General features: G+C 66.3%; 104 protein-coding genes, 1 tRNA gene and 2 riboswitches (2 of these 107 running past the window's edge). Of the genes, 58 read left to right on the plus strand and 47 right to left on the minus strand.

The genetic code is table 11. The annotated features are described in order from the left end of the window. The 4 genes from KTR40_RS17415 to KTR40_RS17430 form a co-directional block, all read left to right on the plus strand. Positions 1–221 carry the 3' portion of a rhodanese-like domain-containing protein gene (locus KTR40_RS17415; protein ID WP_139030740.1) on the plus strand. 76 nt of this gene lie to the left of the window's left edge, so 221 of the gene's 297 nt are visible here — the last part of the coding sequence; its start codon lies off the left edge, out of view; the stop codon is at positions 219–221. Between the two features lie 57 nt (positions 222–278). Then, a complete protein-coding gene (gene trxA / locus KTR40_RS17420; RefSeq protein WP_228404535.1) occupies positions 279–641 on the plus strand; it encodes a thioredoxin in 363 nt (120 codons plus the stop codon). A 117-nt stretch (positions 642–758) separates the two neighbouring features. Beyond that, complete coding sequence (locus tag KTR40_RS17425) at positions 759–2,171, plus strand: rhodanese-like domain-containing protein (RefSeq protein WP_228404536.1); 1,413 nt, start codon at positions 759–761, stop codon at positions 2,169–2,171. Positions 2,172–2,321: 150 nt separating this feature from the next. Next, complete coding sequence (locus KTR40_RS17430) at positions 2,322–3,608, plus strand: MFS transporter (RefSeq protein ID WP_228404537.1); 1,287 nt, start codon at positions 2,322–2,324, stop codon at positions 3,606–3,608. On the opposite strand, the gene KTR40_RS17435 is transcribed toward KTR40_RS17430, so the two are convergent. Beyond that, on the minus strand, positions 3,603–3,953 hold the full coding sequence (locus KTR40_RS17435; RefSeq protein WP_139030744.1) for a helix-turn-helix transcriptional regulator: 351 nt from the start codon (positions 3,951–3,953) through the stop codon (positions 3,603–3,605). The genes KTR40_RS17430 and KTR40_RS17435 overlap by 6 nt on opposite strands. Positions 3,954–4,168: 215 nt before the next feature. Here KTR40_RS17435 and arsB point away from each other — a divergent pair, with 215 nt between their 5' ends. From arsB to KTR40_RS17460, 5 genes are all read left to right on the plus strand, one after another. Next, positions 4,169–5,161: an ACR3 family arsenite efflux transporter gene (gene arsB / locus KTR40_RS17440; protein ID WP_255708934.1), complete on the plus strand. Its 993-nt coding sequence runs from the start codon at positions 4,169–4,171 to the stop codon at positions 5,159–5,161. Between the two features lie 25 nt (positions 5,162–5,186). Then, positions 5,187–5,609: an arsenate reductase ArsC gene (locus KTR40_RS17445; RefSeq protein WP_139030746.1), complete on the plus strand. Its 423-nt coding sequence runs from the start codon at positions 5,187–5,189 to the stop codon at positions 5,607–5,609. Between the two features lie 36 nt (positions 5,610–5,645). Then, positions 5,646–6,647 (plus strand): thioredoxin-disulfide reductase, encoded by a 1,002-nt coding sequence (gene trxB / locus KTR40_RS17450; protein WP_370633149.1) that lies wholly within the window; start codon positions 5,646–5,648, stop codon positions 6,645–6,647. A 148-nt stretch (positions 6,648–6,795) separates the two neighbouring features. Then, the gene (locus KTR40_RS17455) at positions 6,796–8,169 is read left to right on the plus strand and encodes an NAD(P)-binding protein (RefSeq protein WP_228404539.1); all 1,374 of its coding nucleotides are present in this window, start codon (positions 6,796–6,798) and stop codon (positions 8,167–8,169) included. A gap of 61 nt (positions 8,170–8,230) precedes the next feature. Then, positions 8,231–8,749, plus strand: coding sequence for a DinB family protein (locus KTR40_RS17460; RefSeq protein ID WP_370633150.1), 519 nt, complete (start codon positions 8,231–8,233; stop codon positions 8,747–8,749). A gap of 62 nt (positions 8,750–8,811) precedes the next feature. Here the strand turns inward: KTR40_RS17460 and KTR40_RS17465 are convergent, their stop codons facing one another. The 7 genes from KTR40_RS17465 to KTR40_RS17495 form a co-directional block, all read right to left on the minus strand. Next, a complete protein-coding gene (locus KTR40_RS17465; protein WP_139030790.1) occupies positions 8,812–9,198 on the minus strand; it encodes a hypothetical protein in 387 nt (128 codons plus the stop codon). Positions 9,199–9,411: 213 nt separating this feature from the next. Continuing rightward, complete coding sequence (locus KTR40_RS17470) at positions 9,412–9,837, minus strand: heat shock protein transcriptional repressor HspR (RefSeq protein ID WP_139030748.1); 426 nt, start codon at positions 9,835–9,837, stop codon at positions 9,412–9,414. A 14-nt stretch (positions 9,838–9,851) separates the two neighbouring features. Then, positions 9,852–10,823, minus strand: coding sequence for a DnaJ C-terminal domain-containing protein (locus KTR40_RS17475; RefSeq protein ID WP_171059131.1), 972 nt, complete (start codon positions 10,821–10,823; stop codon positions 9,852–9,854). A 178-nt stretch (positions 10,824–11,001) separates the two neighbouring features. Further along, complete coding sequence (locus tag KTR40_RS17480) at positions 11,002–11,670, minus strand: nucleotide exchange factor GrpE (RefSeq protein WP_139030749.1); 669 nt, start codon at positions 11,668–11,670, stop codon at positions 11,002–11,004. 2 nt (positions 11,671–11,672) lie between these two features. After that, entirely contained in the window at positions 11,673–13,547 is a 1,875-nt protein-coding gene (gene dnaK, locus KTR40_RS17485; RefSeq protein ID WP_139030750.1) for a molecular chaperone DnaK, read from the minus strand. Between the two features lie 263 nt (positions 13,548–13,810). Next, positions 13,811–14,101 (minus strand): hypothetical protein, encoded by a 291-nt coding sequence (locus KTR40_RS17490; RefSeq protein ID WP_228404540.1) that lies wholly within the window; start codon positions 14,099–14,101, stop codon positions 13,811–13,813. A gap of 130 nt (positions 14,102–14,231) precedes the next feature. Further along, on the minus strand, positions 14,232–16,439 hold the full coding sequence (locus tag KTR40_RS17495) for an efflux RND transporter permease subunit (RefSeq protein ID WP_228404541.1): 2,208 nt from the start codon (positions 16,437–16,439) through the stop codon (positions 14,232–14,234). Positions 16,440–16,645: 206 nt separating this feature from the next. Here KTR40_RS17495 and KTR40_RS17500 point away from each other — a divergent pair, with 206 nt between their 5' ends. From KTR40_RS17500 to pabB, 7 genes are all read left to right on the plus strand, one after another. Next, positions 16,646–17,206: a MarR family winged helix-turn-helix transcriptional regulator gene (locus KTR40_RS17500; protein ID WP_228404542.1), complete on the plus strand. Its 561-nt coding sequence runs from the start codon at positions 16,646–16,648 to the stop codon at positions 17,204–17,206. 67 nt (positions 17,207–17,273) lie between these two features. Beyond that, positions 17,274–18,092: a methyltransferase domain-containing protein gene (locus KTR40_RS17505; protein WP_228404543.1), complete on the plus strand. Its 819-nt coding sequence runs from the start codon at positions 17,274–17,276 to the stop codon at positions 18,090–18,092. Between the two features lie 97 nt (positions 18,093–18,189). Further along, a complete protein-coding gene (locus KTR40_RS17510; RefSeq protein WP_228404544.1) occupies positions 18,190–18,813 on the plus strand; it encodes a LysE family transporter in 624 nt (207 codons plus the stop codon). 115 nt (positions 18,814–18,928) lie between these two features. After that, on the plus strand, positions 18,929–19,477 hold the full coding sequence (locus tag KTR40_RS17515; protein WP_228404545.1) for a low molecular weight protein-tyrosine-phosphatase: 549 nt from the start codon (positions 18,929–18,931) through the stop codon (positions 19,475–19,477). A gap of 111 nt (positions 19,478–19,588) precedes the next feature. Continuing rightward, on the plus strand, positions 19,589–20,692 hold the full coding sequence (locus KTR40_RS17520) for a GTP-binding protein (RefSeq protein ID WP_228404546.1): 1,104 nt from the start codon (positions 19,589–19,591) through the stop codon (positions 20,690–20,692). Continuing rightward, complete coding sequence (gene ykgO, locus KTR40_RS17525; protein WP_011693081.1) at positions 20,689–20,811, plus strand: type B 50S ribosomal protein L36; 123 nt, start codon at positions 20,689–20,691, stop codon at positions 20,809–20,811. The genes KTR40_RS17520 and ykgO overlap by 4 nt, the downstream gene beginning before the upstream one ends. 16 nt (positions 20,812–20,827) lie before the next feature. Continuing rightward, entirely contained in the window at positions 20,828–22,939 is a 2,112-nt protein-coding gene (gene pabB / locus KTR40_RS17530; RefSeq protein ID WP_228404547.1) for an aminodeoxychorismate synthase component I, read from the plus strand. A gap of 28 nt (positions 22,940–22,967) precedes the next feature. Here the strand turns inward: pabB and cls are convergent, their stop codons facing one another. After that, on the minus strand, positions 22,968–24,407 hold the full coding sequence (gene cls / locus KTR40_RS17535) for a cardiolipin synthase (RefSeq protein ID WP_139030793.1): 1,440 nt from the start codon (positions 24,405–24,407) through the stop codon (positions 22,968–22,970). Positions 24,408–24,539: 132 nt separating this feature from the next. Here cls and KTR40_RS17540 point away from each other — a divergent pair, with 132 nt between their 5' ends. Further along, entirely contained in the window at positions 24,540–25,475 is a 936-nt protein-coding gene (locus KTR40_RS17540; protein WP_228404548.1) for an aminodeoxychorismate lyase, read from the plus strand. 66 nt (positions 25,476–25,541) lie between these two features. Next, complete coding sequence (locus KTR40_RS17545; protein WP_139030759.1) at positions 25,542–26,006, plus strand: pyridoxamine 5'-phosphate oxidase family protein; 465 nt, start codon at positions 25,542–25,544, stop codon at positions 26,004–26,006. Between the two features lie 49 nt (positions 26,007–26,055). On the opposite strand, the gene KTR40_RS17550 is transcribed toward KTR40_RS17545, so the two are convergent. Then, a complete protein-coding gene (locus tag KTR40_RS17550; protein WP_228404549.1) occupies positions 26,056–26,766 on the minus strand; it encodes a TetR/AcrR family transcriptional regulator C-terminal domain-containing protein in 711 nt (236 codons plus the stop codon). A 229-nt stretch (positions 26,767–26,995) separates the two neighbouring features. Here KTR40_RS17550 and KTR40_RS17555 point away from each other — a divergent pair, with 229 nt between their 5' ends. Further along, positions 26,996–27,253, plus strand: coding sequence for a hypothetical protein (locus KTR40_RS17555; protein ID WP_139030761.1), 258 nt, complete (start codon positions 26,996–26,998; stop codon positions 27,251–27,253). Positions 27,254–27,399: 146 nt separating this feature from the next. On the opposite strand, the gene KTR40_RS17560 is transcribed toward KTR40_RS17555, so the two are convergent. Both KTR40_RS17560 and KTR40_RS17565 read right to left on the minus strand, forming a co-directional pair. After that, positions 27,400–28,125 carry a Rid family hydrolase gene (locus KTR40_RS17560; protein WP_228404550.1) on the minus strand — a complete coding sequence of 242 codons (726 nt, stop codon included), beginning with the start codon at positions 28,123–28,125 and terminating at the stop codon, positions 27,400–27,402. Further along, complete coding sequence (locus KTR40_RS17565; RefSeq protein WP_228404551.1) at positions 28,122–29,726, minus strand: flavin monoamine oxidase family protein; 1,605 nt, start codon at positions 29,724–29,726, stop codon at positions 28,122–28,124. The genes KTR40_RS17560 and KTR40_RS17565 overlap by 4 nt, the downstream gene beginning before the upstream one ends. A gap of 152 nt (positions 29,727–29,878) precedes the next feature. Between KTR40_RS17565 and KTR40_RS17570 the strand changes: the two genes are divergently transcribed. From KTR40_RS17570 to KTR40_RS17585, 4 genes are all read left to right on the plus strand, one after another. Beyond that, positions 29,879–30,505 (plus strand): GNAT family N-acetyltransferase, encoded by a 627-nt coding sequence (locus KTR40_RS17570; RefSeq protein ID WP_228404552.1) that lies wholly within the window; start codon positions 29,879–29,881, stop codon positions 30,503–30,505. A gap of 181 nt (positions 30,506–30,686) precedes the next feature. Continuing rightward, positions 30,687–30,801: riboswitch (SAM riboswitch) on the plus strand. A gap of 13 nt (positions 30,802–30,814) precedes the next feature. Continuing rightward, positions 30,815–31,093 (plus strand): DUF1737 domain-containing protein, encoded by a 279-nt coding sequence (locus KTR40_RS17575; RefSeq protein ID WP_228404553.1) that lies wholly within the window; start codon positions 30,815–30,817, stop codon positions 31,091–31,093. Then, positions 31,090–31,500, plus strand: a complete 411-nt coding sequence (locus KTR40_RS17580; RefSeq protein WP_139030764.1) for a rhodanese-like domain-containing protein — start codon at positions 31,090–31,092, stop codon at positions 31,498–31,500. Before KTR40_RS17575 ends, KTR40_RS17580 begins: the two co-directional genes overlap by 4 nt. Next, positions 31,501–32,709 (plus strand): O-succinylhomoserine sulfhydrylase, encoded by a 1,209-nt coding sequence (locus KTR40_RS17585; RefSeq protein WP_139030765.1) that lies wholly within the window; start codon positions 31,501–31,503, stop codon positions 32,707–32,709. It abuts the gene before it with no gap. 81 nt (positions 32,710–32,790) lie between these two features. Here KTR40_RS17585 and KTR40_RS17590 read toward each other — a convergent pair whose 3' ends face one another. Then, on the minus strand, positions 32,791–33,093 hold the full coding sequence (locus KTR40_RS17590; protein ID WP_228404554.1) for a DUF1905 domain-containing protein: 303 nt from the start codon (positions 33,091–33,093) through the stop codon (positions 32,791–32,793). 183 nt (positions 33,094–33,276) lie between these two features. On the opposite strand from KTR40_RS17590, the gene KTR40_RS17595 reads away from it, so the two are divergent. Beyond that, the gene (locus tag KTR40_RS17595) at positions 33,277–35,121 is read left to right on the plus strand and encodes an HNH endonuclease signature motif containing protein (protein ID WP_228404555.1); all 1,845 of its coding nucleotides are present in this window, start codon (positions 33,277–33,279) and stop codon (positions 35,119–35,121) included. A 32-nt stretch (positions 35,122–35,153) separates the two neighbouring features. Here KTR40_RS17595 and KTR40_RS17600 read toward each other — a convergent pair whose 3' ends face one another. Continuing rightward, positions 35,154–36,383, minus strand: coding sequence for a glutamate--cysteine ligase (locus KTR40_RS17600; protein WP_139030794.1), 1,230 nt, complete (start codon positions 36,381–36,383; stop codon positions 35,154–35,156). A 67-nt stretch (positions 36,384–36,450) separates the two neighbouring features. Then, complete coding sequence (locus tag KTR40_RS17605) at positions 36,451–37,974, minus strand: UDP-N-acetylglucosamine 1-carboxyvinyltransferase (protein WP_139030795.1); 1,524 nt, start codon at positions 37,972–37,974, stop codon at positions 36,451–36,453. Positions 37,975–38,204: 230 nt separating this feature from the next. Here KTR40_RS17605 and KTR40_RS17610 point away from each other — a divergent pair, with 230 nt between their 5' ends. Next, positions 38,205–39,011 carry a hypothetical protein gene (locus KTR40_RS17610; protein WP_370633152.1) on the plus strand — a complete coding sequence of 269 codons (807 nt, stop codon included), beginning with the start codon at positions 38,205–38,207 and terminating at the stop codon, positions 39,009–39,011. Positions 39,012–39,040: 29 nt separating this feature from the next. On the opposite strand, the gene KTR40_RS17615 is transcribed toward KTR40_RS17610, so the two are convergent. From KTR40_RS17615 to KTR40_RS17625, 3 genes are read right to left on the minus strand one after another with little or no spacing between them, the layout of a single operon-like run. After that, entirely contained in the window at positions 39,041–39,841 is an 801-nt protein-coding gene (locus KTR40_RS17615; protein WP_228404557.1) for an energy-coupling factor transporter transmembrane protein EcfT, read from the minus strand. A 13-nt stretch (positions 39,842–39,854) separates the two neighbouring features. Further along, positions 39,855–41,411: an ABC transporter ATP-binding protein gene (locus KTR40_RS17620; protein WP_228404558.1), complete on the minus strand. Its 1,557-nt coding sequence runs from the start codon at positions 41,409–41,411 to the stop codon at positions 39,855–39,857. Further along, complete coding sequence (locus tag KTR40_RS17625) at positions 41,411–42,034, minus strand: ECF transporter S component (protein ID WP_228404559.1); 624 nt, start codon at positions 42,032–42,034, stop codon at positions 41,411–41,413. The genes KTR40_RS17620 and KTR40_RS17625 overlap by 1 nt, the downstream gene beginning before the upstream one ends. A 65-nt stretch (positions 42,035–42,099) precedes the next feature. Next, positions 42,100–42,240, minus strand: a riboswitch (TPP riboswitch). An 85-nt stretch (positions 42,241–42,325) separates the two neighbouring features. Here KTR40_RS17625 and KTR40_RS17630 point away from each other — a divergent pair. From KTR40_RS17630 to KTR40_RS17655, 6 genes are all read left to right on the plus strand, one after another. After that, a complete protein-coding gene (locus KTR40_RS17630) occupies positions 42,326–42,868 on the plus strand; it encodes a heme-degrading domain-containing protein (protein WP_228404560.1) in 543 nt (180 codons plus the stop codon). An 83-nt stretch (positions 42,869–42,951) separates the two neighbouring features. Beyond that, positions 42,952–43,503 (plus strand): DUF4383 domain-containing protein, encoded by a 552-nt coding sequence (locus KTR40_RS17635; RefSeq protein ID WP_228404561.1) that lies wholly within the window; start codon positions 42,952–42,954, stop codon positions 43,501–43,503. 72 nt (positions 43,504–43,575) lie between these two features. Then, positions 43,576–44,694: an iron-containing redox enzyme family protein gene (locus tag KTR40_RS17640; RefSeq protein ID WP_228404562.1), complete on the plus strand. Its 1,119-nt coding sequence runs from the start codon at positions 43,576–43,578 to the stop codon at positions 44,692–44,694. Next, positions 44,691–45,755, plus strand: a complete 1,065-nt coding sequence (locus KTR40_RS17645; protein WP_228404563.1) for a glycosyltransferase family 2 protein — start codon at positions 44,691–44,693, stop codon at positions 45,753–45,755. Before KTR40_RS17640 ends, KTR40_RS17645 begins: the two co-directional genes overlap by 4 nt. Continuing rightward, on the plus strand, positions 45,752–45,967 hold the full coding sequence (locus KTR40_RS17650) for a CDGSH iron-sulfur domain-containing protein (protein ID WP_139030803.1): 216 nt from the start codon (positions 45,752–45,754) through the stop codon (positions 45,965–45,967). The genes KTR40_RS17645 and KTR40_RS17650 overlap by 4 nt, the downstream gene beginning before the upstream one ends. A 78-nt stretch (positions 45,968–46,045) precedes the next feature. Then, positions 46,046–46,309, plus strand: coding sequence for a DUF4235 domain-containing protein (locus tag KTR40_RS17655; RefSeq protein WP_139030804.1), 264 nt, complete (start codon positions 46,046–46,048; stop codon positions 46,307–46,309). Positions 46,310–46,327: 18 nt separating this feature from the next. Here KTR40_RS17655 and mnhG read toward each other — a convergent pair whose 3' ends face one another. The 6 genes from mnhG to KTR40_RS17685 are packed head-to-tail and all read right to left on the minus strand — an operon-like array spanning position 46,328 to position 52,723. Next, the gene (gene mnhG, locus KTR40_RS17660; RefSeq protein ID WP_139030805.1) at positions 46,328–46,729 is read right to left on the minus strand and encodes a monovalent cation/H(+) antiporter subunit G; all 402 of its coding nucleotides are present in this window, start codon (positions 46,727–46,729) and stop codon (positions 46,328–46,330) included. Further along, entirely contained in the window at positions 46,719–46,997 is a 279-nt protein-coding gene (locus KTR40_RS17665; protein WP_139030806.1) for a monovalent cation/H+ antiporter complex subunit F, read from the minus strand. Before KTR40_RS17665 ends, mnhG begins: the two co-directional genes overlap by 11 nt. Further along, positions 46,994–47,539 carry a Na+/H+ antiporter subunit E gene (locus KTR40_RS17670; protein ID WP_139030807.1) on the minus strand — a complete coding sequence of 182 codons (546 nt, stop codon included), beginning with the start codon at positions 47,537–47,539 and terminating at the stop codon, positions 46,994–46,996. The genes KTR40_RS17665 and KTR40_RS17670 overlap by 4 nt, the downstream gene beginning before the upstream one ends. Then, positions 47,536–49,140 (minus strand): Na+/H+ antiporter subunit D, encoded by a 1,605-nt coding sequence (locus KTR40_RS17675; protein ID WP_139030808.1) that lies wholly within the window; start codon positions 49,138–49,140, stop codon positions 47,536–47,538. Before KTR40_RS17675 ends, KTR40_RS17670 begins: the two co-directional genes overlap by 4 nt. Next, entirely contained in the window at positions 49,137–49,658 is a 522-nt protein-coding gene (locus tag KTR40_RS17680) for a Na(+)/H(+) antiporter subunit C (protein WP_139030809.1), read from the minus strand. The genes KTR40_RS17675 and KTR40_RS17680 overlap by 4 nt, the downstream gene beginning before the upstream one ends. Then, positions 49,655–52,723 (minus strand): Na+/H+ antiporter subunit A, encoded by a 3,069-nt coding sequence (locus KTR40_RS17685; protein WP_139030810.1) that lies wholly within the window; start codon positions 52,721–52,723, stop codon positions 49,655–49,657. Before KTR40_RS17685 ends, KTR40_RS17680 begins: the two co-directional genes overlap by 4 nt. Before the next feature lie 194 nt (positions 52,724–52,917). On the opposite strand from KTR40_RS17685, the gene KTR40_RS17690 reads away from it, so the two are divergent. Genes KTR40_RS17690 through KTR40_RS17700 form a run of 3 tightly spaced genes read left to right on the plus strand, consistent with a single transcriptional unit; the run spans position 52,918 to position 56,020 of the window. Further along, positions 52,918–54,321 (plus strand): MFS transporter, encoded by a 1,404-nt coding sequence (locus KTR40_RS17690; protein ID WP_139030811.1) that lies wholly within the window; start codon positions 52,918–52,920, stop codon positions 54,319–54,321. A 29-nt stretch (positions 54,322–54,350) separates the two neighbouring features. Beyond that, a complete protein-coding gene (locus KTR40_RS17695) occupies positions 54,351–54,833 on the plus strand; it encodes a cation:proton antiporter regulatory subunit (protein WP_139030812.1) in 483 nt (160 codons plus the stop codon). A gap of 5 nt (positions 54,834–54,838) precedes the next feature. Further along, complete coding sequence (locus KTR40_RS17700) at positions 54,839–56,020, plus strand: cation:proton antiporter (RefSeq protein ID WP_139030813.1); 1,182 nt, start codon at positions 54,839–54,841, stop codon at positions 56,018–56,020. 39 nt (positions 56,021–56,059) lie between these two features. On the opposite strand, the gene dcd is transcribed toward KTR40_RS17700, so the two are convergent. Continuing rightward, positions 56,060–56,635: a dCTP deaminase gene (dcd, locus tag KTR40_RS17705; protein WP_139030814.1), complete on the minus strand. Its 576-nt coding sequence runs from the start codon at positions 56,633–56,635 to the stop codon at positions 56,060–56,062. Between the two features lie 158 nt (positions 56,636–56,793). Here dcd and KTR40_RS17710 point away from each other — a divergent pair, with 158 nt between their 5' ends. After that, positions 56,794–58,509 (plus strand): CAP domain-containing protein, encoded by a 1,716-nt coding sequence (locus tag KTR40_RS17710; RefSeq protein WP_228404564.1) that lies wholly within the window; start codon positions 56,794–56,796, stop codon positions 58,507–58,509. A gap of 3 nt (positions 58,510–58,512) precedes the next feature. Here KTR40_RS17710 and KTR40_RS17715 read toward each other — a convergent pair whose 3' ends face one another. Beyond that, a complete protein-coding gene (locus KTR40_RS17715) occupies positions 58,513–58,992 on the minus strand; it encodes an SRPBCC family protein (protein WP_139030816.1) in 480 nt (159 codons plus the stop codon). Between the two features lie 238 nt (positions 58,993–59,230). Here KTR40_RS17715 and KTR40_RS17720 point away from each other — a divergent pair. From KTR40_RS17720 to KTR40_RS17730, 3 genes are all read left to right on the plus strand, one after another. Further along, positions 59,231–59,304, plus strand: a tRNA-Gly gene (locus KTR40_RS17720). 98 nt (positions 59,305–59,402) lie between these two features. Then, positions 59,403–59,543 carry a hypothetical protein gene (locus KTR40_RS17725; protein ID WP_171059134.1) on the plus strand — a complete coding sequence of 47 codons (141 nt, stop codon included), beginning with the start codon at positions 59,403–59,405 and terminating at the stop codon, positions 59,541–59,543. After that, the gene (locus KTR40_RS17730) at positions 59,540–60,694 is read left to right on the plus strand and encodes a N(5)-(carboxyethyl)ornithine synthase (protein WP_139030817.1); all 1,155 of its coding nucleotides are present in this window, start codon (positions 59,540–59,542) and stop codon (positions 60,692–60,694) included. The genes KTR40_RS17725 and KTR40_RS17730 overlap by 4 nt, the downstream gene beginning before the upstream one ends. A gap of 7 nt (positions 60,695–60,701) precedes the next feature. On the opposite strand, the gene KTR40_RS17735 is transcribed toward KTR40_RS17730, so the two are convergent. Then, positions 60,702–62,126, minus strand: a complete 1,425-nt coding sequence (locus tag KTR40_RS17735) for an MFS transporter (RefSeq protein WP_228404565.1) — start codon at positions 62,124–62,126, stop codon at positions 60,702–60,704. 142 nt (positions 62,127–62,268) lie between these two features. Between KTR40_RS17735 and KTR40_RS17740 the strand changes: the two genes are divergently transcribed. Further along, the gene (locus KTR40_RS17740; protein WP_139030819.1) at positions 62,269–63,123 is read left to right on the plus strand and encodes a LysR family transcriptional regulator; all 855 of its coding nucleotides are present in this window, start codon (positions 62,269–62,271) and stop codon (positions 63,121–63,123) included. A 158-nt stretch (positions 63,124–63,281) separates the two neighbouring features. Beyond that, positions 63,282–63,599 (plus strand): hypothetical protein, encoded by a 318-nt coding sequence (locus KTR40_RS17745; protein ID WP_139030820.1) that lies wholly within the window; start codon positions 63,282–63,284, stop codon positions 63,597–63,599. Between the two features lie 100 nt (positions 63,600–63,699). Here the strand turns inward: KTR40_RS17745 and KTR40_RS17750 are convergent, their stop codons facing one another. Together KTR40_RS17750 and KTR40_RS17755 are read right to left on the minus strand one after the other, a co-directional pair. Next, positions 63,700–67,206, minus strand: coding sequence for a proline dehydrogenase family protein (locus tag KTR40_RS17750; RefSeq protein ID WP_228404566.1), 3,507 nt, complete (start codon positions 67,204–67,206; stop codon positions 63,700–63,702). Between the two features lie 369 nt (positions 67,207–67,575). Next, a complete protein-coding gene (locus KTR40_RS17755; RefSeq protein ID WP_139030823.1) occupies positions 67,576–69,039 on the minus strand; it encodes an amino acid permease in 1,464 nt (487 codons plus the stop codon). A gap of 154 nt (positions 69,040–69,193) precedes the next feature. Between KTR40_RS17755 and KTR40_RS17760 the strand changes: the two genes are divergently transcribed. The 4 genes from KTR40_RS17760 to KTR40_RS17775 all read left to right on the plus strand — a co-directional run bounded on the left by KTR40_RS17760 (position 69,194) and on the right by KTR40_RS17775 (position 72,790). Beyond that, on the plus strand, positions 69,194–70,108 hold the full coding sequence (locus KTR40_RS17760) for a LysR substrate-binding domain-containing protein (RefSeq protein ID WP_228404567.1): 915 nt from the start codon (positions 69,194–69,196) through the stop codon (positions 70,106–70,108). A 102-nt stretch (positions 70,109–70,210) separates the two neighbouring features. Then, positions 70,211–70,636 carry an aspartate 1-decarboxylase gene (gene panD, locus KTR40_RS17765; protein WP_228404568.1) on the plus strand — a complete coding sequence of 142 codons (426 nt, stop codon included), beginning with the start codon at positions 70,211–70,213 and terminating at the stop codon, positions 70,634–70,636. A gap of 66 nt (positions 70,637–70,702) precedes the next feature. Next, complete coding sequence (locus KTR40_RS17770) at positions 70,703–71,629, plus strand: AEC family transporter (protein ID WP_228404569.1); 927 nt, start codon at positions 70,703–70,705, stop codon at positions 71,627–71,629. An 18-nt stretch (positions 71,630–71,647) separates the two neighbouring features. After that, on the plus strand, positions 71,648–72,790 hold the full coding sequence (locus tag KTR40_RS17775; RefSeq protein WP_228404570.1) for an FAD-dependent oxidoreductase: 1,143 nt from the start codon (positions 71,648–71,650) through the stop codon (positions 72,788–72,790). 99 nt (positions 72,791–72,889) lie between these two features. Here KTR40_RS17775 and KTR40_RS17780 read toward each other — a convergent pair whose 3' ends face one another. From KTR40_RS17780 to KTR40_RS17790, 3 genes are all read right to left on the minus strand, one after another. After that, complete coding sequence (locus tag KTR40_RS17780) at positions 72,890–74,380, minus strand: MFS transporter (RefSeq protein ID WP_228404571.1); 1,491 nt, start codon at positions 74,378–74,380, stop codon at positions 72,890–72,892. Positions 74,381–74,447: 67 nt separating this feature from the next. Beyond that, positions 74,448–77,078 (minus strand): trehalase-like domain-containing protein, encoded by a 2,631-nt coding sequence (locus tag KTR40_RS17785; RefSeq protein WP_139030828.1) that lies wholly within the window; start codon positions 77,076–77,078, stop codon positions 74,448–74,450. Positions 77,079–77,425: 347 nt separating this feature from the next. After that, positions 77,426–78,415, minus strand: a complete 990-nt coding sequence (locus KTR40_RS17790) for an LLM class flavin-dependent oxidoreductase (RefSeq protein WP_228404572.1) — start codon at positions 78,413–78,415, stop codon at positions 77,426–77,428. Between the two features lie 142 nt (positions 78,416–78,557). Here KTR40_RS17790 and KTR40_RS17795 point away from each other — a divergent pair, with 142 nt between their 5' ends. Both KTR40_RS17795 and KTR40_RS17800 read left to right on the plus strand, forming a co-directional pair. Continuing rightward, positions 78,558–79,430, plus strand: a complete 873-nt coding sequence (locus tag KTR40_RS17795; RefSeq protein WP_228404573.1) for an aldo/keto reductase — start codon at positions 78,558–78,560, stop codon at positions 79,428–79,430. A 24-nt stretch (positions 79,431–79,454) separates the two neighbouring features. Then, the gene (locus KTR40_RS17800) at positions 79,455–80,153 is read left to right on the plus strand and encodes a type 1 glutamine amidotransferase domain-containing protein (protein ID WP_228404574.1); all 699 of its coding nucleotides are present in this window, start codon (positions 79,455–79,457) and stop codon (positions 80,151–80,153) included. A gap of 87 nt (positions 80,154–80,240) precedes the next feature. On the opposite strand, the gene KTR40_RS17805 is transcribed toward KTR40_RS17800, so the two are convergent. After that, positions 80,241–82,658 (minus strand): PxKF domain-containing protein, encoded by a 2,418-nt coding sequence (locus KTR40_RS17805; RefSeq protein ID WP_228404575.1) that lies wholly within the window; start codon positions 82,656–82,658, stop codon positions 80,241–80,243. Positions 82,659–83,094: 436 nt separating this feature from the next. On the opposite strand from KTR40_RS17805, the gene KTR40_RS17810 reads away from it, so the two are divergent. Further along, entirely contained in the window at positions 83,095–84,078 is a 984-nt protein-coding gene (locus tag KTR40_RS17810; RefSeq protein WP_228404576.1) for an ABC transporter substrate-binding protein, read from the plus strand. Positions 84,079–84,167: 89 nt separating this feature from the next. Here the strand turns inward: KTR40_RS17810 and KTR40_RS17815 are convergent, their stop codons facing one another. After that, entirely contained in the window at positions 84,168–84,866 is a 699-nt protein-coding gene (locus tag KTR40_RS17815; RefSeq protein WP_228404577.1) for a maleylpyruvate isomerase family mycothiol-dependent enzyme, read from the minus strand. A gap of 222 nt (positions 84,867–85,088) precedes the next feature. Between KTR40_RS17815 and KTR40_RS17820 the strand changes: the two genes are divergently transcribed. The 4 genes from KTR40_RS17820 (at position 85,089) to catC (ending at position 88,947) form a co-directional block, all read left to right on the plus strand. Next, positions 85,089–86,468: an aromatic acid/H+ symport family MFS transporter gene (locus KTR40_RS17820; protein ID WP_228404578.1), complete on the plus strand. Its 1,380-nt coding sequence runs from the start codon at positions 85,089–85,091 to the stop codon at positions 86,466–86,468. Positions 86,469–86,620: 152 nt separating this feature from the next. Continuing rightward, positions 86,621–87,541 carry a LysR substrate-binding domain-containing protein gene (locus KTR40_RS17825; RefSeq protein WP_139030843.1) on the plus strand — a complete coding sequence of 307 codons (921 nt, stop codon included), beginning with the start codon at positions 86,621–86,623 and terminating at the stop codon, positions 87,539–87,541. Next, positions 87,538–88,641 (plus strand): mandelate racemase/muconate lactonizing enzyme family protein, encoded by a 1,104-nt coding sequence (locus tag KTR40_RS17830; RefSeq protein ID WP_228404579.1) that lies wholly within the window; start codon positions 87,538–87,540, stop codon positions 88,639–88,641. Before KTR40_RS17825 ends, KTR40_RS17830 begins: the two co-directional genes overlap by 4 nt. A gap of 27 nt (positions 88,642–88,668) precedes the next feature. Continuing rightward, positions 88,669–88,947: a muconolactone Delta-isomerase gene (gene catC, locus KTR40_RS17835; RefSeq protein WP_228404580.1), complete on the plus strand. Its 279-nt coding sequence runs from the start codon at positions 88,669–88,671 to the stop codon at positions 88,945–88,947. Between the two features lie 15 nt (positions 88,948–88,962). On the opposite strand, the gene KTR40_RS17840 is transcribed toward catC, so the two are convergent. The 5 genes from KTR40_RS17840 to benA all read right to left on the minus strand — a co-directional run bounded on the left by KTR40_RS17840 (position 88,963) and on the right by benA (position 96,330). Further along, a complete protein-coding gene (locus KTR40_RS17840) occupies positions 88,963–91,794 on the minus strand; it encodes an AAA family ATPase (RefSeq protein ID WP_228404581.1) in 2,832 nt (943 codons plus the stop codon). Positions 91,795–91,848: 54 nt separating this feature from the next. Continuing rightward, positions 91,849–92,676 (minus strand): 1,6-dihydroxycyclohexa-2,4-diene-1-carboxylate dehydrogenase, encoded by an 828-nt coding sequence (locus tag KTR40_RS17845; RefSeq protein WP_228404582.1) that lies wholly within the window; start codon positions 92,674–92,676, stop codon positions 91,849–91,851. After that, on the minus strand, positions 92,676–94,247 hold the full coding sequence (benC, locus tag KTR40_RS17850) for a benzoate 1,2-dioxygenase electron transfer component BenC (protein WP_228404583.1): 1,572 nt from the start codon (positions 94,245–94,247) through the stop codon (positions 92,676–92,678). Before benC ends, KTR40_RS17845 begins: the two co-directional genes overlap by 1 nt. A 125-nt stretch (positions 94,248–94,372) precedes the next feature. Beyond that, entirely contained in the window at positions 94,373–94,909 is a 537-nt protein-coding gene (benB, locus tag KTR40_RS17855; protein ID WP_139030849.1) for a benzoate 1,2-dioxygenase small subunit, read from the minus strand. Between the two features lie 35 nt (positions 94,910–94,944). Further along, entirely contained in the window at positions 94,945–96,330 is a 1,386-nt protein-coding gene (gene benA / locus KTR40_RS17860; protein ID WP_228404584.1) for a benzoate 1,2-dioxygenase large subunit, read from the minus strand. Positions 96,331–96,656: 326 nt separating this feature from the next. Between benA and catA the strand changes: the two genes are divergently transcribed. The 6 genes from catA (at position 96,657) to KTR40_RS17890 (ending at position 104,674) form a co-directional block, all read left to right on the plus strand. After that, positions 96,657–97,541 carry a catechol 1,2-dioxygenase gene (gene catA / locus KTR40_RS17865; protein WP_228404585.1) on the plus strand — a complete coding sequence of 295 codons (885 nt, stop codon included), beginning with the start codon at positions 96,657–96,659 and terminating at the stop codon, positions 97,539–97,541. Positions 97,542–97,700: 159 nt separating this feature from the next. Further along, entirely contained in the window at positions 97,701–98,978 is a 1,278-nt protein-coding gene (locus KTR40_RS17870) for a benzoate/H(+) symporter BenE family transporter (protein WP_228404586.1), read from the plus strand. 72 nt (positions 98,979–99,050) lie between these two features. Next, entirely contained in the window at positions 99,051–99,689 is a 639-nt protein-coding gene (locus KTR40_RS17875; protein ID WP_228404587.1) for a TetR/AcrR family transcriptional regulator, read from the plus strand. A 98-nt stretch (positions 99,690–99,787) separates the two neighbouring features. Beyond that, positions 99,788–101,305, plus strand: coding sequence for an aldehyde dehydrogenase family protein (locus KTR40_RS17880; RefSeq protein WP_228404588.1), 1,518 nt, complete (start codon positions 99,788–99,790; stop codon positions 101,303–101,305). Further along, positions 101,306–102,973: a GMC family oxidoreductase gene (locus KTR40_RS17885; protein ID WP_228404589.1), complete on the plus strand. Its 1,668-nt coding sequence runs from the start codon at positions 101,306–101,308 to the stop codon at positions 102,971–102,973. Between the two features lie 90 nt (positions 102,974–103,063). Beyond that, positions 103,064–104,674 carry an APC family permease gene (locus KTR40_RS17890; protein WP_228404590.1) on the plus strand — a complete coding sequence of 537 codons (1,611 nt, stop codon included), beginning with the start codon at positions 103,064–103,066 and terminating at the stop codon, positions 104,672–104,674. 93 nt (positions 104,675–104,767) lie between these two features. Here KTR40_RS17890 and KTR40_RS17895 read toward each other — a convergent pair whose 3' ends face one another. The 8 genes from KTR40_RS17895 to KTR40_RS17925 all read right to left on the minus strand — a co-directional run bounded on the left by KTR40_RS17895 (position 104,768) and on the right by KTR40_RS17925 (position 112,195). Next, entirely contained in the window at positions 104,768–105,829 is a 1,062-nt protein-coding gene (locus KTR40_RS17895; protein ID WP_228404591.1) for an LLM class flavin-dependent oxidoreductase, read from the minus strand. Between the two features lie 64 nt (positions 105,830–105,893). Further along, positions 105,894–106,028, minus strand: a complete 135-nt coding sequence (locus tag KTR40_RS19070) for a hypothetical protein (RefSeq protein ID WP_255708323.1) — start codon at positions 106,026–106,028, stop codon at positions 105,894–105,896. Beyond that, complete coding sequence (locus KTR40_RS17900) at positions 106,025–107,398, minus strand: NtaA/DmoA family FMN-dependent monooxygenase (RefSeq protein WP_228404592.1); 1,374 nt, start codon at positions 107,396–107,398, stop codon at positions 106,025–106,027. The genes KTR40_RS19070 and KTR40_RS17900 overlap by 4 nt, the downstream gene beginning before the upstream one ends. Next, the gene (locus KTR40_RS17905; RefSeq protein WP_228404593.1) at positions 107,395–108,486 is read right to left on the minus strand and encodes an LLM class flavin-dependent oxidoreductase; all 1,092 of its coding nucleotides are present in this window, start codon (positions 108,484–108,486) and stop codon (positions 107,395–107,397) included. Before KTR40_RS17905 ends, KTR40_RS17900 begins: the two co-directional genes overlap by 4 nt. Beyond that, positions 108,483–109,316, minus strand: coding sequence for a DUF1684 domain-containing protein (locus KTR40_RS17910; protein ID WP_228404594.1), 834 nt, complete (start codon positions 109,314–109,316; stop codon positions 108,483–108,485). Before KTR40_RS17910 ends, KTR40_RS17905 begins: the two co-directional genes overlap by 4 nt. Beyond that, positions 109,313–110,356: a transporter substrate-binding domain-containing protein gene (locus KTR40_RS17915; protein ID WP_228404595.1), complete on the minus strand. Its 1,044-nt coding sequence runs from the start codon at positions 110,354–110,356 to the stop codon at positions 109,313–109,315. The genes KTR40_RS17910 and KTR40_RS17915 overlap by 4 nt, the downstream gene beginning before the upstream one ends. Before the next feature lie 10 nt (positions 110,357–110,366). Beyond that, positions 110,367–111,182, minus strand: coding sequence for an amino acid ABC transporter ATP-binding protein (locus tag KTR40_RS17920; RefSeq protein ID WP_304940887.1), 816 nt, complete (start codon positions 111,180–111,182; stop codon positions 110,367–110,369). Beyond that, the gene (locus KTR40_RS17925) at positions 111,179–112,195 is read right to left on the minus strand and encodes an amino acid ABC transporter permease (protein WP_370633153.1); all 1,017 of its coding nucleotides are present in this window, start codon (positions 112,193–112,195) and stop codon (positions 111,179–111,181) included. The genes KTR40_RS17920 and KTR40_RS17925 overlap by 4 nt, the downstream gene beginning before the upstream one ends. A gap of 271 nt (positions 112,196–112,466) precedes the next feature. On the opposite strand from KTR40_RS17925, the gene KTR40_RS17930 reads away from it, so the two are divergent. Next, positions 112,467–112,780: the 5' end (the start) of an FAD/NAD(P)-binding protein gene (locus KTR40_RS17930; protein ID WP_228404596.1), read on the plus strand. Its footprint extends 1,627 nt past the window's final position; only the first 314 of its 1,941 coding nucleotides appear in the window; it begins with the start codon at positions 112,467–112,469; the stop codon falls past the right edge of the window.

The raw sequence follows: 112,780 nt of genomic DNA on the forward strand, positions 1-112,780 counted from the left end.
AGGTGGCCGAAGGCATGATCCCCGGCGCCCTGCACATCCCCATGGGGCAACTGCAGGCACGCCTGTCCGAGCTGGACCCGGCAGTTCCGGTCATCGCCGTCTGCCGCAGCGGAAACCGCTCGGCCCGCGTCGCTGACGCGCTCAACGGCGCCGGCTACACAGCGGACACCATGGCCGGCGGCATGACCGCCTGGACCCGCGCCGGCCTGCCCACCACCTGATCCCAAAGAACCCCGCAAAAACCACTAAGACAAAAGCCCGAAAGGACACGCAAGACCATGGCAACCATCGACGTCACGGAACAGAGCTTCGCTGAGACCCTGGAGAACAACGACATTGTCTTCGTTGACTTCTGGGCAGCGTGGTGCGGCCCCTGCCGCATGTTCGCCCCCACCTACGGCGCCGCGGCAGAACGGCACCCGGACATCACCTTCGCCAAGGTGGACACCGAAGCCGAACAGGCCCTGGCCGCCGCGGCCAACATCAGGTCCATCCCCACCCTCATGGCCTTCAAGGACAAGAAACTCGTCTTCTCCCAGCCCGGAGCGCTCAACGCCACCGGCCTGGAAGAAGTCATCCAGGAAGTCAAGAAGCTGGACATGGACAAGCTCCGCGCGGATGCAGCCCGACAGCCGGCCTGAACCAGGCCATCCCAGCGAGGCACATCCCTCGTTGCGATATACCCCCAGGGGTATTAGCATTGATACCAGAGCACACCTACGACTTCCCCCCACCCTTTAGACAAAGGAGAGCCCCAGATGCTTATCGAGCGCATTTACGACGAAGACCTCGCCCAGGCCAGCTACCTGATCGGCTGCCAGGCCAAGGGTGAAGCCATCGTGGTGGACGGCCGCCGCGACATCGCGGTGTACCAGGACCTCGCCGCCAAAAACGGCATGAAGATCGTGGCCGTCACCGAAACCCACATCCACGCCGACTACCTGTCCGGAACCCGGGAACTTGCTGCCGCCACCGGCGCCAAGATCTACGTGTCCGGCGAGGGCGGCCCGGACTGGCAGTACGGGTTCGACGGCGAACGGCTGTACGACGGCGACGCCATCACCCTGGGCAACATCACCATCAAGGCAGTACACACGCCCGGCCACACGCCGGAACACCTGTCCTTCCTGGTCACCGACGGCGCCTTCAGCGACCAGCCCGGCTACCTGCTCTCCGGCGACTTCGTGTTCTCCGGCGACCTGGGACGCCCGGACCTGCTGGACGAGGCCGCGGGCGGCATCGACACCCGCTTCGAAGGTGCCAAGCAGCTCTTCGCCAGCCTCCGGGACAAGTTCCTGACCCTGCCGGACTACGTCCAGGTCCACCCGGCCCACGGCGCCGGCAGCGCCTGCGGCAAGGCCCTCGGCGCCATCCCGTCATCCACCGTGGGTTACGAGCGGCTCTACTCCTGGTGGGGCCCCTACCTCGCCGCCAACGACGAGCAGGGCTTCATCAATGAACTCCTCGACGGCCAGCCCGATGCCCACGCCTACTTCGGCCGGATGAAACGCGAAAACCGCGAGGGACCCGCGGTGATGGGCGAACGCGCGCCGCTGGCCGAACTCGCAACCGCAACTGTTGCTGCCGGCCTGGCAGAGGACACCCTGACCTTCATCGACACCCGCCCCAACAGCGAGGTCCACGAAGGCACCGTGGCACGTTCCCTGAACGTCCCGGCCGGCAAGTCGGTGGCCAGCTACGGCGCCTGGGTGGTGAACCCGGAGACGGACAAGAACCCGCTGGTACTGCTGGCACCGGACCAGGAACAGGCCCAGGACATGTGGGACCACCTGGTGCGCGTCGGCATCGACAACGTCGCCGGCTATGTCACCAGCATCGAAGGACTCCCAGCGTCCACCCCGAGGCTTATCCAGCCCGGGGAGCTCGCGGACTTCCACGCCGCCATGGTCCTGGACGTCCGCAACAGGACCGAACACACCGCGGGGCACATCCCCGGATCACACCAGCTCAGCGGGGGCCGCGTCATGTGGCACCTGGACGAGCTGCCCGCGGAAGGCACCATCGTGACCTACTGCCAGAGCGGCGTACGGAACTCCGTCGCGGCGAGCGCGCTGCGACGGGGCGGGTACGACGTCGTCGAACTGGACGGCAGCTACGCCGGCTGGAGCGCCTGGCAGCAGCAACAGCGCACCGCGGTTCCCGCCAACTAACCCAAAGGACCCCCGGGTGGTTCCCCCTCCGCCCGGGTACCGCGCCCGGGATGGAACCCCCGTTCATCCCGGGCACCCGTCCGGGCGGGACACCCCTCCCGCCCGGGCACCTTCCACCCCGGACCCCGAGACCCTGCGAACGGACAACCAATGCCTGCCACCAAGCCCGCAGCCCGGCAATCCGCCAACCGTGGCCTTGTGCTGGGCCTGCGCCAAAACCTGGCGCAGTTCATGCTGCTGGTGGCCGTCAACGCACTGGTGGGCGGCACCCTTGGCCAGGAACGAACCGTGTTGCCGCTCCTGGCCGACGAAGTGTTCGGGCTGGACCATTACACGAGTGCGCTGACGTACATCCTGGCGTTCGGCGTAGCCAAGGCTGCCACCAACTACTTCGCCGGGACCCTCTCCGACCGCTACGGCCGCAAACCGGTGCTCGTCGCAGGCTGGCTTGTTGCCCTGCCGGTCCCGCTGCTCCTGATTTTCGGAAATTCCTGGGCACTGATCGTTGCGGCCAATGTGATCCTGGGGGTCAGCCAGGGCCTCACCTGGTCCACCACGGTCATGATGAAGATGGACCTGGTGGGCCCGGAGCGCCGCGGGCTGGCAATGGGACTCAATGAAGCGGCCGGCTACCTTGGGGTTGCCGGGACTGCCCTTGCCACCGGCTACATCGCTTCCTCCTTCGGCCTGCGCCCGGGGCCGTTCCTGCTGGGTGCGGCTTTCATCGCCATCGGCCTTGGACTGTCCGTGCTGGCTGTCCGCGAGACCCACCACCATGTCAAGGCAGAGGCCGCGAACCATAAATCCGCCCACGCCGGAACCCATGGCGGCCTCAGTTCCCGGGAGGTCTTCTCGCTGACCAGCTTCCGGGACAAGTCGCTGTCATCCGTCAGCCAGGCGGGCATGGTGAACAACCTCAACGACGGACTGGCATGGGGCCTGTTCCCCGTCCTCTTTGTGACGTCAGGAGGGCTGAGCCTGGAACACGTCGGCATCCTCGCCGCCGTATACCCCGCCGTCTGGGGCGCCGGTCAGATGGTCACGGGACTGCTCTCGGACCGGATCGGCCGCAAACCCCTCATCGCAGGCGGCATGCTGGTCCAGGCCGCCGCACTGGCGATGGTCGCCGTCGGACAGGACTTCGCAATCTGGCTCGCCGCCGTCGTCCTGCTGGGCGCGGGCACCGCAATGGTGTATCCCACGCTGCTGGCCGCCATCGGCGACGTTGCCCATCCCCTGTGGCGGGCGCGGTCCATCGGCATTTACCGGCTGTGGCGCGATGCCGGCTTCGCCGTTGGGGCACTGCTCTCAGGCATCCTGGCCGACGCCTACGGCATACCCGCGGCGGTGGCGGCCGTGGCCGTCATCACCGCAGCATCAGGGGTAATGGTGGCCGTGCGGATGCGCGGCGCCGACCACCGGCGGCACGAGCTATAGCGCCGAAAGGATCCCGGCGACGTCGTCCAGCGCGCCCGGCACCAGGGAGTAGTAGGCCCACGTGCCACGCTTTTCGCGGTGCAGGATCCCGGCTTCCACCAGGATCTTCAGGTGGTGCGAGACAGTCGGCTGGCCAAGGTCCAGGGGCTCCGTCAGGTCGCAGACGCAGGACTCCCCGGACTCCTCCGCCTTGACGATGGACAGCAGGCGCAGGCGGTTGGGATCAGCCAAAGCCTTGAAGACGAGCGCTTTCCGGTGTGCCTCTTCCGTGCTGAGCACGGGCTTCGCCGACGGAACGCAGCAGGAAGGGTCGACGGCGGGCTCAAGAGTCTGCACGGGGTTCATGGATCTATTATGCAATAGATTGACATTCATCGATATAGCTGGGGATACTTCAGATATCGATTCTTATCAATCTATCGCCCATCCGGCGAACTGCTGACCTGCACAGGAGACCCGTGAGCACCCGCACCGAGACACCGCCCATCCAAAGGGAAGAGGCCGTCGTCGGCAGGCTCTCCACCCTGGACCGCTTCCTCCCCGTGTGGATCATCGCCGCGATGGCGGTGGGCCTGCTGCTCGGCAACCTGGTCCCCGGCCTCAACACGGCGCTGGAAGCGGTCCAGGTGGGCGAAGTGTCCCTGCCCATCGCCGTCGGCCTGCTGGTCATGATGTACCCGGTGCTCGCCAAGGTCCGTTACGACCAAGCCGGCCGCGTGCTTGCCGACAGGAAACTGCTGGTCTCCTCGCTGGTGATCAACTGGCTGCTGGCCCCGGCGTTCATGTTCGTCCTGGCCTGGATTTTCCTGGCGGACCTTCCCGAGTACCGGACCGGCCTGATCATCGTGGGGCTGGCCCGGTGCATCGCCATGGTGATGATCTGGAACGACCTCGCCTGCGGGGACCGTGAATCCGCTGCCGTCCTGGTGGCCATCAACTCCGTCTTCCAGGTAGTTGCCTTCGGCGCGCTGGGCTGGTTTTACCTGCAGCTCCTGCCGTCCTGGCTGGGCCTTCCCACCACCAGCGCGGACTTCTCCTTCTGGGCCATTATGCTCTCGGTGTTGATCTTCCTGGGCGTCCCGCTGCTGGCCGGCTTCCTCACCCGCACCCTCGGCGAACGGGCCAAGGGCCGTGACTGGTACGAAGGCACCTTCCTCCCCAAACTCGGCCCGTGGGCTCTCTACGGCCTGCTGTTCACCATCACGCTCCTGTTCGCCCTGCAGGGCAGCACCATCACGGCCCGCCCGCTGGACGTGGCACGCATCGCGCTTCCGCTGCTGGTCTACTTCGTGGTGGTCTTCGGTTCGGGCATGCTGCTCGGCAAATGGCTGGACCTTGGCTACGCCAAGACCACCACGCTGGCTTTCACTGCGGCGGGCAATAACTTCGAACTGGCCATCGCTGTGGCGATTGGCACCTTCGGCGTGACGTCCGGCCAAGCCCTTGCCGGCGTCGTCGGCCCCTTGATTGAAGTGCCCGCACTTGTTGCACTGGTGTATGCGGCCCTCTGGGCCCGCAAGCGCTTCTTCAGCCCCGCCACCGCTACCGTCTGACCACCGCTACCCCCCGGAGAACACCATGAGCACCGAAACCGCCAAGAAACCGTCCGTCCTGTTCGTCTGCGTCCACAACGCCGGCCGCTCCCAGATGGCGGCCGCCTTCCTCACCAGCCTTTCCAAGGGTTCCATCGAGGTGCGGTCCGCAGGGTCCCAGCCCGCGGACAAGATCAACCCGTCCGCCGTGGAGGCCATGGCAGAGGTGGGCATCGACATGTCCGCCGAGGTCCCCAAGGTCCTGACCACCGAAGCCGTGAAGGAATCCGACGTCGTCATCACCATGGGCTGCGGCGATGAATGCCCTTATTTCCCCGGCAAGCGGTACGAGGACTGGGTCCTGGAAGACCCCGCGGGCAAGGGCGTGGAATCCGTCCGACCCATCCGGGACGAGATCAGGGGCCGGATCGAGGAACTGATCGCGTCCCTGGCCCCCGCCGCCAAGTAGCGCCAACCTGCAGATCCCGAGCATCAGGAGAATCCCGTGAGCGAGACCGTGAACACAGCAGCCACCACAGAACAGTTGATCATCATCGGTTCCGGCCCCGCCGGCTACACCGCGGCTATCTACGCCGCACGTGCGGGGCTCAAGCCCCTGGTCCTGGCCGGCTCGGTCACCGCCGGCGGCGCCCTGATGAACACCACCGAGGTGGAGAACTTCCCCGGTTTCCCGGGCGGCATCCAGGGCCCGGAGCTCATGGACGGGCTGCAGGAACAGGCGGAGAAGTTCGGCGCGCAGGTGGTGTTCGACGACGTCACGAAGGTCTCGCTGGCGGGCCACCTGAAGCGTGTGGTCACCGGCGGCGGCGACGTGCACGAGGCACCCGCCGTCATCCTCGCCACCGGCTCCGCCTACAAGGAGCTCGGCCTGCCGGAGGAGAAGAAGTTCAGCGGCCACGGCGTCTCCTGGTGCGCCACCTGCGACGGGTTCTTCTTCCGCGAGCAGGACATCATTGTTGTCGGCGGCGGCGACTCGGCGATGGAGGAAGCAATGTTCCTGACCCGCTTCGGAAAGTCCGTCACCGTCGTCGTGCGCAAGGACGAGCTCCGCGCCTCCCGCATCATGGCGCAGCGGGCCAAAGACAACCCCAAAATCAGCTTCGCCTGGAACTCCGCCGTCACGGCCATCCACGGCGATACCAAGGTCACGGGCGTCACGCTGACTGACACCCGCACTGGGGAAACCCGCCAGCACGCTGCCACCGGTATCTTCATCGCCATCGGCCACGTCCCGCGCACGGAGCTCGTGGCCGGGCAGGTGGACCTGGACGACGAGGGGTACATCAAGGTGGACTCCCCCACCACGGTCACCAACCTCTCCGGCGTCTTCGCCTGCGGGGACGCCGTGGACCACCGCTACCGGCAGGCGATCACCGCCGCCGGCACCGGCTGCGCGGCCGCCCTCGACGCGGAACGCTACCTGGCCGCCCTCGAGGACGCGGACAGCATTGCCACCGCCCTGGTGGAAGAGCCAACCCACGCCTGACTCCCCACCCCTGCCCCCCCCCCCAACTCACCCACCCAAACCGCCCCGCCTATCCCAACTAGGTAGCGCTAAGTGTCGTTCTGGGGCCTCAAAACGACACTTAGCGCTACCTAGTTGGGCAGGCCACGAAGAACATAAGAGGAAGCACATGGATTCGATGACGAACCTGCCGATTGCCGTGATCGGCGCCGGGCCCGTGGGACTTGCCGCCGCGGCACACCTGCTGGAGCGCGGGCTTGAGCCGCTCATCTTTGAGGCAGGCACGACGGCGGGCGCGGCCATTGATGAATGGCGCCACATCCGCCTGTTCTCACCGTGGCGGTTCAACCTTGACGCCGCCGCGGTGCGCCTGTTGGAATCCACCGGCTGGGAAGCCCCGCGCCCCACCGCGCTGCCGTACGGCAGGGAACTTGTGGACAACTACCTCGCACCGCTGGCTGCCACCCCGGCCATCAGCTCCCGCCTCCACATCGGCGCGCGGGTCACCGCCGTGACCCGGGCCGGCCTGGACAAAACCCACTCCCGGGACCGGGACACCACGCCCTTCACCGTGCGGGTGCAGCACGGGAACGGCGAAACCCGCGACCACACAGTGGCAGCCGTGATCGACGCATCGGGCACCTGGGGCAACCGGAACCCGCTGGGCACCTCGGGACTGCCTGCCATCGGTGAGGATGCGGCAGCTGACAGGATCTCTTCTCCGCTGCCGGACGTCCCAAGCCGCGACAGGAGCCGTTTTGCCGGACGGCGGGTGCTGGTGGTCGGGGCGGGCCACTCCGCAGCCAATACCCTGATCAGCCTCGCCGACCTCGCCAGGCAGGAGCCGGCAACCCGGATCCTGTGGGCAGTCCGCGGGAAGTCCGCAGAGAAAGTTTACGGCGGCGGCGACGCTGACGGCCTGCCGGCCCGAGGGCAGCTGGGCGCACGGCTGCGGCGCCTGGTCCAAGCTGGAACCATCGAACTGCGCACCGGCTTCGGCATCGCTTCCCTGAAATCGCTGGACTCCGGCGTGGTGGTGGAATCGGTGGACGGCAGGACCATGGAGGCCGACGTCGTGGTCCCCTGCACGGGCTTCCGCCCGGACCTGGACATGCTCCGTGAACTCCGGTTGGACCTCGACCCCGCCGTCGAGGCTCCCCGCCAGCTTGGGCCGCTCATCGACCCTGAATTCCACTCGTGCGGGACCGTGCCGCCCCATGGGGCACTGCTCCTTGCCCACCCGGACCGGGACTTCTACATTGTGGGCATGAAGTCCTATGGCCGGGCGCCCACTTTCCTGCTGGCAACCGGATACGAGCAGGTCCGCTCCGTGGTGGCCGCCCTCGCCGGGGACCGCGCGGCGGCTGACACCGTCCAGCTGGAACTCCCCGAGACGGGCGTGTGCTCCACGGACGCCGGCACCAGCTGCGACGTCCCGGCCGCCACCCCGGCGGATTCCGGGGCTGGTTGCTGCTCCGCCCCCGAACCGGTGCTGGTGGGCTTTCCCACCGGGCTTTCGCATGGCCGGCAGGGCAGCAACTGACAACAAAATGGGGGCGGCCAGGAAGAGGGCAGCCACCAGGGCGGCAGCCAGGGAGAAGGGCGTGGTGGATCCAACGAAGGGGAGCATCGAGGACGGCTACGCCCGCGCGTCCCGAGAGCTCAAGGCGTTACTGGAACGCGCAACACCGGATGACCTGCGCCGCCGCAGCAACGGAACCCGATGGACCAATGAGCAGCTGCTGTTCCACATGGTCTTCGGCTACATGGTGGTCCGGGCCCTGGTTCCCCTGGTCCACGTTGTCAGCCGCCTCCCCCGACCAGCCGGCCAGGCCTTCGCGGCCCTGCTGAACGCGGGAACCGGTCCGTTCGACGTGGTCAACTATTGGGGCTCGCGTGCGGCGTCCACCGTCTATGACAGGCGGAGGATGGGCCGGAAACTGGACAGGACACTGGCATCGCTGTCCCGCCGGCTGGAGCGCGAGGACGAGGCTTCACTGGCCAGGTCCATGGCATTCCCGGACAGATGGGACCCGTTCTTCGCCCCGTCGATGACGCTCGCCGAGGTATACCGCTACCCCACGCTGCACTTCGACTTCCACGCGAAACAACTGAGCCTTTAACCCCGGTCCCGCAGGCAACCCGGCCCCCCGCCAACCCTGTCCCCGCCGGCAAGGGACGCCTGTTACCCCATCGCGGGGGCGGCGGCGGTCCGGCCGGAGAACTGGCGGCGTGCCCAGCGGGCAAGTTTCTTGCCCTTGCCCTTCCACCAGTTGTCCTCGTCCTTGTCGTGGTGCAGGCGGAAGATGATGGCCATCAGCACAAACATCCCCATCACCACATCAATCCAGGACGCAAGGACCAGTGCAATCAGGACGGTGAGCCCGTTGACGATGATCGACGGCACCGCCAGGGTCCGGAAGACGGTGCTTGCCACGTAGCGCCGGTGGGATCTGGGGACGGACAGCGCGCGCACCATGTCGAAGCAGACGCACACCACCACAATCGTCTGCCCGACGGCGAGCAGCAGCTGGCCCGGAATCGAGCCGCTGAATGCTGCCACCGACTCCATCCCCGGACTCATCGGTGCCCCTCATCGGCAGGGCTGCTAAAAGCGGAACCACGCATGGAAAACCCCCGGAAACCTTGGAACCACTGCTGCTGATCCAGCAGTGGTTCCATTGAAGTTTCCGGGGGCTCCGGGGTCACGAGTAGTGAGTACTCTATTTCCGGCAGGCGCGGAGGGCACGTTACTTAGGTGCGGCTGCCGTTTGCCCCAAACGGCCTAGTTGCCGAGGGCGCGGGGCCGCCAAAGCACCACGGCCTGGGAGCGGGGGCGCGGACGCTGGCCCCGAGCCAGGCTCACCACGTCACCTGCCGCACCGGCAGCGAAGATGCGTGCGTCCAGGGGCTGCCGGCGCCGTCCGAGTTCCTCGGTCAGCTCTGCGATGCGGCTCTGCAGGGCGGCCACTTGGTTCTCGAGTTCCAGGATCCGCTTGATCCCTTCAAGTGAGACGCCCTCCTGGGACAGCCGCTGCACTTCACGCAGCATTGTCACGTCGCGCTGTGAGTAACGGCGGGACTTGCCGGGTGCGCGGCTGGGCGAGACGATGCCCAGCCGGTCGTACTGCCGCAGCGTCTGGGGGTGCATGTCCGCAAGCTCAGCCGCCACCGAAATCACGAAAATGGGCTGGTCAGCACTGACGTCCACTGCACTCCTTCCTGCTACAACCGGGCCTTGGCGGCCAGGCCCTCACGGACATCGGCTCCCGCCGTGGCCTCGGCAAACGCCTTCACCGCGGCTTCGGCTTCCTTGTTCAGGTTCTTGGGAACCGCGACGTCGATGGTCACCAGCAGGTCGCCGGTCCCCTTCGCCGTCTTCACGCCTTTGCCCTTGACCCGCAGCGTACGGCCCGACGGCGTCCCGGCCGGCACACGGACCCGCACCTTTTCGCCGTCGATGGTGGGCACCTCGATGTCCGCTCCCAAGGCTGCCTCAGGGAAGGTGACGGGGACATGGATGCGGAGGTTGTCGCCGTCGCGCGTGTAGAAGGCGTGCGGCTGGACCGAGACGGATACCACCAGGTCCCCGTTTCCGGCCGCGCCGGGCTGGCCTTTGCCCCGCACGCGGACTTTCTGGCCGTCCTTGATGCCGGCAGGCACCCGGACGTCAATGACTTCGCCGCTCGGTTCCCGCAGGCCAATGGTGGTGCCGCGGATGGAGCCGGCAAAGGAAATGCTTGTGGAGGCCGTGCGGTCGGCGCCCTTCTGCGGCGCCCGCTGGAACCCGGTCTGGCCGAAGCCGCCGCCGAACAGGTCGGCGAACTCCGGGGGAATGCCGCCGGCGGAAGGATTGAAGCCGCCCGCATGCCGGCCGGTGTTGCCGGTGAACAGGCCGCCGAACATGTCCTCGAAGCCGCCATTGCCCGCTCCGGCGCCGCCGGGGGCAAACCGGGCCCCGCTGCCCATGGCCCGGATGGCGTCGTACTGCTGGCGCTCATCAGGGTCTGAAAGCACCGAGTACGCCTCGGAAATGTCCTTGAACTTCTTCTCGGAAGCTGTGTTCCCCGCGTTCGTATCAGGGTGGTGCTGCCGGGCCAGCTTCCGATAAGCCTTCTTGATATCGGCGTCGGAAGCGTCCTTGGCAACACCAAGGATCTTGTAAAAGTCCTTGTCCACCCAATCCTGGCTAGCCAATGGCGTTTCCTTTCAAGTACAAAAAGCGTTAAGGCGCGGTTACCGCCGAACGCCGGAGCGGATGAGGGGGCCCGGGAGTGGCATCGGGCCTGCCGGAGCTGGGTGGCTAACGATCGCAGATCGTTGCCACCCAGCGTAGGGGCGGGGCCCCCTCATCCGCGGAGGCGTTGGAGTAATGCTAAGCCGGAACGGCCACAATCACCTGGGCGGCCCGGAGGACGCGTTCGCCTGACTTGTAGCCTGAGCGGAGCACCTGGCTGACGGTGTCAACCTCGATGTCCTCGCCGGGCTGCTGGATCAGGGCCTCGTGGATCGTGGGATCGAACTCCACGCCTGTCTCGTCGATCCGGACCAGGCCGTACGTCTTCAGCGCGTTCTCCAGCTTTGCGGCGATCGCGGCGAACGGGCCGTCAACGAGGTCGCCGTGCTGGCGGGCCGCATCGACGTCGTCCAGCACCGGCAGCAGGGAGTTCAGGACGCCGATGACGGCCATTTCCCCCGCCACGGCGCGGTCGCGTTCAACCCGCTTGCGGTAGTTGACGTACTCGGCCTGCAGCCGGAGGAGGTCGTTCCGAAGCTCGGCCGCCTCAGCGTTGGCCGAACCCGCCGAACCAGCGCCCTGGGCCACGGACTCCGCGGCCGGCACCTCGACGCCGTTGAGGATTTCCTCAGCCTGGGCGAGCGCATCGCCGTCGGAATCCTTGGCTTCAGGGTGACCGCCCTCGGGATGCCGCGCCTGCCCGGTCACCGGGTCAACCTTGCGGTTGTCCCGGATGACCGGCTCGCTGTTGTGCCTGTTCTCCTGGTCTGCGGAGCTGTGCTCTTCCTCGTTACCGTGGTGGGGCATGGCTACTTCTTCGCTTCGTCTTCGTCGATGATCTCGGCGTCGACGATATCCTCGTCCGCCTTCGAACCGGCAGAGCCCGCGGAAGCACCTTCAGCACCGGCGGCGCCGGTGGCTCCGTCCGGGGAACCGGACTGGGCGTAGATGGCCTCGCCCAGCTTGCCCTGGGAAGCCTGCAGCTTCTCGAAGGCGGCCTTCACGGCGGCGTCGTCGGTCCCTTCAAGCGCCTTCTTGAGGCTGTCGACGTCGGCCTGGACCTCGGTCTTGACCTCCTCGGGCAGCTTGTCGGCGTTGTCAGCGATGAGCTTGTCCACGGAGTAGGCGAGCTGCTCGGCGGTGTTGCGGGTGTCGGTGGCCTCGCGGCGGGCCTTGTCCTCCGCTGCGTGCTCCTCGGCGTCACGGACCATGCGGTCAATGTCTTCCTTGGAGAGCGCGGTGCCGCCGGTGATGGTCATGGACTGTTCCTTGCCGGTGCCCTTGTCCTTCGCGGAGACGTGGACAATGCCGTTGGCGTCGATGTCGAAGGTGACCTCGATCTGCGGGATGCCACGGGGCGCCGGGGCGATGCCTGTCAGTTCGAACGTGCCCAGCGGCTTGTTGTCCCGGGTGAACTCGCGCTCGCCCTGGAAGACCTGGATGGCCACCGACGGCTGGTTGTCGTCAGCGGTGGTGAAGGTCTCGGACCGCTTGGTGGGGATGGCGGTGTTGCGCTCGATCAGGTGCGTCATCACGCCACCCTTGGTTTCGATGCCGAGGGACAGCGGGGTGACGTCGATCAGCAGGACGTCCTTGCGCTCACCCTTCAGCACACCGGCCTGGAGGGCTGCACCAACGGCCACAACCTCATCCGGGTTCACGCCCTTGTTCGGCTCCTTGCCGCCGGCGAGTTCCTTGACCAGCTCGTACACGGCGGGCATACGGGTGGAACCGCCGACGAGGACGATGTGGTCAATGTCGGAGAGCTTGATGCCCGCTTCCTTGATCACGTCGTGGAACGGCTTTTTGGTGCGCTCCAGCAGGTCCTTGGTGAGGTCCTGGAACTTGGCGCGGGTCAGCTGCTCATCCAGGTGGACCGGGCCGTCCGGGGTGACGGACAGGTACTGGAGGGAGACGTTGGTGCTGGTGGAGGAGGAGAGCTCCTTCTTGGCCTGCTCAGCTGCTTCGCGGAGGCGCTGCAGGGCGATCTTGTCCTTGGACAGGTCGATGCCCTTGACCTTGAGCTGGTTCAGCAGGTAGTCAACAACGCGCTGGTCCCAGTCATCGCCGCCGAGGCGGTTGTCGCCGGCGGTGGCGCGGACCTGGATGGTGGAGAAGTTGTCCTCGTCCTTGCCGACTTCCAGCAGCGAGACGTCGAACGTACCGCCACCGAGGTCGAAGACCAGGATGAGTTCGTCTTCCTTGCCCTTGTCCAGGCCGTAGGCGAGTGCCGCGGCGGTGGGCTCGTTGACGATGCGCAGCACGTTCATGCCTGCGATTTCGCCGGCTTCCTTGGTTGCCTGGCGCTCGGCGTCGTTGAAGTAGGCCGGCACGGTGATCACAGCGTCGGTGACCTTTTCACCCAGGTAGGACTCGGCGTCGTTCTTCAGCTTCATGAGGATACGCGCTGAAATTTCCTGCGGGGTGTACTTCTTGTCATCGATGGACTTGGTCCAGTCGGTGCCCATGTGGCGCTTCACCGAGGCGATGGTGCGCTCGATGTTGTTGACGGCCTGGCGCTTGGCGATCTCGCCCACCAGGACTTCGCCGGACTTGGAGAATGCAACGACGGACGGCGTGGTGCGACCACCCTCGGCGTTGGCAATAACGGTGGGCTCGCCACCTTCGAGAACGGAGACGACGGAGTTGGTGGTTCCGAGGTCGATACCTACTGCACGTGACATGTGTTGCTTCCTTCTTTCCTTGGAAACTGGTTGGCGCTCTCTGATTGAGCGTTCTGCACTCAACTTTACTCAGCGCAGAGATGATGTCAATACGAAGTTGAGCGTACCCGACTCAACTCTGCCTTTGCTTTGGTCACCCAGCACCGGCAGCCTCCCCGCAATGGCGGGGTTTCCGGACCGTTATGCATTCTTAAAACGCGGACGACGGCGGTCCCCCGTTTCGCTGCTGGAGAACCTGCCGCCGCGCTGCTTTTGCTGGCCTACTACCTTTCGCTGTCCCGGCGCCCGTGCAGGGGGCCCCGTTCCTCGGCTGTGGTGTTCACCTGTCCGTCCGTCAGCCCTTCACGGACTGCATCCGTTTCTCGGGCCCTGCCGGCGGTGCCGGCCTCGCCGTAATCGCCGTCCTCGTATTCGCCGTCGTCACGGGTCGCGGCGGCATCCCCCACAGTGCCGGCATCGCCGTAGTCGCCGTCCACGTACTGCCCGCCTTCGCCTTCCAGCCCCGGCGCCGTACTGCCCTTGCGGGGCTGCTCATCGGCGTTATGTTCCGTCATGGTGACTTCTCTCCTTTGAGGTTCCGCGTCCATGCGGGCGCATTGGCAGTCTATCGAGGAGGCCTTTTCACCAACAGGGCCGCGGGCCAGCAAGAGCCTCGCGGGATGTCAGGTGCATTCGGCCTAGGATTCAGCGGCGGCCTGCGCCCTCAACCACAGGCTCCGGCGTGCCGCCGGTTTCCGGACGGACGGACGCATCCAGCTCCGGCCGCCCCAGCTTGCCGGGCCACCAGATGCGGGGCCCGATGTCGTACGCGAGCGCCGGCACCAGCAGCGACCGGACCAGGACGGTGTCCAGCAGCACGCCGAACGCCACGATGAACGCCAGCTGCACCAGGAACATGATCGGAATGACGCCCAGCGCGGCGAATGTGGCCGCCAGCACCACCCCGGCGGACGTAATGACGCCGCCGGTGACGCCCAGCCCGCGGAGGATGCCCGGCCGGGTGCCGTGCTTGAGCGACTCCTCGCGGACCCTGCTCATCAGGAAGATGTTGTAGTCCACCCCAAGGGCAACCAGGAACACAAAGCCGAACAGCGGAACGGTGGCGTCAGCCCCTGGGAAGCCCAGGATGTTGTTGAAGACGAACGCCGAAACGCCCATCGCAGCAGCGTAGGACAGCACCACCGAGAGCACCAGCAGCACCGGCGCCAGGATGGATCGGAGCAGCAGCATCAGGATGAACAGGATCACCACCAGGACCACCGGGATGATGATCACCAGGTCCCGCTGGGCGGTGGTGTTGGTATCGAGTGCCGTCGCGGTCACGCCGCCCACCAGGGCTTCCGGATCCACTGCCTTGACGTCCGCGCGCAGCGCCTTGACAGCTTCCTCCGCTTCGAGTGAGTCCGCGGCCGAGTTCAGGGTGGCGTTGATGAGCACCTTGCCGTCGCGGACGTCCGGTGCGCTGGGAGCGCCGGGGGCTCCGGTGATGGGCACGGAACCCTGGGCAAGGAGATAAGCCTCGCCCACGCCGTCGGCCGCTTTCACGGTGTCCAGCACTTCCTGCGCCTTTCCTCGGTCCGCAACCACGACGGCGGGGCTGCCGCTGCCGGCGTCGAAGTGCCGCGCCAAAGCGTCCTGGCCGTCAACGGCGTTGGATGCCGCGAGGATGACGTCGGTTTGCGGAACGCCGTTGGCCTTGAGCTGCAGGACGCCGGCCGAGGCAACCACCAGCAGCAGGACCGAGGCCACCCAGACCGTCCGCGGATGCCGGGAAACCAGGGACCCGGTGGCACGCCACAGGCCCTTCTGGCCTTCCAGCCCGGTGACCAGTTCGGGTTCGCGCTGGTCGGCGGGAAGCAGCTTCGGGCGGAACGGCCAGAAGGCGGCCCGACCCAGCAGCGCCATCAGCGCGGGAAGCAGCGTAAGGGCCGCAAACAGTGAACAGAGGATGCCGGCCGCCGCCACGGGGCCCAGCGCCTTGTTGGAGTTGAGGTCGGAGAAGAGCAGGCACAAGAGCGCAATAATCACGGTGGCACCGGACGCCAGGATGGGCTCGAAGGATGCTTTCCAGGCGGTCAGGACAGCCGCGGTGCGGTTGGTGGTGTGGGTCAGGGCTTCGCGGAACCGTGCAACATACAGCAGGGCGTAATCCGTGGCGGCGCCGATCACCAGGATGGACAGGATGCCCTGGCTCTGGCCGTTGAGCTGGATCCACCCGGCTTTAGCCATGCCGAACACCAGCAGGATGGCGGCACACAGCGCGAAGACGGACGTCAGCAGCACCATGATGGGCAGCAGGAGGGAGCGGTACACCACCAGCAGGATCACGAACACCGCGGCCAGGGCCACCAGCAGGAGGATGCCGTCAATCCCGGCGAAGGCGGCGGTGAGGTCCGCCGCGAGCCCCGCGGGGCCCGTCACGAAGGTCTGCATTCCCTCCGGGGCCGCGCCGGCCACGGTGTCCCGCAGCTCCTGCACCGCTTCCTTGACCTCCGCCGAGGAATCGATGGGCGCGATGAACTGGACGGCCTTGCCGTCCTTGGAGGGGATGGGTCCAATCACAGCACTGCCGAGCTTAAGCTCCTCGAGCTCCGCCCGCAGTCCCGCAGCCTCCCCAAGCTGGGCCGGGGTGAAGGCCTCGCTGCTTTCGATCACGATGACGCCCGGCACCTCATCCGAGTCACGGAACCTGGACTGCCAGTCCTGCGCCTCGGTAGCCTCTGCGCCGGCCGGGAGGAAGGAGGCCTGGTCGTTGGAGGAGACCTCTTCAAGCCTGCCGAACGTTGGGCCTCCGACGCCGGCCAGCGCCAGCCACGTCAGGACCAGGATGACGGGGACCAGCCAGCGCAGCCAGAACGGGACCCGTTCCGTGCCTGTGGATGTAGCTTTCATTTGTTGCCTTCCAGGGGAGGGACGCGGGTAACATTGCTTCCATACTAGAGTATCTCCATTATGGAGATAAGAGCCGGGCTAGCTTTTCTTGGTTCGGTCGGTACGTTCATGGCGGCGGCGCTGAAGTAATATCCGTCAGTACGGCCAACCGCCCGGGGGCCGAGCCGGGCATTCGGTACCAGCACCCGCAGAATAAGGAGGTGGACGTGGCAGGCAACGCTGACCCCGGCCCGCAGGGGCCTCCTTCCGGTCCGCCCGCAGGCCCTCACCCGCTGGTCCTGCTCCTGCAGGAGTTCACGCTGGAGGCCAACCGGTACGTGGATACTGCAGGCGGGCAAAAGGACATGCACCGCACGGACCTCAATGCCCTGGCTGTGATCATGCGCCACACGGCGAAGGGAAACGTGGTGACGCCCGGGCTCCTGCGCAAGGAACTGCACCTGAGCTCGCCCGCGACCACCGCCTTGATCGACAGGCTTGACCATTCCGGGCACGTGATACGCGAGCGGCATGGCTCGGACCGTCGGCAGGTCCAGCTGAAAATGACACCCAAGGCCTTCCAGGACGGCGGGACGATCTTCGCCCCGCTGGCGCGCCAGATGGGAACCGCCATGGCTGCGTTCACGCCGGAGGAGCTGGAAACCGCCAGCCGCTTCATGACCGCCATGGTGGAAGCGACGGTTGCTGCGCGGGAAGAGTCGTCCGGGGGCCACCCGGACACCCCCGCCCCGCCCACCCAACACCCCCGCCCCCACCCAACTAGGTAGCGCTAAGTGTCGTTTTGAGGCTCCAAAACGACACTTGGCGCGACCTAGTTGGGGGTAGCGTTTGGTTATGAGTGCGCAGCAGCCTGAAGACGACGTTTACACGCACGGCCATCACGAATCAGTGGTCCGCGCCCATGCCGCCAGGACAGCCGAGAATTCGGCTGCGTTCGTCCTGCCGCACCTCACGCCAGGCTGCAGCGTGCTCGACGTCGGCTGCGGCCCGGGCACCATCACGTGCGACTTTGCCGTCCTGGTGGCTCCGGGAAAAGTCACCGGCCTGGACCGGTCACCGGACATCATCGCCCAGGCCAGGGCCCTCGCCATGGAGCGCGAGGTTCCGAACGTCGAATTCGTGGCCGGCAACATCTACGACCTGGACTTCGAGGACGGGACGTTCGATGTCGTCCACGCGCACCAGGTGCTTCAGCACCTCACCGACCCTGTGGAGGCGCTGCGTGAGATGCGGCGCGTGGCCAAGCCCGGCGGCATCGTTGCCGTACGCGACGCCGACTTCCACGGCATGAGCTGGTACCCCGCCATCCCGGAGCTCGACGAATGGATGGAGCTGTACCAGCGCATCGCCCGCAGGAACGGGGCAGAGCCCGACGCCGGGCGGCGGCTGGTCAGCTGGGCCCAGGCGGCAGGCTTCACCGACGTTGCTCCCACCAGCAGCAACTGGCTTTATGCCACCGGCCAGCAGCGCCGGTGGCAGGCCCGGGTCTGGAGCGAACGCGTGCTGCACTCTGCCTTCGCGGAGCAGGCACTGGAATACGGCTTCGCCAACCCGGCGGACCTGGCGAGGATTTCCGCAGGCTGGCATCGGTGGGGATCCACCGACGACGGCTGGTTCCTGATCCCCAACGGCGAGGTCGTCGCGCGGGCGTAGCCGGGAACGGCGACCCCAGCCGAGGCAGCCGCAGCCTGCCGGGCGCCCGGTGAACCCACGGTAAGCATCCGCCGGCAACTGCCACTAAACTTGGCTGGTGCAATTCTCCCTTTGGCTCGCCCTGGCGGGCGCCGGCGTGCTGATCAGCTTCACCCCCGGCGCCGGAGCCATCAACACCATGAGCAACTCACTGAATGCCGGGTTCCGGCGTTCCATGTGGGGAATCCTCGGCCAGCAGGCAGCACTGGTGATCCACGTGGTCATCGTTGCCCTCGGCGTGGGGGTGCTCGTCGCCAGCTCGCCCGTTGCCTTCAACGTGATCCGCTACTCCGGCGCCGCCTACCTGGTCTATCTGGGCATCCGTCAGTTCCTCAGCAAGCCGGACCTTGAGCAGGAGAAGATCGCCGGCCTTCGGAACGAGCCCGCCTGGTCCATCTTCCGGCGCGGGTTCTGGGTGAATCTCCTCAACCCGAAGGCCATCATCTTCTTCCTCGCCTTCATGCCCCAGTTCATCCGGCCCGAGCAGCCCCTCCTGGGGCAGTACGCAGTACTGACGGCGACCATCGTCGCCATTGACATCCTGGTGATGTGGTTCTTCTTCGCTGCCGCGGCCAGGTCCTTTGAGCGGTTCACCCACAGCGCCCGCGGCCAACTTGTCCTCAACCGGTCCTTCGGGGCGCTGTTTGTGGCAGTAGGCATCCTGCTGGCGTTCCTCCACTAAGGACGCGGAGCGTCCGGCAGCTGAGCCGAAGCTCGTGACGGCCGGTGCAAAGAATCTTTACAAACGAGTCAAGCTTTGTGAATCCCACGCTAGCCAACAAGGGCAAATAGCGCGCATGCTTATCATCATGAACTCACCGTCGAGCCCATACCGTGTCATCGCCGTCTGCACCGGGAACATCTGCCGGTCCCCCATGGCGGAGTTGATGCTCGCCGCAGCACTGGAAGACGCTGGGCTGGGCGGCTTGGTCACGGTGGATTCCGCGGGAACAACCGGATACGAAGCCGGGCGGCCCATAGACCCCCGGGCGGCACGGCGGCTGGCAGCGACGCAACTGACCTCCGACCGGCACATTGCCCGCCAGTGGCAGGCGGAATGGTTCCAGGAGCGGGACCTGATCCTGGCGCTGGACATCGACCACTACGCCTGGCTGAGCGAGTCCGCCCCGGACCAGGAGGCCCGGGACAAGATCCGGATGCTGCGCAGCTTCGACCCGCAACTGGCGGAAAAGGACCTCCTTGACCAGGGAATCGAGGACCCCTGGTACGGCGGGCATGCAGATTTCGACACCGTCTGGCATCAGGTCCACGCAGCCCTGCCCGGACTGGTGGATTACATCAAAGTGGCGGCCGCCCGGAATGCCCAGCTCCAGAGCCAGGCCTAGCCAAGCAGCGTCACGGGATAGTCGGGCTGAATGAAGGCAAGGCGACGGCGGGCAGCCACCAAGGTTGTTCCCCTTTGTAATTGAGAACCATTCTCAACTAAGTTTGACCGCATGAACCTCACCGTCATCAGTTCCCTCGATGCACTTTGTCGGCAGCAGGCGTGCGAAGACCTTGCGGCGGCCCATCCCGGCAGCCTGGTTGTCCTCCACGACCTCATGGAGGACGGACTCGTGGTCCGGCGGATATTCAGCGGCCAGATCCTCCTGGAACGCGAGGAGACAATGCTGGAACACGGCTGCCTGAGCTGCGCCGTCCGGCTGGACCTCGTCCCCAGCATCGACAGGTTGCTCGAAAACGCCAAGGGCACCATCATCATCGGCCTGCCTCCCGCCGTCCCCGCATCAGCCGCGGTTTCCGCACTGCGGCGAGGCCTCACCCGCGCGGCCACCGTGGATACCGTGGTCCTCGCGTGTTCGCCGGATGCCCTGGAGGACCACATCTGGGATTCCCACACCTTGTTTGAATCGGGCTTCACGCCCGCGCCGGAAGACGAGCGGACGCCAGGCGAGTTCCTGGTGGGCGAACTCGCCTTCGCGGACACCGTGTTGCTCACCGAACCGGACATCGTGCCGCCGGATCCGCTGGGCCGCGAGCGCGGGCTGCACCTGGTCCGTGAACTCGCTCCGCATGCTGAGGTAGCCCCCGACGCGGCAGCCGTCCGCCCTGGGCAGCACCGTTATGCAGACGCGGTGGCCAGGACAGCACCCGGAAACGCCCACGCGCCCGGCTCCCACGCCCGCAGTTCGGCGTCGCCGTTTGCCACAGTGTTCCACCGGATCGAGCGGCCGCTGCACCCCGGACGGTTCCGGGACGCACTGGCAACACTGGCGGCAGGATGCTGCGTCCTGCGCGGCCAGCTGTGGATAGCCTCAGCGCCGGCCTGCCGGATAGCAGTCCAGGGCATCGGCCCCCGCGTGTGGCTGGAGAACCTCGGTGCCTGGCCGGAAAACAACGTCCCGCCCAAGGCCGGAAAGCAGTCCGCCAACCATGATGCTTCCGCCGCCTCGGTCATCGCCGCGACAGGTGAGGACCTTGACGCTGCGGAATTCGAGCAACTGCTGCTGTCCTGCCAGCTCACCGACGAGGAACTGGTTGCCGGCGGAGAAGGGCTGCCACTCACACAACAGACTCAACCAACAAGGAGCACAGCATGAAGGTACGGAACTCACTCCGCGCACTGAAGAAGATCCCCGGCGCGCAGATTGTCCGGCGGCGCGGGAGGACGTTCGTCATCAACAAGAAGAACCCCCGAATGAAAGCCCGGCAGGGATGACGGTACGCTCTAATCCATGAGCCCAGCCCCCGTCATCATTGCCATCGACGGGCGCTCGGGCGCAGGGAAGACTACCCTCGCCGTTGAACTGGCGGCGCGGCTGCGCGCCCACCACAGGGTTTCGCTGTTCCACCTCGAGGACATCTACCCCGGCTGGAACGGCCTGATGGTGGGCATCGACCGCTACGTCGCCACGGTCCTGGAACCCCTGGCCCGTGGCGACGCCGCCACCTGGACCAGCTGGGACTGGGAGAAACATTACGACGGCGACTCGCGGGTAACGCTGCCGGCCGAGATTGTCATCGTGGAGGGAGTGGGAGCCGCCGCGGCCCCGGCCCGGCCCTTCCTCAGCGCCGTCATCTGGGCGGACTCCCCGGAGGAGATCCGCCGCACCCGTGCGCTGGACCGCGACGGCGGCAGCTATGAACCCTACTGGGACCAGTGGGCCGCGCAGGAGGAGGAATGGCTGCGCACGGACGACGTCCCGCAGCACGCCGACATCCGCGTGCTCAACCGCGCCGACGGAGCCGCCCCCGCGGACGTCCTGCAGCTCCTGCCGTATCTCCCCGCCCTCTCCCCGGCGCTGTCCCCCGAGCTCTCGGCCCGCCGCGGCCCCAGCCTCCGCGTTGAACGGCTGGAAGGCAGCCCGGAGCCGGCAGCGCTGTTCAGTTCCCTCTACGGCACCTCCGCCAACGCTGTATGGCTGGACTCATCGAACGCGGGTTCCGCGTGGCAGTCCCCGGAGGACCGGGCCGGCGACCAGCCCGGCAACCATGCCGCCTCCGAGGCAGCAGGGCGGAGCCGCTTCAGCATCATGGCGGACGACGCCGGCACGCATGGCCAGTCCATGACCCACCGTTCAGGACAAAGCGAGCTCAGGGCAGGCTGCGGAACCGCCACAGTGGAGGGCCCGTTCTTCCGCTGGCTGGACAGCGTCTGGGGCGACGCCGCAGTCGGCACCCCTGACGGCTACCCCGGCGAGTTCACCCTTGGCTGGCTGGGATGCCTGGGCTATGAGCTCAAACGGGAAACCGGCGGATCCGACCAGTCCGCACCCACCCCTGACGCTTCGCTCATCTTCGCCGGGCGGGCGGTTGTTCTGGACCATGCCGAAGGAACCACCTGGCTCCTGGCACTCGACGCCCCGGAGGCCGGGGAGTGGCTGGAGGACGCGCGGGCCGCCGTCGAATCAGCCTGCGGCCCCGCCGCGCAGCTGGCCCCGGCCGCCCAGGCCGGCGGCAGCAACGGCGTCGTACTTCCGCACCCGCCAGCCTTCCGAAGCCGCGATACCGGCAACCAGTACCGGGAGAAAATCGCTGCCGCCCAGCACGAAATCGCCGAGGGAAACACCTACGAAGTGTGCCTGACCACCACTCTTTCAGCCGAGGTTCCGGCAGCCGGACTGGACCCGTGGCCCACATACCTGGCACTGCGCGGCAAGAATCCTGCCCCGTTCGCCAGTTACCTGAAGTTTGGCGGACTCACGGTGGCCAGCACCTCGCCGGAGCGCTTCCTGAAGATAGCGTCCGACGGCGGCATGCGCGCCGAGCCCATCAAGGGCACCCGCCGCCGGGCTGCTGACCCCCAGGAGGACGCGCAGCTGCGCCGGGACCTCGCGGAATCCCTGAAGGACCGCGCCGAAAACATCATGATCGTGGACCTGCTGCGGAACGACCTCAGCCATTTCGCGGCACCCGGTTCCGTCACTGTCAGCAGGCTCTGCGCAATCGAGAGCTACGCCACCGTGCACCAGATGGTCAGCACCATCGATGCCCGGTTGCAGCGCGGGTCGTCGCGGGCCGAAGCCGTGGCCGCGTGCTTCCCGGCGGGATCAATGACCGGCGCGCCCAAGATCAGCACCATGGCCATCCTGGACCGGCTCGAAGGTGGCGGGCGGGGGCTTTACTCCGGCGCCATCGGCTACTTCTCGCTGAATGGCGCCACGGACCTCGCCGTCGCCATCCGGACCCTGGTGATCGACGCCGCCGGCGACGGAACCGCGGAACTGACGCTCGGCGTCGGGGGCGCCATCACAGCGGATTCGGACCCGGACGACGAGTACGAGGAAATCCGCACCAAGGCCTTCGGGGTCCTCTCCACCCTGCGCGCCCGGTTCCCCAACACCTAACCCCATAGGCCTATTGGACGGCGCCTTCTTACTGAACAGTGGCCGTCAGCCGGGCCACATTGTCCACGTAGCGTGCAGCCAGGGGCCGCTGCAGCCAGTCCGCCAGCCGCAGCTCGTGGGAGATGTCCCGGTAGGTGTCCTCCACGGCACGCATCTTGGTAACGATGTCCTCGCCCAGCAGCATCACGGACACCTCAAGGTTCAGGGAGAACGAGCGCATGTCCATGTTGCTGGAGCCCAGGACCGCAACTTCGTCGTCGATGGTGAAGTGCTTGGCGTGGAGCACGAACGGCGCCTTGTACAGGTAGATCCGGACGCCGGCTTCGAGCAGCGCCTCATAGTAGGAGCGCTGCGCGTGGTGTACCAGGAACTGGTCCCCCTTCTCGGAGACGAACAGCTCCACGTCCACGCCGCGCTGGGCGGCGGTGGTGATGGCGTAGAGCAGGGAATCATCCGGGACAAAGTACGGGCTGCAGATCGAGATCCGGTGCTGGGCGGAGTAGATGAGCGTGTTGAAGAGCCTCAGGTTGTTCTCGGTGATGAATCCCGGACCGCTTGGAACCACCTGTGCCGTCACGTTGCCGGGGTGCGGGTTGGACGGGAGCTGCAGCTGGTGTTCCAGGGACTCATCGGTTTCACTGAGCCAGTCGGTGGCGAAGACAACGTTCAGGGTGGTCACGATGGGCCCGCGCAGGCACGCCATGAGCTCCACCCATTCCCGGCCCGCCTTGCGGTGCCGGGGGTTGTTGTAGGAGGGCTCGATCAGGTTCTGCGAGCCGGTGAACGCGATTTCGCCGTCGATCACCATGATTTTGCGGTGGTTCCGCAGGTCCGGCCGGCGCCACTGGCCGTGGATGGGCAGGAGCGGAAGCATCCGCTTCCACTGGATCTTGCCTGCGCGGAGCCGCTTCAGCAGCTTCCGGTAGCCCTGGACCCGCAGGGTGCCGATGTGGTCGAACAGCACCCGGACCTGGACGCCGCGCTCGGCTGCTTCCTCCAGCGCCGTAAGGAGGTCGTCGGTGATGTGGTCCGTGCTCATGATGTAGAACTCGGCGTTGACGAACTTTTTCGCCTTGCGCACCGCCTCCGTCATCTGCAGGATCGAGTCCGGATAGCCGGGGATCAGGTCCACGGAGTTGCCGTCCACCATGGGCAGGGACCCCAGCCGGCGGTTCAGTTCCGCGGCGGACTTCACCCATTCAGGTCCGGGGTAGTCGCTTTCGACGTCGGCAAGCGAGGAGATCCCGGCCCGCACCCGCTCGTTGACCTGCTGCTGCTGGGCCCGGCGGCGGCTGGACAGCTTGAAGTTGCCGAACAGCAGGAACAGGAGGATACCCACGAACGGAACAAAGAAAATGCCCAGCAGCCACGCCATCGCCGTGGTGGGGCGCCTGTTTCCCGGGATGATTCCCACAGCCAGCACCCTGATCAGGAGATCGGCGACGCCCAGCAGCACCACCACCCACATCGGCGCAGTGCCGGCAAGCGAAAATGGCCACAACACGTAAATAAACCCCCGGAGGATGGGCTCCCGGCGGACCGTTTCCAGCCAGGGCACTCTGCCCAGCTTATCCGTGCGGCGCCGCACTAAGCTGGAGCCATGACCTCTCCAGCTTCCGTGGTTCTCGTTTTCCTCGATCCCGCTTTCCCGGACGGCCGGCTCGCCGATGCCTCCAAGCCCCAGCTCCTGGTGACGGACCAGGGCGCCACCCGGGGTGACGGAATCTTTGAAACCATGCTGGCTGTCGGGGGCAATGTGCGGAAGATCCAGGCCCACCTGGACCGCCTTGCGGGCTCCGCGAACGCCCTTGACCTGGTGATCCCCCTGGAGGATGAGTGGCGCAGGGCCATTGCGACTGCGCTGGAAGAGCACCGGTCCCAGCATCCGCCCGCCTCCGCCTCCGCCTCCGAGGACGAGCTCGTGGTCAAACTGGTGGTCACCCGCGGCGCGGAGGGAGCAGCCGCGCCCACCGCCTGGGTCCAGGTGTCCCCCACAGGGGCGTTGGCCCGCCACCAGCGCGAGACGGGAATCGACGTCATCCTCCTTGACCGGGGCTACGACAGCGACGCCGCCGAGCGGGCCCCCTGGCTGCTGCTCGGTGCGAAGACGCTGTCCTACGCGGTCAACATGGCCGCTTTGCGCCATGCCCACAAGCAGGGCGCGGACGACGTCATCTTCATCTCCTCCGACGGGAGGGTGCTGGAGGGTCCCACCTCCACAGTGCTGCTGGCACACGCAGGAACGTCCGACGACGGCACTCCCGTCAAGCGCCTCATCACGCCCCAGCTGGACAGCGGCATCCTGCCGGGCACTTCGCAGGGCGCGCTGTTCAGCGCGGCGAAGGCTGCGGGCTGGGAACTGGGCTACGGTCCGCTGGAGCCGCAGGACCTGCTGGATGCAGACGCGGTGTGGCTGATCTCCAGCGTCCGCTTGCTGGCCCCGGTCAACCGGATCGATGGCAAGGAAATCGGCACGCCGTCCGTCCAGAAAGAGCTGACCGCCGAACTGAACGAGCTGTTCGCGGGCATCCGATAGGCACGCCCGCGATTGTGGCCCTCACACGCTAGGTTCCGCAGGGGCACTGGCCGTAAGGTGTGGTTCATGGACTCGCAGACGCAGCCGAATGACAACCTGACCTTTGACGAATGCTGGGAACTCCTGGAAAACGATGCTGTAGGGCGCCTTGCGCTGGTGGTTGACGGCCACCCCGAGATCTTTCCGATCAACTACGTGGTGCACCGCCGCAGCATAGCGTTCCGCACAGCGGGCGTTACCAAGCTGTGGAGTGCCCTGTCCGAGCGGCCTGCAGCGCTGGAGATCGACGGCTACGACCCCCACACGGAAGAGGCTTGGAGCGTGGTGCTCCGCGGCGATACCACCGTCATCGAGGACCAGGCGGACAAGGACGCCGTGGACAGCCTGGGCCTGGAGCCGTGGCAGCCGGGAGAAAAGGCAAACTACATCCGCCTCTCGGCCCGCGCCCTCACCGGCCGCCGTTTCAAGGTCAACCGGCCGGACATCTGGGCAACCCGGCAACAGGACAGGCGGCGGGCTTCGTTCGAATAACACGTTCGGACGTGGCTGCCGGTCATTACAGCTGGCCTGCAGGCAACAACTAGCCGGCTGGTTCGGCGACCTGCACGGACAGCTGCGTTTCAAGGCCGGACAGCAGGATGCTCAGCCCCTGGTCGAGTTCCGTGGAACCGTCGTATTCCGCGAGCGCAGGGGCAAGCGCACGCAGCCTGGGAAACTCCTTGGCAGGCAGCCGGTGCAGCCCCAGCCGCAGCAGCACTTCGTTCTCCTCCGGATCCACCACGAATTCCTGCAGTTCGTTCAGGATGTGGCCATAAAGGAAGCCGTAGTAAGCACGGTAGACATGGAGGGCACCGGCGGGGTCGAAGCCTGCCCCAATGAGCAGGGCGAGTATCTGTTCCAGGGGACGCAGGGTGCCCAGCGGACGCAGTCCCAGGGGCGTCGAAAGCGGCCTGGTCACCAGCAGCGGCACGACATTGGGATGCTTGAGCGCCAGCTTCCGCAGGCTATGGGCAATCTGGCGCAGCTGGGCCTTCCAGTCCGGATCTTCCGGGTGGATGGACAGTTCATTGAGCACCAGCTCGGAGACGCCGTCCAGCAGCGCGGCCCGGTTCTCCGCGTAGCGGTAAAGGCTCATCGGGTCCCGGTCCAGCTCCTGGCCCAGGCGGCGCATGGTCAGTGCGTCCAGGCCTTCCGCGTCCACAACCTCCAGCGCCTTAGTGAGCACAAGCTCCCTGCTGAGGCGGGGTTTTTGGGCTGGCCCGGTGGTCGCACGCGTCTTCGGGGAGGCCATGATATCCGTCCTGGGTGTCAGCAAGCCCTGCACGTGGATCAATAATCCATTCGCTTGCCTGATGTGTAGTCTACGGGTAAAGTCTACATTGTAGATGCGGCATTGACACGCCCCGTAGTCCGCGGATTTTAACGGGCTTCATCAACACTCCATTGCCCTGTGCACGGCATTGAGGTTCGCTGCTGTAGCCGAACGGCGGCACCACCGCACTTAGCGAAGGGACGCCGTCGTGGCGCACTCCCAGTTTGACCTCTTTCTCCAGGAAGCCACCTATCTCGACCAGGCCGCGGAATCCACCTTGGACCGTGACCGTCTTTACGGCCTGTACACCAGCTGGTGCTTCATCAACCAGCAAAAGCCCGGCCCGGACGCCGCCTTCTGGGCCGCGATGAACCGCCGCCGGATCGCACCCGACCACAACGGGCTCCGCATGAAAGGCCCCGCTGCTGCGGACTACATCCTGGCCAGCTACCCCGGCCTCGTCTAAGAAACACACCAGGGTGCTCGGGTAAGAACGAATCCGGCGTGGACCACTGCCTGGCAGGCAGGCGGTCCACGCCGTTCCTTTTACCCTCCCGTTTATCCCCCGTCCTCTATCCGCTCGGGCGCCTATCCGCCAGCATGCCGCGTTGCCTACCTGCCGCCGGAGGCGGGATAGGCCGCGTCCACCTCTACTTCCACCAGCCAGCCGTTGACCGGCAGGTTCTCGATTTCAAGGGCGAAGCGCGAAGGCCTGGCGGAGTTAACGACAAACGGCTCGGCCGGCGCGGCGGAGCCCAGCGGTACCTTCTCGGCCGTCCCGTCCGCGAGGTTGGTATTCGCAAAGTACTGCCGGTACGCCCGGTTCCACCCGTCGAAGTCGGCCTTTTCAGTACCCGACGGGTTCTGGAGGAAGACGCGCATGGTGATGACGTCGTCGTAATCCAATCCTGCCTGGGCAAGGTTCTCGCCAATCCTGCGGAGGGCGTTGATGCCTTGTGCCTCCGTGATGGTGACGCCGGGCGGGAGGACGCCGCCCGGGAACACTGCCGTGTCCACATACCGCTGCTCAGTGCCGGCAGGTGCGGCGGTATTGAGCGCCGAGGGCCCCAGTCCGCTGGTTTTGTAGATGGCGGTGTTCGCGCCAATGGCCACCCCGCTGGCGATCATGGGGTTTTCCTGGCCGGCGGGAAGGTTTGACACTGTCGTCCCGGGCTTTGGAGCAGCAAGGTCCTGGAAGACCGCCGGCGCAGCGAAAGCGGCGGTGGCGGTGAGGCTGATGCCGGCCATTCCGGCGGCGATCAGGGAAACACGACGACGGATCATGGGCTTCTTTCGCGGGTCGGCTGGGGTGCTGGCAGGGACGGAAGCGGGCATCATCCGGCCACCATCGCTGCTGCCCGGCTGTGCAGGGCGGTGACAGCGGCGCGGGCGGAAGTCATGGCGCCGTGCTGCCAGGCGATTGCGTGGCTGAGGTGGTCCCCGGCGAAGTAGATGTTGCCACTAGGCTCCAGCAGCTTGGCGTACTTCGCATCAGTCTGCGACGGCCAGCCCACCCAGGCGCCTTCCGAGAATGCAGTGCTGCCCCAGTCGACAGAGAACGACGCCGCCACGTCCTTGCGGTATACGTCGCCATGGATTTTCACGCCCTGGTCGAGGGCGCGGCTGAGACGCTTCTCCGGGCTGAGTTCCTTGTAGACCCGTGCGCTGGCGCCGGTGTTGTAGTAGCCCACCATGGTGCCGCGCTGCCCGTGGAAGCCGGTGGAGGGGTACCACATGTTGCCAAGATCGATGTTGGTATTAGTGATGCCCCCGTAGATCCGGTGGTCTTCCTCCCACCACCGGCGGGAGTATTCGATGCCGATCTTGCCGGCGTCGCTGGGGGTGGCGAACTTTAGGGCATCGAGCACGTCTGTGGGGAGGTTGCCGGGGATCTTCGCGGCGATGTGCGGTGGCAGCGTGCACACGGCGAAGTCCGCCTCGATGCGCTTGGTTTCACCGCCGGGGTTGCTGTATTCAACGGCAGCGCCCGCGGCGGTGTTGTTCATGGACAGGACCTTCGCGCCGTAGACGAACTTGTCCTTGCCGATGGCTGCTTCGAAAGCGTATGGGATGCGGTCCATGCCGCCCACCGGCTGGAACATCATCATGGCCTGGTCCCAGCCGAACTCGAAGGAGAAGTAGTTGCCTACCCCGCTGGCGAAGACGTCTGACAAGGCGTCGGGAGCCAGGGGCGTACCGGCTTCCAGGCCCGCCCCCGGGGCCACCGAGTAGCCCTTGCGGCCGGTGCCGGTGTACTTGAAGCTTGCCGCCGCATCCCCCGGGACCTTACCGCCGATGGCGCCGAAGCTCTTGAGGAAGGAGATCAAGTTCTCTTTGTCCGCTGTGCTCATGTAGCTGTCCAAGGCGCCCTGGTCGGTGGCTTTGGCGAGCAGTTCGGAGACGTACCCGTAAACATCAGCTTTCGCGGCACGGTGGCGGATGGGCGTATTGGAGAGCTTGCTGGTGCCTTCACGGAAGAGGTATCCATCCGCGTTCTGGTTGGTGAAGGGCTCAATTGCCACTCCGAGTTCCTTGCAGTAGTCCAGCGTGATGTGGTGCTGGGGGATGCGGCCCGGGCCGGCATTCATGTACTGGTCCTTGGAAAATGCGGCCCGTTGGGTGACCCCCCGGAGGTCCGTCTCTTCCGTCCCGCCCCGCACCGTCCAGTTGCGTCCGCCCGGACGCATCCGTGCCTCGAGGATGGTGACTTTGTAGCCGGCCTTGCCCAGTTCGTAGGCCGTGGTCAGGCCCGCGATTCCGCCGCCGAGGATCACCACGCTCCGGCCCTTGCCTTGCAGGTCGTCAGCTCGCGGTGCTGCGAACGCAGGAGCCGCTGTGTCCGGAGCCAACCCCATGGCTGCCATGGTCTGGTACATCACCCCGGCTCCCCCCACCATGCCCACGTAACGGAGGAAGTTCCTGCGAGTAGCATCTGTCATGTCGTTCCCTTTCACCGGAGTGTTACAGGGTGAGCCTAGGGATGAAATGTTTCGTCAAATGCTGTGACAATGTCCGTCATGTAGCGTTCATATTTCAGTAAAGTAAAACGCTCCTTCGGCACCACAGCGCCCTCCTGAAAGGCATCTGGTTAGTGATCACCAGCACCGGCTACCTGCGCGAGGGCCTTCATATCCGACTGCTTGAGGACGGCGATGCCGCGGCCCTGGCGGCGGCATACCAGCGTAATCGCGGGCACTTGGCGCCATGGGAGCCGGAAAGGGATGACGCCTTCTTCACGCCGGAGCAGCAGGCCGAAATCATCCGCGCCAAGCGCGGACAGCACATGCTGGGGTCTGAGATCCCCTGGGTCCTGGTGAAGGAGGACGACGCCGGTGCGGGCAGGGCGGGTACCCGCAGCAGGAGTGGTCGCGTGGTTGGCACGGTCACCCTGACTGGAATCGTCCGCGGCCCCTTTCTCAGTGCGAACATAGGCTACTGGATTGATGGCGGCCTCACCGGACAAGGGATCGGCACGGCGGCCGTCCTGTTTGCAGCCAACTATGCGCGCACCGCGCTTGGCCTTCACCGTATCCAGGCAGCAACCCTGCTCCACAACACAGCATCGAGGCGAATCCTGCATCGGGCCGGGTTCCAGGAGATCGGAGTGGCGCCGGAGTACCTGAAAATAGCGGGGAAGTGGCAGGACCACCTGCTCCACCAACTGATCCTGCCACTCCCCCAGGTCCCGTCGGGCGGTACCGCTCGGCCTGGGTCCTGACCCAGGTGGGGATGATGCATGGAAACCCCGCTCGGGGCACCCACCGCGGGGCCGTCGTCGTACGTTGAAAGAAGGTGCCGGACGGCACCCTGGCGCTGCCGCGGCTCCCTGAGTACTTCAGTTACGCAACATGACGACGACGGCGGTGCGGCACCGGGCGGCAAGTGTTACGTTTTTGGGGAGTAATGAGTACCGGCGCCAAGCCCTGACTGGCCGGTCGGCAACCCTCCTTCCGCGGCGGGGTGCCTCAGGTGAACACTCGGCATATCGACCCATTCGAGCTGCAAGCGTGAGAGAAGGAGATTCGTCATGTCTGACGCACCTGCCCCCGAAGAAAAACTGGCCTACCGCCTTATCACCGGGCCGGATGACCGATCCTTCTGCGAGCGGATTTCAGCCGCCCTGGCCGAGGGCTACGTGCTCCACGGAAGCCCCGCAGTCACGTTCAACGGCACCGCACCCATCGTGGCGCAGGCTGTGATCCTGCCGGCAGCCGTTGCCTCCGCCGACGCCGCAGTGGCCACCGCCGTGGACGAGCTTGGGCTCAACGGCGAGGAACTCGAGTTCGCTGGCGAGGGCCACGCATGAGCTACGCCGGAGACCTGACCCCGCACGAGGCCTGGGAAAAGCTGGAGCAGGGCGCCATCCTGGTGGATGTGCGCACGGAGGGCGAATGGGCCCACATTGGGATTCCGGACACCAAAGCCACCGAGAACGATCCGCTGTTCATCCAGTGGACCTTCCCTGGCGGAATCCCCAACCCCGATTTCATCACCGACCTTAGCCAGCAGGCGCCCGAGGACAAGTCGACCGAACTGGTGTTCCTGTGCCGTTCCGGCCAGCGTTCCATCGCCGCCGCCATTGCTGCCACGCAGGCCGGTTTCACCTCCTACAACGTCCTGGAGGGCTTTGAAGGCGAGCCGGACCGCTATGGAGAACGTACCGTCAACGGCTGGAAGAACCGCGGCCTGCCAACCAACCTGGGAAAGAACTAAGTGACCTTCAACGAAGACGCCGCCGGCTGGAGCCCCGACACCCAGGCCGTCCGCGGCGGACTGGACCGCACCAACTTCCAGGAGACCAGCGAGGCCGTCTTCCTGAACTCCGGTTTTGTGTACGAATCCGCCGCCGCAGCCGAGCGTGCCTTCACAGGCGAGGACGAGCGCTTCGTCTACTCGCGCTACGGCAACCCCTCCGTGGCCACGTTCCAGGAGCGGCTCCGCCTCCTCGAAGGCACGGAGGCTTGCTTTGCGACGGCGTCCGGCATGTCCGCGGTGTTCACCGCCCTGGGTGCGCTGCTGGCAGCCGGCGACCGCGTGGTGGCGGCGCGTTCCCTGTTCGGCTCCTGCTTCGTGATCCTCAACGAGATCCTGCCGCGCTGGGGCGTGGAGACGGTCTTCGTGGACGGCCCGGACCTGGAGCAGTGGCGGTCCGCCCTGTCCGAGCCCACCACTGCCGTCTTCTTCGAGTCGCCGTCCAACCCGATGCAGGAGATCGTGGACATCGCGGCGGTCAGCGAGCTGGCGCACGCGGCAGGCGCGACCGTCGTCGTCGACAACGTTTTTGCCACTCCCCTGCTGCAGCGGTGCGGGCAGTTCGGCGCCGACGTAATTGTCTACTCAGGCACCAAGCACATCGACGGCCAGGGCCGGGTCCTCGGCGGTGCCATCCTGGGGACCAAGGAGTTCATCGACGGCCCGGTGAAGCAGCTGATGCGCCACACCGGACCGGCGTTATCCGCATTCAACGCCTGGGTCCTCACCAAGGGCCTGGAGACCATGGCGCTGCGCGTCAACCATTCCTCCGCCACTGCCCTGCGGCTTGCGGAATGGCTGGAGGAGCAGCCCGCCGTCAGTTGGGTGAAGTACCCGCTCCTGAAGTCGCACCCGCAGTACGAGCTGGCGGCGAAGCAGATGAGCGCCGGCGGCACGGTCCTCACCCTGGAACTTGCCCCCTCCGGCGGGCGCTCGGGCAAGGAGGCAGCGTTTGCGCTGCTGGACGGCCTGCGGATCATCGACATCTCCAACAACCTCGGCGACGCGAAGTCTCTCATCACGCACCCGGCCACCACCACGCACCGGGCGATGGGACCTGAGGGGCGGGCTGCCATTGGCCTGAGCGACGGCGTGGTGCGGCTTTCGGTGGGGCTTGAGGACGTGGACGACCTCATCGGCGACCTGGAGCAGGCGCTGAAGCAGATCTAGGGTTCCGCTACGGCACCGGCACCTCTCCGCTGGGTAGTCCTTCCAGCCAGCGCCGGAGATCAGTTCCCCGTGATCGCGGCGTCAGGGGTGCGGTATGGATAGGTGAACGGCCACTTCGTCGCCGTCGCTAATCATGGCCTTGTCCCTGATGGCCTTCTTAACGGGCAGGAGGTACGTGCCCGTCTTGGTGTCCGCGAAGAGCGAGGTCTGCCACGCGTGGCCGGAAATCACCGCCGTCACTTTGACTGAGCCGAAGGCTTTGCTGTGGTCGGCGTTTTGCGCGCGGATATCGTCCGCAACCTCCGCCGGCAGGGTCAGGAAGTGCCAGCCGGCTTCCCCGGGGTAGAGCCACAGCTCCGCTTTGAAGGAATACGACGCCGTCACGCGCCGAGTATGGCACGGCGCCTTCCCGGGGCGCTACAGCTTGCCGCACCTGCTGCCGACCATTTATCTCGAAAGGCGAGGGCGTCGCCTCCTCGAATGGATGGCACAAAAAAGTTCAAAAGTATTTTCAGGAAGGCCGTAGAAGAGCCCAATAATGTCGGACCCCCTCACGATGATGGAGGTATGGATTCGAACCCGGTGGTGGTGCAGGCGGAGGAAGCGCTTGATGCTTCGGTCGCGGCGTTTATGGCTGCGCTGGGTGGAAGTTCTGGCGTTTCGGGTGGCTGTGGTGCTGGCGGGCATGATGATGATCCGCTGCAGCGGATTGCTGATGCGGCCCTGGAAGTCCTTGGTGGCGTGGCGCGGTCGGAAGCGAAGTTGGCGGCGATGAAGGCGCTGGCCGCTGCAGTCCTTGCCGGGGCCATGAAGGCATTGAACCCTCCGCCGGTCTCCCCGCACGAGGCCACGGCGCAGGACCGGAGCCTGGTGGCCGAAGTCGGGTGCGCACTGGCCATCGGGGACCGGGCAGCCGGAGCGCTGTTGGCCGAAGCCCATGCCTTGACCACGTCCCTGCCCCGGACCCTCGCCGCCCTGCAGGCCGGGACCATCTCCTGGGCCCATGCCCGGACCATGGTGGACCAGGCTGTAAGCCTCGCCCCTGCCGCGGCAGCGGCCCTGGAAGCGCACTTCCTGGACCCGGACGCCCCGGAAGCGGTCCGCGGGTGCCCGGTCGGGGAGATGCCGGCCTACCGGTTCAAGGCCCGGGCCCGGGCCTGGCGGGAACGGCACCACCCCGAAAGCCTGGAGAAACGGCACGCCAGGTCCGCCGCGGACCGGCGGATCGAGTACTGGCCGGACAACGATGCGATGGCCTGGGTGGCCGCCTACCTGCCCGCGGACCAGGCATCCGCGATCTGGAACCGGCTCACCGCCATCTCCCGGGGAAGGCAGGGACCGGACGAGGCCCGCACCCTGACCCAGCTCCGGGCGGACACCTTCGCCGAAGCACTTCTCACCAGCGGCACCACCAGCGGGAACAGCAGGAACAGTTCCGGTGCTGCCGGGACAAGCGGGCCAACCGGTGCCGGGCACGGCGACGGGCACGAGGCGGGCGGTTCCGGGGGCGGGGAGCCAAACAGTGCCGGGCACGACGACGGCAGTTCCGGCAGTGCCGGGCACAACGGCGGGCACGGCGACGGGCACGACGCGGGCGGTTCCGGCGGCGGGGAGGCGGCAGGTCCGGGCCCGTCGACTTCGATTCGGCCGCAGGTGCTGGTCACCGTGCCCGTGTTCTCCCTGATGGGCCTCACCGACGAGCCCGCAGTGCTGGACGGGCACGGCCCCATCCCGGCCTCGATGGCACGGAACCTCGTCGCCGGCGGGGCGGACTCGTTCCACCGGGTACTGGTTGACCCGCGGGACGGGGCACCACTGGAAATCGGCCGCACCAGCTACCGGGTAACCAAGGCGATGCGGACCTGGCTCAGCCTCCGGGACGGAAAATGCCCCTTCCCCGGCTGCAGCAACAGCTCCCTGGACAACGAAGCCGACCACCTCCTCGCCTGGCACCAAGGCGGCACCACCGGAATCAGCAACTTGGGCCAGCCCTGCCCAAAACACCACAAGCTCCGCCACACCAGCGGCTGGAAACCCACCCCCGCCACCACAACAGAACCACCCGGCTGGACCTCACCCACCGGCCGCCACTACACAAGCGAACACCAAGACTGGGAAGCACCCCACTGGCCGGAACGGAATGCGGAACTACGGAGTGCATCTTCAGCGGCTGAGCCGACGACTCAGGACTTGTGCGTGCCCGTCCATGAGTTGCCTGCGCAGTTCGACATGCCTGAAAACATTGAGATACCTGCGTGCTTTGCACTGCCGGAAGAGTTTGACCAAGTGAAGGACCTGGACCTGCCGGATTTCGATGTGCCCGAGGACCCTGGCCCTTCCGAAGGTGAACTGCCGGAGGACCCGTTTCCGGACTGGCATCTCTGGCTTAACGAATTCGCCTCGGTCCCCTAGCCCTTCGCCTCTCTGCCTTAAACTGCTCGCCGCTAGGACTGCCTGACGCGCAGCAGTTCCGGAGCGTCGTCCACCTTTGAAAGGTCCAGTGTGCCCCGCATGGTCACGTCCACCGCGTGCTTCACCACTGCATCGAAACCGAGGTTCTCAGCTTGCGATGCGGACAGAGCCTTATCCCGGACGCGCCGCTGTTCGGCAGCTCCTGTTCCGCGGGCAATGATGTCCTCCACGCCCTGCCGGGCCAGGGCAAGTTCGCCTTGCTCCTGCAGTACCGGGGCGAGATAGTCCACCAGGGAGCGCACCACATCAGCGGCCCTGGCCGGACGGAAAGTGCCAAAGTCCAGCAGTTCCCCGTTGAGTCCCGCGCTGCTCGCCTGCCAGGAGGCCATGCGCAAAAGCACCGTGGGCACGGGGGCCGGATCGACGCCGTCCTGCCACTCCCGGCTCGCAGTCTCCACCAGGGCTCGGACCAGGACAGCAATGAGTGCGGCGTCCTCAGCGCGGAGGCAGACATCGGCAACTCGGACTTCCACCGTGGGATGGTTCCGCGAGAGCCGGGCATCAAAGTACAACATTCCCTCATCCAGCATGACCCCGCTGTCCAGAAGCCGCGTGACCACGCGGCGGTAGGCAGAGTAAGTCCCGTAAATCCCCGTGGGTCCGGCCGTCGGCCAACGGTTCCAGGCCTGGGTCCGGTAACTCTCAAAACCCGTTTGGATACCGTTCCAGAACGGTGAATTGGCACTCAGGGCGGTAAGGACGGCGAGCTTGTCACGGATGCGGTCCAGCACCGCCACGCCCTCCTCATGCGACTCAATGAAAGTGTGCACGTGGAAGCCGCAGGTCAACTGCTCCTGGGCAGTCAGGCCAAAGCGCTCCAGCATCCTCGCGTAGCGGGGGTCCGGAGTGGTGTGGCTGGCCAGGCCCAGCGGCGAGGTGGCAAGGGCGGCCACCCGGGCGTGGTTTTTCCTGGCAGCCTTGTCCGCCAGTGCCCGCCCGGCGCGGATCTGCTCCAGGAGCTCACCGTACTCCAGGCAGGGGCGCGTCTGCGTCTCGATTTGTTCCAGCTTGAGCTCGGCACTCAGGCCCATTTCGTCGTCGTCGTAAACGGTTTTGTCTTCCGTCTCCAGAACGCGGGGGTCATCCGGCGCGTCGTCGGCGGCCATACGGCGGCCGGACAACAGCGCATCCGCGAGTGCCAGCGGCTCCCCGCTCTCCGGATCAACGATCAGGAGCTCTTCCTCGACGCCGAAAGTTCGCATACCCACATTCTCCGACAACAGGGGCTGTATGGAGGGTCAACAGCACTTCATGACGAACCGTGAATGGTCAGTCCTGGAAGTATTCCACTTTCGCCCCAATGGTGTTGAGCCGTTCCGCAAGGTCTTCGTAGCCACGCTCAATGACGTAGATGTTCCGGAGTTCGGACACTCCCCGCGCGGCAAGCATCGCCAGCAGCAGACACGCAGCCGGGCGGAGCGCGGGCGGACAGCCAACCTCGGCCGCACGCCACCTGGTGGGGCCATTGACGTAGATCCGGTGGGGGTCCAGGAGCTGTACCTGGGCGCCCAGCCGGTTCAGCTCGGTCAGGTAGATCGCGCGGTTTTCGTACACCCAGTCGTGGATCATGGTCTGGCCATGGGCATTCGCTGCGATGACCGCGAAGAAGGGCAGGTTATCGATGTTGAGCCCGGGGAACGGCATTGGATGGATCTTGTCCTCCGGAGCACGCAACTCGGAAGGCTTGGTGGTGACGTCCACCAGCCGGGTCCGGCCGTTGCGGGCCATGTATTCGCTGGAAATCTCCAGCTGCTGGCCCATCTGCTCCAGGGTTGCCAGCTCGATTTCCATGAACTCGATGGGCACGCGCCGGATGGTCACCTCCGAGTTGGTGACAATGCCCGCGGTAATCAGGCTCATGGCCTCGATAGGGTCCTCCGACGGGAAGTATTCAATCTCGGCATCGATGGACTGGCGCCCGGTGATCTTCAGCGTGGTGGTCCCCACCCCTTCGATGACCACCCCCAACATCTGCAGGTAGAAGCAGAGGTCCTGCACCATGTAGTTGGGGCTGGCATTCCGAATGACAGTGGTGCCCTCGCGGTGGGCCGCGGCCATGATGGCGTTCTCGGTGACGGTATCGCCGCGCTCAGTCAGGACGAAGGAGCGGTCCCGGGTGTCTGCGGGCGGGGCCTGCACTGTGTAGAAGCCCGCCGTCGCTTCCACCGAGAGGCCGAACTGGCGCAGCGCCTGCATGTGCGGCTCCACCGTCCGGGTACCAAGGTCACAGCCACCGGCATACGGAAGCTTGTACTTGGTGGACTCATCCAGCAGGGGTCCCAGCAACATGATGACGCTCCGGGTGCGCCGTGCGGCATCCACGTCCATCCCGGCCAAATCCAGAACCGCCGGGCGGCGGAGCTGCAGGTCGGTGTCGTTGAGCCAGGTGCACTCCACACCGATGCTGGTCAGGACCTCGACGATCCGATTCACTTCTTCGATGCGCGCGAGGCGGCGGAGAATGGTGGTTCCCCGGTTGATGAGGCTGGCGCACAACAAAGCCACTCCGGCGTTCTTGCTGCTGTTGACGTCTACGGAACCAGAAAGGGTCCGTCCGCCTTCAACGCGCAGGTGGGTCATCTGCGGCCTGCCCACATTCACGATGCTCCTGTCGAAGATCGCTTCAAGGCGTTGGATCATTTTCAGGCTCAGGTTCTGCTTGCCCTGTTCCATGCGGGCCACGGCGCTCTGGCTCGTTCCCAGCTCGGCAGCCAACTGTCCTTGGGTCCAGCCCTTCTCACTCCGGGCATCCCTGAGCATGGCGGCAACGTGTTCGGCAGTTTCCTGAGTCATACCCAATTTTATATCATAAATGAGTTATCAAGCCATAGAACTGGCATGACAACGCGGCAGGGTCTGGATCTTTACCCGCGACATGCGATCACGACGTCCGCGCGCTTCTTGACCACACCTCCGAAGGGCGCGAGACTGGTAGCACCTGTTCGTCCAGCGGCAACGGAGGCAGCATGCGCCGGACACCAGCCAAGCCGATGCCAGGCAGCCGGGCATTCCCTGTCCGGAGCATGCGAACCGTGTCAGGAATAACGGGCCTGTTCCTCGCGGCCTTGCTCCTCATCTGCGGCTCCCCTGCCTACGCGGCGCCCTCCCCCGGAGAAGGAGTGCAATCACTCCTGGGGAACGACATCTCCTGGCCCCAATGCAACACGGCCTTCCCCACGGGACAGGCCTTTGCCATTGTGGGCGTCAACAACGGCCTGGCCAACACCACCAATCCCTGTCTGGCCGAGCAACTTCGCTGGGCAGAAGACTCTGCGGGCCACCCTGGCCGGCCCACCGTGTCCCTGTACGTCAACACTGCCAATCCCGGCGCTGCGGGTTCCTGGTGGCCGGAGGAGGACGAGTACCCGGCCGGCCGGGAAGTGCACAACCCGTATGGTCCCTGCGAGGACGGGGACTTCGGCAAGGCGTGCGCCTACATGTACGGCTTTGCCAAGGCGTACGACGACGCCCACCACCGCGGGGTCAGCAACCCGGGCTCCTACTTCTGGTGGCTGGACGTGGAGACCGAAAACAGCTGGTCCGGCACCGACAAGGAAGCCAACCGGGCTGTCCTTGAAGGCATGACGGATTTCTTCCACAGCATCGGAGCGCAGGTGGGGATCTACTCGACGGGCCGGCAGTGGGACCAGATTGTTGGACCTGTCAGCAGTTCGAGCAACCTTTACGTCCTCCCGAGCTGGCTGGCGGGATCCCGGAGTGCCTCAGGAGCAGCCCTGGCCTGCGCGGATGCGCCCCTCACCGGCGGCGGTACGGTGGCCCTGACCCAGTTCGTATCGAGGGGATTCGACTACAACCATTCCTGCCCGTAGGCACGGAGGCCCGCAGGCCAGGCCGGCTCTCAGCTCCCCAGCCACACCATGTTCCAGGTGCCCAGGGATACGGCGGCAAAAACCGCTGTTCCCGCCACCACCACGCCGCCGGCAAGTACCCATGCATCCAAGGAACTGTAGGTTGATTCGCGGGCCCATGTCCGGCGGCCGCCGCCGAAACCGCGGGCTTCCATGGTCACCGCGAGCCTCGAGGCCCGGCGGATCGCCTGGACCAGCAGCCCAAAGCTCTGCCCCAGCGTCGCCTTCACCCGCTGCAGGGCATTGCCGCGGGAACCCACCCCGCGGGCACGGCGGGCCATCCCGATGGTCTGCCACTCTTCGGCCATCAGGCCCACCAGCCGCATGGCGGCGAGGGTTCCCAGCACGAACCGGTGCGGGAGTCGGGCCTTCTGCGCCAGCGCATCCGCGAGGTCTGTAGGGTCGGTGCAGCTCATCAGCAGCACGGCCGGCAGGGCGATCGCCAGGCCGCGCAGCATAAAGCCCACACCCAATTCCAGCGAGCCTTCGCTCATGGTCCAGATGCCGACGTCGATCAGCGTCCTTCCGCTGTCCGGCGCCAGGATGGAGGTGCTCCAGCCCCCCACGGCGGCCGCGAGGATCAGCGGCCAGCCGCGCTGCCACAGCAGCGCGGGCGTCAGGCCGGCCAGCGGAAACAGCAGGAACTCAAAGGCCAGCGCCACCGATGCGGACACCCAGTCGATGGAGAGCGCAAGCACGGCAGTAATGAGGAAGACGGCGGTGAACTTGCTGAGGGGATTGGCCCGGGCCAGCAGCGCGTTGTTGCCGCGCAGGTTCAGCTCCTGCCTCATGGCGCCTCCCGCCTCATGGTGCCACCGGTTCCGGTGCGGCCATCCGCAGTTCCGTTCCACCCAGGGCGGCCGTGAATTCGGCATCGTGCGTCACGGAGACCACGGCGGTGCCGGCATCCAGCAGTTCGGACAGGAACGATGCCAGCTCCGCCCACGTGTTGGCGTCCTGGCCGAAGGTCGGCTCGTCCAGTACCAGCACCTGGGGATGCGCCGCCAGGACCGTTGCTACGGACAACCGCCGCTTCTCCCCGCCCGAAAGCGTGTAGGGGTTGGCATCCACAAGGTGGGTGAGCCGCAGCCGCTCCAGCAGTTCATCCACCCGCTCCTCCCCGTGGCCCAAGTGCCGGGGACCGAACAGCAGCTCGTCCAGCACCTTCCCGGTGACGAACTGGTGCTCGGGTTCCTGGAACACGGTGCCGATCCGCTCGATGAGCTGCTCGGCCTTCCACTTCCAGGGATCAATTCCGGCACCGCGGCTCAGGTCCACCGTGGCCGACACCCTTCCGGCCACGGACTCCAGGAGTCCGGCAATGGTCAGGGCAAACGTGGACTTCCCGGCCCCGTTCGGCCCTGTGACCGCCAAGGCCTGCCCGGCCCGGACCTGCGAGGTGATGCCTGCCTGCACCGGCACCGGGGGTACCTTCCGGAAGCCGCTGCGGCGCACCCGTTCACGGGACACCGCCAACTCCTCGGCAGCGAGCAGGAGGGCGCCCGTCCCGGGGGCTGGATCAGCCGCACGCAGCCGGGTCTCCGGAACATAGCCGGGCACCCACACCCCGGCAGCAATCAGCATGCTCCGGGCTTCCCTGAGCACCTGGTCCGGCGGGCCATCCAGCAGCACGGCGTCATTCGAATCGGTGCCTGGCTGCAGCACCACGATCCGGTCCACCAGGTCCTTCCACACGGACACGCGGTGTTCCACCACCACCAGCGTGGCGCCGGTTTTGTCCAGGCACCGCGCCACGGCGTCGCGGACCTCCAGCACGCCGGCAGGGTCCAGGTTGGCGGTGGGCTCGTCCAGCAGGATCAGGCCGGGACGCATGGCAAGGATGCCCGCCAGCGCCAGCCGCTGTTTCTGCCCGCCGGAGAGCACCGACGTGGGGTGGTCCAGCGGAAGGTGTGAAAGTCCGACGTCGTCCAGCGCCTCGTGCACGCGGGTCCAGATGGCGTCGCGGGGCACGGCGAGGTTCTCGGCGCCGAAGGCGGCGTCGTCGCCCACACGGGACAGGACCACCTGTGTTTCGGGGTCCTGCTGCATCAGGCCGGCCCGCCCCCGCTGCTCGCGGGGGGCGGCCCCGTCAACCAGCAGCGAACCCGACTCGTCGGAATCTCCTGCCGCGCCGCCGTCGTCGTTCACATCCCCCAGCACCCCCGCCAAAGCATGCAGGAGGGTGGACTTGCCGGCCCCGGAAGGCCCCAGGAGCAGCACGCGCTCCCCGGGGCGGATGTCCAGGTCCAGGGCATGGACTGCCGGCTTGGCGCGCCCGGCATGCCGCCAGCCCCAGCCCCTGGCTGTGACGGCGGCGGGACGCACTGCAGTGGAGGCGCCCTGGCGGGAAGGTGCGGACATCAGGAGAAGACGGGCTCCGTAGCTGCCTTCCGCGACGCGAAGGAGCTCAGGACCCCGGTCCTGGCCAGGCCGCGGGTGGCGATCCAGGACAGGGCGCCGGCGATGATGGCTCCGGAGATGGCGGTGAAGACGATGTACGCCAGCTTATCCCCGCCGGAGTAGGCGATGTTCCAGCCCCACGGAGCGAAGGAGTCGTTCAGGCCGCAAAAGAGGCCTGCGGCGGCACCGGCCAGCAGTGCCACAGGCAGGTTGAACTTCCGGTAGACGAAGATCGCGAAAATGATTTCCGCGCCCAGCCCCTGCACGAAGCCGGAGAACAGCACCGAAGCACCGTACTGGGACCCCATGAGCAGCTCGCCGGTGGCCGCAACCGTCTCACAGAACAGAGCAGCGCCCGGCTTGCGGATGATGAGCATGCCCAGAACTGCCGGAATCATCCAGCCGCCGGCAATCAGCCCCGTCAGGGGCGGGTAGACGGCGTTCATGGGCCCTGATACTGCGGCCGCGCCCTGGGACCAGGCCCAGAAAATGACGCCGCCGGCGATGGCGATCAGGGCCGCCACCACGATGTCCACGACGCGCCAGGACTTGCTGGTGGTCTTCTTGACTGCTGTTGTTGCCATGTAATCCTCCTGGGAAACAGGAGGGGAAAGTGGACACGCCTGCCGGCACTGCTGCCGCTGCGCGCACTTCGAGAAGCTCGACTCCCTTACGCCGGTACTAACCGGATCAGGTTCGAGGGTCTGCGGCTGTCCGCACTCTCAGCGCCCACCTGCGGATCCTGGCATGGCCAGTGATGCCCGACGGCGGCGCTCCCCTGTCGTTTGAATGTTGCTTTTGGTTGAAATGACTTGCTGCAATTGCCCTGTTGGGCGTTGTCCAGTTTATACCGCAGGAGAGGTAGATTGTGGGCCATGACTGCCAATCCGCCGGATGTGACCGGATATGATCCCGATTCCGATGCTGCACAGCCGGAGGGCTCGCTGGAGGAATTGATCGCCCGGATTGAAGGCGAGGTCCGCGAACTGCAGTTTCCCGGATTCTCCCTTGACGATTCCCTGAACCTGGGGCTGCTCCTCGTGGAGCTGGGCAAGGAGCGCGGGCTGCCCATCGCGATTGACATCACCAAGGGTGAGCAGGTGCTGTTCCATGTGGCCCTGCCCGGTGCGACGCCGGACAACGAGCACTGGATCCGGGCCAAGCAGCGCACAGCCGCCCGGTACGAGATCCCTTCCTTGCTGGTGGGGCTCCGCGGACGGCTTCGCGGTGGCCGGATCGAGGACCAGGGATGGTTCGACGAGAGCCGGTACGCGGCGCACGGCGGCTCCTTCCCGCTGTACGTCACCGGCGTCGGGGCCGTGGCCACCGTTACGGTTTCGGGTCTTCCCCAGGTGCAGGACCACAACCTGGTGGTCGAAGCCCTGCGCGAAATCCTCCACTCCGCGGGAGCGGACTGACCCTCACAAATACAAAGGCTGCTTAGCATTTATTAGTAATCATGCTTACTATGTTGTCTCCCGGGTTTTGAGGAGGACAGGATATGGCAGCCAGCACCCGCCTGACGGGCCCCCGGACACGCCTGCAAAAAGCCGCTCTCGGAACGGGCTCGGTTTTCGTCCTGTTCGGCATCCTGGGCTTCATCCCGGGCATCACCTCCAACTACGGCTCGCTCGGCTTCGCCGGACCCGGCTCGGGGGCGCTGCTGCTGGGCATTTTCCAGGTCTCCGCACTCCTGAATGCGGTCCACCTGCTGTTCGGGATTGCAGGGGTCCTGATGGCGCGGACGCATCCGCAAGCCAGGAACTTCCTCATCTACGGCGGCGTTGCCTACCTGTTCCTGTGGTTGTACGGCTTCCTGTCGGATGACACCACGCCGGCCAACTTCCTCCCCGCAAACAACGCGGACAACTGGCTGCATTTGGCCCTCGGCCTGGCCATGATTGGGCTGGCCATCGCGTTGGCGGCCCGAGGCCCCGCCGTCGCGGCGGGTGCTGCCGGCAGCGACGGCAACGATCCACGCAGCGGCAGCAGCAACGCCAACAGCACCAGCAGTGCCGCCAACTCCTCCCCGAACGGCCCACGCGGCCAGTGAATGCCATCTGCCAGCCCGGCCCTCGGCGACGACGTACGGGACCGGCATCAACGCCAGACCTGAAGGAGCACAATGAAAATCCCTGAAGCGCGTGGTCCTGCCAGTGCCGCCTTGCTTGGCCTTCTCGCGCGGGAAGCCGGCACCACGCTTGGCGCCCGCACCACCCCTGGGAATGGCCCCACCCTTGGCGCCGGCGCCACCCTTACCGCCGATGCCCCCGTCGCGGCGCTGCACCGTGAGGTCACCCGCCAGCTGGCCGCCACCCCGGACATCATTGGCGATGACGACCTCCAGCTGACACTCTTTTGCCTCTACGAGCTCTACTACTCCGGGCTCGAAGGCGTCAGCGATGAATGGGAATGGGCGCCGGGCCTGATCCAGATCCGCCAATTGCTGGAAAAGCCCTTCGAGGCCGCGCTTAGGGAGGCCGCCCGGGAAGCCGCCGGTGAACTGGAGCTCCCCACCGCACCGCATCCCACCAGCGATGCGGTGGCGGATGTCCTCTTCGACCTCGCAGCCCGGGACACAGGACCCAGCCTCTCAAGATATGTGGCAAAGAAAGCCAGCCTGGACCAGCTCAAGGAATTCCTGATCCACAAGTCCATCTACCAGTTGAAGGAAGCGGATCCCCATACCTTTGCCATCCCGCGCCTTTCCGGGCGCCCCAAGGCAGCGCTGGTGGAAATCCAGGCTGACGAGTACGGCGGCGGACGCCCCGAACGCATGCACAGCGCGCTTTTCGCCCGCACAATGCGGGGGCTGGGAATGGCCGACGACTACGGCGCCTACGTCGATTTCGTCCCGGCCCTCTCCCTCGCGGCAGTGAACCTGATGTCCCTGTTCGGGCTGAACCGCCGGCTGCGGGGTGCCATCACCGGGCACTTGGCCATCTACGAAATGACGTCTTCCCAGCCCAACCGCTTCTACGGGAACGGCTTCCGCAGGCACGGTTTCGACGCCGCTGTCACCCATTACTTCGACGAGCACGTGGAAGCCGACGCCGTCCACGAGCAAATCGCCGGCCGCGACCTGGCCGGGGGCCTGGTCGAAGCCGAACCGGGGCTTCTGGGGGACGTACTCTTCGGCGCCACGGCGGTCATGGCCGTGGACGGCAGGTTGTCCGCCCATATCCTGCAGTCCTGGGAAAACGGCACCACGTCCCTGAGGGCGGCAGTGCCGGCGGCAGCATGAGCGCCCCTGCCATCGGCGTGCCGGCGGAGTACATCCTGCCGTTGCGCTGGACGGACGACGCCGGCTTGCCGGACCTGGCCGCCTACCTTCGCCGCCTCACGGACTGGATCCCTGTCACGGTGGTGGACGGGTCTGCCCCTGAACTGTTCGAACACCACCGGAGGATGTTTCCACCCGCCGTCCGGCATCTCCCGCCTGACGCCTGCGCCGCCGGCAACGGAGGCGCCGCCGGCAACGGCAAGGTAGCCGGGGTCATGACTGGGGTTCGGGCCTCGTCGGCGGACCTCCTGGTAATTGCCGACGACGACGTCCGCTACACGCGCGAGTCACTCGCCGCCGTCGTCCATCACCTCGGCGCTGCGGACGTGGTGCGTCCTCAGAACTACTTCGAGCCCCTCCCCTGGCACGCCCAGTGGGATACGGCGAGGACCCTCATCAACCGCGCCTGGTCTGCTGATTTTCCCGGAACGCTGGCGCTGCGCCGGGGAGCCCTGCTGGCGACGGACGGATACGCGCCGGTCCTGTTCGAGAACCTCGAGCTGATCCGGACAATCACCGCCGCGGGCGGCCGCGCGATGGTTATGCCGGACCTGTTCGTCGCGCGCAGGCCGCCCACGGCGCGGCATTTCCTGAAGCAGCGCATCCGCCAGGCATATGACGATTTTGCCCAGCCACGGCGGCTCGCCGCCGAGTTGGCGCTGCTCCCGGCAATCCTTTCCGCAGCCTGCCTGCCTTCGCGGCACCGTCGGGCAGTCTTCCTGGGGCTGGCCTCCGCAGCCGTTATCGCCGCGGAGACGGGGCGGCGGCGGCACAACGGCGCTGCCGTCTTCCCCTTCCGCGCGGTGCTGTGCACTCCGCCCTGGGCCCTGGAACGGGCCATCTGCATCTGGATCGCGCTCGGTTACAGGCTGGCCGGGGGCGTTCCGTATGCGGGGACCCGGCTCAAGACCGCAGCCCATTCGGAGAATGAGCTGCGGAGGCGGCACAGCGGCAAAGTCGCGGGAACGTGCCCCCAGGGCGCCCAGTCTTCCACCAGCAACCTGAAGCAGGAGCAAAAATGAACCAGGAACCGGCCGAGAGCTCCATTGTGGTGTGCCCCGACGGCCCGCTGATTGTGCGAGGCGACTTCGAGATCGTCACGCCCTCCGGAGAAGCGCTGCCCCGTGAACGGAAAACCGTGGCGCTGTGCCGCTGCGGGGCATCGGCCATCAAGCCGTACTGCGACGGCACCCACAAGATGATCAAGTTCCGGACGGAACCTCCGGCAACCTGAGCAAAGCCTGCACCGGCCGGCCGCTATCGCCGGTTAGGCTAGGGACAGCCCGTTTTCCGCCCGCAAGGAGTACTAGGAATGAACCTTTTCATCAAGCTGCTCGGCACCGGCGTGAGCCTCGGCGCAGGCTTTGTCGGCACCAAGCTGGTCAACGCCATCTGGGAAAAGACCACCGGCCGGAAGCCCCCCACCGGGAAGGACGAGGACATCCCGACCAGCCTGCAGTCGGCGCTGACGTTCGCCCTGATCTCGGCGTCGGTGAGCACCATCATCCAGGTCCTGGCCAACCGCGGCACCCAGCGGGCCATCACCCGGTTCGCCAAGAGCCAGGACATCGTCTAGCTGCACCCCAAGCGCTACTCAGCCGTCGCCGGAACCGTCCTCGCGGGCGGCTTTGGCGGCGGCTTTCTGCACCACAGCCTCCAGCTCATCGGAGGTGAGGAGCTCGCGGTGCAGGTGCTTGGTGCGGTAGCCGGCCCGGCCCACCATGTGGGCGGACACCGGCACGGTGAGCAGCTGGAAAATCCATGCCACCAGCAGCACGGGCCACACCCACCAGGTGCGCAGCTGCAGGCCGATGGATGCCAGGAGCAGGAACAGCCCCAGGACCTGGGGCTTGGTGGCGGCGTGCATGCGGCTGAGCAGGTCCGGGAACCGCAGCAAGCCGATGGCGGCACCCAGGGACATAACAGCCCCCACGATCATGAACACGGCGGACAGCACGTCCACCCAGGCGTCCAGGCCAGTGGAATCAGGACTCATTGGGCTGCTCCCTCCGGTCCGCCACGAACCGGGCCACCGTCACGGACCCGATGAAACCGATGATGGAAATGGCCACCACCAGCATTAGGTTGTTCAGGTGCCTGTTGACGGCCATGTCCACGCACAGGGCACCGCCCAGGATGGCCAGCAGGACGTCCGTGGCCAGCACCCGGTCCAGCAGGGAGGGCCCCCGGGAGATCCTGATGATGGCACCGGCGGCGGCCACCGAGAAGATCACGGCAGTAACTACCAGGACGGTCTGCATCATGCGCCGGCCTCCATTCGCACGGTTTCGAGTTCTTCCTTGGTGCCCATGATCCTGATGAGCCCCGCCTCGATGGACCGCACCTCATTTTTCAGGTTTTCGACTTCCTGCGGGGAGCTGATGTTGAGCGCGTGCAGGTAGAGGGTGGACGTCGAGCGGTCCACCTCCACCACCAGCGATCCCGGGATCAGGGAAATCACGTGCCCCGTGGCCGTGACCATGAGGTCCTGGCGGCTGCGGAGCGGGACGGCGACGACGGCGTTGGTCACCTTTGGCCCCTTGGCGATGGCCAGGTACAGGAGCTGCGCGCTGGCAGCCACCACCTTGGCCAGGAAAACGAGCGCGAAGGGAATGGCGTACAGGACGTTGAACCGGCCGCTGAGTTCCACCGGCGGAAGGTAGAACAGCCGCGCCACGGCCACGGCCAGCAGCGCCCCGAACAGGAGGTTCCCGGGGCTGAAGTCCTGCCACAGGGCACCCCAGACGATCACCAGCCAAACCAGCAGCGGCAGCTCCTGGCGCAGGGAAATGCGGCGGCGGCTCACTTTCCCCCTCCCGGTGTGGCAACTGTGGGGACGTCAATGTTTCCACCGAGGACAGCGTGGATGTAGGAGGTCCGGTCCAGCATGTCGCGGGCGGCCTGGTCAGAGACCGTGAACAGCGGCCCGGCGAAAACAGTCAGGGCTACGCCGAGGACCACCAGCCCCACGGTTGAACCCACCATGGTGCGTGGAAGCAGGGTGGCGGTGTTCCGTTTGGCCCCGGGGCCATCGGCCCGCCCGGCAGCCGGTGCCAGCAGCACGGGATCCGGGTGCTCTGCGTCCGAAGGCCGGCGCCAGAACGCGCGGTTCCACACCCTGGCCACGGCAAGCAGGGTCAGCAGGCTGGTCAGCACCCCGCCGATCACCAGCACGTAAGCCAGCGGCGTCCCCAGTTCAATCCCGGCCTGCATGAGACCCACCTTCCCCAGGAATCCGGAGAACGGCGGAATCCCGGCCAGGTTCATCGCGGGAATGAAGAACAGCACTGCCAGCAGCGGGGACAGCTTGGCGAGGCCGCCCAGCCGGTCCACGGAGGAGCTGCCGCCCCGGCGTTCGATCAACCCCGTTACCAGGAAGAGACTGGTCTGGATGGTGATGTGGTGCGCCACGTAGAAGACCGCCGCCCCCAACCCTGCCGTTGAGGACATGGCCAGGCCGAACACCATGTATCCGATGTGGCTTACCAGGGTGAAGGAGAGCAGGCGTTTGATGTCGCTCTGTGCCAGGGCACCCAGGATCCCCACCACCATGGTCAGCAGCGCGGCCACCATCAATGGAGTGTTTAGGGAATCGCCCGGAAAGAGCAGCGTTTCCGTCCGCACCATGGCGTAGACGCCCACCTTGGTGAGCAGCCCGGCGAACACTGCAGTGACCGGCGCCGGGGCCGTGGGGTAGGAGTCGGGCAGCCAGAAGGACAGCGGGAACACGGCCGCCTTGATGCCGAACGCCACCAGCAGCATCACGTGCAGCAGGGTCCTGGTGCCCTGGTCCAGGTCGCCGAGTTTCATGGCGAGATCCGCCATGTTGACGGTTCCGGTGGCCCCATAGACCATGGCGATCGAGATCAGGAACAGCACGGACGACACCACGGACACCACCACGTAGGTGACGCCTGCCCGGATGCGGGGCCCCGTGCCGCCCAGCGTCATCAGCACATAGCTTGCCGTCAGCAGGATCTCGAAGCCGACATAAAGGTTGAAGAGGTCGCCGGAAAGGAACGCGTTGGACACGCCGGCCACCAGGATCAGGTACGTGGGGTGGAAGATCGAGACGGGCGCGTCCTGGTCGCCGTCGGCCATGCCCTGCCCGGTGGCGTAGACCAGCACGGCCAGGCTCACCGCCGAGGAGACCACCAGCATCAGGGACGAGAACTGGTCCACCACCATCACGATGCCCCAGGGCGGCAGCCAGCCGCCGATGCTCACCGCTGCCGTGCCGCCGTCCCACACGGACGCCAGCAGGAGGCATTCGAGCAGGAGCGTGAGGGACAGCAGGGCAATGCTGACGGCCCGCTGGGCCCGTGAGTGGCGGATCAGGAGGAAGGTCAGGGCGGCGCCCAGGATGGGAAGTACGACGGCGAGCGGCGCGAGGCTTGCGAGGTTCACTTTCCGCCTCCTTCCAGACCAGGGGTGATGTTTTCAGAGCCGGGCTTTTCTTCCGCGGCTGCCTGTTCCGCGGGTATTTCGCGGCCGCCGGCCAGGACCGTGGCCAGCGGGAACTCGGACGTCTCCGCGGGGACCTCGGCGTCGTCCTCGGCGTCGAAGCTTGGCGTTTCCGCCACGCGGAGGTCCTCGAGGTCGGCCTGGATCTCATCCCGGCGCGCCAGGACCCAGGTGCGGTAGATGATGCCGAGCATAAAGGCGGTGACGGCAAAGGAGATGACGATGGACGTGAGGATCAGCGCCTGCGGCAGTGGATCGCTGTAGTCCCCGGCCGCAACGTCCTTTGAATACAGCGGCGCGAGCCCCGCGTACCCTCCCGTTGCCAGGATCAGGAGGTTGGTGGCATTGGCCAGGAGCATCAGCCCCAGCAGGACCCGCGTCAGGCTGCGTTCCAGGATCAGGTAGATGCCGCAGGCGTACAGGGCTCCCATGATGATCAGGAGGGTCAGGTTCACGCTCATGCTTGGCCCTTTGCGGTGGTTTCGGGAGCCAGTCCTCCGGGCTCGTGCTCCCAGTCGGGAGCTGGTGCGGTGGCTTCCCGGACAGATTCCTGCCCTTCGGCGGGTGTCCCGCCTGCCGCGGACCGTTCCTCAAAGTGTTCATCGATCTCGGCGCCGAGGCTGCGGAGGACATCCAGCACAAGGCCCACCACCACGATGTACACGCCGATATCGAAGATGGTGGAAGTCACGAACTTGATGTCGCCGAACACCGGCAGCCACAGCTCGATGATGGCGGTCTGGAAGACCTGGCCGCCCAGCAGCAGCGGCACCACTCCGGAAGCCGCAGCCACGGCGAGCCCGATTCCCAGCAGCGCACCGGCGCTCACGGGCGTGGCCTCGCGAAGCTCGAACCGTCCCCCTGCCAGGTACCGGATGGTCAGGGCGAGGCCGGCTGTGAGGCCGCCGGCGAAGCCGCCGCCGGGCAGGTTGTGGCCGGCCAGCAGGAGGTAGAGCGAGAAGATGATCATGGAGTGGAAGATCAGCCGGGTGACCACCTCGAAGATGATGGACCGGCGCTCCGGTGCCAGGGTGCGGCCGGCAACGATCCACGCGTCCCGTGCGGATGCCGCGAACTTCCGGCTGACCGCCAGGGCCGCCGCGTCCCGGGTGCCCGGGTCGACGCCTCGGTGGCGGCCCACCGTGCCCTCGGCAACCGTGGCGGACTTCAGGATCCGGTCGCCGCGGCCGCGGATGAAAATGAGGCTGGCAACACCGGTGGCTGCCAGCGCCAGGACCGTGATTTCGCCGAAAGTGTCCCAGGCGCGGATGTCCACCAGCGTCACGTTGACGATGTTGAGCCCACCGCCGCCCTCGTAGGCCAGGCGCGGGAACTCCAGGGAGACGGGCGTGGCAATCCGTGCGCCCATGGCGTAGATCGCGGCGAACACCATGGTGGCGCCGAAGCCCAGGCCGATGACAATACGCACCACCCGGTACTTGCCGCCGGTGCGGTCCCGGAGCTCGGCGGGCAGGCTGCGCATCGCCAGGACGAAGGCCACCAGGATGATGGTTTCCACCAGCATCTGCGTCAGGGCCAGGTCCGGGGCGCCCTGCAGCGCGAACATCAGGGCGATCCCGTAGCCGGTGACGGAGACCATCAGCACGGCCAGGAACCGTTTGTTGGCTTTCACCGCGGCCAGGGCGCCGATCACGATCCCCGCCCCCACCACCAGCTGGAGCGGGGAACCGGGGTCAAGGAGGTAGATCCCGTCCGGAAGCGGCTTGCCGGCCAGCAGGATGGCGGCCAGGGGCAGCACGAAGGCGACGCTCAGGATGACCGCAAGGTAGTAGTACAGCGAACCGCGCTGGGTGCGGCCGGTGATCCACACCGCCACGTCGTCGAGCGCCCCGATCGTAAGCTGGTAGGCCTTGTCCCCGTCCACCCAGGGCGGCACCAGGGACTGCGCCCGGGCCACCGCGTTGCGGCCAAAGTACATCGCCAGGCCCAGCGCGAAGGTGAGGGCCGTCAATCCCAGCGCAGGAGTGAAGCCGTGCCACAGCGCAAGGTGACCGGCCTGGTCAGCAGGTGATCCGGCGTCGGGCGCGGTGGAAGCAAACAGGGCGGCGTACGGCTGGATCCAGGCGTCCACGGGGACCGGCCATACTCCGTAGGCGACGGTCAGGAGGCTGAGGATGGCCGGCGCGGCGAGGAACGAGGGCCTAATCGCCTTGAAGGGCGTGGGCTCAACCCCGGGCTTGGCGGCGAATGCCCCCCACATAAAGCGCGCACTGTAGGCGAACGTGAGGATCGAGCCCAGGACCACGCCCGCAAGGACCACTGTGCCCCATGGCCCGGAAGCCGGGTCGGTTGCGTGGTGGACAAAGGCCTCCAGCACAGACTCCTTGGCTACGAAGCCGGCCAGCAGCGGGACTCCCGCCATGGACGCGGCCCCGATGGCAGCAACGATCGCCAGGGCCCGCGAGGACCGGAACACCCCGGACAGCTTCCGGACGTCGCGCGTCCCCGACTGGTGGTCGATGATGCCCACCACCAGGAACAGGGTGGCTTTGAACAGGCCGTGCGCCAGCAGCATCGCCAGGCCCGCGAGCGCAGCGTCCGGTGTTCCGAGGCCCACCGCCATGGTGAGGAAGCCCAGCTGGCTGACAGTGCCGTGGGCGAGGATGAGCTTGATATCGGTCTGCCGCAGCGCCCGGTAACCGCCCACCAGCATGGTGGCCAGGCCCAGCCCCAGCACCACCGGCTGCCAGTAGGCCGTCTCGGCGAAGCCGGGGGCAAGCCGCGCTACCAGGTAGATGCCTGCCTTCACCATCGCCGCGGCATGCAGGTAGGCACTGACAGGGGTGGGCGCCGCCATGGCGCCGGGAAGCCAGAAGTGGAAGGGGACCAGGGCGGACTTGGTGATGGCACCTACCAGGATGAGCACGACGGCGGCGCCCACCATGGCCGCGGACGTCCCGCTGGCCAGGTCCGCGGCTTCCGCCAGGATGGCCGAGATCCGGTAGGTGCCGGCGGCGTCGCCCAGCATGATGAGGCCCACCAGCATGGCAAGCCCGCCCGCCGTGGTGACGATCAGCGCCTGCAAAGCTGATCGCCGTGCGGCCAGCCTGGTCCTGGCGAATCCGATCAGGAGATAGGACAGGATGGTGGTGAGTTCCCAGAAGACGAACAGCAGGAGCAGGTCATCGGCCACCACCAGCCCGAACATGGCGCCGGCAAAGGCCAGGAGCTGTGCGCCGAAAGCGCCAAGGTCCTGGTCCTTTTTCTTGAAGTACCGGGCGCAATAGACCAGCACCAGGGAACCAACGCCGAGCACCAGCAGGGACATGACCCAGGCAAGGGCGTCCATCCGGAAGGCAAGCTCGAGTTTGAGCCCCGGAATCCAGGGGACCACCTCGCTGACGGATCCCGCTCCGGAATACACCGGCCCATGCTGCAGCAGCAACCACACGAAGGACGCCGCGGGAACGGCGGCGAGCGCGTAGAACGCGTTGCGGCCCCAGGCCCTGAACAGGAGAGGCGCGAGGACAGCCACCGAAAAGTGCACGGCAAGGACTGTGATCACTGGTATCTCCGCAACGTCAGGGATTCGATTGTCAAAAGTTGGAGCAGGCGGTTCATTCGTTAGGTCCGGGAACGCCCAGTTTATCAAGGCTTCACTGCCGTTTTCCCCGTCTTTGGTGCCCTGGCACCCGCCGACACCGGCGTCCCGGGGTTCGCTCCGCATTCTGTTCGCCACGGGCGGATACGATGCATCGTATGAACAGCGCCAGCGCTCCCGGGGCAACGCAGCCGTCCTCGGAACTTGAGTCCGGGACCCAGGCAGCCGGCAAGGGCCGCATCCTGGCGTGGGCGTCCTGGGACTGGGGGTCGGCGGCCTTCAACGCGGTGATGACCACGTTCGTTTTCACCGTCTACCTCACCTCCAACGCCTTCGGCGGGGAAGACCGGGCCTCGGCAGTCCTCGGCGGCGCGCTGGCAGTCGCCGGCCTGGCCATCGCCCTGCTGGCCCCGGTCACCGGCCAGCGCTCGGACGCCGGCGGCCGGCGCAAGCTGTGGCTGGGAGTCAACACGGCCGCCGTCGCCATCCTCACGGCGCTGTGTTTCTTTGTGTACCCGCAGCCGGAATTCCTGCTGCTCGGCGTGACCCTCATTGCGCTGGGCAACGTGTTCTTCGAGTTCGCCGGCGTCAACTACAACGCCATGCTCGCCCAGGTCTCCACGCCGCGGAACATCGGCAAGGTCAGCGGCTTCGGCTGGGGCGCAGGCTACCTTGGCGGCATCGTGGCCCTGCTGATCGTGCTCCAACTGTTTGTGCAGCCCCGCTTTGACTGGTTCGGCGCGTCCACCGAGGACAGCCTGAACATCCGGCTGGTGGCTGTCTTTTCAGCGCTCTGGTTCTTCGTCTTCGCCCTTCCCGTGCTGTTCGCGGTTCCCGAGCTCCCCCGCGCCGCCCAGGCGCAACGGCTGGGCTTCCTGGCCAGCTACGGGCTGCTGGTCCGGCGGATCAAGGCCATCTACGCCACCAGCCCGCACACCATCTACTTCCTGCTGGCCAGCGCCGTTTTCCGGGACGGGCTGGCCGCCGTCTTCACGTTCGGCGGGATCATCGCCGCGGGCACCTTCGGCTTTGAGCTGTCCCAGGTGATTTTCTTCGCCATCTTTGGAAATGTGGTGGCGGCCGTGGGCGCGGTCATCGGCGGGTTCCTGGACGACCGGATCGGCCCCAAGCGGGTAATCATCGGATCCCTGGTGGGCCTCCTGGTTGCCGGGACCGTCATCCTGGTGCTCGGCAACGGCGACTACGTCTTCCTGGGCATGGCCTGGGCCGGCAGCACCACGTTCTGGGTATTCGGGCTCTTCCTTTGCCTGTTCGTGGGGCCGGCCCAGTCCTCGTCACGGGCCTACCTGGCCAGGCTGGCCCCGCACGGTGAATCCGGCGAGCTCTTTGGCCTCTATGCCACCACGGGCCGCGCGGTCAGCTTCCTTGCGCCGGCGCTCTTCACCCTGAGCATCACCCTGGCCACCCCGTTCGTGGCACAGGGCGAGGCCCAGCGCTGGGGGATCCTTGGCATCATGGTGGTGCTTTTGGCCGGGCTGTTGGTCCTGCTGCCGGTGAAGTCACCGGACCGGGCCCCCATCGCGGTGGTTCCGGCCGCCTAAAGCGTGCCGGCGAAGACTAGGCTGGAAGCATGAACGTGGACGAAACTAACCTTCCCGGGCTGGGCCGGCGCAAGGATTTCATGACTGCCTCCGGCCGCCGGATCGGCGTGGTGGAGCTGCGTGAGGGCCAGACGGAACTGATCGTGTCCGCCTGGGACGATCCCGATACCTGCCAGGCATCCATACCCCTTACCAGCGAGGAAGCGGCAACCCTCGGCAACCTCCTCGGCGGACAGCACCTGGCCATGAAGCTGACGGAAGAGCACAAGGACGTTCCGGGAATCGTGACCCGGCAGTTCTCCATCGCTCCGGACTCCCCGTTCCAGAACCAGCCCATGGGCAAAGCGTGCATCCGCACCAGGTGCGGCGTCTCCATCGTGGCCATCATGCGCGAAGGCGAGGTGCTCCCCTCGCCGGGACCCGACGTCGTCCTTCACACGGGTGACCTGCTGGTGGCAGTGGGCACCCAGGAAGGCCTCGACGCCGCGGCCAACATCCTGCGCAACGGATAACCGCCGTGGATCCGCTGGCCCTGACCCTCGTTGAACTGGGGGCCGTTGTGTTCTGCCTCGGCCTCCTGGCCAGGCTGGCCGGACGGATTGGAATGTCACCCATCCCTCTCTACCTCCTGGGCGGGCTGGCCTTCGGTGCCGGCGGCATCGTCAAGCTGGAGGGGATGCAGGAGTTCGCGCATCTCTCCGGGGAGATCGGCGTGATCCTGCTGCTGCTTATGCTCGGATTGGAATATACAGCCGCCGAGCTTTTTACCGGCCTGCGGCGGTCGTGGCAGGCCGGTGTCCTGGACCTCGTCCTGAACTTCCTGCCCGGCGCGGCCCTTGCCTACCTGCTGGGCTGGGGCGGCGTCGGCGCCATGGTGATGGGCGGGGTCACGTACATCTCGTCCTCGGGAATCGCGGCCAAGGTCATCACGGACCTGGGCCGGCTGGGCAACCGGGAAACACCGGTGGTCCTGTCCATCCTGGTTTTCGAGGACCTGGCCATGGCCATCTACCTTCCGGTCCTCACCACCATCCTCGCCGGGGTCAGCTTCATCGGCGGCCTCACCACGGTGGGCATCGCCCTGGCTGTGGTGAGCGTGGTGCTGATGGTGGCCCTGCGCCACGGGCACCACGTGTCCAAGGCCGTCCACAGCGAAAACTCTGAGGTGTTCCTCCTGAACGTGCTGGGCGCCGCCCTGCTGGTGGCCGGCCTGGCCTCCGCCATGCAGGTTTCCGCAGCGGTGGGCGCCTTTATGCTCGGCATCGCCATCTCGGGGGCAACGGCCCATAACGCCACGCGCATCCTGGAACCGCTCCGGGACCTCTTCGCCGCCATTTTCTTCGTGGCGTTCGGGCTGAACACGGACCCTTCGTCCATTCCCCCGGTGCTCGGCTGGGCCCTGGTGCTGGCTGTCATCACCGCGGCCACCAAGATGGCCACCGGGATCTGGGCGGCCAAGCGCGCCGGCATTGCCAGGCCGGGACGCTTTCGTGCAGGCGCCACGCTCATTGCGCGCGGCGAGTTCTCCATTGTGATCGCCGGGCTCGCGGTGGCGTCAGGAGCAGTACCGGACGAGCTGGCGGCCCTGGCCACAGCCTATGTGCTGCTCATGGCCGTCATCGGTCCGCTGGCTGCGCGTTATGTGGAACCCCTTGTGAGGCCTTTGCTGCGGCCCCGGGGCGTAGCTGCGAGAGCATAAGGAACAAGCGCCTGCCGAGCTGCCTGCCTGCCTGCCTGCCTATATGGACGTGCGGTGGAAGTTCAGGTGGCTTCGGCTCGCGGTGGGGCCGCGCTGGCCCTGGTAGCGGTTGCCGTACTGGCCGGAGCCGTAGGGGTGTTCCGCAGAGGAGGACAGCCGGAAGAAGCAGAGCTGGCCGATCTTCATGCCGGGCCACAGCTTGATGGGCAGCGTGGCCATGTTGGAAAGCTCCAGGGTGACGTGGCCTGAAAAGCCGGGGTCGATGAAGCCCGCTGTGGAGTGCGTCAGGAGTCCCAGCCGGCCCAGGGAGGATTTGCCTTCCAGGCGGGCGGCGATGTCGTCCGGCAGCGTGACGGTCTCATAGGTGGACCCCAGCACGAACTCGCCCGGGTGCAGGATGAACGGTTCGTCCTGCTCCACCTCCACCAGGCGCGTAAGTTCCGGCTGTTCCTCGGCCGGATCGATGTGCGCGTACTTGTGGTTATCGAACAGGCGGAAGAATTTGTCGATCCTCACATCCACGGACGACGGCTGGACCATCGCCGGATCGTACGGCTCGAGCACGATCCGCTGGGAGTCTATTTCGGCACGAATGTCGCGGTCAGAGATCAGCACCGTCCCAAATTACCGCATGGCTTAGTTGTACCTGTTATCCACAACCGCATTCTTTCGTTGTTGCTGGCGTCTGCTGGGGCTAATGTTGCCTCAGTGATTCAGGCGCCGGATGGTCTCCCGGATGGCCCAACAGAGCTGGGGTTGTTGTGAATAGATTGGTGGCGCCCGCTTTTATTGGCGCGCTCTGCGCTGTGGCGCTGGTCTCCTCGTCGGCGGGCACGCGTCCCCTGCCGCTTTCGCCCGGTGTGGCCCTTGGCACGGCGGGTCCCTCCAGCGTCGTCCTGGGCACGGCCAGCGTGAACGACGACGGCGGCGCCTCCGCGGGCCCGGGCCCGGCCGCGGCCGGGCTCACCCCTGCCGTGGAGCCTGGCATCCGTCCGGCGTCACCAGCTGGCACCGCCGTCACGCTGGCTCCGGAGCCTGCACCTGCTGCGCCTTCCCCTGATGCCCTGGCCACACCCGAGCCTGCACCTGCACCCCCACCCAGTACGACTGTGGCACCGGCTCCGGAGGTCCCCTGGATTCCACCGCTCTGGGCCCCGGATGAAGAGCTGGCCTCGCCGGCACCCTCCCGTCTGGCGGCTCCCGAGTCGGCCACCGCACTGCCTGCGCCGGAGGCCCTGGTCCCGGACAGCAATGCTGCAGCGGTTCTGACGGTTTTCACCAAAATCAACGAATACCGGGCGTCCAAGGGCCTCAACCCGGTGAAGTACCACCCAACGGTGGCCGGGCTGGCGCAGGAGTGGTCGGACAGCATCGCGTCCCGCGAGGTGATCGAACACCGCGCCAGTTTCTGGACCGACCCCCGCGCCATGAGTCCGAACAACGGCGCCGGTGAGGTCATCGCCATCCGCACTGACCGGGATGCCGCGCAGCTCGTGGAGTGGTGGAAGAGCTCCACCGGCCATAACGCGCTGCTGCTCGATCCGCGCTTCAACGTTATGGGCGCCGGAATCTCGTACACGAACAGCACATACAAAATCTGGGGAGTGGTGAACTTCTTCGGCTACACCACCCTTCCAGCCGGCACCCTCGACGCCCCAGGCGGCGGCGGGTCGGGCAATGCGTTCCCGCCGGCGGCCCCCAGCCTGTGCGACGCACCCGTCAAGCACATGCCACCCACGCTGGACCTCTCCGCCGCGGCCATCAAGGGGCCGGGCGACCTTGTAACCGTGGACTCCGCGGGACAGCTCCTGGCCCGTGCGGCCACCGGTGCGCGCACCTATGCCGCCCCCCGGGTCATCGGGTCAAGCTTCACGGGCGCCAAGGAAGTCTTCACCACCGACTGGGACCGGGACGGCGTTTATGACCTTCTGACCCAGTGGACCAACGGCACCGTGACCCTGCAGCGGGGCGTCGCCGCCGGCGGATTCCAGGCCGCGGCCACGCTCGGGAACGGGGGTTGGGAGACCCTCACCCTTGCCGTAGGCGGCTGGTGCGCCAACAACAGGATGCCGCAGCTTCTCGCCTTGGACGGAGCCGGGAATCTCTTCCTGTACCCCAACAAGGGCCTGGGGGACCTCGCGGAACGTGCATTCGTGGCCAACATCGGCGCTGCCCGGAAGGTGTCCATGGTGGATTACGACGCCGACGGGTTCCAGGATGTCCTGGCGCTGCGTGCGGACGGGTCGGTCCAGCTTCACCGCGGGTGGGGCACCACGGCGCTGCGCAACGAAACAAGGCCCACCGTCGCCACCGGCTGGGGAGACGTCACGGGCATCAGGGCGCTGCGGGACGTCACCGGGCTGAACTCCACGGGGCTGGCGCTGCGCCGTGCAAACGATGTTGTCCAGTACTGGGACCTGACCTCAGGAAGCCTCGCGGCGCCGTCGAACATTCCCGGACCCTGGGCCGGGCAGCGGCTGGCCCAGTAGGCGCTAGATGGCGGGCTGGAGTTCCAGGACATCCTTGAGGCGTTCCAGCTGGGCCACTTCGGAACGGAGGTTCCGTTGGAGCATCCTGTTCAGGAAGCCGAGCCTGTGCAGGAAACGGGGCCGGTCCAGGAACCCGATGGGCTCCTCCGCCCGGGCCTCGAGGGCAAACCGGACCCGTGTTCCCCCGGCTTCCGTGCTCAGGTAGTAGCCGCCCGAACGGTGGGCAGGCCCGGAGACGACCTGGAACTCGATCTCCGCACCCGGCCTGGCCTGGGTGATTTCAAGCTCTGCCGGAATGCTCAGTCCGGACCGGCCGGCCACCATCTTCCGGTAGACCGCGCCCCTGGACGCGGACGCTCCCTGGAGCAGCGTGACGCTGCGGACCGAGTCCCGCCACAGCGGAAGGTTGGTGGCATCCAGCAGGAACAGATACACGGCCATGGCGTCACGACTGATCAGGACCTCGTGCTCCGCAAATGCCATGGGGATCTTTCTGAGTGGACGTCGGCTGGCCGCAGCAGCCGCATCCCCCCGGCACCGCAGCTACCCGGTTCAGGTTAACCAGCGCTCCTCACGCCCACCTAGTCAGGGCCCGGGACGTTATTGAAGAGTTACCGGATGACGCACGGGCGCCCGGGACACGGGGTGCCGGAACGCTGGATGGGCAGGGCACGGAGACATCTGCGCTAAGCTATGTTCTGCCCCTCTTCGGCGGGGCACTGCGGCTGTAGCTCAATGGTAGAGCGCTAGCTTCCCAAGCTTGATACGCGGGTTCGATTCCCGTCAGCCGCTCCATGTTGCCGGCGGGGCCGCCAGCACCGGCCGGGCCATTAGGTGCCTGCGTGTATCGTCAGAAGTCAGGAACCTCTTCGGTTCCGCTACAGGAGCAATACATGGCTGACAAGTCCCCGCGTCAAACAGCATCCAAAAAATCCGGCAAGTCCATCAAGGAAAAGCGCGCAGACAAAAAGGCCGCTTCCGCACCAGCCAGCTCCCTGGACGTAACGTCCAACAAGGCCGCCAAAAAGAAGTGACCGCGGCGGAGAACAAACTGACCCTGGGCGTCCTGGCATCAACAAAAAAGCCGGACGAGCGCAGGCTCCCCATCCATCCGCTGCACTTCGAGCGCATTGCGCCGGAGGTCCGCCAGCACATCATCCTTGAGCACGGCTACGGTGAGCGCTTCGGCGTTTCGGACGCGCACCTCTCCACCCTGGTGGGCGCGATGGCCAGCAGGGAGACGCTCGTGGCGGAGGCCGACGTCGTCCTCCTGCCGAAGCCTCAGGCGGAGGATTTATCCGACCTGCGGGACGGCCAGGTCCTCTGGGGCTGGCCTCACTGCGTCCAGGACCGCGCCATTACGCAGCTGGCCATTGACAAGAAGCTCACGCTGATCGCTTTCGAGGCCATGAACCACTGGGCCAGTGATGGCGGATTCGGGTTGCACGTGTTCCACAAGAACAACGAACTCGCAGGGTATTGCTCGGTGCTCCACGCCCTGGCGCTCACCGGGTCAACCGGTGACTACGGCCGTCGGCTCAGCGCCACGGTCATCGGCTTCGGCGCTACAGCCCGCGGCGCCGTCACGGCATTGAACGCCCATGGAATCCACGATGTCCAGGTGCTGACCAACCGAGGGGTGGCCGCCGTCGGCGCTCCCATCCACTCGGTGAACATCGTCCAGTTCGATCATGACGCCCAAGCACCCTTCCTCAGCCAGGTCATCACCGAACGGGGCCGGGTGCCGCTGGCGCCGTTCCTGGCCGAGAGCGACATTGTGGTCAACTGCACCCTGCAGGACCCCAACAACCCGCTGACCTACCTGCGCACGGAGGACCTCGCGGCCTTCAACCCGGGCAGCCTCATCGTGGACGTGTCCTGTGACGAGGGCATGGGCTTCAGCTGGGCGCGGTCCACCACGTTCGCCGACCCGATGTTCACGGTGGGCGACCACATCAACTACTACGCGGTGGACCACAGCCCGTCCTACCTCTGGAACTCCGCCAGCTGGGAAATCAGCCAGGCCCTGCTGCCGTTCCTGGAAACCGTCATAAGCGGCCCCGAAGCATGGGACGGCAACGAAACCATCTCCCGTGCCATCGAGATCCGTGACGGCGTGGTCCGCAACAAGGACGTGCTCGAATTCCAGAAACGGGAAGAGGCGTACCCGCACCAGGCTCTGTAGCCGCGGGCTACGCTGCAGCCCGCCGGACGATCCGCACGGGCTGCCGCCGGTCCTTGAGGTCCACCCTCACCAACAGCGAACCCTTGCGCGCAAGGATTACCGCGACCGTCACGGCAGCGACGGCGGGCACTCCGCCGGACACCAGCAGGGCAACATGCGGATCGGCATGTTCGGCAATCCAGCCCAGCATGGGCCCGCCAATGGCCTGGCCTCCGATCAGCACCATGATGTACAGGCTCATCACCCTGCCCCTGATGCCCATGTTGGAGCTGACCTGGACCAGCTGGTTCGATCCGGTGAGGAACATGAGGCACCAGAACCCGGACAGCACCATCACGGCACCGAACACCGGCAGGGACGGCGCCAGCGCGGCAACGCACAGCATGGCGCCATACATTCCGGCGCAGAAAACCACGGACCGCAGCCGGAGCTGGCGGCGCCGGGTGGATGCCACCGCGCCGGACAGGGCGCCGAGGGCCACCAGGGCATTCAGGAGGCCGTAGCCGCCGGCGCCAATGTTGAAGACGTGGTCGGCGTAGGCTGCCAGCACCACCGGCAGCCCCATAGCGAAGACCGCAATGAACCCGGCCATCAGCCAGGGCCAGTAGATGGTGGGCTTTCCCAGCGCGTACCGCAGCCCTTCGCGCAGCATTCCCTTGCTCTTCGGGGTGGGCGCGCTGACGAACAACTGGTCCTTGCGCAGGATGAGCAGCATGGCAACCGTGGAGCAGCAGGCGAAGGCGTTGCCCGCGAAGGCCCACCCTGCCCCCACGGCGGTCAGCAGCCATCCGGCCAGGGCGGGGCCGATCAGGCCGCCCAGCTGGAAGGTGGTGGAGTTGACGCTGATGGCGTTGCGCAGGTACTTCGGCCCCACGAGTTCGTTGACGAACACCTGCCGCGCCGGCTGGTCAAGGACGGTCACCAAACCAAGCACCAGCGCGATCACATAGACGTGCCACACCTCAATGGCGCCGCTTAGGGCAAGGACTGCCAGCGCGGCGGCCAGGACCGCGGCCATGCTTTGGCACAGGATCAGGATCTTCCGCTTGGCGAACCGGTCCGCGACCATCCCTCCCCACGGCCCGAGGAGCAGGGAGGGCAGGAACTGCAGCGCCACGGTGATGCCAACAGCGGTCACGGAGCCGGAGAGCTCCAGCACCAGCCAGTCCTGGGCGATCCGCTGCATCCAGATCGCGATAACGGCAATGAAGTGGCCGACGGCGAAGATGCGGAAGTTGGGAACCCTGAGGGAGATGAAGGTGTGCTTCCAGGGCAGGCGTTCGCTGACGACGGCGATGGGCTGGGTCTGGACGGGTGGAGTCTGGACGGGCGGGGATTGGGTGGGCGGGGCCTGGTTGTCCGGCGGGGCGGAGTGTGCGGTGTCGATGACGGGCTGGGTGACGGTTGCCGATGAAGGCGGTGGGGGTGCCACAGGTGTGTCCTCACAGTGCGTGCGGTCCGGGATGTCCTTAACGCTAGGCTGGGGGCACGGGATTATGGAGACGTATCGTCCCTATAACTCCTATTGCAGAGTGCAATACAGAAGTCCGCACCGACGCCCACCGGAGTCCATTGTGTTCGAACCAGCCCAGCTGCGCTCCTTCCTTGCCGTGGCGGAAACGCTCAGTTTCACCAAGGCCGCCGAGCGGCTGGGCCTGGCCCAGCCCACGGTCAGCCAGCACGTCCGCAAGCTGGAGGCTGCCGCCAAGCGGGTGCTGGTCAGCAGGGATACCCGGGACGTCCGGCTCACTGACAACGGGGACGCGATGGCGGGGTTTGCCCGGAACATCCTGGCCGCCCACGACTCCGCATCCCGCTACTTTTCGGGTTCTGCAATGCGCGGACGGCTGAGGTTCGGCACCGCGGACGACCTCGCCATCACCGGACTGCCGCGCATCCTGCGGGAATTCCGGCAGATCTACCCGCAGATCAACCTGGAACTCACGGTGGGCCAAAGCGACCAGCTGTACCGGAAGCTCAACGCGGGGCAACTGGACCTTGTATTTGTGAAATGGGTGGCCGGAGCCAAGGACGGGACCGTGGTCCAGCATGATTCCTTTTCCTGGGTGGGCCTGGAGCAGACCATGCTGGACCGGGCCGCCCCGGTCCCGCTCATCGCCTACCCTTCCCCCAGCCTGAGCCGGAAATTGGCCATAGACGCGCTCGAGTCCCATGGCAGAACCTGGCGGATCACGTGCACAACACGGCAAATCAGTGGTGTGCTGGCGGCGGTCCGGGCGGGGATCGGCGTCGCCGTCATGCCGTCGTCGCTGGTGCCCGAGGACCTGAAGATCATCACCCGGCGCTTCGACCTGCCCGCGGTGGGCGACGTTGACTTCACCCTCATCCGCAACCCGCTGGCCAACGCCGAGGTGATTGACGCGCTGACCCAGTCAATTGTGGGCCGGACCATTAACCGATCAGCATAACGCCCCAAGGTGTCCCGCAGGCGAAGCCATACCGCAGTGTCCATTGATTGCGGAAGGTAGCATCACTTATGCTGATTTTCCAGGGTCAAGCAGCCGGCCGGTCATCCAACACGAGGCCGCTCCTGCACGCCAGGATTCCGGCTCGGGACAGGCAGCCAATGACGACAGCCAAGAACCCCCACTACACCCCGGCCCATGCCCGCGCGCACACCACTGCGCGTCCGCTTGGAACCCGCAATTCCAGACTCGGTGCAGGCATCGCCACCACCGACTCCGGATATGTCGGCAAACCCACCTGTGACAGGTGCCGCACCGACGAGTTCATCTACCTTGAGTCTTACATTCCGCCCACCTACCGGCGCGACGGTTCGGTAGGCACCCTGGGCGAAGTCGCCTATACCTGCACCCGCTGCGAGGATTTCTCTGCCCACAGTGTTCCAGTCACGTGGACGCCGCCCGGGTGGTACCTGGGCTAGCATCCGCAGGCCAAAAGGGCCGGACGGCCACCGCAAGGTGAACGTCCGGCCCTCTTTGTGGCGCCGGCATCCCTGTGCCGGCAGCAACTGTCGCGGAAACCTAGATCAGCGTGTCCGAAAGGTGGTTGGGGGTTCCGAACCGGTGGGCGGTGATGCTGACGGCCTGCTCGTGCAGGAAGGGCAGCAGCTCCACGCGGCCGGCTTCGGTGACCGGGTGGACGTAGATTGCCAGGTCGGGGCGGCCGCCCGTTGCCTTGGCCAGCGCGGATGCATCGCCGCCGATCAGGCGGACGCGTCCACCGGAAAGTTTCCCCGCCGCCGCGAGCCGGCCCGCGGCAGCCAGCCAGTCGGCGTCGGACTCTACCGTTACTTCGATGTCCAGCGCGGTGAGCACCGGGCGCAGCTGGGCGGGAAGTTCGACGGCGGAGGACACCGTGAGTGCCGAACCCGCCAGCACACCGGCCGCCACAGTCCGCACCAGGTGCGCCAGCGGCGCGCCTTCGGACAGCCGGACCGTCACCGGCAGGCTGCGGTAACGGAAGATGTTGCGCTCCGCGCTGAGGCCGGAGACATCCTTAGCCGTACCGAACTCCTCGGCCCAGGCCTGGGCATCGGACGCGACGGCCCGCTGCACTGACTCGAGCTCCGCCGGCTGCAGGGCAGCGCCGGCGGCGTTGAGGATCCGGCGCACGCCCGGGTGGGTGACAGCGGCATCCGCCGAAGCCGTCGCGGGAGCCCAGTCGCCGAGGCCCGCCAGGTAGTTGGGCCCGCCGGCCTTGGTGCCGGCGCCAACTGCGGACTTCTTCCAGCCGCCGAACGGCTGGCGCTGCACGATTGCACCGGTAATGCCGCGGTTCACGTAGAGGTTTCCGGCCTGGATGCTGTCCAGCCAGATGCCGAGTTCCGCGAAGTTCAGCGAGTGCAGGCCGGCGGTGAGGCCGTACTCGATCTGGTTCTGGATTTCGATGGCCTCTTCCAGGGTCTCAGCGGTCATCACGCCCAGCACTGGTCCGAAGAACTCGGTCAGGTGGAAGTAGGAGCCGCGCTTGACGCCGTAGCGCACGCCCGGGCTCCACAGCCGTCCGGTGTCATCCAGCTTCTTCGGCTCCACGGCCCAGTTCTCGCCCTCGCCAAGGGTGGTGAGGGCGTTGAGGAGCTTGCCGTGGGCGGGCTCGATGATCGGGCCCATCTGGCTGGTGGGATCCTCCGGGTAGCCCACCTTCAGGGAGGTCACGGCGTCAATGAGCTGGTTGTGGAACCGCTTGGACTTGGCAACGGAGCCCACCAGGATCACCAGTGAAGCTGCGGAGCACTTCTGGCCTGCGTGGCCGAACGCGGAGTACGCAACATCCTTCGCCGCCAGGTCCAGGTCGGCGCTCGGAGTGACGATGATGGCATTCTTGCCGCTGGTTTCGGCCAGCAGCGGCAGGTCCTGGCGGAAGGAGCGGAACAGTTCCGCGGTTTCATAGCCGCCGGTGAGGATTACGCGGTCCACGGCCGGGTGGCTGATCAGCTGCTTGCCCAGCTCCCGCTCGCCGAGCTGCACCATGGTCAGGACGTCGCGGGGAACGCCGGCTTCCCACAAGGCTTCCACCATGACCGCGCCGCTGCGGGCAGCCTGCTTGGCAGGCTTGATCACGACGGCGGAACCGGCGGCGAGTGCCGCGAGGGTGGACCCTGCCGGGATGGCGACCGGGAAGTTCCACGGCGGGGTCACCACGGTGAGCTTCGCTGGGCCGAATGTGGCGCCGTCGACCTTGTCCAGCTTCCGCGCGGACTCGGCGTAGTAATGGGCAAAGTCCACGGCTTCGCTGACCTCGGGATCGCCCTGGTCGATGGTCTTGCCGGTTTCGCTGGCCATGACCTCGAGCAGGTCGGCGCGGCGGGCCTCCAGGACGTCGCCGGCGCGGTGCAGGATTTCGGCGCGCTCGGCGCCGGAGAGGGCGCCCCAGGCTTTGCCCTTCTCGACGGCGGTTTCGATGGCTGTGTTGAGGGTGGCTTCGTCATTGATGAAGGCTGCCTTGACGGCGGCATTGCCCAGGGTGGAGGACGGGACGCGCTCCAGGATCGCCCGGCCCCAGTCACGGTTGGCGGGGAGGGACGGGTCAGTGTCCGGGGTGTTCTCGAAGGCGTTGTGGGGCATCGGGATGGGGGGCAGGTTGCGGTTCTGCTTGCGGTTCGGCGCCGGAACACTGTTGTCCAGGGCGTCCAGCGAGGCGAGGAAGCGCTGCTTTTCGCGCTCGAACAGCGTTTCGTTTTCACTGAGCTCGAAAACCGCGGACATGAAGTTGTCCTGGCTGGCACCCTCTTCGAGGCGGCGGATCAGGTAGGCGATGGCGACGTCGAACTCGGCCGGGTGCACCACCGGCGTATAGAGGAGGAGGCTGCCCACGTCCTTCTTCACGGCTTCGGCCTGGCCCTGGGCCATGCCCAGCAGCATCTCGAACTCGATGCCCGCTTCAACACCGCGCTGCTTGGCCAGGAGCCACGCGAAGGCGATGTCGAACAGGTTGTGCCCGGCCACGCCGATGCGGATGTTCTTGATCCGCTCGGGGTGCAGCGAGTAGTTGATGACGCTCTTGTAGCTGGTGTCCGAGTCCTGCTTGCTGCCCCAGGTCGCCAGGGGCCAGTCGTGCAGGGAGGACTCCACCTGCTCCATCGGCAGGTTGGCACCCTTGACCACGCGCACCTTGATGGCGGCGCCGCCGTTGGCGCGGCGCTCGGCTGCCCAGTCCTGCAGACGGATCATCGCGGAGAGGGCGTCCGGAAGGTAGGCCTGGAGCACGATGCCCGCTTCCAGGTCCTTGAACTCGGGCTTGTCCAAGATCCTGGTGAACACCGCAATGGTCATGTCCAGGTCCTTATACTCCTCCATGTCCAGGTTGATGAACTTGGCTTTCTTGCCGGGGCCGGCGAAGGAGGCAGCGCGCTCGAACAGCGGGGTGAGCTTCTCGACCACGTGCTCCACGGCCTCGTCGAACGCCCAGGCGGAGTGCGGGGCAACCGTGGAGGAGACTTTGATGGAGACGTAGTCGACGTCGGGGCGCGCCAGCAGGGTGTGCGTGCCTTCGAGCCGGCGGGAGGCCTCGTGCTCACCGAGGACAGCCTCACCGAGGAGGTTGACGTTGAGCTTGATGCCGTCTTTCCTGATCTTGGCAATGGCCGGGCCCAGCTTGGCGTCGGTGGCGTCGACGATCAGGTGGCCCACCATCTCGCGCAGGACCTTGCGGGCGATGGGGATGACCACCTGCGGCATGACCGGAGCCATGGTGCCGCCCAGCGCTACGGCGCTGCGCATGTACCAGGGCAGGAATGCCGGGACCTTGGGGGCAAGTGCGGCGAGGTTGCGGGCGGCGACGTTCAGGTCCTCGGGGCGGACAACGCCGTCCACGAAGCCAACGGTGAATTCCAGGCCGTTGGGGTCCTTCAGGACGCCTGCCAGTTGCTGGGCGGAGGAGTCCACGGGAACCTTTGATGCCTCGGTGAGCCAGTGGCGGACCAGCGCCACGGCTTCGGTTGAGAGGGCCTTGGCCTGGGGCACATCGACGTCGACGGTCCGCGGCGCGGTCCCGGTGGCGACTGCCGGTTCCATAGCAATGTGGGTCATGGTTATCCCGATCTTTCTGGGTTCAAGGAGGTCTTATCCACCAGTATGAACTTCCAGTCACATAAGATAAAGCGATCTTTCCTAAGCAATACAGGTTAGAAAACCCAAAGGATTAGCCCCGACTTGGGAACCCGTCCTAACCAGCAAAAGGCAGCCTCGCCAGCCGCCCTCCCCGCCTCTCTCGTCCCCTACCCTCCCCTGCCCCGCCCGCCCCAGCAGGACGCTCTCTCACTTAACGTCGTTTTCCTGGCGACGCTCTCTCACTTAACGCCGGAAAAACAGGGACGCTCTCTCCCTTTCCTCAGGAAAGGGAGAGAGCGTCCCGTAAAAACCCGCATTAAGTGAGAGAGCGTCGCAAGGGGGCGAGGGTCAGCCGATGGGCCGGTGCATCTCCACGATTTCTTCGTGCCGCGGGCTGTTGGGGTTCATCAGCGAATTCTTCTTGCCATAGAAGAAGTAGATCGCCAGGCCCACCACCAGCCAGATGCCGAACCGCAGCCAGGTCTCCCAGTGCAGCTGGAACATCAGGAAGGCTGAAGCAAGCACGCCGAAGGCCGGGACCAGGGGCATGAAGGGCAGGCGGAAAGCGCGGGGGGCGTCAGGCTTCTTGTAACGGAAGATGATGACGGCCAGGCAGACGACGACGAACGCGGCCAGGATGCCGATGTTGGTCAGGTCGGCAACTGCCTTGATCGGGAACACGCCCGCCAGGAGTGCGGAGGCGATGCCCGCGATCCAGGTCACGCGCTGCGGCGTGCCGTGACGGTCGGTCTTGGAGAACCAGCCAGGCAGCAGCCCGTCGCGGCTCATTGAGAACCATACGCGGGTAACACCGAGCAGGAACGTCAGCATCACCGTGAGGATGGACAGCACCGCGAATACCGAAATGATGGTGGCAATGATCGGCAGCCCCACGCCGGTGAAGGCTGACGCGAAGCCGGCCTTGGGGTCGATGTCCTTGTAGTTCTGCATGCCCGTGAGGACCAGGGTGGCTGCCACATAAAGCAGCATGGCGATGATGAGCGACAGGATGATCGCCTTGGGCATGTGCTTCTTGCCGTCGGTGGCTTCCTCCGCGGCGGTACTCATGGCGTCGTAGCCGAATACCGCGAAGAACACGGTGGCGGAACCGGCAAGAACCGGGCCGAAGCCGGACGGCATGAACGGGTTGTAGTTGTTGGTGTCGATGTAGAAGACGCCCAGCCCGATGATGAACAGGATCAGGATGACTTTGATGGCAACGGCCACCAGTTCGAACCGGCCGAACGCCTTGGTTCCGCGGGACAGGATCCAGGTCACGATCAGGCAGACCACGATGGCCGGAATGTTGACGATGCCACCCTTGCCTTCATCCGGGGTGGAAGTCATCCAGACCGGCATATGGATGCCGATTCCGGAGAGGAAGGCATCAAAGTAGCCCGAGATGCCAATGGCCACGACGGCCACGATCGCGATGTATTCCAGCAAGAGGTCCCAGCCGATGAACCAGCCGATCACCTCACCCAGCGCCACGTAGCCGTAGGTGTAGGCCGACCCGGCGCGCGGAATCATGCCCGCGAATTCTGCGTAGGAAAGCGCTGCCGCCGCCGAAGCAAGGCCAGCGATCAGGAACGAAATCAGCACCGCGGGCCCCACCCCGGGTGCGGTTTCGCTGCCGGCGGCCACCAACCCCGCGAGGGAGAAGATGCCGACGCCGATAATGCCGCCTACGCCGATCGCCGTAAGCTGCCAAAGCCCGAGTGACTTAAAGAGGCCACTATGTTTGTTCTCTTCTTCAATGTCGTCAATCGGCTTGCGCCGCATGATCGACTGGGTCATGTCTCTAGTGCTCATCAGGAACTCCTGCTTGGGGTGCTGCCCCGCCACGGCGCGCGAAATAATCGCTTGTGACGGGGGTAACTCGGTCCCAACAGTATGCAAGCGGGCTTGCATTAGATAAAGTGACTACTTCTAACCTATATTCATTAGTTTCGGTAAGGATTTCCTTATGCTTGACGTCCGCCGGCTCCGCCTGCTCCGGGAGTTGAGCATCCGGGGGACCCTCGCGGAGGTGGCAGACGCACTCCAGTACAGCCCGTCGTCGGTCTCCCAACAGCTTGCCCTGCTGGAGAAGGAAGTGGGGGTTGAACTGCTGCGCAAGACCGGGCGGCGGGTGCAGCTCACCCCGCAGGCGGAGGTCCTGGTGGCCCACACCGCGCAGCTGCTGGAGACCATGGAACAGGCCGAGGCGGACCTGGCGGCGTCCCTGACCACGGTGACCGGAACCGTCAGGATCGCGGTCTTCCAGTCTGCGGCGCTGGCGCTCATGCCCGAGACCCTTACTCGCATGGCCGGCGCGTATCCCGAGGTTCGCATCGAGATGATCCAGCGCGAGCCGGAAACGGCGCTGCATGAAACGTGGGCGCGCGACTTCGACCTGGTCATCGCCGAGCAGTACCCCGGCCATGCCGCGCCGCGCTATCCGGAGCTGGACCGGGTGAAGCTCACCACCGATGCCATCCGGCTCGCCGTTCCCCCCGCGTCCGACGGCGGCGCCGCCATCTCCTCGATCGAGGACACCGCGCAGCTCGCCTGGGTCATGGAACCGCGGGGTGCGGCGTCCCGCCACTGGGCCGAGCAGGCCTGCCGGAGCGCGGGGTTCGAGCCCGACGTGAGGTATGAGACCGCGGACCTCCAGGCCCAGATCCGGCTCATCGAGTCCGGCAATGCAGTGGCACTCATGCCGGATCTGGTGTGGACGGGGCGCGGCACCACCGCCCGGCTCCTTGACCTGCCGGGCAAGCCGCACCGCACCGTGTTCACCTCCGTCCGCCGCTCCAGCGCGCAGCGGCCTGCGATCCTCGCCGCGCGGGAGACCCTCGCTGCCACCGCAGCGGCCGTGGCACAGCACGACGGCGGGTGACTGGCCGCCGTCGGACGCGTCCTTCCAAAAGTGGCAGCGCCTGGCGTCACTGTTCCCTGCATCACTGCGCCGGCGGTTCCCCGGCGCTAGACTGAAGCCGTTATGAATCGAACAATGTTCAAGTCCAAAATCCACCGGGCCACCGTCACGCACGCCGACCTGCACTACGTAGGTTCGGTCACAGTTGACCTGGACCTGCTTGAGGCCGCCGACATCCTTCCCGGCGAGCTCGTGTCCATTGTGGACGTGACCAACGGTTCACGGCTTGAGACCTACACCATCGCCGGCGAGCGCGGTTCCGGCGTAATCGGCATCAACGGTGCAGCGGCGCACCTGATGCACGAGAACGACATTGTCATCCTGATTACCTACGCCGAAATGACCACCGAAGAGGCCAAGGCCTATGAACCGCGGGTGGTCCACGTGGACGAAAACAACCGGATAATCCAGCTCGGCAACGACCCCGCAGAGGGCCTCACCCCGGGGATGATGCGGCCCCCTTTCGCGCTTAACAACGCCACCGTCTAACCGGAGCGTGGGTTCCGGTATTCCAATCCCCCGTGCCCGGCGGGCCGGTTCCCTGCGGACTGTCCTTTGCTAGGGGTACTCGCCGGATTTTTCGTGGTCTGGTGCATCATCCTGGTGGGCTGGTTCGTGGGCCGGCAGAAGATCCTGGGCGAGAATGCCCGGCAGGTCCTCAGCTCCCTCACCTTCTTTGTAGCCAGCCCAGCCCTGCTTTTCGAAACGCTCAGCAAGGCCCGCCTCGCAGAGGTTTTCGCGGCGCCACTGCTGGTTGCGGCGGTATCGGCCGTGGCCACCGCCGCGATCTTCTTCGCCATCGCCAAGTTCTGGCTCAAACGCTCGCTGCCCGAGTCCCTGATGTCCTCCATGGCGGCCTCACTGGTGAACTCCGCCAACCTGGGCATCCCGATTGCGGTGTACGTCCTGGGTGACGCGAGCTACGTGGCGCCGCTGCTCATTTTCCAGCTCGCTTTCTTCACGCCGCTGTTCCTGATGCTGCTGGATTCAAGCACGAGCTCCCACCGCACCACGCCCCTGAATTTCATCGTGATGATCCTGCGGAATCCCATGATCGTGGGTTCGGCCCTGGGCCTGACCGTGGCCGGGACCGGCTGGCAGGTCCCGCAGCTGGTGATGGAGCCCATCCACCTGATCGGCGGTGCGGCGATTCCGGCCATGCTGATCGCTTTTGGCATGAGCCTGAACGGTACCCGCCCGCTCCAGGCCTCGGAGTGCCGGCGCCTCGACACGCTGCTGGCCAGCGGCTTCAAGCTGGCCGTCCAGCCCGCGCTTGCCTATTTGTTTGCCCGGTTCGCGCTGGGGCTTGAGGGCCATGTCCTGTTTGCCGTGGTGGTGACCGCCGCCCTGCCCACCGCGCAGAATGTCTTTGTGGCTGCCAGCCGCTACAAGACCGGACTCACCGTGGCCAAGGACACCGTGCTGATTACCACTGTTGTGGCCGTGCCGGCGATGATCGGCGTGGCACTGCTGCTGACCTGACCCGAGCCTGGAGGGCTGATGAGTACTGTTCTGGACACCGTGGTGATCGGCGGCGGCGCCATGGGCTCGGCCGCCGCGTGGGCGCTGTCCCGCCGCGGCCGGCATGTGACTTTGGTGGAGCAGTTCGGGCCGGGCCACAAGATCGGGGCCTCGCACGGCACCACCCGCAACCTGAACCCGGGTTACCACCGGCCCGAATACGTGGCCATGCTGGCCGAGGGGCTTGCCCTGTGGGATGAGCTTGAGCAGGAAAGCGGTGAGACGCTGCTGGCACGGACGGGGGTTGTGAACCACGGCCCGGACCCCCGGCTGCCGGACACCGCCGAGGCACTGTCCCAGGCGGGCATCCGGGCGAAACTCCTGACCCCGGCCGAGGCTGGGGAGCGCTGGCGCGGCATCCGTTTCGACCAGCAGGCACTGCATATGCCCGACGGCGGCCAGCTCAACCCCGAAGCGGCGCTTCCTGCGTTCCAGCGGCTTGCCGCAACCCGCGGCGCCGAGATCCGGCACCACACCAAGGTGGTGGACCTCCAGGTAATGGACGACGGCGTCCGGCTGGTTTTGGAATCCGGCGGCGGCACCGAGGTGGTCACCGCGGCCCAGGTAGTTGTCACAGCGGGCGGCTGGACGGAAAAACTCCTGGGCGGCGCGGCCACCAGCAGCCCCGGGGCAGGGCTGCGGATCCCAAAGCTCAGGGTGACCCAGGAGCAGCCGGCCCACTTCCGCGTTGCGGACACAGGCGCGGTGTGGCCCGGCTTCAACCACTACCCGGGCGGCGGGGTGGACTACAGGAATTGGTACTCCCCCGTCTATGGGATGCAGACGCCCGGCGAAGGGATCAAGGCCGGCTGGCACGGCGTGGGCCCGCTGGTGGACCCGGACCGGCGCACCTTCCAGCCCGAACCATTGCAGCTCGCGGCCCTGCAGGATTATGCCCGGACGTGGCTGCCCGGCGTGGACGCCGATGCGTTCGAGCCCATCAGCTGCACCTACACCACCACCCCGGACGAGGACTTTATCCTGGACCGGATCGGCCCTGTGGTGATCGGCGCCGGGTTCTCCGGGCACGGATTCAAGTTCACTCCCGTGATCGGCCGGATCCTCGCCGACCTCGCCACTGGCACGCGGCCGGCCCCGGAAATCTTCCGCGCGTCGCGGTAGGCGCCACAGCCCGCACACCCACCAACTCAACTAGGTAGCGCCAAGTGTCGTTTTGGACCCCCAAAACGACACTTGGCGCTACCTAGTTGGGAGGCCCGGTCAACGGGAAGTGTCCTCCGCCTCGGTGAGGGCCGGCTCTTCCGCCGCGCCGCCGTCGTCATCCTTTCCAGAAACGTCCGTTCCGGAGGCGCCCGCCTTCACCGCGGGCATCACCAGCACGGCTGCCACGGTGAGGATGCCGCCCACCAGCGCCGCAAGGAACACGGCACCGGACGCGGCCACCACGGGTGCCGCACCGTCCCCGGCTGTGTTGGCGTAGACCGCGTTGGCCACGGCGCCGAAGACGGCCACGCCCAGCGCGCTCCCGATGGACCGCGCGAACATGTTGGTGCTGGTGACCACGCCGCGCTCGTTCCAGGAGACGCTGGACTGCGCAGAGATCAGGGTGGGGGTGGCCACCAGTCCCAGGCCGAGCCCCACCACGAAGCAGCTGGCGGCCACCAATGCCACGTTGGGTGTGGCTGCCGTGAGGGCCAGGACCAGGAGTCCCGCCACGGTGATGGAGATGCCGATCATTGCGGTGGCCTTGAACCCGATCCGCAGGTAGAACCGGCCGGCCTGCGAGGCGCTGATGGGCCAGCCGAGGGTCAGTGCTGCGAGGGCAAGGCCGGCCACAAGGGGCGAGGTGTCCAGCGCCCCCTCCAGGAACGTTGGCACATAGGAGGTCAGCCCGATCATCACTGCCCCGACCCCGAAGGACACCAGCGCCGTGGTGCCAAGGAGCCGCCGCGAAACCACCCAGGACGGCAGGACCGGCTCGGCTGCACGCCGCTCCACCATCAAGAACACGGCCAGCAGCAACGCGCCCACAACAAAGATGCCGATGCTGACCGGGGAATTCCCTGCCCACCCCTGGCCGCCCTGGAGGGCGCCCAGGATCAGCAGGCCAAGGGACACGGCCAACAGGGCCGCCCCGGCGTAGTCCACCCGGTGCCTGGCACGCTCAACATTTTCATGCAGGGTCCGGAGCAGCATCCACCCGGCCAGCAGGCACAGCGGAATGTTGACCAGGAAGATCCCGCGCCAGATCCCCAGCGAGGAGAACACCCCGCCAAGGCTCGGGCCCACCACGGAGGAAACAGCCCAGACGCTGGCCAGGTAGCCCTGGACCTTGGCCCGTTCCTCCAGTGAGTAAATGTCCCCGGCGATGGTGATGGACACCGGCAGCACGGCCCCGGCACCGAGCCCCTGCAGCGCCCGGAACGCGATCAGCGTAGGCATGCTCCAGGCGATTCCGCAGAGGACGGACCCGAGCAGGAACAGCCCGATGCCCGCCAGGATGATGGGCTTGCGGCCCAGCATGTCGGACAGTTTGCCGTAGATGGGCACCGAGACGGCCTGGGCCAGCAGGTACGCCGAAAACAGCCAAGGGAATGACTCGAACCCGCCCACATCCCGGACGATCGACGGGACGGCCGTGGCCACGATGGTGGAATCGATGGCCACCAGCCCGGTGGACAGCATCAGGGCGATGAGAATGGGGCCCCGCTCAGAACGGAAACCCACTCCTTGGGCTCGGGCGGTCTTCATGCGTCTCGTTTCGGTCTGTGGGCCCCTGCTACCTCCACTCTAGGTACCCACGACTGGCGGCAACTATCTACCTCCTTCCCTGGTGTTCGTCCAGGAGACGCGCGCAGCGGATGAAGCCGAGGTGTGAATACGCCTGCGGATGGTTCCCTAAGTGGGTCTCCGTACCGGGGTCGTACTCCTCCGGGAGCAGCCCGGTGGGACCGAAAAGGTTCACCAGTTGGTCGAACAGGTCCCAGGCCTCGTCGATCCGCCCAACGGCCACATAGGCTTCGATCAGCCAAGTGGTGCAGATGTGGAACCCGCCCTCCAGGCCCGGCAGCCCGTCGTCGTACCGGTACCGGAAGACGGTGGGACCCACCCGAAGTTCCCGCTCCACCGCGGTGACGGTGTCCAGGAAGCGCTGGTCCGTGACGTCCAGAAGGCCGGAGAGGCCGATGTGCAGGACGGCGGCATCGAGGTCCGGGCTGTCGTAGGCCACGGTGTAGGACTTCGCCGACTCGTCCCAGCCCTCGCGCAGCACCTCCTCACGGATGGTGCCTGCCATGCGTGCCCAGGCAGGATCCGGTTCCCTGCCGTGGCGGTCAGCCGTCCGGAGCGCCCGGTCCAGGGTCACCCAACACATCACTTTCGAGTAGACATGGTGGCGCGCTGCCCGACGGGCCTCCCAGATGCCGTGGTCCGGCTCGTGCCAGCGTGCCAAAACGGCTGAGGCCATCTGCACCATCAGCTCCCAATGGTCATCGGCGAGCGCGCCCTCCCGTTCACTCAGGGCATGGATCAGTTCGGCAACCGGGCCAAAAACGTCCAGCTGGACCTGGTGGTCCGCGGCGTTGCCGATCCTGACCGGGCGGGAGCCGGCGTAGCCGGGAAGGCTGTCGACGACGGCCTCCGTGGAGAGCGGGGCGCCCGTCACCGAGTACAGGGGGTGCAGCCATTCGGGGCCGGGTGCGTGTTCGAGGATCCGGCCCAGCCACTCCAGGAACCCGGCGGCCTCCGCCGTGGATCCGAGGTCCACCAGCGCATTGACCGTCATGGACCCGTCCCGCAGCCAGCAGTACCGGTAGTCCCAGTTCCTTGTCCCGCCGATTCCCTCAGGCAGCGAGGTGGTGGGGGCCGCGAGGACGGCACCCGTGGGCTCATGCACCAGGGCGCGGAGCACCAGGGCAGACCGCCGCACCAGGGAGGGTTTGACGGAGGGCAGGACAAGCCGCTGCACCCACTGGCGGGCGTGCAGGGCCACCCCGGCCCGCCGTTCCGTCTCCCCGCCGGGGTCCGCGGGCTGCGGTTCGGTATCGCCGCAGCGCAGGTTGAGCACGACGGGCCCGTCCTGCAGGTTCACCGCCGCGGTGGCCGTGGCATGGCGCCCGTCCGAAGTGATGCTGAAGGTGACGCCCGGCGCGAACAGGATGATGGGTTCCGAGGTTCCCACCACATGCAGTTCCCCGCCGCGGGCCTCCATGCTGAACGGGGCGTTGGCGTAGTCCGGCCGCGGCGCAAAGGTGATCCTCGCGGCCCCATGGCCGGTGAGCACCCGGACCAGGCTGGTAATGCCGTCCGGCGCAGGCTCCAGGTAATCGGTAACGGTGACATCCGCCCACCGGGTTTCCACAATCATGGTGCTGTCCACGTAACGCTGCCCCAGCACCTGGGAGGCTTTGACCGGCTCCACGGAGAAGTGCCCGGCCGCGTCACCGCCCAGGATGTGGGCGAACAGGGATCCGGAGTCCGGCAGCGGGTGGCTCATCCAGCAGACCTTCGCGTCCGGCGTCAGCAGCGCGGTGGAGGACCCGTTCCCGAGCATCGTGTGCCGTTCAAGGCCCACCGCGTCCTCGCCGAACAGCCAGGCCCGCCGCAGTTCGAAGAGGAGTGCCAGGACGCGGGCGAAGGCTTCCGGGTCGCGGACGCGGTGGGCGGCAGCGGTGGCCCCCGGTCCTACCTTGAGGCCGAGGTCCGGCCCGCGCAGGGTGGCGATGGCCAGTTCGTCGCTGTGGGCGTCCCCGGCGAACATCGCCGCGCTGGCTCCGAGCCGGGACCGGAGGGCCTCCAGCGCCTCGGCCTTGGATGGTTCCACCACGGACAGGTCCAGCACGGAGCCGTCCACGATGAAGAACAGCCCGTGGGCGCGGGCAATCTCCCGGGCTGTTTCCGTCACGGACTCCACCACCTCCGGCGGTGCCGGCCGGGTGTGGACGGAAACCGCTACCGGTTTGCGTTCAATCCAGATGCCCTTCTGGAACCCCACGGCCTCGTTGAGCGCTGCATTCACCTTCTGCAGGACGGATTCGGTGGCCAGGGTCTGCGCGTGCGCGAAACCCATGTCCGATTCAGCCCCGTGGGAGCCGATCAGGTGCACCTCCACCGGCAGCCGTGATACCGCCGCCAGGTCACGGAGCGAGCGGCCCGAAATGATCGCCGCGTGGGTGTTGGGCAGGGCAGCCAAAGCCCGCAGGGCAATGGCCGCACTGCCCAAGGGGAGGATCTCGGTGGAGATGCCTTCGGCGTCGCACAGGGTCCCGCCGTAGTTGCAGGCCACCAGCAGGCCCGGAACGCGTGCCAGCACCTTGAGTTCGGCCAGGAGCGCAGGAGTGAGGCCGTTGTCCGCCGCATCCGACTGGATGAAGGCCCGGAGCATGTCCAGCGGGAGGGAGCGGGTGAGCAGTGCAGAGTCCGCCACGCTTTGGTTTAACGGCGTTGGCATCCAGGTACCCCTTTGAAGCCGAACCAGGCCGGGACTTCAGCCGCTGGATCGCCAGCGGACTACCGGTTGGTGCCCCTCCCGGGAATCCCAGTAATTCCCGAGGGGGCAGCTTCCATGGTCAGCCCCGGCAGTTTCCCCCGAAAGTCCCTTTCATTGCGTATGTGTAAAAGTCCGACGGCGGGACCGCGCCGGTCTCACGCAGGGCAGCCTCTTGCACCACGACGGCGGCGCCCGCCGCGCGAAAGCGGAGAACCCGTCGTCGTGCTTTCCCAAAAGGGTGCCGGGCTGACGAACGGACGCCCGGCGGGTGCCGGGCGTGACGCAGCTCGGAAGTGGGCACCCGGAAACTACACCTGGACCAGCCCGGCAGCCTCGGCGAGGAGCTCCACCGACCGCAGCCGCGCCTCGGTTCCGGTGCTCTGGTGGGCAACAATCAGTTCGTCGGCGTCGGCGTGCCGGCCAAAGCTGTCCAAGTAGTCGATGACAACGTCGGGCGTGCCCACCGCGGAGTAGGTCATCATCTGGGAGACGTGCTGGCCCTGCGGGGAGTCGAGGATCATGTCCGCTTCGTCGTCGGTGAACTCGCGCCCCCCGCCGAAGAACAGGGACACGCGGGCGCGCTTCGTGGCCTGCATCATGGCCTGCGCCTCCGAGGCGGAATCCGCGGCGATCACGTTGACGCCGGCAATAACGTGCGGTGCCTCCAGCTGCGCCGAGGGCTTGAACTCGCGGCGGTACAGGGCCACCGCATCCTGCAGCGCGTTCGGCGCAAAGTGGGAGGCAAAGGCGTACGGCAACCCGAGCTGGGCAGCAAGGCGGGCGCCGAACAAGGAGGATCCGAGGATGTAGAGCGGGACGTTGGTGCCCTTGCCGGGGGTGGCCTCAACCCCCTGGATCCGGGTAGGGCCGGTGAGGTAGCCCTGCAGTTCCAGGACATCCTGGGGGAAGCTGTCCGCTGACATGGGGTCCCGCCGCAGCGCGCGCATGGTGTTCTGGTCGCTACCGGGGGCGCGGCCCAGGCCAAGGTCGATCCGGCCCGGGTGCAGGGTTTCCAGGGTGCCGAACTGCTCCGCGATGGTCAGTGGCGAGTGGTTCGGCAGCATGACGCCGCCGGCACCGAGGCGAATGCTTTCCGTCTGCGCGGCCACGTGGGCGATGAGGACGCTGGTGGCCGACGAGGCGATGGAGGACATGTTGTGGTGCTCCGCGTACCAGACGCGCCGGTAGCCGAGCTTCTCGGCGCTCTGCGCCATGGCCACGCTGCCCGCGAAGCTCTCCGCCGCCGTCTGGCCCTTGCCAATGGTTGCCAGGTCAAGGATGGAGAGGGGAAGAGTCACGGTAGGTGCCGGCCTTTCAGGAACGTTTTGGAGGGAGGCACCCGCAGGATCGTGGCGGGCACGCAAAGCATAACGACGGCGGCCCCCGGCTTATTTCTGTGACTTGCGGAATACTCAGCAAACTTATGATGTTGCCGCCCCTATGAGCCTAGAGACAACGAACCAGCTGGAACTGTCAGAAACGATCGACCTGAAGGACCTGGGAACCGTGCACCGGCTTGGCTTCGGTGCCATGCGCATCGTGGGTGACGGCGTCTGGGGTGAGCCCGCGGACCGCCGCGCCGCCGTGGAGGTGGTGCGCCGCGCCGTCGAACTCGGCGTGGACTTCATCGACACCGCAGATTCCTACGGCCCCAACATCAGCGAGGAAATCCTGGCCGAAGCGCTGTACCCGTACAAGGACGGGCTGAAGATCGCCACGAAAGTGGGCTTCACCCGCACAGGTCCCAACAAGTGGATCCCGGTGGGCCGCCCGGAGTACCTGCGCCAGCAGGCCGAGCTGAGCCTGCGGAAACTCAAGGTGGACACCCTGGACCTGCTGCAGCTGCACCGGATCGACCCCAAGGTGGACGCCGAGGAGCAGTTCGGCGTGCTCCGTGAACTCCAGGACGAGGGGAAGGTCCGGGCATTGGGCCTCTCGCAGGTCAGCGTGGCGGAGCTTGAGGCTGCCGGGAAGCACTTCACCGTTTCCACTGTCCAGAACCGGTACAACCTGACGGACCGGAGCTCCGAGGACGTCCTGCGGTACTCGGAGGAGAACGGCATCGGTTTCATTCCGTGGGCTCCCATTTCCGCGGGCGAGCTGGCCCAGCCGGGCGGGCCATTGGATGAGGCGGCCAAGCGTTTGGGCGCCACCACTTCCCAGGTTGCACTGGCCTGGCTGCTGCGCCGCTCCCCCGTGATGATGCCCATTCCCGGCACCGGGTCGGTGAAGCACCTGGAAGAAAACATGGCCGCGGCCGGCATCACCCTGGACCAGGACACCTACGCTGAACTTGAAGCAGCGGGCGAGTAGAAAATTACAGACAGGAGCAAAATCATGGCAAACATCCTGATGGTTGTATCCGCAGCCGATTCCCTCACCATGAAGGACGGCAGCAAGCACCCCACCGGCTACTGGGCAGAGGAACTGGTGGTGGCACACCAGACCCTGGTGGACGCCGGCCACACCGTCCACATCGCCACCCCCGGCGGCGCGAAGCCCACCGTGGACCAGGTCAGCCTGGCCGCTGAGTCGACCGGCGGCGAGGACCGGGCGAAAGCTTTCCGGGACTACCTCGCGTCGATCGACGGCGAGCTCTCGCGCCCGCTGGTGCTGGCCGACGTCGACCCTTCCGGTTATGACGCCGTGGTGATGCCGGGCGGGCACGGCCCCATGGCCGACCTGTACCAGGACGCCGACCTCGGCCGGCTCCTGGCGGCGGCGGACAGGGACGGCAAGGTCATCGCGCCATTCTGCCACGGCCCCGCCGGGCTGCTCAGTGCAACGGACGACGACGGCGCGTTCGTCTTCGCGGGACGTCGCCTCACAGTGTTCACCAATGAGGAAGAGCTGGGCGGCGGCACGGGCGAGAACACGCCGTGGCTGGTGGAGGACGCGCTGAGGGACAAGGGTGCGGTGATCGAAAATGCTGCCGCCTGGACGTCCAACGTGGTCCGGGACGGCAACCTGATCACCGGCCAGAACCCTCAGTCCAGCGAGGACGTGGCCAAGGAAGTCATCAAGGCTCTGGGCTAGTTCTCAACCGCGACAGAGAAGGGGCCCGATCTGGTGACCGGGCCCCTTCTCTGCGGCGCACGTCCTTGGGAGCCACCGCTGTAAGCGCTACTTCAGCTTGAAGTTGGCGCTGATGGAGGAGCCGTCCTTTGCTGTCATTGTGAGCTGGTAGCAGCTCCCGGGGCTCGTGGGCGTCTTCCAGTTGTAAATGAACTGGCCGGCGAGGGCGTCATACCGGAGGTAGGTGCTGCCCGTGGCCGTCACTTCGATGTCATCGACATGCAGGAGCGAGCACTGGATCGGGGACGCCTTGAGGCTGTCCACGGCACTGACATCCGTCAACTCCCGGTCGCCCGCGAAGATCTCGAACTTGACCGGCACCGTGCTGCCGCCCTTGACCGTGTTCAGGACACCGCCCATGTCGATCGGCTGGTAGAAGCCCTTCAGGGTCCAGGCATTGACTTGGTAGGAGTGGGTAATGGTGGTGGTGTTGCCGGCGCGGTCGGTAGCCGTGGCTGTGAGGGTGTACTTCCCCACTGCAGTGCCATATCCCGTCACCTCGCACGATCCACGGACGCCGGACAGCGAATCCGTGGCTGTGCAGGTCGGCTGCGCCGGCGTCGATCCGTAGTAGCCGTCCGCGATGACCGAATCGAAGGTCACCGTCGGGGCCGTCTTGTCGATCTTGAGCACAGTAGAGGCTTCACCAGCAGCGCGGACGTTGCCGGCAAGGTCCTTGAACTCAGGGCTGAGGACCTTCACGAATTCGCCTGCACCGGACGACGTCACTTTCTTCGTGCCTTCAACAGGTCCCGAGACGAGGTCGGTGGCGCCGAAGGTGACCTCAACATCCGTGTTGTACCAGCCGTCGCCGTTGGCTGCCGGGCTCGTGCCCACGTAACCGACCGTCGGTGCGGTCTGGTCAATCTTGAATGATTTGACGGTAGCCCCGGCAGGGGTGATGTTGCCCGCGTTGTCTACGAATAGGGGGCTGGGGACCTTGACTTCAGGTCCCTCCCCGCTGGAGTACACCGTCTGCGAAGACGTCAGGAGTCCTGACGTCGCATCCGTTGCCGTAAAGCGGGCCCCGACGTCGGTCACGTACCAGTTATTCTCGCCCAAGGTGCCCGAGGCCACTCCGTCGTAGCCAACAGACGGTGCCGTCTTGTCGATCTTGAAGGACTGGGAAGCGGCGCCGGCAGGCGTGGTGTTGCCGGCGTTATCCGAGAAAGCAGGACTTTGGACCATCACGGCTTCGCCTTCCCCCGACGAGGTAACCGTCTGCGTTGAGCTGAGCGGGCCGGAGGTGAGATCCGTTGCCTTGAAGCTGGCCCGGACATCGGAGACGTACCACCCGCCAAAGCCGAGGGTACCGGCCTCTGTGTCGTAGCTGACGCTCGGCGCCGTCTTGTCGATCTTGAACGACCGGGAAATGGTTCCGTCGGGCACGGTATTGCCCGCGTTGTCGGTGAACGCAGGGCTCAAGACTCTTACGTCGGCACCCTCGCCGCTGGAGGACACCTCCTGGGAAGAACTGGCCAGTCCCGACGTCTCATCCGTTGCCAGGAAGCGGGCCAGGACATCGGAGGTGTACCAGTTGTCGTTGCCGGCCGTTCCTGTCGCGTCGGCGTAGCTCACCGTCGGCGCCGTGCCATCTTTTTTGAGGTTGACGGTGACCGTCTCTGAGGTTCCTCCGCTGCTCGTTCCGGTACAGCTGAAGTCCTCCGCGATCTGGTCCGCGGTGATGTTCTGGTCCAGACAGCCCGTCAGCTTCAGGGTGCTTGACGAGTCGCCCTCAGTTACTGTCCAATCCAGCGCGACAGCGCTCCTATACCAGTCATTTGAGCCGTCCGGCGTGGTGGGAGAAAGAGTGTAGGAGATCCTGGGAGGTGTCCCGTCGGTGATCCCGTACGTGATGGAGCTAGTCTCGGTCAGGCCACCTTTGTCCGTGTAGCTGCAAGACGCTGTCTGGGTCCCGATGCCGTTGCCGGCATCCGGCCCTGATAGGGCCCCGAGCGTGGCATCGAACGAACTGGCACCATCTTCCTTGTCGGTAACATCACAGACAGCGGTGGGAACGAACCCCTTCGGGTACAAGCTGCCAGGCTTTACGCCGGTGATGTTGACGGTGGGTGCAGTATTGGAAGGGGCTGGAGCCACCACCGTCACGCCGAAATTGACCGGCGTCACGTCGTAGGGTTCGCCGGTGGTGTTTGTCCCGGGCAGGGCAACGATGCTGGTGGTACCAAGTCCCTTGGGTGTAACGGTGACAGTGGTCTCCGCACCACAGCTCCCGAAGGTTGCACTGGCTGGAGATACTGTTGCCACAGCCGGATTGCTGGATACCAGACTGAGGCTGATCTGTTGCGAGCCCTGGATCGTGCAGCCGCTCGTACCGTAATCGGGCAGTTTGACGACGTACAGCTGGGTTGTGCCGTTTGAACCACCGAGGTTCAACGTCATGGACTCTGCGACGGTGTCCACCGTGGTATCCAGCCTGTTAGCGATCGCGTCTGCGTAAGCCACGCCGCCTCCTGCCAGCACCAGCCCCGCAGCCGCAACCACCGCGGCGGCCCGGGTACCCGACCGCCTCCGCAGGCTCCTATCCCCAGCCCTAGTTGTCCCACTTGGCGAATTCATCATGTGCGTCTCCCTAAGACCATGTGCCCACCGCGGGCGCAACGTACTTCAACGTACGGGCTGATGCTGGATCAGCACACGCGTAATCGCACACCTGTCTTTGCTCCTTAAGTACTCGTTTTCCGAAGCGCCTATTGACCGGCACTACTTGGTTTCTCACTCCCGGATGGATCCGAATGTGACCGCCCCGGTCCTCGCGTGAACCGTCGTTACGCCCTGTATCCCAGCGTTTCAGCGTCTTTGATTCCCCTCCTCGGGCTGCCGGATAGTTGCTGCAACGAGCACTCTCCGATGCATCCTCTACCCCCTCCAAGGAGGAAAAATGGCCGCTACCAAGGCGAAACCGGCTGCTGCCCTGGCCCTCACCGTCACCGCGATGCTGGGGCTGGCAGCCTGCGCCGATCCGGGCGCGACGGCGGCGACAGCACCGACGTCGAAATCCACCACCACCGCAGCAGGCAAGACCTTTAACCTGTCCCCGCAGCAGGACCGCTTCAAGGTTTCCGTGGACGCCGCTGCCGCTGCGCTGGTCCCCGAGGCCATCAAGGCGGACGGCAAGCTGACCGTGGTGACCACCGGCAACACGGCTCCGCTCAGCCTGTTCGCCACGGACAACAAGACGCTGATCGGCAACGAGGTGGACATCGCCTACGCCGTGGGCGAGACCCTTGGGCTTGAAGTCGAGGTCCTTCCGGTGGCGTGGGCGGACTGGCCGCTGGGGATCGAGTCGGCCAAGTACGAGGCCGTACTCTCGAACGTCACCGTCACCGAGGCGCGCAAGGAAAAGTTCGACTTCGCCACCTACCGGAACGACCTGCTGGGCTTCTATGCGAAGAGCGATTCGGACATTGGCGAAATCCGGGAAGCCAAGGATGTTTCCGGCAAGCGCGTCATCGTCGGCTCCGGCACCAACCAGGAAGCCATCCTGGTGCGCTGGGACGAGGAGAACAAGAAGAACGGCCTGAAGCCGGTCGAGTTCCAGTATTACGACGACGACTCGGCCTCCACGCTGGCCCTTCAGTCCGGCCGCGCGGACCTTACGTTCGGACCCAACGCGGGTGCCGCCTACAAGGCAGCCCAGGACGGCAAGAGCAAGCAGGTGGGCACCCTCAACGGCGGCTGGCCGCTGACGGCCGAGATCGCCTTCACCACCAAGAAGGACAACGGCCTCGCGGCGGCTGCCCAGGCAGCACTGAACGAGCTGATTGAGAACGGCACGTACGTCAAAATCCTGGACCGCTGGGGCCTGGCTTCGGAGGCCATCCAGAAGTCCGAACTGAACCCGGCAGGCCTGCCCAAGAAGTAAGGGACCTGCCGACGAATGAATCCCCGCCCTGCTCACCGCAGGGCGGGGATTCTTCGTTCAGTCCCTCGTGATGCCGGCTGCCGGGGCTCTCACCAGGCAGGCAGTGCCGGCACCGGGCCGTCCGCCTCGATATGTTCGGCATCTCCTCGCGCCAGCCACTGGAGAAGCCCTTCGCGGTCGGATACAACCCGGAGGCCGCCGTCGCCGATGGTCCATTCGTCCCGCTCTTCAGTCACGAGCGTCATTCCCGGAGCACCCTGGGCACGCAATGAACGCACCGCTGCTTCCAGGGCGTCCAACAGCGAGTCCGGATCAGCTTCCTCAATGGTCCAGGCAGTGTCCAGGTCATGATGGCGCACCACAACCTCGGCGATGCGGATGGCCACGATGGACGTCGCCGGCAGCGGGCTGCCGTTCAAGCGAATTTCCGGGGCAACGAGCGCGCCGGCCAGCCGCTGCGCCTGCTCGGCGAAGTGGCCGGCGGAGGCCCGCAGCTCCGCCAGCAGCTCCTCCCGGGGCAACGCGGCCAGGGCGGCGATGGCCTCGGTGCGGGCTTCGGGCGAGGCGTCCAGCCGGCGTTCCTCACCCGTGACGGCGCAGTCAATGAGCTGCACCAGCGCACGGGCATTCGCAGCCACGTGTGCGATCACATGGGCCCTGGACCAGCCCCTGCACAGCGACGGGGCAGCCATCTCGTGGTCCGACAGGGACGTGGCAGTGGCAAGGAACATGTCGGTTTCGCGGCCCAAGCGGGACAGGTCTGAATGGAGGCGTGCAGGTGTGATCATGCCGTCAGCCTAACGGGGACGCCGATCAGTGTCATCTATATTTACTATTCCGCAATATTCTTCTATTGATAATAAATTTCGACAAAAAGACCCCCCGGCGGAACCCCGGGCATTTACCTCATATGTCATGGATCACATTCCTGTCAGGCTGAAAGGAACCCGGAAACGGCCGCTGGCCCAGAGTCGTGCCAGCGCATGCAATCACCCCGAGAGGACCCGGACATGACACAACCCCATGCGGTTATCGCTGAAAATCCACAAAAGGAGGCCCGCACCGCCAACTGGGTGGCCTTCATCATCTGCACCGCCCTGCTCTTTGACGGTTACGACCTGGTCATTTACGGCACCGTTCTGCCGGGCCTGCTGGCGGACCCTGGCCAGATTGGGAAGTTCGACATGGCCACCGCCGGCCTCTTGGGCTCCTGGGCCCTCATCGGCGTGCTGGTGGGCTCGCTGATCTGCGGCGCGGTGGGCGATTTCTTCGGCCGTCGCCGGCTGATGCTCCTGGGGATCGCCTGGTTCTCTGTGGGCATGTTCGTTACCGCCCTCACCACCACGGTTCCGGCCTTCGGCGCCATGCGCTTCATTACCGGCCTCGGCCTGGGCGTGGTCATCGCCAGCGCCGGTGCCACCATGGCCGAGTTCGCTCCGGCCGGCCGCCGCCAGTTCTACAACGCCATCGTCTACTCCGGCGTCCCCGCCGGCGGCGTGGTTGCTTCCATCATGGGCATCCTGTTCCACGACAGCCTCGGCTGGCGCGGCCTGTTCATCATCGGCGCGCTGCCGCTGGTAATCCTGCTGCCCATCGCCTGGCGCAAGCTCCCGGAGTCCCCGCGCTGGCTGCTGTCGCGTGGCCGCGAAGAGGAAGCACTGGCCGCCGCACAGCGCACCGGCGTTCCGCTTCTCGAAGAGCGCGTCATTCTGGACGCCGGCGCAGCGCCGCAGAAGTCGGGCTTCGCCGCGGTATTCTCCAGGCAGTTCGCACTGGCCTCGGTCCTGCTGGGCCTCATGTCCTTCTGCGGCCTCCTCCTCACGTACGGGCTCAACACCTGGCTGCCCAAGATCATGGAGGGCTACGGTTACGGCCGCACCTACTCCCTGTTCTTCCCCCTGGCCCTGAACCTCGGCGCAGTGGCCGGCGGCCTGGTCGCCTCCCGGCTGGCGGACAAGAGCGGACCGCAGCGCGTCATCGCTTCCACCTTCGCGCTGGCCACAGCGTCCCTGGTCCTGATGACCTTCAACTTCCCGTTGCCCATGCTCTTCGCCTTCATCGCCGTGGCCGGCGTGGGAACGCTGGGCACGCAGGTACTGATCTATGGATTCCAGTCCAATTACTTCACCACCAATGCCCGCGCGGCCGGCGTGGCCTGGTGTGCGAGCGTGGGCCGCCTGGGCGGCGTGCTGGGTCCGATCATCGGCGGCTGGCTGGCGGCAGCAGGCATCGGCGGTTCCACTGCCTTCTACATCTACGGCGGTGTTGCGCTCCTGGGTGCCTTGGTCACGGTCCTGGTCCCTCATCAGCGCAAGCTGGAAGCGGCCGAGCACCAGGTCGAGGAAATCGCCGGGCACCGCACCGAAGCTTCCGCGGGGCAGCCCCAGTAGCGGGTCTGCGTCAGCACGCAGCCCATACCCGGCGGCTCGCTCCGGATGTCATTGAGTCAAAAGAATGCACTAGTAAACCCATTTAGGGTTATTCTTTGAATCAATAGACGTCCAGGGCAGGCCCTTGGCATGGCGCACGGGAAGGCACCCCAGTGGACATCCGGCAACTGAACTATTTCATTGCAGTCGCGGAAGAACGGCACTTCGGCAGGGCCGCCAAACGCCTCCACATGGCACAGCCGCCCCTCTCCCAGCAGATCCGCCAGCTTGAGGAACAGCTGGGTGTCCGCCTGCTCAACCGGACCACACGGCGCGTGGACCTCACCGCCGCCGGCGAGCTCCTGCTGGACCGCGGGCGGCAGATCGTCAACGATATGGAAACCTTGAAGGCTGATGTGTACCAGGTGGGCAAGGGCGCGACGGGAGTGCTCCGGGTTGGCTTCTCGGGATCGGCCACGTATGGCGTGATGCCGCAGATCGCGCGGCTGGCAAAACAGATGCTCCCGGGCCTGTCACTGGCATTGAACGGGGAGATGCTCACCCCGTCCATGGAAGCGGGACTGCGGGACGGCACGCTGGACGCCGCACTCCTCCGCCCGCCCGTAGCCTCGCAGGAGGTCGACTACCGCGTGGTGGCCCGGGAACCGCTCGTCGTCGCGGTTCCCTCGTTCAGCGCGTTGGCCGAGGACAAGCCGGTGGCGATGCACGAACTTCAGGACCAGGACTTCATCACCTACGCGCCCGAATCCGTCCTTTACCGCATCACCTCGGACCTTTGCCGGCAGGCCGGGTTCCAGCCGCGCATCACCCAGGTGGTGGGCGAAACCTCCACCATGCTCGCCTTCGTTGCCGCGGGGGGCGGGGTGGCAGTGATGCCGTCCCGCGTCCGTGCTTTCCAGCTCGACGGCGTCGCGTACCGGGAGATCGAGAACGCACCTCCCATAGAACTCGCCGTGGCTTGGCTCCGCGGCCGCAGTTCGGCCCTGCTGCACAACTTCCTGGATGTCGTCGTGGCAGCCACCGCGCCAGGGCACGACCCGCTCCCCACCCAAGAAAGGCTTTCCGCGTCATGAAAATCGCAGCCATTGAGGCGATTCCCTACTCGATCCCGTACCGTCATCCGCTGCATTTCGCGTCCGGATCCGTCCACGAGGCGGACCACGTGCTGGTCCGCCTCACCACTGACGACGGCGTGGTGGGCATCGCGGACACCCCGCCCCGCCCCTACACCTATGGTGAGACGCAAAAGTCCATCGTCGCGGTGGTGCAGGACGTGTTCGCGCCGCAACTGATCGGCGTCGACATTTTTGACCGTGAAAAGGTGCAGGAGATTCTTTACCGCACCATCCACAACCAGACCGCCAAGGGCGCCGTGGACATCGCCCTGTGGGACGTCATTGGCAAAACCTTGGACCAGCCGGTGACGAAATTGCTGGGCGGCTACACGGACTCGCTGCGGGTCTCCCACATGCTTGGCTTCAAGCCTGCGGAAGAGCTGCTTGCCCTGGCGCTGGAGTTCCGCGAAACCTACGGCATCAGCACGTTCAAGCTCAAGACGGGCCGCCGGCCCCTCCACCTGGATATCGAAGCAGCCCGTGTGCTCCGTGAGGGCCTGGGCGAGGAAGCTGAAATTTACATGGACGCCAACCGGGGCTGGTCCGCCAACGAGGCCGCCCAGGTACTGCGCCGCACCGCCGACCTGGGCCTGCAGTTCCTGGAAGAACCGGACGACGCCCGGGAAATCCTGGGCCGCCGCCGGCTGGTGGCAAACTCCCCCATCCCCATCGCCGCGGACGAATCTGCCCCCAACCTGGGTGAGGCCGCCAAGGAAATCCTCAACGGCGGGGCCAACCTGCTTGCGGTCAAGACGGCGCGCTCCGGCTTTACCGAAGCCGCGAAGATTGTGGGGATGGCCGAAGGCATGGGCATCGACGTCTACATCGGCAACCAGATTGACACCCAGGTGGGCACCGTGGCCTCCGTCGTCTTCGGAGCCGCGTTCGCCCACACCGCCAGGCGTGCCGCGGAGCTGTCCAATTACCTGGACATGACGGACGACCTCCTGGCCGAACCCCTGCAGATCATCGAGGGGCGCATCCGCGTCCCCGAAGGCCCCGGCGTCGGGACCGCAGTGAACGAGGAAAAGCTCGAACGCTACCGCAGCGACCGCTAAGCCATCCCTTCCACGAAAGGAAAACCCGTGAAGTACCTTGTCCACATGGACGTAAACATCCCCGCAGACCTGCCCGCCGCAGAGGTGGCGGAAACCAAGGCCAAGGAGAAGGCCTACTCACAGGAACTGCAGCGCTCCGGCAAATGGCCGGAAATTTGGCGCGTGGTGGGTGAGTACGCCAACTACTCGATCTTCGACGTGGACTCCAACGACGAACTCCATGAGATCCTGCAAAACCTGCCGCTGTTCCCGTATATGGAGATCTCAGTAGTGCCGCTGGCCAAGCACCCTTCCGACGTTAAATAGAAGCCGCGTTCCGGGTCAGTCCTTGGCCCGGAACGCCGCGGCAAGCTCACTGCGGGAGCGAATCCCCATCTTCCGGAACAGCCGGGTGAGGTGGTACTGCACCGTCTTCTCCGCGAGGAACAGGGCACGCGCAGCCTCTTTATTGGTGGCGCCTCCGGCCACGAGCTCGGCCACCGCCTGCTCCTGCGCCGTCAGCTGGATGTGATGGTCGCGGGCGGCAGTCAGCACCGTGTCGGCAGGGTCGGGAAGATTTCCGACGTCGAGGCCGGTTGCCTTGAGCTCCCTGTCGCAGCGCTCCACATAGGTGGCCGCGCCCAGTGAGTCGTAGAGGTCCCGCGCCGCGCGCAGCACCGAGGACGCCAGCCGCCGCTTGCCGGCGCGGCGCATGCTCTGCCCGAAGGCGAAACTGATCCGGGCCCGCAGGTACGGCCGGTTAAGTCCCCGGAGGTGGCCCAGGGCCGCCTCGAAATGCTCCCGCGCCGCGTCAGGATCCCCCTGTGCCGCCAGCAGCCGACCCCGCGCCCACGCCATCCGCGCCATGTCGGACGGAACTTCGCGCTCACGCCGCAGCCCCTCAAAGGACGTCAGGAACTGGTCCGCGGTGTCCAGCTGGTCCGTCATCACCAGGGCGTTGATGTAGGTGTCCTGCCAGGGCCAGAAGGACACCCGGTCCTCGGTCCACGGATCCAGCTCGGTCAGCGGCTGCAGCACGGCAAGGGCGCCCTCATAGTCGGCCCGCGCCTCATGGAAGCGGGCACGCGCCAGGCTGGCCGGCACCTGCATGGCGCGGTACGTTCCCGGCTGGACCGCGGCTTGTGAGACGTAGTAGCGCGCACGGTCCCAGTCACCGCGCATGGACCAGAGCTCGGCGGCGGTCCAGTACAGCAGCGGCCGGATCAGCGGCATTCGGGACGTTTCCAGGCGGACGCTGGAGCGGGCGATGGTGGCCGCCGCGGCATCCCAGTTCCCCAGCACCAGGTGCGTGCGGGCCAGCCACGCTTCGGCCCAGAGGGAGATCCGCAGGGATCCGCCACGGTACTCGGTGGGGGCCGCGGACTCGAAGTTCACCAGCGCCGATTCCACGTTGTCCAGGCGCAGTGCCAACCACCCGGCCCCCATCTGCACCCGCTGCTTCTGTGCATTCTCGGCCGCGTGGCCGAAAGCCCGCTGGTAGGACGCCTCCGCCTCGCCCAGCCGGCCGCGGGCATACAGGCCCAGGCCGTAAATGGCTTCCGATTCGACGTGCGCCGGCGTCCCGGGTTCGGTGAGCGACATGGCGCGTTCAGCCCAGCCGGTGATCATCGGGCCATCCCAGGACGCCACCCCGTGCAGCACGAACCGCTGCGCCACCTGGGCAGCAGCCTTGGGGTCGCGCTCTGGGTTGCTGGTGCGCCAGGCCATTTCCAGCTGGCTTTGGGCGCTGTCGTTCTGGCCGGACACCGTGGAGAGGTAGCCCAGCACCGAAGAGCGCAGCGGAGAGGGCGGCAGCGCGTCCACGGCGGCGGACCAGGTTTGGGCCTCGGCAATATTCCCGGCCCCCACCAGCGCGTCCACGGCGCGCAGGAGCCGGTCGTTGCGGGCCCGGATGTCCAGGGACAGCCGCGACGCGGAAAACAGGGCCGTCGCAACGTCCTGCCATGCCCCCACCGCGGCCTGGCGGCCCGCGAAATCCTCAAGTTCCTCGACGAGGGCCTGGTCCCCTGCCGGCGTCGCTGAGACCCGGTGCCCGAGTTTTTCGCCCTCCGGCTGCACGGCCTCCGCGGCCAGCCGGTGCAGCGCGATCCGGCGGCTGGGAACGATCTGCTCATAGATCGCCTCCGCCGTTCCGGGCTCGACGAACACGACGGCGGAGCGCGCCTGGTCCACGGACAGCCGCAGGAGGCCGGCGCGGTGGCCTTCGTCCAGGGCATCGAGGACGGACTCCACGCCGCTGACGGCTGCAACTTCATGCAGTCCGGCGCTGCGGCCCAGCACGGACGCAGCTTCGGCCACGGCAACGAGGGCGGGAGACGCGGAGTCCAGGACGCTGTGTACGCGTGCACGCAGCCGGGAGGTGGGCGGCAGCGAGGGGAACCAGCTCAGCCAGGTCTCGGCGGGCAGTTCGCGCAGCAGCTCCATCACGGGCTGCGGCAGGCCCCCGGTGTGCCGGACCAGTCCGTGGGCCGCAGTGACGCTGAGGTCGATGCCGTGTAGGCGCCGGGCCACTTCCTGGACCTGTTGCGGGGTCAGCGGCTCCATGGAAATGCGGACCACCTGGTGCCCGGTGAGGTAGTCCAGGACGCTGGCGGGGATGCGCTGCGCGTCGGCGGGGTTCAGGGTGAGCAGGAACAGGATCTTCTTGCCGTGCAGCCGGCGCATGACGAACGTGAGGATGCGCAGGCTTTCCACATCGAGTTTGTGGACGTCGTCCACGGCGACCACCACGCTTCCGTGCGACTGCAGCCCTTCGAGGTGGGTGCTGAGGGTGGACGCGTAGTTGACCACCTGGTCCGTACTCAGGGAGGCGAGGGGACCCGCAGGAAGGTGCGGGCCGCCGTCGTACGCTTTCGCCGAACGCAGCGGCGAGGTGAGCATCAGCTGCGAATAGCCCGCGAGCGCAAACTGCGCTTCCCACTCGTCGCCCATGGCGGAAAGGACGCGGACGCCGCGGGCCCCCGTGCGGCAGTATTCCAGGAAGGACTCCATCACCGCGGTTTTTCCGGAGCCGGCGGGCCCGGTGAGGACCACGGCAGCCACCTTGCCCTTACGGACTGTGCGGAGGATTTCCGCGAGCTGCGCGAACACCCCATCGCGGCCTACCAGGGCAGAATCCGCTCCGATATCGCCCTGGACGGACCCCGCAGTCATGGCCGCAAGTCTACCGGAGCGTCCTGCCCGCCCGTTCCGGCGGGGGTCCACGCGCTAGCCCAGGTCCCCGCCGGCCACCGGAAGGACGCTTCCGGTGAGATAAGACGCTTCGTCGGAGGCGAGGAACACGATGGGCGCGGCCTGCTCGTCCAAGGTCCCGTAGCGCTTCATAAAGGACGACTCCACGGTCTGGTCGACGATCACCTGGTACCAGGCCTTCTCGGTGGCGGACTCGGCTTCCGGGCCGCGCTTGACCTTCCGTGGCGGCGCCTCCGTGCCGCCGGGCGCCGTGGCGACCACGCGGATGCCGCGGCCGGCCACCTCCATGGCAAGGGCCTGGGTCAGGGCATTGACGCCGCCTTTCGCCGCGGCGTAGGGAACGCGGTGCATGCCGCGGGTGGCCACCGAGGACACGTTGACGATGGTCCCCGATTCCTGTTCGAGCATCGCAGGCAGGACCGCCCGGCAGCTCCAGAGCGTGGGAAAGAGCGAGCGGCGGATCTCCTTCTCGATCTTGTCCTCGTCGTATTCCTCGTAGGGGCGGGCCCAGATGGTGCCGCCCACGTTGTTGACCAGGACATCCACCCGTCCATGGGCTGCGAGCGCCGCCTTGACGGCCTGGGTTGCGCCGGCGAACGTCTCGAGGTCTGCGGTGACGGACGTAGCCGAACCGCCGGAACCGGAGGCCTTGGCGGCCTCGCCGATGCCGCGGGCCACGTCGTGCACCAGGTCCGCGCGGTCCACCAGTACCACAGCGCCGCCCTCGGCGCCGATGCGTTCAGCCACCTTTTGGCCGATGCCCTGGGCTGCGCCGGTGACGACGGCGACCTTGCCGCCGAACCTGCCCGGGGTCACGAATTGTCCGGCGTACGGTTCAACCATCAGAGGGCGGCCTTGGCGTCAATGGCACCGGCCATGGTTTCCTTCGCGTCGTGGGCGTGCGCCGTAATGACGGCGCGGAGGCGTTCCTTGTCGCCCCGCTCGAACGCGTCCACGATGTCCACGTGGTCCTGGGTGACGCGGGCGAAGATCGGCGTGCCTGTTTCCAGGGCCGCAGCCATCTGGGCGTGCACGTCCAGGCGGCGGTAGGACTCCAGCAGCATCGGGTTGTCACAGACCATGAAGAGGTACTCGTGGAATTCCTCGTTGGTACGGGCAAACTCCTCGGGGTCGGTGATGCGTCCGCCGTCCACCGAGGCAGTGGTGGCTTCGGCGAGGCGGCGGAACTGGCGCAGCTGCTCTTCGCTGAGCCGGCCCAGCAGCAGTTCGCTGACGGCCAGTTCCAGGCCCATGCGGGCGTCCAGCTGGGCGAAGCTGTCCTCCTTGCGGAAATCCAGCCGGCCGGTTTCCAGTGAAGAGACTGCCTCGCCGCGGGTCATGGTGTCGCCTTCGGCCTGGATCTTTTCGGCCGGAGCCGGGGCGCCCGTTTCGGCGTCGCCGCCGGTGGCCTCCTTTGGTGCGAACCGTTCGAAGTAGAAGTTGGCGGGCTGGATGCCTTCGGTGTCCAGCCACTTGGAAACAGCGTTGACCATGGGCGGCGGGCCGCACAGGTAGATGTCCACGTCGCCGTCATTGAGGTGCTTCGGTTCGATGATCTGGGTGACGTAGCCGGTGTGCGGGGCGGAAGTGCCCGGTTCGGACGCGATGTAGTCCCAGGTGAAGCCGGGGAGCTTCGCTTCGTAGGCGCGGAGCCAGTCCAGGCCTACGATGTCCGCCTCGCGGGTGAGCCCGTAAATAAGGTGTACCGCGGTGGACGGCGGGTTTTCGGCGAGCTTTTCCAGGATGGACAGGAGCGGGGCCAGTCCGGTGCCGCCGGCCAGGAGCAGCAGGGGCCGCTTGGGCTCGCGCAGGAAGAAGGACCCGTAGGGGCCCGTGAATTCGATGGCGTCGCCAACCGCGGCCCGGTCGCGCAGGTACTCGGACATGGCACCCTGGGGAGTCACGCGGACCATGAAGGACGCATCCTCCACCTCGGGGCCGCTGCTGAAGGAGTAGGAGCGTTCAGCGTCGGTGCCCGGGACCTTCAGGTTGACGTACTGTCCGGGCAGGAAGGCCAGCGCATCCCGGTTGTCCACCTGCAGGGTGAAGGACACCGTGGTCTCCGTGTGCCGGTTGAGTTCCTTGATGCTGGAGCTGAAGGTAGCGGCCGCCGTCTTGGCCGACTCGGACGTGGCCGGGATCTGGATGGCCAGGTCGGACTCCGGGACGGCCTGGCACGTGAGCATGTAGCCCTTTTCAAGCTCCTCTTCGGTCATGGCGTCGTCGATGAAGTCGCCCGGGTCGAAGGAGCCGGAATCGCAGAACGCCTTGCAGGTGCCGCACGCACCGTCGCGGCAGTCCGACGGGATGTTGATCCGCGCCTTGTAGGCCGCATCCATGACGGTCTCATAGTCGCCGACCTTGATGACTTTGGTAACGCCGTCTTCGAAGCTGAGGGCTACTTTGTGGCCCATGGGGTCCTCCTGACTGGGCGGGCGCGTCGTCGCGTCCCGGGAAAAAGTTTGGGGCGTGCCCGGCGGGCACGGAGTGGGACCTGCCCTGCGGCGCCCGGGAAGTCCGGGCGCCGGCGCGGGGAAGGTCAGATCATGTAAACGTCCACCACGTGGTGGATGTAGTCGTTCTTCAGGACCACCTTCTTCTTCAGGATCACCGGCTGCGGGCCGGACAGGTCGATCGTGTAGAAGCTGGTGCCGAAATAGGTGTCCGTTGTGTTGTAGCGGAAGTACAGGGTGAACCAGTTGAAGCGCACCTCAACCTTGCCGCCGTCGTTCGACAGCACCTCGATGTCTGTGATGTTGTGGCCGGTGCGCGGTTCGGGGAGGGAGGTGGCCGACGACCGGTCGGTCTTGATCCGGAAGACCCGGTCTTCGATGCCGCCGCGGTTGTCGTAATAGATGAGGGAGATTTCGTTCTGGGGGTCCTGCGTCAGCTGGTCGTCGACGTCCCACGCTGGCATCCAAAATTCGGAGTCAGGGTGGTAGCACTCGAGCCACTCGTCGAACTGGCGGTCGTCCAGCAGGCGGGCTTCCCGGTAAAGGAAGGCCCGGACGGTTTCGAGGGTTGCGATCTCCTCCGCGGTCTTCAGGGCCGGGGCGGTTTGGGTCAGGTTGGTCATGGGTTCTGCGCTCTCTGTGGTTCCGGCGGGCTCTCTCAGGCGGTGACGGGAACGGATTCCAAGGCTGAACGCTCCTCTTCCTCCGCTAGGGCACGGTCCATGACTTCCTTCCAGTACCCGTGCTGGATGGGGTAGAGCCCCTCATCCTCGGTGCGCACGCCGGAGGCGATCACCCGGGTCATGCCCAGGGCCTGTGCCTGCTCGTCCGGACCGGTGATCTCATGGGTGGAACCGCGCGTCATATCGTTCCACGGGGCGCTGGTGGCCCAGTAGGTCTTGTTGCAGGAGCGGAACTCTTCCAGGTCGTCCGGCGTGGCCATGCCAGTGGCGTTGAAGAAGTCCTCGTACTGCCGGATGCGCTTGGAGCGGTTCTCCTGGGACTCGCCCTTGGGGGCTATGCAGTAGATCGTTACCTCGGTCTGGTCCGCGGAGATCGGCCGGAAGTGGCGGATCTGCGAGGAGAACTGGTCCATGATGTACACGTTCGGGTAGAGGCAAAGGTTGCGCGAGATATTGATCATGAAGTTCGCCATCTCCTCGCCGTACTTCTGCACCAGCTCGTCGCGGCGGTCCCACAGCGGACGGTCCTCGGGGTTGGTCCATTCCTGCCACAGCAGCAGGTGCCCGTGGTCGTAGGAGTAGAAGCCGCCCTTGACCTTGCCCCACTTGCCGGCGTCCATGGCCTTGGTCTTGTTGGCGGAGTCGCCGGCGCTGCGGCGGGCGGTGGTGGCGGCGTAGTTCCAGTGCACGGCCGTGACGTGGTAGCCGTCTGCGCCGTTCTCGGCCTGCACTTTCCAGTTGCCGTCGTAGGTGTAGGTGGAGGATCCCCGCAGAACCTCCAGGCCCTCGGGGGACTGGTCCACAATGGAATCGATCACTTTGGTGGCGTCGCCGAGATGCTGCTCAAGGGGGAGCACGTCCGCCTTCAGCGAGCCAAAAAGGAATCCACGGTAGGACTCAAAGCGGGCAACCTTGGTGAGGTCGTGCGACCCTTCTTTGTTGAACGTTTCCGGGTAACCCGCATTGCGGGAATCCTTGACCTTCAGCAGTTCGCCGGAGTTCTTGAAGGTCCAGCCGTGGAACGGGCAGGTGAAGGTGGTGCGGTTGTCCGTCTTGCGGCGGCACAGCATGGCGCCCCGGTGCGAACAGGCGTTGACGATGCAGTTGAGCTTCTCGTCCTTGTCCCGGGTGATCATCACCGGAGTACGTCCAATGTAGGTGGTGAAGTAGTCCCCCACGTTGGGGATCTGGGACTCGTGGGCGAGGTACACCCAATTGCCTTCGAAGATGTGCTTCATCTCGAGTTCGAAGATTTCCTGGTCGGTGAAGATCTCGCGCTTGGCCCGGATGATGCCGTTCTCGCGGTCATCGATCACGGCGTCGGCAAGGACCTCGCGGGCATGGGTCAGGTTCTCGGTCATGGCGTGCTCCTCCATTGGAGATTGCTGGACGGATGGTCGGGAGGTCCGGGCCGGGCAGCGGTGCCAGCTGGGACGTTAGGGCAATTCTTCCCGCTCGTGACTGCGCTCACATCAGGCAAACACCTAGGGTCGACCAAGGGTGTCTTTATGTACCGATAATGACAGAAAATAGGCATTATCGATATTTGTAGCGTCCTTATCTTCGGACCTACGATGAGACAGACATCACGCGATGCCGCAAGGCCGCAGGATCCCTGCGCCAGCGTCCCGCGGCGGGTGCAGGAAACCTTCCTGGCCCCAATTCAAAGACGAAGGTGGAGACCGCCATGACTGAGACCCAAGTGGATACCCGGAACGAGAACGAAGGCACCGCCGTTGAAGCCGGCTCGAAGGCCACCGAACGCTTCGCCGCCTCCGGCAAGCTCTCGGAGCTGCACGTGCCCAAGGAGCGCGTGAGCCTCCTGGCCGGTGCGCTGATCAAGGCCGCCAACGACATCGTGGTTGAGCACCAGGTCACCTACGAGGAGTACAACGCCCTGAAGGCCTGGCTCATCAAGGTAGGAACCGACGGCGAGTGGCCCCTGTTCCTCGACGTGTGGCTTGAGCACACGGTTGAGGACGTCAACTCCCAGGAGCGCCCCGGCACCAAGGGCACCATCGAGGGACCCTACTACGTGCCCGGTTCGCCCGAGCTTCCCACACCGGCCACCGTCGAGATGCGCGACGGCGAAGAGGGCACCCCGCTGCGCTTCACCGGCCAGTTCACGGACACCAACGGCAACGCGCTCCAGGGCGCCCAGGTGGAGATCTGGCACGCGGACGCCGCCGGCTTCTACTCGCAGTACGCACCGGGCCTGCCCGAGTGGCTCTTCCGCGCCACGGTCAAGGCTGACGACGAGGGTCGCTTCGAGATCAACACCATGCGCCCCGCGCCGTACCAGATCCCCACGGACGGTGCCTGTGGACAGCTCATCGAGGCTGCAGGATGGCACGCTTGGCGTCCTGCCCACATCCACATCAAGGTCTCGGCTCCCGGCTACCAGCCCGTCACCCAGCAGCTCTACTTCCCGGGCGACCCGCACAACGCCGACGACATCGCATCGGCCGTCAAGCCGGAACTCATGCTGGACCCCCGGCCCCGCACGGACGGCGGCGCCGGCGAGGAAGTTGTCTACAACTACATCCTCGCCAAGGAAGGCCAGACCAAGTAGGAATTCCTGCTGACAGCCGGCGCCGGGTGTTGCCCGGCACCGGAGGCGCCCCGGGATGCACGCGCTCCCGGGGCGCCTGTATTTTGGGCACCCGCTTTTCGTGACCGTTTGCCTTTCATGACCGTTTGCCGCCCTCTGCCGATGCCGCCAGGAGCCAGGATGACCCCTCGTCAAGACCCGATCGACACCGAGGCCGCCACTGCCGCGCTACCCGCCCCGCAGCCCCTGCTGGAACGCCCCGGAGCCAGGCCCGCCGGACCGCGCCGGTTTCTGCGCGACGTAGCCCCGCCCTATCTGTCGAACGGCGCCATCGGGCTGGTGTTCACCGCGTCCGGACCCATCGCCGTCACCCTGGCCGTGGGCGCAGCCGGCGGGCTGACCCAGGAACAGCTCGCGTCCTGGGTTTTTGGCATCCTGTTTTCCGGAGGCGCTGCCACGCTGGCCATGTCGCTGCTGTACCGGCAGCCGCTGGGTTTTGCCTGGTCCATTCCAGGCACCGTGCTGCTGGGGCCCTCGCTGCAGCACCTGTCCTTCCCGGAAGTGGTGGGCACGTTCTTCACAGCAGGCCTGCTTATCTTGGCGCTGGGAGCCACTGGTGTGATCCGGCGGATCATGGCCATGATTCCCATGCCGATCGTCATGGCAATGGTTGCAGCTGTATTCCTCCGGTTCGGCACCGACATCGTCTCCTCAACCCAGGCCAATCCGGCGGTTGCCGCCCCGATGGTGGGCGCGTTCCTGCTCCTCACCGCCGTGCCCGCGCTGGGAAAGTTCCTTCCGCCGGTCCTCGGCACCCTGTTGGCCGGCTGCCTGGCCGTAGCGGCGAGCGGGCAGTTCGTTGCCGGCATGCCCGGGCCGTTGCTGGCCGCCCCCGTCTTCACCCCGCCGGAGTTCACCTGGGCTTCACAGCTGGAGTTGGTGGTGCCGCTGGCGCTGACGGTGCTGTTCGTCCAGAACGGCCAGGGCATCGCCGTGCTCCGGACCGCGGGGCACCGGCCGCCCGTGAATGTTTTTGCGATGGTGTCCGGGGCGTTCTCCATGCTGAACGCCTGCTTCGGCGCCGTTTCCGCTTGCGTGACGGGGCCCACGAATGCCCTGTTGACGTCGTCGGGCGTTAAGGAACGCCAGTACACCGCAGCGGTGACCTATGGCTGCCTGGCGCTGGCCTGCGCTGCGCTGGCACCCACCCTGACGCGGCTGATGCTGTCCACGCCCAGGGAATTCGTCCTGGTCCTGGGCGGAATCGCCATGCTGCGGGCGCTGCAGCAGGCGTTCGTGACCGCCTTCTCCACCACTTTCACGATGGGCGCGCTGGCGACCTTCGTGGTCACCATCTCCGGCCTGGACCTGTTCAACATCCACGCAGCCTTCTGGGGCCTCGTCATTGGCTACGCAGTGTCGCGGCTGCTGGAGCCGGCCCACCACGCGAAGCTATGAAGCGATAGGGGCAGTGACGTGCCGCCGGGCCGCCAAAGTGCACTCCCCCGGGTTTGGCAATAGTCTGGCCAGATGGGGACAAATACCGTGAACAATGGCGAACAGGTCGACAGGCAGTCCCGCATTCTCGAAGCAGCGCTCGATCTGCTGTCCCGCCACGGTATCTCAGGGGTGAGCATGCGCGCAGTGGCGCGCGAGGCCGGCGTCGCGCTGGGCCTGGTGAACTACTACTACGACGACAAGACGAGCCTGATCCGCGCCGCCCTGCGCCGCGTGGACGAGCACGACCTGCTGCTGGTGGCTCCGGATCCGTCCTCGGCCCCGGATGAGCAGTTGCGCAAGGCCCTGCGGCGGGTGGCGGGCGCCGACCTGCTGACCACACGCTACCTGTCCCTGCGCCTGCACCTGTGGGCCCTCGCCCAGGCTGACGAGGACTACGCGCAGATCAATGCTGCCGCCTTTGACCGGTATATCGACGGGCTCGCGGCGCTGGTCTCCAACGCCCAACCCGGGCTGTCCTGGGAGGAATGCCGGGCCCGGGGCTCCGACATCGTGGTCATCCAGAACGGCATGTGGCTGACCTCGCTGCTGGGTGTGGACAAGGCTGCCATAGAGCGAAGCATCACGCGGACTGAAGAGATCGCGTTCGCCCCGGCCGAGGCGCGGAGCAGCGGTGACGCCGCCAGCCCTGGCGCCGTTCGGGAGCACTAAAACCGCGGCATTCCCTCCGGTACGGCCACCTGAGTAACATTGAACGACTGTTCAAATTTCTATTGAACAGTCGTTCAACTTCCGTTACTGTCCTCCGTATGACATACGCCACACCGTCTACCGACGTGACAGCATCCACCCTCTTCATCAACGGCTCGTGGGAGCCGGCCGCGTCAGGCGCAGTGCGCCACATCCACAATCCGGCCGACGGCGAACTGGCCGCCACGGTCTCCGAGGCCGGCAGGGAGGACGCGGAGCGAGCCATTGCGGCAGCGCGGGCGGCCTTCGATTCCGGCATCTGGTCAAGCGTCCCGGCACCCGAGCGCGGCACCTTCCTGCTGAAGGTCGCGGCGGAACTGCGCGAACGGCGGGAAAAGTTCGCCCGCGCCGAATCGCTGGACACCGGGAAGCGGATCGCCGAAAGCCGCATCGACATGGACGATATTGCCACCTGCTTCGAATACTTCGGCAGGCTTGCCGGGCAGCAGGCGGGCCGCGTGGTGGACGCCGGGGACCCCGCCGTCGTAAGCAGGATCGTCTACGAACCCGTGGGTGTCTGCGGCCTCATCACGCCTTGGAACTACCCGCTGCTTCAGGCCGCGTGGAAGATCGCCCCGGCCCTCGCTGCCGGCTGCACCTTCGTCCTCAAGCCCTCCGAACTCACCCCGTCCACCAGCATCCTGGCCATGCAGCTGCTGCAGGATCTCGGCCTGCCGGACGGCGTCGCCAATCTCGTGACCGGCCCCGGCGCGCAGGCGGGCGCACCGCTCTCGGAACATCCCGCCGTCGACCTCGTTTCCTTCACCGGCGGCTTGGAAACCGGCAAGCGCATCGCGGCAGCCGCGGCCGGCACCGTCAAGAAGGTGGCGCTGGAGCTGGGCGGCAAGAACCCCAACGTGGTGTTCGCGGACGCGGACTTTGATGCCGCCGTCGACAACGCCCTGAACGGCGCGTTCGTCCACTCCGGCCAGGTCTGCTCGGCCGGGGCGCGGCTGGTGGTGGAGGAATCCATCGCCGAACGCTTCGTGGACGAGCTGGTCCGCCGCGCGCAGGGAATCCGCCTGGGCGGCCCCTTTGACGAGGCCGCCGAAACCGGTCCGCTGATTTCCGCGGCCCACCGCGAGAAGGTCAACGCCTACGTCCAGCGCGGTATCGAGGAAGGCGCGCGGCTGCGGTGCGGTGGTTCGGCGCCTGCTGGGGAGAAGTACGACGCCGGCTTCTACTACCAGCCGACCGTCCTGGACCGCGTTGAGAGGGGCATGTCCGTGGTCACCGACGAGGCCTTCGGCCCCGTAGTGACCGTCGAAACCTTCCGCACCGAGGACGAGGCCGTGGCCACCGCCAACGACACGATCTACGGGCTTGCCGGCGCCGTCTGGAGCCAGGACGCCGGCAAGGCGCAGCGCGTGGCATCCCGGCTGCGGCACGGCACGGTCTGGATCAACGACTACCACCCATACCTCCCCCAGGCCGAGTGGGGCGGCTTTGGCCAGTCCGGCGTCGGCCGCGAGCTCGGCCCCACAGGGCTGGCCGAGTACCAGGAGGCCAAGCACATCTACCAGAACACCAGCCCCCAGGTGACCGGCTGGTTCGCTGACCACGGCAAGGAGAACTAGATGCACTTCGACAACATCGAGGACCTCAGCGAGCGCGGGTTCGACTACATCGTGATCGGCGGCGGATCCGCCGGGGCTGCAGTGGCGGCACGCCTGAGCGAGGACCCGGACGTGACCGTGGCCCTGGTGGAGGCCGGCCCGGATGACCGGAACATCCCCGAAATCCTGCAGCTGGACCGCTGGATGGAACTGCTGGAATCCGGCTACGACTGGGACTACCCGGTGGAACCGCAGGAAAACGGCAACTCGTTCATGCGCCACGCCCGCGCCAAAGTGATGGGCGGGTGCTCCAGCCACAACTCCTGCATCGCCTTTTGGGCTCCGCGCGAGGACCTGGACGAGTGGGAGGCCAAGTACGGGGCCTCCGGCTGGAATGCCGACGCCGCCTGGCCCCTCTACAAGCGGCTGGAAACCAACGAGGACGCCGGCCCCGACGCGCCCCACCACGGGGACTCAGGCCCCGTGCACCTGATGAACGTGCCCCCGGCGGATCCTGCCGGCGTCGCCCTCTTGGATGCCTGCGAACAGGCCGGAATCCCGCGCGCAAAATTCAACACCGGGACCACCGTGGTCAACGGCGCCAACTTCTTCCAGATCAACCGTCGCGCGGACGGCACCCGGTCCTCCAGTTCCGTTTCCTACATCCACCCCATCATCGAGCGGGACAACTTTACCCTGCTGACCGGCCTCCGCGCCCGCCAGCTGGTGTTCGATGCGGACAAGCGCTGCACCGGCGTGGACGTGGTGGACTCGGCGTTCGGCCGGACCCACCGGCTTTCCGCGCACCGCGAGGTGATCCTGTCCACCGGCGCCATCGACTCGCCCAAGCTCCTGATGCTCTCCGGCATCGGCCCGGCCGCGCACCTCGCCCAGCACGGCATCGAGGTCCTGGTGGACTCCCCCGGCGTGGGCGAAAACCTGCAGGACCACCCGGAAGGCGTGGTGCAGTTCGAAGCGAAGCAGCCCATGGTGCAGACGTCCACCCAGTGGTGGGAGATCGGCATCTTCACGCCCACTGCGGACGGCCTGGACCGCCCTGACCTGATGATGCACTACGGCTCCGTCCCGTTCGATATGAACACCCTGCGGCACGGCTACCCCACCACGGAGAACGGCTTCAGCCTCACCCCGAACGTTACGCACGCCCGTTCCCGCGGCACCGTCCGCCTGCGCAGCCGCGACTTCCGCGACAAGCCCATGGTGGACCCGCGCTACTTCACGGACCCGGACGGCCATGACATGCGGGTGATGGTGGCCGGCATCCGCAAGGCGCGGGAAATCGCCGGTCAGCCCGCCATGGCTGAATGGACCGGGCGTGAGCTGTCGCCCGGCGCCGAGGCGCAGACCGACGAGGAACTGCGGGACTACATCCGCAAGACCCACAACACCGTCTACCACCCGGTGGGCACCGTCCGGATGGGCGCGTACGACGACGATATGTCGCCGCTTGACCCCGAGCTGCGGGTCAAAGGCGTTACCGGCCTCCGGGTCGCCGATGCGTCCGTCATGCCGGAGCATGTCACCGTCAATCCCAACATCACCGTCATGATGATCGGCGAACGCTGCGCCGACTTGGTCCGGGCGGACCTGGTCCGCGGCGGCCGCACCGGCCACACCGGCGAATCCATGACCCTGGAAGAAATGGAGCTCACCGCGTCCCTCGCCTGAGCGGCGGGGTCCCGGCGGCAGGGCATCGACCTTCCATGCGCCACGGCCGGCCGGTCATCACTATCGTGCTTTTCTGATTTAGGAGTCCACATGGCGGAACCCAGCAAGAGTATTGATTCAAGCGGCATGGACGAGTTTGGTTACACGCAGACCCTGGACCGGAGCATCGGCAAGTTTGCCAGCTTTGCGGCGGGCGTCAGCTACATCTCCATCCTCACCGGTGTTTTTCAACTGTTCTACTTTGGTTTTTCCATGGCCGGCCCTGCATACGCGTGGTCCTGGCCCCTCGTTTTCGCCGGCCAGCTGATGGTGGCGTTGTGTTTTGCTGAACTGGCGGGCCGCTACCCGGTGGCCGGATCGGTCTACAACTGGGCCAAGCGGCTCTCGTCCGGGACGTGGTCCTGGTTGGCGGGGTGGCTGCTGCTCATCTCGTCCATCGTGGCGCTTGGCGCCGTGGCCCTGGCGCTGCAGCTCACCCTGCCGCAGCTCTGGTCCGGATTCCAGTTCGTCGGCGACGGGACGGGCACGTACGACTTCGCCCTGAACGGCGTGCTGCTGGCGAGCATCATGATCGGCATTTCCACCATGATCAACGCCTTCGGCGTGAAGCTGATGACCAGGATCAACAGCATCGGCGTCTTTGTGGAGCTGATCGCTGCCGTGCTGCTGATCCTCGCCCTCGGCTGGCACGTGGTGCGGGGGCCGGAGGTCTTCTTTGGCACCGCCGGCTTCGGGGAAGGCCACGATTTGGGCTTCTTCGGTGTTTTCCTGATCGGTGCCATGGCCTCCGGCTACGTGATGTACGGCTTCGACACCGCCAGCTCCCTGGGCGAGGAAACCAAGGACCCCAAACGCACGGCACCCAAGGCCATCCTGCGCGCCATCACGGCATCCTTCGTGCTGGGCGGGCTGATCCTGCTCTTTGGCATCCTCGCCGCTCCGGACCTGGCCGACCCCAAGCTCGGGGCGGCCGACGGCGGGCTGCAGTACCTGGTGCTCTCCGTCCTCGGAGGCCCCTTCGGCAAGGCCTTCCTCGCCTGCATCGTGGTGGCCGTGGTGGTCTGTACCCTGGCAGTACACGCTGCCGCCATCCGCATGATGTTCGCCATGGCGCGGGACAACAACCTCCCCTTCAGCCGGCAGCTCGGCAAGGTGTGCCCGGTCCGCAGGACCCCCACCGCGGCGGCCATCGTGATCGGCGTTATGGCCGTCATCCCGTTGCTGGTCAACGTGATGCAGCCGGCAATCTTCACCATCATGTCCAGCATCAGCATCGTCCTGATTTACCTGTCCTACCTCCTGGTCACCGTTCCGCTGCTGCGCAACCGGCTCCTGAAGAAGTGGCCGCTCGCCGACGACGGCTCCGAGCCGGGCTTCAGCCTGGGCAAGTGGGGGCTCCCCGTGAACATCCTCGCGGTCCTGTGGGGCGCCGCCATGACCCTGAACCTGGTGTGGCCGCGCCAGGAGATCTACAACTCGGTGCCACCGTTCGAGTGGTACCTGCAGTGGGGCGGGGTGATCTTCGTGGCTGCTGTTTCCGGCGGCGGGGCCCTGCTGTACCGGCTGAAGATCCGGCACCAGACCGGCGTCCTGGCCGAGCACGCGGCGGCGGTTGCGGCGCATCCGTCGTCGGGCCCGGCACGTCTGGCCGCTTCGGCTGAGGATCCGCTGCTGGAGGCAAAGATTCCCTCGGCACCTTAAGTCCCCCGCTCCAGCTCCCCGCAACAAAAGAACGGCCGACGGCGGCACTCACCTTGCCGGCGTCGGCCCTTCTGCGTAACCAGGCAGGTCCCTTTACTGTGAGGACGGCTGGTGGTCGTCCGCCGGAGTCCAGCCCAGGGCGGGGCCAAGTTTGCCTGCAATGTCCTTGAGGATCTGGACGTAGTCCTCGTGGTCGAAGCTGAAGGGCAGTGCGAACGCCACTTCATCCACCTCCTGGAATCCTGCGTGTGCGTACAGCTGCTCCGCGATCTCCTCGCTGCTGCCGATGAGGTCGCGGGCGAACATCATGCCACGCGGCCCCTGTGGCGCCGTGGTGCGCGGCGTGCGTTCCTCGACGTAGCGCTGGTACTTCTCCCGCTGGCCTGCTGACGCCGAATCGGTGGGGATCACCACCAGGCCCTGCGAAACCCGCGCCGGAGCATGCGAGTGTACTGATGTGGCGGCGGCTTCACGGAAAGCACGAATCTGTGCCTGCTGGACACGGGCGAAGTCCGGTTCCTGGTCCTTGCCAGGGAAGATCACGCTGCTGGACAGCAGATTGAACCCGTTGGCCCCGGCCCAGACCGCTGATTTCGTACTGCCGGCGCCGTACCAAAGGCGCCCACGCAACCCGGCGGAATGTGGCTCCACGCGATTCGAGAACTCCTCCACCACCCCTTGCTTGCCGGAAAATTCGCGTACACGCTCCCCTGCAACCAGGCGGGCAAACCGTTCCACCCGGCCGTAACTGAAGTCCTCCAACTCCGCGGAATCCGGATACAGCTCATGCTTCACGGTGTCGTAGTGCATCGGCTCGCCCACACTGACTCCAGGATTGATGCGCCCTCCGGCAAGCAGGTCCACGGTTGCCAGGTCCTCAGCCAATCGCAGGGGGTTTTCCCACCCGAGCGGGGTCACGGCCGTACCAAGCTCGATGCGCGAGGTGCGCTGGCTGGCGGCGGCCATCACTGCAACGGGTGAGGAAATTCCAAACTGCAGATGCCGGTGGCGCAGCCAGGCGCTGTCGAATCCCAGCCGCTCGCCCAATTCGATAATGCGCAAGGTGGATTCGTGACCGGCTGCGGGGTCCGTCGGATCGAACAGCCCGATAGTGAGGAATCCAAGCTTGCGCAAAGGGCGTGTGGGGAGGGGCATCGGCTTCCTTGTGGATCGGGACGCGGGTTATCTCAGAGTACGCGCTGGGGACCTGGCTGTTCTCCTACAGCCGCTGCTCCCACACCGTCAGTTGCAGCGTGACGATCCCCCGCGAAGCAGCCCCAACGGAAAGGTCGACGATGGCACTCGCGTCGCCGCCGTCGTCGGCCTTTCCAGCCGTAGCAGCCTCGTACATCATGTCCTTACCGCCTCGGCAGTTTCATCAGCAGAACGCACCGGCGTCTCCAGCCCAAGGTTCTCACGCAACGTGCTGCCCGCATATCCGGTGGGGTACACGCCGCGTTCCTGCAGCTCAGGCACCAGGTGGTTCACGATGTCGTCCAGGCCGGTGGGGATCAGCCACGGCGAAATGTTGAACCCGTCCACTGCACCCACCCTCGCGTACTCCGCCAAGTGGTCCGCCACCGCGGTGTAGGACCCGGTGAAGGTCGCATCCACCCGTGCCGTGCGGGACGTGACGAACTGCCGGATGGAGAGGCCCTTGTCCTTGGCCTCCGCCCGCCACTGGTCCGCAAGCTGCCGCGCCTTGGCACCGTGGAAACCACTGCCACGGGTCTCGGAGGTCTCCTCCACCACCGGATCGATCTCCGGCAGCGGCCCGTCCGGATCGTACCCGGACAGCTCCCGGCCCCAGAACTGCTCCAGATACGCAATCGCCTGCTGCGGCCCGATCTGCAGGCTGCGGACCCACGCCTTCTTCTCCAGGGCTTCCGCAGTGGTGGGCGCGAGGATGAACTCACTGGCCGGCATGATCTGCACGGCATTGGCGCCGCGGCCCGCGGCCAGCGAGCGCTCAACCAGGTCCTTGCGGAACTCCACGGCGTCGCCGAACTTCGGGTGCGCCGAGAAGATGACGTCCGCCTGGCGGGCGGCAAAGTTGCGTCCTTCCGGGGAGTCGCCGGCCTGGAACAGCACGGGCCGGTACTGGGCGCTGCGCGGCAGGCGCGGCGTCACGTCCACCGTGTAATGCTGGCCCTCGTGGAGCACGCGGCGCGCCGGACCGGCAGGAGATTCCCACGAGTCCCAGATCCGCTTGGCCGTTTCCACGAACGCTTCGGCGTGCTTGTACCGGTCGGCATGGTCCAGGTAGCCGCCGCGGCGGAAGTTGGCGCCGGTCCAGGCGTTGTCCGTGGTCACGATGTTCCACGCAGCACGTCCGCCGGAGATCAGGTCCAGCGAGGCGAGCCGGTGCGCCAGGTCCGCGGGGTCGTTGTACGTGGTGTTCTGGGTGGCCACCAGCCCGATGTTCCTGGTCACCGACGCCAGCGCCGCGAGCATGGTCTGCGCGTCCGGCCGGCCCACCACATCCAGCGCGTGCGGGCGGCCCAGGTGTTCACGCAGGCGCAGCCCCTCGCCCAGGAAGAACGCGGCGAACAGTCCGCGCTCGGCGGTCTGGGCTACGCGGCGGAAGGACTCAAAATCGGTCTGCGAGCCGGATTCCGGGGCCTTCCAGATGGTGCCCGAGTTCACCCCCTGGAAGAAAACACCAAACTGGATCTTGCCCGACGGCGTGAAAACGTCGTTTTTAGCACGGCTGTGCTGTGTCATGGTGTTCCCCTTACTTTTCCGGCGGTGGCGGTTGCGTAGCGGCTTGCCGGGCGCTCCAGGCCAAGCAGGTCGCGGAAGGTGCCGTCCTGCACAGGCGGCCGGAGCGCGCCGCGGCGTCGAAGCTCCGGCAGCACCAGCCGCCCCAGTTCCTCCACGTCAATAAAGAGCGACGCCGGGTGGAGGCGCACGCCGTCTGCCTCCTTAAGGAGGCCCTCCAGGAAGTCCGCGAGACCGGCTGCAGAACCGGCGTACTCCGCCCGCCCGCCGTCGACCCCGGCACGGTCCAACCCGGCCGAACGCTCGGCCGCAGCCTGCCCGCGGGAGTCCAGGACGACGTCGAGCTCGGCAATCACTGCCACGGAACCACCAAGCCGGGCTCGCACATCGCGCACCTCCGCGGCGAGCAGCTGAGCCGTCGGGGCAGAGACCAGCACCGCATCCACAGCGTCCGCCCCAACCAGCCCCTCCCCCACCAGGGACGCCGCGGCAAGCACAGGCAGCTGGCCCTGCAGCGGCCTCGGAATGATGGATGGGCCCTTCACGGAATACCCAGGCCCGGCAAGACCGGCGGGTGCCTCAAGGCCGGCCGTCGTATCAAAGTCGATGTAGTGCAGTTTGTCCACGTCGATGTACCGGCCCGTGGCCACATCGCGGATCACGGCGTCGTCCTCCCACGAGTCCCACAGCCGGCGGGAAACCTCGATGGACGCGGCGGCTTCCTGCGCCAAAGCAGGACCGGAAACGGAAGAACGTCCGACGGCGGCAGCCGCCTCGGGTGATTCCGCTGCGGTGGCGATCCACCCCGCCCGTCCGCCGAACACATAGTCCAGGCTGGCCAGCTGGGTGGAGACGTGGAACGGCTCGGTGTAGACGGTGTCCACTTCCGGCACCAGGGCGATGCTGCGTGTCACTGGCCCGGCGAAGGCAGCGCGCTGCAGCGCATTTGCCCGGCCCGGAACCGGTGCGTCGGTGAACGTGGCGGCGTGGAACCCCGCCGACTCGGCGGCAAGCACCGCCCGGGTGATGTCCGCGCCGAGCCAGCCGGCGCCGTCGAGCTCGAGGGCAAGGAAGCCCGAGGAGATACTCACTGCTGGTCCTGACGTTCGTAGGGAATCTTTTCGCCGGCTTCGATGGCCACCGCCAGCCTGTTTTCGGCCGGCGGAAGGGGGCAGGTGGCGAGGTCCGTGTAGGCGCATGGCAGGTTCACGGCCCGGTTGAAGTCCAGCTCCACGGACCCGTCCGCAGCCGGCACCACGGTCAGCGAGCGGTTGGCCGCATAGGTGGTTTTGCCGGAGGTCTGGTCCGTGAACAGCACGGACAGCGAGCCCGACGCGTGGCCGTTGAACGCGGTCAGCACGAGCTCCTGGCCGGCCAGCTTGAAGCGGATCTCACCCGGTGCCTCGTACACGTGCTGGATGCCTTCGACGGCGGCACCCACCGTAGTGGGCCGCGGCGCCTCGAACGGCACGTACGTACCGCGGACGGCGTAGGCTGCGTCCGGCGAATACGCGGGCGTGCCCTGGTATTCGCGCAGCAAGCTGTTCTCCGGGTTCCGCGGCCGCACAATGTACTCGCCGCCGCGTTTGGCCAGCTCAATGACAGAATCGCCGGACACCAGGGTGATGCCGCCGCGCTCCTCGATGGGACCGAATTCCAGCGCCGCCCCGGCGGCGGTGTTCAGCTCCTGCCCGTCCCGTTGGAGACTTTCGCCCGGCTCCAAAACGACGCGGACGACGTCGGCCTCCACATGCCAGGCGCCCGGGGCACCTTCCAGCCAGGCGGCCTCGCTGCCCAGCCAGTGCAGGTGGGTCACCGCCAGGAAACCGTGAGGGTGCGCCCGCTGCTGCTCGTGCGCCGCGTGCCATTGCTCCCAATCGGCGTCGAAGGATTCAAGGGCGGTTTCAGTGGACGTGCTCATTTCGCAGCTCCAAACGTTTCCTGGGTGATGGTCTTGGCTTCCGGCAGCGCTTCCTCGGACAGGCCCCAGCGCTCCAGCACCTTGGCGTAGGAACCGTCGTCGATCGCGGAGTTCAGTGCTTCGGTGATCACGGGAGACAGGCCGTTGCCCCGCAGCGACGTGGCGGCCACCAGTGTTTCGGACGGCCAGCCGGCGTTGACCTTGCCCACCACTTTCAGGTCGTCGCGGGTGTTTTCGCGGTACACAGTGGACGGGTAGGGCGCGATGTTCAGGTCCGTGCGGCCGGAGGACAGGGCCAGGATGGTGTCGGCGTCGGAGGAGTAGTACTGGAGGGTGGCCGGCGCCTTGCCCTTCGCTTCGAGCTCCTTGTTCCATGCGAGCAGGATCTTTTCCTGGTTGGTGCCGGACCCCACGGACACCTTCAGGCCGGAGATGTCGTCTGCCCCCTTGATGTCATAGGTGGCTGACTTCCTGGCCTCGAATCCCATGAACGCCGCCCGGTAGCTGGCGAAGTCGAACAGCTTCACCCGGTCCCTGTTGACGCCCACGTTGGAGAACACGGCTTCGAAGTCGCCGGACTGGGTCTTCAGCGGCCAGTTCTCCCACGAGGTCACCTGCACGTCCAGCTCCAGGCCCAGTTTGTCCGCCACCAGCTGCGCGATGTCCAGCTCGGAACCAATGGGCGTCTTGTCATCCGTGGCGTGGAAGGACAGCGGGATGGACCCCGCCGTGGTGGCCACGGTCAGCTTGCCGTCCCTGCCGATCAGCTCGGGAACCTTGGCGGCGAGCGCCGCATCCTCCTCCGTGCGGATGCGCTGCTGGTCCGGCGAGGTGTTGTAGACGACGCCGTTGCGTGCCGCCGTCGTCTCCGCCCCTCCGGTGGAGGTGCCCGCGGCGGTTGCGCCGGGATCAGCGCAGCCTGCGAGCGCGGCTGTAGTAAAGAAAGCAGTGCCGAGGAGTACGACGGCGGGCAGCACCGCGAACGGGCGGCCGCGGCGTGGTCGGCGGGTAAGGCCGGTAATGCCGGTGGGAAGTGCCATGGGGAATCCTTTAGATGTTGAAGGCCGGTTCGAGCACCTTGGAGAAGAAGCTCCGGGTGCGCGGTTCCTGCGGATTGGTGAAAATCTGTTCCGGGCTGCCCTGTTCCACAATCTGCCCCTGGTCCATAAACACCACGGTGTCCGCCACGTCGCGGGCGAAGCCCATCTCGTGGGTGACGATGATCAGCGTGGTGCCGGATTTCGCGAGTTCGCGGATGACGTCCAGCACCTCGTTGACCAGCTCGGGGTCCAGGGCCGAGGTGGGCTCGTCGAACAGCAGGATCTTGGGGTTTAGGGCCAGGGCGCGGGCGATGGCAACCCGCTGCTGCTGGCCGCCGGAGAGCTGGCGCGGGTAGGCGCCGGCACGGTCCTTCAGGCCCACCCGGTCCAGCAGTTCCAGGCCGCGGCGCCGGGCTTCCTCCCTGGACTTTCCCTGGGCGACGACGGGCGCTTCGGCCACGTTTTCCAGAGCGGTCAGGTGCGGGAACAGGTTGAAGCTCTGGAACACCATGCCGATTTCGGTGCGCTGCCTGAGGATCTCCTTCTCGCGCAGTTCGTGCAGCCGCTGGCCCCGGACCTCATAGCCCACCAGGCTGCCGTCAATGGAAATGAAGCCCCCGTCCACCTTTTCCAGGTGGTTGATGGTGCGCAGCAGTGTGGACTTCCCGGAACCGGAGGGGCCCACGATGACGGCCACCCCGCCCGGCTCGACCGTGAGGCTCACCCCCTTGAGGACCTCCGTGGCGCCGAAGGACTTGCGGACTTTGGTGATCTCCACCAGGCCGCGGGTGGTCGGGGCGGTGGCAGTTGCAGTGGTGGTGCTCATCGGGCGTTCCTTGAGGTGCTGGCCACAGCGTGGGTGGCGAAGAATTTGCGGGCCTTCTGCAGGGGCGTCAGCGGGAGGTTCCGCACCGCACCCTTGGCGTAGTGCCGTTCGATGTAGTACTGGAAGACGCTGAGCACGGACGTGATGGCTACGTACCAAAGGGTGGCCACCAGCAGCAGCGGCAGGACCTGCTGGGTGCGGTTGTAGATGACCTGCACCGTGTAGAACAGCTCGGAGTAGGCAAGGACGTACACAATGGACGTGCCCTTCACCAGGCCGATGATCTCGTTGAAAGCTGTGGGCAGGATGGCCCGCATCGCCTGCGGCAGGACAATCCGGGTGGAGCGGCGCCAGGCCGGGATGCCCAGTGCTGCCGCGGCTTCAAGCTGGCCCTGGTCCACGGAGAGGATGCCGCCGCGGATGATCTCCGCGGAGTAGGCTGCCTGGTTCAGGGTCAGGCCCAGCACTGCTGCCGCAAACTGGCTGATCAGTGTGGTGGTCTGCACCTCGAAGAACCGGACGTCCGTGAACGGGACACCTAAGCTGATTTTTTCGTACAGGTAGCCCAGGTTGTACCAAAGCAGCAGCTGGACCAGCAGCGGTGTGGACCGGAAAATCCAGGAGAACGTCCAGGACACCGAGACCAGCAAAGGCGAGGCGGACAGCCGCATCAGCGCCAGGATGAAGCCCAGCACAAAGCCCAGGATTCCCGAGATCGCGGTCAGCTTCAGGGTTTCCAGCAACCCGGTGATGACGGACTGGGCGGTGAACCACTGCGCCACCACGCCCCACTCCCACCGCGGGTTGGTGGCCAGGGACCACGCCACCGCAAGCACGCCCAGGGCCACCACACCGGTGCCCACCCAGCGCCAGGTATGCTTCGCGGCCACCACCCGGTAGGCGGAGTAATCCGCGGCCACCCGGGCCGGCACCCCTTCGGGAGGCAGGCTGGCGCTGGCAGCCTGCTGTGCTGACGTTGTTGACTGCGCCGCCGTAGCTGCTGCTGAACCCACGCGCCACCTCGCTTCTCTCTTAATCGGATTGTTGAGGCCGGAGCTTGTTGCCCCGGCTGCTGGCTGCAAATCTAGGACCGGCCGGAACGGGCCAGCAAGGCGGCAAGTTGCATACGTTCACCGGAGTTCGCACGGCGTCATGAGTCGGGTTTTTTGCGTCCCTTGACGGGATATGACGCGGAGTTAACGCCCGTGACCAGGCGCTCGACCGCCGTCGAAACCGCTGCCTAGCATGAGGCTCTCAACCAAGCCCCCGCCGTCAGGAGCGCCCATGCCAGCGAACATCCCGGCCGTCGTATTCGTCGGCGGCGGACCCCGCACGGCCGGTGTGCTTGAGCGGCTCGCCGCGAACCGTCCGGAACTCTTCAGCGGGCCGCTGGAACTCCACGTCGTCGAGCCGCACGTTCCCGGTTCCGGCCGCATCTGGCGCTACGACCAGCATCCCGGCCTCCTGCTCAACTCCATGGCGGCGGACATCACCATGTTTACCGACGCCTCGGTGGCCTGCGAGGGCCCGGCCCGCCCGGGTCCCAACCTGGCCGAATGGGCCGCCGGCGTGCTGGACGGGTCCATCACGGACGTGCC

It is taken from the genome of Pseudarthrobacter sp. L1SW (assembly GCF_020809045.1).
Lineage (GTDB): Bacteria > Actinomycetota > Actinomycetes > Actinomycetales > Micrococcaceae > Arthrobacter.

What these genes read in the sequence shown, in the direction of transcription:
- trxA (WP_228404535.1), top strand. Translation starts at nt 279, where the DNA reads ATGGCAACCATCGACGTCACGGAACAGAGCTTCGCTGAGACCCTGGAG.
- KTR40_RS17425 (WP_228404536.1), top strand. Translation starts at nt 759, where the DNA reads ATGCTTATCGAGCGCATTTACGACGAAGACCTCGCCCAGGCCAGCTAC.
- KTR40_RS17430 (WP_228404537.1), top strand. Translation starts at nt 2,322, where the DNA reads ATGCCTGCCACCAAGCCCGCAGCCCGGCAATCCGCCAACCGTGGCCTT.
- KTR40_RS17435 (WP_139030744.1), bottom strand. Translation starts at nt 3,953, where the DNA reads ATGAACCCCGTGCAGACTCTTGAGCCCGCCGTCGACCCTTCCTGCTGC.
- arsB (WP_255708934.1), top strand. Translation starts at nt 4,169, where the DNA reads ATGGCGGTGGGCCTGCTGCTCGGCAACCTGGTCCCCGGCCTCAACACG.
- KTR40_RS17445 (WP_139030746.1), top strand. Translation starts at nt 5,187, where the DNA reads ATGAGCACCGAAACCGCCAAGAAACCGTCCGTCCTGTTCGTCTGCGTC.
- KTR40_RS17455 (WP_228404539.1), top strand. Translation starts at nt 6,796, where the DNA reads ATGGATTCGATGACGAACCTGCCGATTGCCGTGATCGGCGCCGGGCCC.
- KTR40_RS17465 (WP_139030790.1), bottom strand. Translation starts at nt 9,198, where the DNA reads ATGGAGTCGGTGGCAGCATTCAGCGGCTCGATTCCGGGCCAGCTGCTG.
- KTR40_RS17480 (WP_139030749.1), bottom strand. Translation starts at nt 11,670, where the DNA reads ATGCCCCACCACGGTAACGAGGAAGAGCACAGCTCCGCAGACCAGGAG.
- dnaK (WP_139030750.1), bottom strand. Translation starts at nt 13,547, where the DNA reads ATGTCACGTGCAGTAGGTATCGACCTCGGAACCACCAACTCCGTCGTC.
- KTR40_RS17490 (WP_228404540.1), bottom strand. Translation starts at nt 14,101, where the DNA reads ATGACGGAACATAACGCCGATGAGCAGCCCCGCAAGGGCAGTACGGCG.
- KTR40_RS17495 (WP_228404541.1), bottom strand. Translation starts at nt 16,439, where the DNA reads ATGAAAGCTACATCCACAGGCACGGAACGGGTCCCGTTCTGGCTGCGC.
- KTR40_RS17505 (WP_228404543.1), top strand. Translation starts at nt 17,274, where the DNA reads ATGAGTGCGCAGCAGCCTGAAGACGACGTTTACACGCACGGCCATCAC.
- KTR40_RS17515 (WP_228404545.1), top strand. Translation starts at nt 18,929, where the DNA reads ATGCTTATCATCATGAACTCACCGTCGAGCCCATACCGTGTCATCGCC.
- KTR40_RS17520 (WP_228404546.1), top strand. Translation starts at nt 19,589, where the DNA reads ATGAACCTCACCGTCATCAGTTCCCTCGATGCACTTTGTCGGCAGCAG.
- ykgO (WP_011693081.1), top strand. Translation starts at nt 20,689, where the DNA reads ATGAAGGTACGGAACTCACTCCGCGCACTGAAGAAGATCCCCGGCGCG.
- pabB (WP_228404547.1), top strand. Translation starts at nt 20,828, where the DNA reads ATGAGCCCAGCCCCCGTCATCATTGCCATCGACGGGCGCTCGGGCGCA.
- cls (WP_139030793.1), bottom strand. Translation starts at nt 24,407, where the DNA reads ATGTGGGTGGTGGTGCTGCTGGGCGTCGCCGATCTCCTGATCAGGGTG.
- KTR40_RS17540 (WP_228404548.1), top strand. Translation starts at nt 24,540, where the DNA reads ATGACCTCTCCAGCTTCCGTGGTTCTCGTTTTCCTCGATCCCGCTTTC.
- KTR40_RS17545 (WP_139030759.1), top strand. Translation starts at nt 25,542, where the DNA reads ATGGACTCGCAGACGCAGCCGAATGACAACCTGACCTTTGACGAATGC.
- KTR40_RS17550 (WP_228404549.1), bottom strand. Translation starts at nt 26,766, where the DNA reads ATGGCCTCCCCGAAGACGCGTGCGACCACCGGGCCAGCCCAAAAACCC.
- KTR40_RS17560 (WP_228404550.1), bottom strand. Translation starts at nt 28,125, where the DNA reads ATGATGCCCGCTTCCGTCCCTGCCAGCACCCCAGCCGACCCGCGAAAG.
- KTR40_RS17565 (WP_228404551.1), bottom strand. Translation starts at nt 29,726, where the DNA reads ATGACAGATGCTACTCGCAGGAACTTCCTCCGTTACGTGGGCATGGTG.
- KTR40_RS17575 (WP_228404553.1), top strand. Translation starts at nt 30,815, where the DNA reads ATGTCTGACGCACCTGCCCCCGAAGAAAAACTGGCCTACCGCCTTATC.
- KTR40_RS17580 (WP_139030764.1), top strand. Translation starts at nt 31,090, where the DNA reads ATGAGCTACGCCGGAGACCTGACCCCGCACGAGGCCTGGGAAAAGCTG.
- KTR40_RS17595 (WP_228404555.1), top strand. Translation starts at nt 33,277, where the DNA reads ATGGATTCGAACCCGGTGGTGGTGCAGGCGGAGGAAGCGCTTGATGCT.
- KTR40_RS17600 (WP_139030794.1), bottom strand. Translation starts at nt 36,383, where the DNA reads ATGCGAACTTTCGGCGTCGAGGAAGAGCTCCTGATCGTTGATCCGGAG.
- KTR40_RS17605 (WP_139030795.1), bottom strand. Translation starts at nt 37,974, where the DNA reads ATGACTCAGGAAACTGCCGAACACGTTGCCGCCATGCTCAGGGATGCC.
- KTR40_RS17610 (WP_370633152.1), top strand. Translation starts at nt 38,205, where the DNA reads ATGCGAACCGTGTCAGGAATAACGGGCCTGTTCCTCGCGGCCTTGCTC.
- KTR40_RS17615 (WP_228404557.1), bottom strand. Translation starts at nt 39,841, where the DNA reads ATGAGGCAGGAGCTGAACCTGCGCGGCAACAACGCGCTGCTGGCCCGG.
- KTR40_RS17620 (WP_228404558.1), bottom strand. Translation starts at nt 41,411, where the DNA reads ATGTCCGCACCTTCCCGCCAGGGCGCCTCCACTGCAGTGCGTCCCGCC.
- KTR40_RS17625 (WP_228404559.1), bottom strand. Translation starts at nt 42,034, where the DNA reads ATGGCAACAACAGCAGTCAAGAAGACCACCAGCAAGTCCTGGCGCGTC.
- KTR40_RS17630 (WP_228404560.1), top strand. Translation starts at nt 42,326, where the DNA reads ATGACTGCCAATCCGCCGGATGTGACCGGATATGATCCCGATTCCGAT.
- KTR40_RS17635 (WP_228404561.1), top strand. Translation starts at nt 42,952, where the DNA reads ATGGCAGCCAGCACCCGCCTGACGGGCCCCCGGACACGCCTGCAAAAA.
- KTR40_RS17640 (WP_228404562.1), top strand. Translation starts at nt 43,576, where the DNA reads ATGAAAATCCCTGAAGCGCGTGGTCCTGCCAGTGCCGCCTTGCTTGGC.
- KTR40_RS17645 (WP_228404563.1), top strand. Translation starts at nt 44,691, where the DNA reads ATGAGCGCCCCTGCCATCGGCGTGCCGGCGGAGTACATCCTGCCGTTG.
- KTR40_RS17650 (WP_139030803.1), top strand. Translation starts at nt 45,752, where the DNA reads ATGAACCAGGAACCGGCCGAGAGCTCCATTGTGGTGTGCCCCGACGGC.
- KTR40_RS17655 (WP_139030804.1), top strand. Translation starts at nt 46,046, where the DNA reads ATGAACCTTTTCATCAAGCTGCTCGGCACCGGCGTGAGCCTCGGCGCA.
- mnhG (WP_139030805.1), bottom strand. Translation starts at nt 46,729, where the DNA reads ATGAGTCCTGATTCCACTGGCCTGGACGCCTGGGTGGACGTGCTGTCC.
- KTR40_RS17665 (WP_139030806.1), bottom strand. Translation starts at nt 46,997, where the DNA reads ATGATGCAGACCGTCCTGGTAGTTACTGCCGTGATCTTCTCGGTGGCC.
- KTR40_RS17680 (WP_139030809.1), bottom strand. Translation starts at nt 49,658, where the DNA reads ATGAGCGTGAACCTGACCCTCCTGATCATCATGGGAGCCCTGTACGCC.
- KTR40_RS17690 (WP_139030811.1), top strand. Translation starts at nt 52,918, where the DNA reads ATGAACAGCGCCAGCGCTCCCGGGGCAACGCAGCCGTCCTCGGAACTT.
- KTR40_RS17695 (WP_139030812.1), top strand. Translation starts at nt 54,351, where the DNA reads ATGAACGTGGACGAAACTAACCTTCCCGGGCTGGGCCGGCGCAAGGAT.
- KTR40_RS17715 (WP_139030816.1), bottom strand. Translation starts at nt 58,992, where the DNA reads ATGGCATTTGCGGAGCACGAGGTCCTGATCAGTCGTGACGCCATGGCC.
- KTR40_RS17725 (WP_171059134.1), top strand. Translation starts at nt 59,403, where the DNA reads ATGGCTGACAAGTCCCCGCGTCAAACAGCATCCAAAAAATCCGGCAAG.
- KTR40_RS17745 (WP_139030820.1), top strand. Translation starts at nt 63,282, where the DNA reads ATGACGACAGCCAAGAACCCCCACTACACCCCGGCCCATGCCCGCGCG.
- KTR40_RS17750 (WP_228404566.1), bottom strand. Translation starts at nt 67,206, where the DNA reads ATGACCCACATTGCTATGGAACCGGCAGTCGCCACCGGGACCGCGCCG.
- KTR40_RS17755 (WP_139030823.1), bottom strand. Translation starts at nt 69,039, where the DNA reads ATGAGCACTAGAGACATGACCCAGTCGATCATGCGGCGCAAGCCGATT.
- KTR40_RS17760 (WP_228404567.1), top strand. Translation starts at nt 69,194, where the DNA reads ATGCTTGACGTCCGCCGGCTCCGCCTGCTCCGGGAGTTGAGCATCCGG.
- panD (WP_228404568.1), top strand. Translation starts at nt 70,211, where the DNA reads ATGAATCGAACAATGTTCAAGTCCAAAATCCACCGGGCCACCGTCACG.
- KTR40_RS17775 (WP_228404570.1), top strand. Translation starts at nt 71,648, where the DNA reads ATGAGTACTGTTCTGGACACCGTGGTGATCGGCGGCGGCGCCATGGGC.
- KTR40_RS17780 (WP_228404571.1), bottom strand. Translation starts at nt 74,380, where the DNA reads ATGAAGACCGCCCGAGCCCAAGGAGTGGGTTTCCGTTCTGAGCGGGGC.
- KTR40_RS17785 (WP_139030828.1), bottom strand. Translation starts at nt 77,078, where the DNA reads ATGCCAACGCCGTTAAACCAAAGCGTGGCGGACTCTGCACTGCTCACC.
- KTR40_RS17795 (WP_228404573.1), top strand. Translation starts at nt 78,558, where the DNA reads ATGAGCCTAGAGACAACGAACCAGCTGGAACTGTCAGAAACGATCGAC.
- KTR40_RS17800 (WP_228404574.1), top strand. Translation starts at nt 79,455, where the DNA reads ATGGCAAACATCCTGATGGTTGTATCCGCAGCCGATTCCCTCACCATG.
- KTR40_RS17810 (WP_228404576.1), top strand. Translation starts at nt 83,095, where the DNA reads ATGGCCGCTACCAAGGCGAAACCGGCTGCTGCCCTGGCCCTCACCGTC.
- KTR40_RS17815 (WP_228404577.1), bottom strand. Translation starts at nt 84,866, where the DNA reads ATGATCACACCTGCACGCCTCCATTCAGACCTGTCCCGCTTGGGCCGC.
- KTR40_RS17820 (WP_228404578.1), top strand. Translation starts at nt 85,089, where the DNA reads ATGACACAACCCCATGCGGTTATCGCTGAAAATCCACAAAAGGAGGCC.
- KTR40_RS17830 (WP_228404579.1), top strand. Translation starts at nt 87,538, where the DNA reads ATGAAAATCGCAGCCATTGAGGCGATTCCCTACTCGATCCCGTACCGT.
- KTR40_RS17840 (WP_228404581.1), bottom strand. Translation starts at nt 91,794, where the DNA reads ATGACTGCGGGGTCCGTCCAGGGCGATATCGGAGCGGATTCTGCCCTG.
- KTR40_RS17845 (WP_228404582.1), bottom strand. Translation starts at nt 92,676, where the DNA reads ATGGTTGAACCGTACGCCGGACAATTCGTGACCCCGGGCAGGTTCGGC.
- benC (WP_228404583.1), bottom strand. Translation starts at nt 94,247, where the DNA reads ATGGGCCACAAAGTAGCCCTCAGCTTCGAAGACGGCGTTACCAAAGTC.
- benB (WP_139030849.1), bottom strand. Translation starts at nt 94,909, where the DNA reads ATGACCAACCTGACCCAAACCGCCCCGGCCCTGAAGACCGCGGAGGAG.
- benA (WP_228404584.1), bottom strand. Translation starts at nt 96,330, where the DNA reads ATGACCGAGAACCTGACCCATGCCCGCGAGGTCCTTGCCGACGCCGTG.
- catA (WP_228404585.1), top strand. Translation starts at nt 96,657, where the DNA reads ATGACTGAGACCCAAGTGGATACCCGGAACGAGAACGAAGGCACCGCC.
- KTR40_RS17870 (WP_228404586.1), top strand. Translation starts at nt 97,701, where the DNA reads ATGACCCCTCGTCAAGACCCGATCGACACCGAGGCCGCCACTGCCGCG.
- KTR40_RS17875 (WP_228404587.1), top strand. Translation starts at nt 99,051, where the DNA reads ATGGGGACAAATACCGTGAACAATGGCGAACAGGTCGACAGGCAGTCC.
- KTR40_RS17880 (WP_228404588.1), top strand. Translation starts at nt 99,788, where the DNA reads ATGACATACGCCACACCGTCTACCGACGTGACAGCATCCACCCTCTTC.
- KTR40_RS17885 (WP_228404589.1), top strand. Translation starts at nt 101,306, where the DNA reads ATGCACTTCGACAACATCGAGGACCTCAGCGAGCGCGGGTTCGACTAC.
- KTR40_RS17890 (WP_228404590.1), top strand. Translation starts at nt 103,064, where the DNA reads ATGGCGGAACCCAGCAAGAGTATTGATTCAAGCGGCATGGACGAGTTT.
- KTR40_RS17895 (WP_228404591.1), bottom strand. Translation starts at nt 105,829, where the DNA reads ATGCCCCTCCCCACACGCCCTTTGCGCAAGCTTGGATTCCTCACTATC.
- KTR40_RS19070 (WP_255708323.1), bottom strand. Translation starts at nt 106,028, where the DNA reads ATGATGTACGAGGCTGCTACGGCTGGAAAGGCCGACGACGGCGGCGAC.
- KTR40_RS17900 (WP_228404592.1), bottom strand. Translation starts at nt 107,398, where the DNA reads ATGACACAGCACAGCCGTGCTAAAAACGACGTTTTCACGCCGTCGGGC.
- KTR40_RS17910 (WP_228404594.1), bottom strand. Translation starts at nt 109,316, where the DNA reads ATGAGCACGTCCACTGAAACCGCCCTTGAATCCTTCGACGCCGATTGG.
- KTR40_RS17915 (WP_228404595.1), bottom strand. Translation starts at nt 110,356, where the DNA reads ATGGCACTTCCCACCGGCATTACCGGCCTTACCCGCCGACCACGCCGC.
- KTR40_RS17920 (WP_304940887.1), bottom strand. Translation starts at nt 111,182, where the DNA reads ATGAGCACCACCACTGCAACTGCCACCGCCCCGACCACCCGCGGCCTG.